The sequence below is a fragment of the Streptomyces sp. NPDC006326 genome (genome assembly GCF_040612915.1).
Lineage (GTDB): Bacteria > Actinomycetota > Actinomycetes > Streptomycetales > Streptomycetaceae > Streptomyces.
In genome coordinates, this window is the sequence record NZ_JBEXRC010000017.1 from 1 (window position 1) to 115343 (window position 115343).

At 73.8% G+C, this 115343-nt stretch carries 90 protein-coding genes; 53 read left to right on the forward strand and 37 right to left on the reverse strand.

Annotated elements, in window-relative coordinates; genetic code table 11:
• Positions 1 to 130 precede the first annotated feature (130 nt).
• On the reverse strand, positions 131 to 3625 hold the full coding sequence (locus ABZ128_RS15585; protein ID WP_356848748.1) for a M28 family peptidase: 3495 nt from the start codon (positions 3623 to 3625) through the stop codon (positions 131 to 133).
• A gap of 158 nt (positions 3626 to 3783) precedes the next feature.
• On the opposite strand from ABZ128_RS15585, the gene ABZ128_RS15590 reads away from it, so the two are divergent.
• Together ABZ128_RS15590 and ABZ128_RS15595 are read left to right on the forward strand one after the other, a co-directional pair.
• Entirely contained in the window at positions 3784 to 4743 is a 960-nt protein-coding gene (locus ABZ128_RS15590) for a LysR family transcriptional regulator (protein ID WP_356848749.1), read from the forward strand.
• 233 nt (positions 4744 to 4976) lie between these two features.
• The gene (locus ABZ128_RS15595) at positions 4977 to 5609 is read left to right on the forward strand and encodes an NAD(P)H-dependent oxidoreductase (protein WP_356848886.1); all 633 of its coding nucleotides are present in this window, start codon (positions 4977 to 4979) and stop codon (positions 5607 to 5609) included.
• Here ABZ128_RS15595 and ABZ128_RS15600 read toward each other — a convergent pair.
• The 5 genes from ABZ128_RS15600 to ABZ128_RS15620 form a co-directional block, all read right to left on the reverse strand.
• A complete protein-coding gene (locus ABZ128_RS15600; protein ID WP_356848750.1) occupies positions 5587 to 6192 on the reverse strand; it encodes a TetR/AcrR family transcriptional regulator in 606 nt (201 codons plus the stop codon). The genes ABZ128_RS15595 and ABZ128_RS15600 overlap by 23 nt on opposite strands.
• 103 nt (positions 6193 to 6295) lie before the next feature.
• A complete protein-coding gene (locus ABZ128_RS15605) occupies positions 6296 to 8401 on the reverse strand; it encodes a discoidin domain-containing protein (protein WP_356848751.1) in 2106 nt (701 codons plus the stop codon).
• A 163-nt stretch (positions 8402 to 8564) separates the two neighbouring features.
• Positions 8565 to 8729: a hypothetical protein gene (locus ABZ128_RS15610; RefSeq protein WP_356848753.1), complete on the reverse strand. Its 165-nt coding sequence runs from the start codon at positions 8727 to 8729 to the stop codon at positions 8565 to 8567.
• A 254-nt stretch (positions 8730 to 8983) separates the two neighbouring features.
• Positions 8984 to 10228 carry an aromatic amino acid transaminase gene (locus tag ABZ128_RS15615; RefSeq protein WP_356848754.1) on the reverse strand — a complete coding sequence of 415 codons (1245 nt, stop codon included), beginning with the start codon at positions 10226 to 10228 and terminating at the stop codon, positions 8984 to 8986.
• Positions 10221 to 11237, reverse strand: coding sequence for a DMT family transporter (locus ABZ128_RS15620; protein WP_356848755.1), 1017 nt, complete (start codon positions 11235 to 11237; stop codon positions 10221 to 10223). The genes ABZ128_RS15615 and ABZ128_RS15620 overlap by 8 nt, the downstream gene beginning before the upstream one ends.
• 143 nt (positions 11238 to 11380) lie before the next feature.
• Here ABZ128_RS15620 and ABZ128_RS15625 point away from each other — a divergent pair, with 143 nt between their 5' ends.
• On the forward strand, positions 11381 to 11839 hold the full coding sequence (locus tag ABZ128_RS15625) for an Lrp/AsnC family transcriptional regulator (RefSeq protein ID WP_356848888.1): 459 nt from the start codon (positions 11381 to 11383) through the stop codon (positions 11837 to 11839).
• Here ABZ128_RS15625 and ABZ128_RS15630 read toward each other — a convergent pair.
• Positions 11833 to 12474: a hypothetical protein gene (locus ABZ128_RS15630; RefSeq protein WP_356848756.1), complete on the reverse strand. Its 642-nt coding sequence runs from the start codon at positions 12472 to 12474 to the stop codon at positions 11833 to 11835. The genes ABZ128_RS15625 and ABZ128_RS15630 overlap by 7 nt on opposite strands.
• Positions 12471 to 13817 carry a hypothetical protein gene (locus ABZ128_RS15635; RefSeq protein WP_356848757.1) on the reverse strand — a complete coding sequence of 449 codons (1347 nt, stop codon included), beginning with the start codon at positions 13815 to 13817 and terminating at the stop codon, positions 12471 to 12473. Before ABZ128_RS15635 ends, ABZ128_RS15630 begins: the two co-directional genes overlap by 4 nt.
• Before the next feature lie 204 nt (positions 13818 to 14021).
• On the opposite strand from ABZ128_RS15635, the gene ABZ128_RS15640 reads away from it, so the two are divergent.
• The 11 genes from ABZ128_RS15640 (at position 14022) to ABZ128_RS15690 (ending at position 27774) form a co-directional block, all read left to right on the forward strand.
• On the forward strand, positions 14022 to 15290 hold the full coding sequence (locus ABZ128_RS15640) for a cation:proton antiporter (RefSeq protein ID WP_356848758.1): 1269 nt from the start codon (positions 14022 to 14024) through the stop codon (positions 15288 to 15290).
• A 334-nt stretch (positions 15291 to 15624) separates the two neighbouring features.
• On the forward strand, positions 15625 to 15819 hold the full coding sequence (locus tag ABZ128_RS15645; RefSeq protein ID WP_356848760.1) for a hypothetical protein: 195 nt from the start codon (positions 15625 to 15627) through the stop codon (positions 15817 to 15819).
• Between the two features lie 32 nt (positions 15820 to 15851).
• Entirely contained in the window at positions 15852 to 16145 is a 294-nt protein-coding gene (locus tag ABZ128_RS15650) for a hypothetical protein (protein WP_356848761.1), read from the forward strand.
• A gap of 91 nt (positions 16146 to 16236) precedes the next feature.
• The gene (locus tag ABZ128_RS15655) at positions 16237 to 17346 is read left to right on the forward strand and encodes a winged helix-turn-helix transcriptional regulator (RefSeq protein ID WP_356848762.1); all 1110 of its coding nucleotides are present in this window, start codon (positions 16237 to 16239) and stop codon (positions 17344 to 17346) included.
• Between the two features lie 98 nt (positions 17347 to 17444).
• A complete protein-coding gene (locus ABZ128_RS15660; RefSeq protein WP_356848763.1) occupies positions 17445 to 18557 on the forward strand; it encodes a DUF6421 family protein in 1113 nt (370 codons plus the stop codon).
• Positions 18558 to 18749: 192 nt separating this feature from the next.
• Complete coding sequence (locus ABZ128_RS15665; protein WP_356848765.1) at positions 18750 to 20873, forward strand: SidA/IucD/PvdA family monooxygenase; 2124 nt, start codon at positions 18750 to 18752, stop codon at positions 20871 to 20873.
• Positions 20866 to 21084 (forward strand): MbtH family NRPS accessory protein, encoded by a 219-nt coding sequence (locus tag ABZ128_RS15670; protein WP_356848767.1) that lies wholly within the window; start codon positions 20866 to 20868, stop codon positions 21082 to 21084. Before ABZ128_RS15665 ends, ABZ128_RS15670 begins: the two co-directional genes overlap by 8 nt.
• Positions 21077 to 21895, forward strand: a complete 819-nt coding sequence (locus tag ABZ128_RS15675; RefSeq protein ID WP_356848768.1) for a 2OG-Fe(II) oxygenase — start codon at positions 21077 to 21079, stop codon at positions 21893 to 21895. Before ABZ128_RS15670 ends, ABZ128_RS15675 begins: the two co-directional genes overlap by 8 nt.
• Positions 21896 to 21924: 29 nt before the next feature.
• Positions 21925 to 22737, forward strand: coding sequence for a phytanoyl-CoA dioxygenase family protein (locus ABZ128_RS15680; protein ID WP_356848769.1), 813 nt, complete (start codon positions 21925 to 21927; stop codon positions 22735 to 22737).
• Entirely contained in the window at positions 22734 to 23837 is a 1104-nt protein-coding gene (locus ABZ128_RS15685; protein ID WP_356848771.1) for a zinc-binding dehydrogenase, read from the forward strand. The genes ABZ128_RS15680 and ABZ128_RS15685 overlap by 4 nt, the downstream gene beginning before the upstream one ends.
• 88 nt (positions 23838 to 23925) lie before the next feature.
• On the forward strand, positions 23926 to 27774 hold the full coding sequence (locus ABZ128_RS15690; RefSeq protein ID WP_356848772.1) for an amino acid adenylation domain-containing protein: 3849 nt from the start codon (positions 23926 to 23928) through the stop codon (positions 27772 to 27774).
• A gap of 88 nt (positions 27775 to 27862) precedes the next feature.
• Here the strand turns inward: ABZ128_RS15690 and ABZ128_RS15695 are convergent, their stop codons facing one another.
• Positions 27863 to 28783, reverse strand: a complete 921-nt coding sequence (locus tag ABZ128_RS15695) for an alpha/beta fold hydrolase (protein ID WP_356848774.1) — start codon at positions 28781 to 28783, stop codon at positions 27863 to 27865.
• Between the two features lie 100 nt (positions 28784 to 28883).
• The gene (locus ABZ128_RS15700) at positions 28884 to 30137 is read right to left on the reverse strand and encodes an MFS transporter (protein WP_356848775.1); all 1254 of its coding nucleotides are present in this window, start codon (positions 30135 to 30137) and stop codon (positions 28884 to 28886) included.
• Between the two features lie 197 nt (positions 30138 to 30334).
• Here ABZ128_RS15700 and ABZ128_RS15705 point away from each other — a divergent pair, with 197 nt between their 5' ends.
• From ABZ128_RS15705 to ABZ128_RS15780, 16 genes are all read left to right on the forward strand, one after another.
• Complete coding sequence (locus tag ABZ128_RS15705; RefSeq protein ID WP_356848776.1) at positions 30335 to 31528, forward strand: cytochrome P450; 1194 nt, start codon at positions 30335 to 30337, stop codon at positions 31526 to 31528.
• Positions 31529 to 31557: 29 nt separating this feature from the next.
• Positions 31558 to 38163: an amino acid adenylation domain-containing protein gene (locus ABZ128_RS15710; protein ID WP_356848777.1), complete on the forward strand. Its 6606-nt coding sequence runs from the start codon at positions 31558 to 31560 to the stop codon at positions 38161 to 38163.
• A gap of 26 nt (positions 38164 to 38189) precedes the next feature.
• Positions 38190 to 40742 carry a non-ribosomal peptide synthetase gene (locus ABZ128_RS15715; RefSeq protein ID WP_356848778.1) on the forward strand — a complete coding sequence of 851 codons (2553 nt, stop codon included), beginning with the start codon at positions 38190 to 38192 and terminating at the stop codon, positions 40740 to 40742.
• Positions 40743 to 40801: 59 nt separating this feature from the next.
• Positions 40802 to 45649: a hypothetical protein gene (locus tag ABZ128_RS15720; protein ID WP_356848779.1), complete on the forward strand. Its 4848-nt coding sequence runs from the start codon at positions 40802 to 40804 to the stop codon at positions 45647 to 45649.
• Complete coding sequence (locus ABZ128_RS15725; protein ID WP_356848780.1) at positions 45646 to 46791, forward strand: hypothetical protein; 1146 nt, start codon at positions 45646 to 45648, stop codon at positions 46789 to 46791. The genes ABZ128_RS15720 and ABZ128_RS15725 overlap by 4 nt, the downstream gene beginning before the upstream one ends.
• 123 nt (positions 46792 to 46914) lie before the next feature.
• Positions 46915 to 50922 (forward strand): amino acid adenylation domain-containing protein, encoded by a 4008-nt coding sequence (locus ABZ128_RS15730; RefSeq protein ID WP_356848781.1) that lies wholly within the window; start codon positions 46915 to 46917, stop codon positions 50920 to 50922.
• 15 nt (positions 50923 to 50937) lie between these two features.
• Positions 50938 to 51783, forward strand: coding sequence for a DUF6202 family protein (locus ABZ128_RS15735; protein ID WP_356848782.1), 846 nt, complete (start codon positions 50938 to 50940; stop codon positions 51781 to 51783).
• Between the two features lie 2 nt (positions 51784 to 51785).
• Positions 51786 to 52610 carry an aspartyl/asparaginyl beta-hydroxylase domain-containing protein gene (locus ABZ128_RS15740; RefSeq protein WP_356848784.1) on the forward strand — a complete coding sequence of 275 codons (825 nt, stop codon included), beginning with the start codon at positions 51786 to 51788 and terminating at the stop codon, positions 52608 to 52610.
• A 136-nt stretch (positions 52611 to 52746) separates the two neighbouring features.
• Positions 52747 to 53799: a ketoacyl-ACP synthase III family protein gene (locus ABZ128_RS15745; protein WP_356848785.1), complete on the forward strand. Its 1053-nt coding sequence runs from the start codon at positions 52747 to 52749 to the stop codon at positions 53797 to 53799.
• A complete protein-coding gene (locus ABZ128_RS15750; protein WP_356848786.1) occupies positions 53796 to 55757 on the forward strand; it encodes an HAD-IIIC family phosphatase in 1962 nt (653 codons plus the stop codon). The genes ABZ128_RS15745 and ABZ128_RS15750 overlap by 4 nt, the downstream gene beginning before the upstream one ends.
• Positions 55750 to 56043, forward strand: a complete 294-nt coding sequence (locus tag ABZ128_RS15755; RefSeq protein ID WP_356848788.1) for an acyl carrier protein — start codon at positions 55750 to 55752, stop codon at positions 56041 to 56043. Before ABZ128_RS15750 ends, ABZ128_RS15755 begins: the two co-directional genes overlap by 8 nt.
• Positions 56044 to 56050: 7 nt before the next feature.
• A complete protein-coding gene (locus ABZ128_RS15760; RefSeq protein ID WP_356848790.1) occupies positions 56051 to 56473 on the forward strand; it encodes a VOC family protein in 423 nt (140 codons plus the stop codon).
• A 130-nt stretch (positions 56474 to 56603) separates the two neighbouring features.
• Positions 56604 to 57437, forward strand: a complete 834-nt coding sequence (gene ddaH / locus ABZ128_RS15765) for a dimethylargininase (RefSeq protein ID WP_356848791.1) — start codon at positions 56604 to 56606, stop codon at positions 57435 to 57437.
• A 118-nt stretch (positions 57438 to 57555) separates the two neighbouring features.
• Positions 57556 to 58155 carry a nitroreductase gene (locus ABZ128_RS15770; RefSeq protein WP_356848793.1) on the forward strand — a complete coding sequence of 200 codons (600 nt, stop codon included), beginning with the start codon at positions 57556 to 57558 and terminating at the stop codon, positions 58153 to 58155.
• 16 nt (positions 58156 to 58171) lie between these two features.
• Entirely contained in the window at positions 58172 to 58960 is a 789-nt protein-coding gene (locus tag ABZ128_RS15775; protein WP_356848794.1) for a 4'-phosphopantetheinyl transferase superfamily protein, read from the forward strand.
• Positions 58961 to 59076: 116 nt separating this feature from the next.
• Positions 59077 to 60054, forward strand: a complete 978-nt coding sequence (locus ABZ128_RS15780) for a helix-turn-helix transcriptional regulator (RefSeq protein WP_356848795.1) — start codon at positions 59077 to 59079, stop codon at positions 60052 to 60054.
• Between the two features lie 39 nt (positions 60055 to 60093).
• Here ABZ128_RS15780 and ABZ128_RS15785 read toward each other — a convergent pair whose 3' ends face one another.
• Together ABZ128_RS15785 and ABZ128_RS15790 are read right to left on the reverse strand one after the other, a co-directional pair.
• The gene (locus tag ABZ128_RS15785; RefSeq protein WP_356848796.1) at positions 60094 to 60996 is read right to left on the reverse strand and encodes a restriction endonuclease; all 903 of its coding nucleotides are present in this window, start codon (positions 60994 to 60996) and stop codon (positions 60094 to 60096) included.
• 73 nt (positions 60997 to 61069) lie between these two features.
• Positions 61070 to 61864, reverse strand: coding sequence for a DUF4253 domain-containing protein (locus tag ABZ128_RS15790; RefSeq protein ID WP_356848798.1), 795 nt, complete (start codon positions 61862 to 61864; stop codon positions 61070 to 61072).
• Between the two features lie 281 nt (positions 61865 to 62145).
• Here ABZ128_RS15790 and ABZ128_RS15795 point away from each other — a divergent pair, with 281 nt between their 5' ends.
• Positions 62146 to 63033, forward strand: a complete 888-nt coding sequence (locus tag ABZ128_RS15795) for a hypothetical protein (RefSeq protein WP_356848800.1) — start codon at positions 62146 to 62148, stop codon at positions 63031 to 63033.
• Between the two features lie 119 nt (positions 63034 to 63152).
• Here ABZ128_RS15795 and ABZ128_RS15800 read toward each other — a convergent pair whose 3' ends face one another.
• Positions 63153 to 64676: an aldehyde dehydrogenase family protein gene (locus ABZ128_RS15800; RefSeq protein ID WP_356848801.1), complete on the reverse strand. Its 1524-nt coding sequence runs from the start codon at positions 64674 to 64676 to the stop codon at positions 63153 to 63155.
• Positions 64677 to 64825: 149 nt separating this feature from the next.
• Positions 64826 to 66112 (reverse strand): GAF domain-containing protein, encoded by a 1287-nt coding sequence (locus ABZ128_RS15805; RefSeq protein WP_356848802.1) that lies wholly within the window; start codon positions 66110 to 66112, stop codon positions 64826 to 64828.
• 186 nt (positions 66113 to 66298) lie between these two features.
• Here ABZ128_RS15805 and ABZ128_RS15810 point away from each other — a divergent pair, with 186 nt between their 5' ends.
• The gene (locus ABZ128_RS15810) at positions 66299 to 66481 is read left to right on the forward strand and encodes a hypothetical protein (protein ID WP_356848803.1); all 183 of its coding nucleotides are present in this window, start codon (positions 66299 to 66301) and stop codon (positions 66479 to 66481) included.
• Here the strand turns inward: ABZ128_RS15810 and ABZ128_RS15815 are convergent.
• Both ABZ128_RS15815 and ABZ128_RS15820 read right to left on the reverse strand, forming a co-directional pair.
• Positions 66475 to 66951, reverse strand: coding sequence for an SAM-dependent methyltransferase (locus ABZ128_RS15815; RefSeq protein WP_356848804.1), 477 nt, complete (start codon positions 66949 to 66951; stop codon positions 66475 to 66477). The genes ABZ128_RS15810 and ABZ128_RS15815 overlap by 7 nt on opposite strands.
• Positions 66952 to 66997: 46 nt before the next feature.
• Complete coding sequence (locus ABZ128_RS15820) at positions 66998 to 67786, reverse strand: hypothetical protein (protein WP_356848806.1); 789 nt, start codon at positions 67784 to 67786, stop codon at positions 66998 to 67000.
• A 136-nt stretch (positions 67787 to 67922) separates the two neighbouring features.
• Here ABZ128_RS15820 and ABZ128_RS15825 point away from each other — a divergent pair, with 136 nt between their 5' ends.
• Entirely contained in the window at positions 67923 to 68837 is a 915-nt protein-coding gene (locus tag ABZ128_RS15825; RefSeq protein WP_356848807.1) for an oxygenase MpaB family protein, read from the forward strand.
• A 19-nt stretch (positions 68838 to 68856) separates the two neighbouring features.
• Here the strand turns inward: ABZ128_RS15825 and ABZ128_RS15830 are convergent, their stop codons facing one another.
• The gene (locus tag ABZ128_RS15830; RefSeq protein WP_356848809.1) at positions 68857 to 69456 is read right to left on the reverse strand and encodes a methyltransferase domain-containing protein; all 600 of its coding nucleotides are present in this window, start codon (positions 69454 to 69456) and stop codon (positions 68857 to 68859) included.
• Between the two features lie 186 nt (positions 69457 to 69642).
• Here ABZ128_RS15830 and ABZ128_RS15835 point away from each other — a divergent pair, with 186 nt between their 5' ends.
• From ABZ128_RS15835 to ABZ128_RS15865, 7 genes are all read left to right on the forward strand, one after another.
• Positions 69643 to 70434 carry an MHYT domain-containing protein gene (locus ABZ128_RS15835; protein ID WP_356848810.1) on the forward strand — a complete coding sequence of 264 codons (792 nt, stop codon included), beginning with the start codon at positions 69643 to 69645 and terminating at the stop codon, positions 70432 to 70434.
• Positions 70435 to 70465: 31 nt separating this feature from the next.
• On the forward strand, positions 70466 to 73141 hold the full coding sequence (locus ABZ128_RS15840) for a nitrate- and nitrite sensing domain-containing protein (RefSeq protein WP_356848812.1): 2676 nt from the start codon (positions 70466 to 70468) through the stop codon (positions 73139 to 73141).
• On the forward strand, positions 73138 to 73584 hold the full coding sequence (locus ABZ128_RS15845; RefSeq protein ID WP_356848813.1) for a roadblock/LC7 domain-containing protein: 447 nt from the start codon (positions 73138 to 73140) through the stop codon (positions 73582 to 73584). The genes ABZ128_RS15840 and ABZ128_RS15845 overlap by 4 nt, the downstream gene beginning before the upstream one ends.
• Positions 73585 to 73600: 16 nt before the next feature.
• Positions 73601 to 73981, forward strand: a complete 381-nt coding sequence (locus tag ABZ128_RS15850) for a DUF742 domain-containing protein (protein WP_356848815.1) — start codon at positions 73601 to 73603, stop codon at positions 73979 to 73981.
• A complete protein-coding gene (locus ABZ128_RS15855) occupies positions 73981 to 74610 on the forward strand; it encodes an ATP/GTP-binding protein (protein ID WP_356848816.1) in 630 nt (209 codons plus the stop codon). Before ABZ128_RS15850 ends, ABZ128_RS15855 begins: the two co-directional genes overlap by 1 nt.
• Positions 74611 to 74757: 147 nt before the next feature.
• The gene (locus ABZ128_RS15860) at positions 74758 to 75156 is read left to right on the forward strand and encodes a roadblock/LC7 domain-containing protein (protein ID WP_356848817.1); all 399 of its coding nucleotides are present in this window, start codon (positions 74758 to 74760) and stop codon (positions 75154 to 75156) included.
• A 117-nt stretch (positions 75157 to 75273) separates the two neighbouring features.
• Positions 75274 to 76086 (forward strand): DUF6397 family protein, encoded by an 813-nt coding sequence (locus ABZ128_RS15865; protein WP_356848818.1) that lies wholly within the window; start codon positions 75274 to 75276, stop codon positions 76084 to 76086.
• Here ABZ128_RS15865 and ABZ128_RS15870 read toward each other — a convergent pair.
• From ABZ128_RS15870 to ABZ128_RS15880, 3 genes are all read right to left on the reverse strand, one after another.
• Entirely contained in the window at positions 76050 to 76451 is a 402-nt protein-coding gene (locus ABZ128_RS15870) for a YchJ family protein (protein WP_356848820.1), read from the reverse strand. The two genes, ABZ128_RS15865 and ABZ128_RS15870, sit on opposite strands and share 37 nt — an antisense overlap.
• A gap of 6 nt (positions 76452 to 76457) precedes the next feature.
• Entirely contained in the window at positions 76458 to 77360 is a 903-nt protein-coding gene (locus tag ABZ128_RS15875; protein ID WP_356848822.1) for an acyl-CoA thioesterase II, read from the reverse strand.
• 79 nt (positions 77361 to 77439) lie between these two features.
• Positions 77440 to 79962, reverse strand: a complete 2523-nt coding sequence (locus ABZ128_RS15880) for a DUF3516 domain-containing protein (RefSeq protein WP_356848824.1) — start codon at positions 79960 to 79962, stop codon at positions 77440 to 77442.
• Between the two features lie 145 nt (positions 79963 to 80107).
• On the opposite strand from ABZ128_RS15880, the gene ABZ128_RS15885 reads away from it, so the two are divergent.
• Complete coding sequence (locus ABZ128_RS15885) at positions 80108 to 80899, forward strand: metal-dependent hydrolase (RefSeq protein WP_356848826.1); 792 nt, start codon at positions 80108 to 80110, stop codon at positions 80897 to 80899.
• 55 nt (positions 80900 to 80954) lie between these two features.
• Here the strand turns inward: ABZ128_RS15885 and ABZ128_RS15890 are convergent, their stop codons facing one another.
• From ABZ128_RS15890 to ABZ128_RS15905, 4 genes are all read right to left on the reverse strand, one after another.
• Positions 80955 to 82736 (reverse strand): ABC transporter ATP-binding protein, encoded by a 1782-nt coding sequence (locus ABZ128_RS15890; RefSeq protein ID WP_356848827.1) that lies wholly within the window; start codon positions 82734 to 82736, stop codon positions 80955 to 80957.
• Positions 82733 to 84559, reverse strand: a complete 1827-nt coding sequence (locus ABZ128_RS15895) for an ABC transporter ATP-binding protein (RefSeq protein ID WP_356848829.1) — start codon at positions 84557 to 84559, stop codon at positions 82733 to 82735. Before ABZ128_RS15895 ends, ABZ128_RS15890 begins: the two co-directional genes overlap by 4 nt.
• A gap of 190 nt (positions 84560 to 84749) precedes the next feature.
• A complete protein-coding gene (locus tag ABZ128_RS15900; RefSeq protein WP_356848831.1) occupies positions 84750 to 87716 on the reverse strand; it encodes an FAD-binding and (Fe-S)-binding domain-containing protein in 2967 nt (988 codons plus the stop codon).
• A 56-nt stretch (positions 87717 to 87772) separates the two neighbouring features.
• A complete protein-coding gene (locus tag ABZ128_RS15905; RefSeq protein WP_356848833.1) occupies positions 87773 to 88234 on the reverse strand; it encodes a MarR family transcriptional regulator in 462 nt (153 codons plus the stop codon).
• A gap of 85 nt (positions 88235 to 88319) precedes the next feature.
• On the opposite strand from ABZ128_RS15905, the gene ABZ128_RS15910 reads away from it, so the two are divergent.
• Positions 88320 to 90191: an ABC transporter ATP-binding protein gene (locus ABZ128_RS15910; RefSeq protein ID WP_356848835.1), complete on the forward strand. Its 1872-nt coding sequence runs from the start codon at positions 88320 to 88322 to the stop codon at positions 90189 to 90191.
• A 63-nt stretch (positions 90192 to 90254) separates the two neighbouring features.
• Positions 90255 to 91121, forward strand: coding sequence for an endolytic transglycosylase MltG (mltG, locus tag ABZ128_RS15915; protein WP_356848837.1), 867 nt, complete (start codon positions 90255 to 90257; stop codon positions 91119 to 91121).
• Here the strand turns inward: mltG and ABZ128_RS15920 are convergent.
• Both ABZ128_RS15920 and ABZ128_RS15925 read right to left on the reverse strand, forming a co-directional pair.
• Positions 91114 to 92193: an FAD-dependent oxidoreductase gene (locus ABZ128_RS15920; RefSeq protein ID WP_356848839.1), complete on the reverse strand. Its 1080-nt coding sequence runs from the start codon at positions 92191 to 92193 to the stop codon at positions 91114 to 91116. The genes mltG and ABZ128_RS15920 overlap by 8 nt on opposite strands.
• A gap of 54 nt (positions 92194 to 92247) precedes the next feature.
• Positions 92248 to 92727 carry an Lrp/AsnC family transcriptional regulator gene (locus ABZ128_RS15925; RefSeq protein ID WP_356848840.1) on the reverse strand — a complete coding sequence of 160 codons (480 nt, stop codon included), beginning with the start codon at positions 92725 to 92727 and terminating at the stop codon, positions 92248 to 92250.
• Between the two features lie 146 nt (positions 92728 to 92873).
• On the opposite strand from ABZ128_RS15925, the gene ABZ128_RS15930 reads away from it, so the two are divergent.
• The 3 genes from ABZ128_RS15930 (at position 92874) to ABZ128_RS15940 (ending at position 96935) form a co-directional block, all read left to right on the forward strand.
• Complete coding sequence (locus ABZ128_RS15930; RefSeq protein WP_356848841.1) at positions 92874 to 94481, forward strand: SDR family oxidoreductase; 1608 nt, start codon at positions 92874 to 92876, stop codon at positions 94479 to 94481.
• 16 nt (positions 94482 to 94497) lie between these two features.
• Positions 94498 to 95871, forward strand: coding sequence for a deoxyribodipyrimidine photo-lyase (locus tag ABZ128_RS15935; RefSeq protein ID WP_356848842.1), 1374 nt, complete (start codon positions 94498 to 94500; stop codon positions 95869 to 95871).
• A 68-nt stretch (positions 95872 to 95939) separates the two neighbouring features.
• Complete coding sequence (locus ABZ128_RS15940; protein ID WP_356848843.1) at positions 95940 to 96935, forward strand: MerR family transcriptional regulator; 996 nt, start codon at positions 95940 to 95942, stop codon at positions 96933 to 96935.
• Here ABZ128_RS15940 and ABZ128_RS15945 read toward each other — a convergent pair.
• Positions 96862 to 97437, reverse strand: coding sequence for a sigma-70 family RNA polymerase sigma factor (locus ABZ128_RS15945; protein WP_356848844.1), 576 nt, complete (start codon positions 97435 to 97437; stop codon positions 96862 to 96864). The two genes, ABZ128_RS15940 and ABZ128_RS15945, sit on opposite strands and share 74 nt — an antisense overlap.
• 117 nt (positions 97438 to 97554) lie before the next feature.
• Here ABZ128_RS15945 and ABZ128_RS15950 point away from each other — a divergent pair, with 117 nt between their 5' ends.
• From ABZ128_RS15950 to ABZ128_RS15965, 4 genes are all read left to right on the forward strand, one after another.
• Positions 97555 to 98148, forward strand: a complete 594-nt coding sequence (locus ABZ128_RS15950) for a histidine phosphatase family protein (protein ID WP_356848845.1) — start codon at positions 97555 to 97557, stop codon at positions 98146 to 98148.
• A 311-nt stretch (positions 98149 to 98459) separates the two neighbouring features.
• Complete coding sequence (locus ABZ128_RS15955) at positions 98460 to 99953, forward strand: FUSC family protein (protein WP_356848889.1); 1494 nt, start codon at positions 98460 to 98462, stop codon at positions 99951 to 99953.
• 219 nt (positions 99954 to 100172) lie between these two features.
• Positions 100173 to 101309: a nitric oxide synthase oxygenase gene (locus tag ABZ128_RS15960; protein WP_356848847.1), complete on the forward strand. Its 1137-nt coding sequence runs from the start codon at positions 100173 to 100175 to the stop codon at positions 101307 to 101309.
• Positions 101310 to 101359: 50 nt separating this feature from the next.
• Positions 101360 to 102454 carry a lactonase family protein gene (locus tag ABZ128_RS15965; RefSeq protein WP_356848848.1) on the forward strand — a complete coding sequence of 365 codons (1095 nt, stop codon included), beginning with the start codon at positions 101360 to 101362 and terminating at the stop codon, positions 102452 to 102454.
• A gap of 75 nt (positions 102455 to 102529) precedes the next feature.
• On the opposite strand, the gene ABZ128_RS15970 is transcribed toward ABZ128_RS15965, so the two are convergent.
• From ABZ128_RS15970 to ABZ128_RS15980, 3 genes are all read right to left on the reverse strand, one after another.
• Positions 102530 to 103450 carry a hypothetical protein gene (locus ABZ128_RS15970; protein ID WP_356848849.1) on the reverse strand — a complete coding sequence of 307 codons (921 nt, stop codon included), beginning with the start codon at positions 103448 to 103450 and terminating at the stop codon, positions 102530 to 102532.
• A gap of 109 nt (positions 103451 to 103559) precedes the next feature.
• On the reverse strand, positions 103560 to 104246 hold the full coding sequence (locus ABZ128_RS15975; RefSeq protein WP_356848850.1) for a uracil-DNA glycosylase: 687 nt from the start codon (positions 104244 to 104246) through the stop codon (positions 103560 to 103562).
• A 50-nt stretch (positions 104247 to 104296) separates the two neighbouring features.
• A complete protein-coding gene (locus ABZ128_RS15980; RefSeq protein WP_356848851.1) occupies positions 104297 to 105388 on the reverse strand; it encodes an exo-alpha-sialidase in 1092 nt (363 codons plus the stop codon).
• Positions 105389 to 105602: 214 nt separating this feature from the next.
• On the opposite strand from ABZ128_RS15980, the gene ABZ128_RS15985 reads away from it, so the two are divergent.
• Entirely contained in the window at positions 105603 to 107003 is a 1401-nt protein-coding gene (locus ABZ128_RS15985; RefSeq protein WP_356848852.1) for a wax ester/triacylglycerol synthase family O-acyltransferase, read from the forward strand.
• 65 nt (positions 107004 to 107068) lie between these two features.
• Here the strand turns inward: ABZ128_RS15985 and ABZ128_RS15990 are convergent, their stop codons facing one another.
• Together ABZ128_RS15990 and ABZ128_RS15995 are read right to left on the reverse strand one after the other, a co-directional pair.
• Complete coding sequence (locus tag ABZ128_RS15990) at positions 107069 to 108439, reverse strand: FAD-dependent oxidoreductase (protein ID WP_356848854.1); 1371 nt, start codon at positions 108437 to 108439, stop codon at positions 107069 to 107071.
• A 53-nt stretch (positions 108440 to 108492) separates the two neighbouring features.
• Positions 108493 to 109146, reverse strand: a complete 654-nt coding sequence (locus tag ABZ128_RS15995; protein WP_356848856.1) for a DUF305 domain-containing protein — start codon at positions 109144 to 109146, stop codon at positions 108493 to 108495.
• A 77-nt stretch (positions 109147 to 109223) separates the two neighbouring features.
• Between ABZ128_RS15995 and ABZ128_RS16000 the strand changes: the two genes are divergently transcribed.
• Positions 109224 to 110714 (forward strand): hypothetical protein, encoded by a 1491-nt coding sequence (locus tag ABZ128_RS16000; RefSeq protein ID WP_356848857.1) that lies wholly within the window; start codon positions 109224 to 109226, stop codon positions 110712 to 110714.
• 15 nt (positions 110715 to 110729) lie between these two features.
• Here ABZ128_RS16000 and ABZ128_RS16005 read toward each other — a convergent pair whose 3' ends face one another.
• From ABZ128_RS16005 to ABZ128_RS16020, 4 genes are all read right to left on the reverse strand, one after another.
• On the reverse strand, positions 110730 to 111362 hold the full coding sequence (locus ABZ128_RS16005) for a helix-turn-helix domain-containing protein (protein ID WP_356848859.1): 633 nt from the start codon (positions 111360 to 111362) through the stop codon (positions 110730 to 110732).
• 103 nt (positions 111363 to 111465) lie between these two features.
• A complete protein-coding gene (locus ABZ128_RS16010; RefSeq protein ID WP_356848861.1) occupies positions 111466 to 112119 on the reverse strand; it encodes a phosphatase PAP2 family protein in 654 nt (217 codons plus the stop codon).
• A gap of 86 nt (positions 112120 to 112205) precedes the next feature.
• The gene (locus tag ABZ128_RS16015; RefSeq protein WP_356848862.1) at positions 112206 to 113144 is read right to left on the reverse strand and encodes a M48 family metalloprotease; all 939 of its coding nucleotides are present in this window, start codon (positions 113142 to 113144) and stop codon (positions 112206 to 112208) included.
• A gap of 80 nt (positions 113145 to 113224) precedes the next feature.
• Positions 113225 to 113779, reverse strand: coding sequence for a DUF5134 domain-containing protein (locus ABZ128_RS16020; RefSeq protein ID WP_356848863.1), 555 nt, complete (start codon positions 113777 to 113779; stop codon positions 113225 to 113227).
• Positions 113780 to 113921: 142 nt separating this feature from the next.
• Between ABZ128_RS16020 and ABZ128_RS16025 the strand changes: the two genes are divergently transcribed.
• Positions 113922 to 114461, forward strand: coding sequence for a GNAT family N-acetyltransferase (locus ABZ128_RS16025; RefSeq protein ID WP_356848864.1), 540 nt, complete (start codon positions 113922 to 113924; stop codon positions 114459 to 114461).
• Between the two features lie 45 nt (positions 114462 to 114506).
• Here ABZ128_RS16025 and ABZ128_RS16030 read toward each other — a convergent pair whose 3' ends face one another.
• Positions 114507 to 115199 carry a glycerophosphodiester phosphodiesterase family protein gene (locus ABZ128_RS16030; protein ID WP_356848865.1) on the reverse strand — a complete coding sequence of 231 codons (693 nt, stop codon included), beginning with the start codon at positions 115197 to 115199 and terminating at the stop codon, positions 114507 to 114509.
• Positions 115200 to 115343: the final 144 nt, after the last annotated feature.

A 115343-nucleotide genomic window follows, 5' to 3' on the forward strand; every position in this document is an offset into this window, starting at 1 on the left:
GTGCCTCCGTGCCCCCCCCGCTGCCGCCCCCCCACTTTTTGCCCCCGCGCCCTTAGTCACCGTCGGCGAGTCCGTCGCGGTGCGGCTGGCGCGGGGGCGCATGCCGCTCGCCGGTCCGTTCAGGCGGGCGTCAGCTCACCTGGAGGGTGACGTCGTCCACGACGAAGGACGTCTGGAGGGACGCGTCCTCCACGCCCTTGAACGTCAGGGTGACGGTCTGGCCCGCGAACTTGGACACGTCGTAGCTCTTGAGGACGTAGCCCTGGTTCGCGTTCACGTTGGACAGGGTCTCCAGCGTCTGGCCGCCCACGGAGACGGTGAACCGGTCGTAGACCACGTTCTCGTACTCGTCGGTGTCGATGTGGAGGTAGAAGGAGAGCCGGCCGGTGGTGCAGCCGGACGGGAGGGTCAGGGACTGCGAGGCGCTGTCGGTGTGCGTGCTGCCGTAACCGTCCAGCCAGGCCATGTACGAGCCGCCGTGCGGGACCTGCCCGGACTGGTTGGTGACGACCCCGGCGGTCGCGGTCCAGGGGCTGCTGCCGTTCTCGAAGCCGCCGTTGACCACGGCGTCGCGCGGGGTGCAGCCGCCTGAGCCGCCGACGGTCAGCGTGTACGTCGTGCTGTGGCTCGTCGAGCCGGAGCCGGTGACGGTCAGGGTGTAGGTGCCCGCCGCGGTGCCCGCGCCGACCTGGACCGTGAGGGTCGAGGAGCTGCCGGACTGCACGGAGGCGGGGTTGAGCGTCGCGGTCACGCCGGCCGGCGCGCCGGAGACGGACAGGGCGAGGGGCTGCGGGCTCCCGCTGACGGTGGCGGTATTCACCGTGGCGGTGACGCTGCCGCCCGGGTTGGCTGAGCCGGCGGCCGGCGAGGTGCTGACCGAGAAGTCCTGCGCCGGGGTGTCGCCGCCCACCGCCTGCTTCCAGATCGCGTAGGCCACGCCGTCGGCGCTGCGGTCCAGGACGGTGGCGTTGATGTTGTTCGTGGTGTCGCAGGCGCTGTGGTAGCAGGAGTCGTACGCGGCGTTCGCGGTGCCGCCCCACTTCGCCGCCTGCGCGGAGGTCTTGCGGGCGCTGGCGCCGGCCGCGTAGCCGGAGGTGGGGATGCCGCCCTGCTGGAAGGAGTAGTCGTCACTGCGGCCCTGGCCCTCGGTGTTCTCCTCGGGGGCGAGGTTCAGCGAGGTCCAGTACGCCTTGAGCGGCGCCGCGGTGGTGGAGTTGACGTTGTTGATGAAGTAGCCGCCGTTGGGCGAGCCGACCATGTCGAAGTTGTAGTAGCCCTTGATCGCGGTCTTCTCGGTGCTGCTGAGCCGGCCCACGTAGAACTCCGAGCCGTTCAGGCCCTGCTCCTCGTCGGTCCACCAGGCGAAGCGGACGTGCTTGGTCAGGGTGGGGTTCTTCTGCGCGAGGACGAGCGCGTTCTCCAGCAGGGTCGCCGAGCCCGAGCCGTTGTCGTTGATGCCGGGGCCGGCGGAGACGCTGTCGAGGTGGGAGCCGAACATGACGACCTGGTCGGCCGGGCCGCCCGGCCAGTCGGCGATCAGGTTGTTGGACGGGTAGGTGCAGGAGGTGCAGCTCTGCTCGGTGACGGTGTAGCCGGCCGCCTGGAGCTTGCCCTTGATGTACGCCACGGACTGGGTGTACCCGGCGCTGCCGGCCCGGCGGTTGCCGCCGTTCTGCGAGGCGATGGTGTTCAGCTGGGTCAGGTGCGCCTGGACGTTGGCCACGTTGATGTTCGGCGGGTCCGTGCCGGGCTGGGTCCCGCCGACGTTGAGGGCGTAGTCCACGGTGTGCGCCAGGCTCGGGCCCTGGCCCTTGACCGTGACGGTGGAGGCGCCGGGCGCCGCGGCCGAGCTCGCGGAGAGCGTCAGCGTCGAGGACTGGCCGGACTGCACGGTGGCCGGGCTGAAGGAGGCGCTCACCCCGGACGGGAGGCCGGTGGCGGTGAGGGTCACCTGCTGGGCCTGGCCGGTGGTGGTGCTCGTGGTCACGGTGGTCGTGACCGAGCCGCCCTGCTGCACGGTGCCCGAGGACGGGTTCAGCGCGAGCGAGAAGTCGTCGTTCTGGCCGCTCGGGGTGCAGGTCGGGTCACCGGACTGGGCGGGCACGCTGATCGCGTCCCAGGCGGCCTTGGTCCGGATGAACAGGTTGCAGGTGGTGGGGTCGAGGGACTTGGCGGAGCTGAGCGTCGCCGTGCGGTACTTCTTGTAGGACATGCTGCTGGTCTTGAGCAGCATGCCGCCGTAGAAGATCTTGCCGGCGTTCTGGACGCCCACGCCGGTCACCGTGGACTGGTTGCAGGTGGGGCTGTTCGGCTTGCCGCCGCCCGGGTTGCTGCCCTCGGCCAGCAGGTAGAACCAGTGGTTCAGGGGCCCGGCGGCCGCGTGCACCTCGGTGCCGGGTATCGCGGAGCTGTAGCAGGCCGGGTCGTTGTCCACGGCCGGCGGGTTGTACATGTTCCGGATCGGGCCGCTGCCGGTGAGGTTGATCATCTCGCCGACGGTGTAGTCCGGCGTGTCGTACGGGGCCGGCTCGTTGGCGTACGCCTCGGTCAGCGCGCCGAAGATGTCGCCGGTGCCCTCGCCGAGCCCGGCCTCCTGGCCGCTGGTGCCGCCGGGGGTGTTGGAGTCGATGGCGTGCCCGTACTCGTGGCCCACCACGTCGATCCCGGCGATCCACTCGTTGGCGCTGTTGTGCCCGATGGTGACCGAGCTGCCGTCCCAGTACGCGTTGAGGTCGCCCAGGCCGACCTTGCCGGGGAAGCTGCGGCCGTTGCCGCTGACGCCGTTGCGGCCGAGCCACTGGGCGAGCATGTCCCACTGCTTCTGGGCCGCGAACATCAGGTCCGTGCAGCCGGTCTCCTTGGACGTGGGGTTGCCGGTGCCCCAGGAGTCCGAGGACTTCGTGAAGACGGTGCCGGAGCTGTAGTCGGCGCAGCTCAGACCCGGGCGGTTCGGGTCGCGCAGCGAGTACGAGCCGCCGGAGGCGGTGGTGTCGATGGTGATCGGGCTGGGGCCGTTCCACTTGCTGCTGCCCGTGCCGGCGACGACCTCGTCGTGGCGGTCGATCACCTTGCCGGTGCGGGCGTCGACGAAGACGTGCAGCTTGCTGGGCGCCGTCTTCGTGGCGCCGGAGAGCACGGTCTCCCAGGCCAGGTACGGCTTGTCGTCCTTGAGCCGGACGACCAGGCGGCTGTCGAGGACCTTGTCGACCTTGGCCAGCTCGGCGCGCGAGGTGGTCTCCGCCGCCTTCTTCGCGACGGCCGGGGTGGTCGCCACGTCGATCGCGGTCGAGGACGCCGACTGCACGGCGCGCACCCGGCCCTCGCCGTCCGCCAGGACGACGGCGTCGCCGCCGACGACCGGCAGGCCGCGGTAGCTGCGCTCGTAGGCGACGGAGTACAGGTCCTGCACCCAGGGGGTGACCAGGCGTCGTTCGTACTGCTGCTGAGCCGAGTTGACCAGGGTGTCGAGGCCGCTGCGGACGGCCGCGTCGGCGGCGGCGACCGCCCGGTCGGCGGACGTGGCCGGGGGAGCGGGCGGGGGTCCGCTGCGCTGCGCGGCGTGCGCGGTGCCGGCAAGGGTGCCGGCGAGGCTCGTGGCCAGCGCCATGGCTGCCACGGAAGCCATCCATCTGGTGGGCTGCAAGAGTCCACTCCGATCGTGTGTGGGGGGTGGGGCCGGCTTTCGCGCCGAGTATGAGCGTGTACATGGCGAGATTGGGACATCCCTGCGCCCATAAGGTCCGCGTTATGGTGCCGTCGCGTGACGCTGCGTAAGCTGCCCGGATGCAGCTGGAGTTGAGGCATCTGCAAGCGGTCTGCCAGATCGCGGAGGCCGGCAGCCTGGGGGGCGCGGCGCGGCGGCTCGGGGTCTCCCAGCCCGCACTGTCGGCCCAGTTGCGCAGGATCGAGCGGGTCACCGGCGGCGAGCTGTTCGTCCGCGGCCGCTCCGGCGTCGAGCCCACGCCGCTGGGCCAGTTCGTGCTCGCCAAGGCGCGCCGCGTGCTCAGCGAGATGGAGACGCTCGGCGCCGAGACGCGCGCCATGGCCACCGACACCCCGCTGCGGCTGGGCTGCATCCTGCTCGTGCTGATCGACGGGCTGCTCGCACGGACGGACCTGACCCTGTCGGGCCGCGAGCTCACCGTGGACGTCGAGCACTCGGTGACGGCGCTGGTGCGGATGCTCGGCGCGGGCCGCTACGACGTCATCGTGTACGGCGAGGTGAACGACCACGAGGTGGCCCTGCCCCGCGGGGTCCTGGCCAAGACCCTGGTCCCCAAGGAGCCGTTCTGCATCCGCATGTCCACCCGGCACCCGCTGGCGGGGCAGGAGGTCCTCGACCTCGCGGACCTGGCCGAGGAGCAGTGGATGACCCTCGTCGAGGACGACGACGGCGGCCCCGAGGCCCTGATCGCCGCCTGCGCCCAGGCCGGGTTCGTCCCCTCGCTGCGCTACCGGATCACCGACCGCCAGATGCGCCACGACCTGGTCGCCGCGGGCCGGGCGATCTCCCTCACCCAGCCCACCGCCCCGGCGGTGACGGGCACGGTGATGCGCCCGCTGCTCGGGACGCCGATCACGGGGCGCATCCGGATCGCATGGAACCGCTCGGCGGTCTCCGCCCGGCAGGCCGAGCTGCTCTACCGCGCCGCGGCGGGCGCGTACATGGCCAACGTGGGCAACAACCCGTTCCACAAGGTGTGGTGGGACGCCCACCCGGAGGCCCACCCGGCGCTCGACTGACGGCAGGACGCGCACGGGCGCCAGACGACCGGCCGGGTGAAGTCCGGGCGGGAGGGGCGGCCGGTGCGGGCGCCGCGCGGGAGGGGTGCCGTACGGTCCCCGGTGTGACCGACGCGACCGCAGCCGCCGCCACCCCCGCAGCCACCGCCGCCGGCCCGGCGACCCCGGCGACCGCAGTGACCGCTTCGCCCGAGGCGAGGCCCGATGTGACCGTGGCCGAGGGGCCGGGCGCCCTGCGCGTGCTCGTCCTCGCGGGCTCCTCCCGCGAGGGCTCCGTCAACGCCCGGCTGGCCTCGCTCGTCGCGGCGCAGGTCGAGCGGTCGGGGGCCGAGGTGGACCTCGCCCGGATCCGCGAGTTCGAGATGCCGACCTACGACGGGGACGCCGAGGCCGACCAGGGGCCGCCCGAGGGCGCGGCCCTGCTGCGCGAGCGGCTGCTGGCGGCGCAGGCCCTGGTCATCGCCTCGCCCGAGTACAACGCCTCGGTCCCGGGGGTGCTGAAGAACGCCGTCGACTGGGTGTCCCGGTTCCGGCCGCAGCCCTTCAAGGACAAGCAGACGCTGCTGGTGTCGGCCTCGCCGTCCATGGTCGGCGGCAACCGCGGGCTGTGGGCGCTGCGCGTCCCGCTCGAACACCTCGGGGCGCGCGTCTACCCGGACATGTTCAGCCTGGCCATGGCGCACGCCGCCTTCCGCGAGGACGGCGGGCTCACGGACGAGGGACTGGCGGAGCGGCTCGCGGCCACCGTGGACTCCTTCCTGGCCCTGGCCGAGGCGGACACCCGCTACCTGTGCCTCCAGCGCCGCTGGTACGAGTTCCTCGGCGACGAGAGCAGCGCCCCGGTCACCCAGCGGGCCGAGGACTGACGAGTCCGGCGACGTGGTCGGTGACCATGTCCAGGATCTCCTTCGCCGCGCTGTCGTCGCCGAGCACCAGGAAGTTCAGGGTCAGCCCGTCCGTCATCGCGGCCAGGTAGCGCGCCAGGACCGGCACCGGGACGCGGAGCTCGAAGTCCGCAGCGCCGCGGACCTGCTCGACGAGCTCGGCGTAGGTGGCGCAGTACAGCTCGTGCTGGCGCCGCGCCAGGTGCTCGAACCCGGGCTGGCGCAGCGCGTACTGGGTGAGCTCGTACGTGAGCATGTGCTCGGCCGGGTGGGCGCGGACGTGGTCCCAGTACGCCTGGAAGCCCGCCCGTACCGTCTCGCGGAGGCTGGTGCGCGGCCGGATCGCCTCCCTGACCACCCTCAGGTAGTGCTCGGTGATCGTCTCGATGACGGATTCCAGCAGCGCCTGTTTGGAGTCGAAGCAGTAGTGGAAGACGCTCAGCGACACGTCCGCCTCGGCGGCGATCGAGCGGGTCGTGGTCCGGGAGACGCCGTCGCGGGCCATCGCGCGGATCGCCGCCTCCGTCAGCTGCCGGCGCCGCTCGGCCAACGGCATCCGTGGCATGGGGGTTCCCTCTCGCTCGTACGCCCGGGGCCGGCCGGATCGCCGCATGCCGATCCGGCCGGCCCCGGCCCGTGGTGTGCCGTACTGCGTCCGTCCGCGGAGGTCAGCTGCTGTAGACGCCGACCTCGTAGAGGGAATAGCCCCACTGCGTGCCGCGCCCGGTGCCGTGGATGCGGACGTAACGGGCCGGCACCCCGGTGAACTGCGCCGTGTCCAGGCCGCCGTCGCCGGTGGTCGTGGACCAGACGGTCTGCCAGTTCGCATCGTCGGTGGAGACCTCGATGCGGTAGGCCCTGCCGTAGGCGCGCTCCCAGTCGAGCGTGACCCGCTTGACGAGGGCGGGGGAGCCCAGGTCGATCCGCAGCCACTGGTCCTCGCTCCACTCGCTGGCCCAGCGGGTGCCCCGGTCGCCGTCCACGGCCCGGCCGGGCGCGTAGCTCACGAACGGGTTCCACCATTCCGTGGTGGAGGCGGCGGAGGGGGCGCCGGCGGCCATGTTGACCCCCGCCTTGTGCTTCTCGGAGGCCCCCCACGTCCCGAGGTAGGACTCGGCGCCCTTCATCAGGTCGTCGACCACGTCCTGGCCGCCCGTGACCCGGATGTCCTCGATCCAGTCCGGCACCAGCCCGTATTGCGCGCCGCCGTCGGTGTTGTAGTCCCAGGTGCGCTGGCCGGTGACCTGCCGGTCGAGCACCGAACCGCCGTCCGCGCTGCGGAAGGGGTAGCGCACCGGGTTCGCCGTGTTCGCGCCGCGCGGGGCCGGCCAGCCGCCGACGCCGTTCATGTCGGTGCCGACGCCGTACCCGACGTGGTACTTGTCGCGCAGCGCCTTGGTGCGGCGGGCCTCGGCGGTGAAGCCCTCGGAGCCGTTCATGTACTGGCCGATGAAGCCGCCGAGCTTGTACAGCCGCTCGGTCCAGTCCATGTCCATCCAGCTGTGCGAGGAGATGACGCCCGGGTAGCTCTCCGACTCCATGATGTCGAGGGACCGGTTCGCGGCCTTCACGCTCATGTGGTCGAGCTCAAGCATCATCTTGCGCTTCATCATCCCCCGCAGGGCGTACTCGCCGAGGTCGGTCAGACCGCGGGAGTTGCACTGCGCGTCGCCGGCGTACCCGGGCAGCGAGACGCCCTCGGGCAGCATCTTCACGGCTTCCGGCGCGGCGGCGGCGTTCAGGCCGATGGGGTTGTCGTGCTGCGGGCCGGCGCACTGCTCGGTCTTCCAGAAGGTGCCGGTGGAAAGGAACTGGCCGACGTTGATGGCCACCCCGAGCGCCCCGGAGTCGAAGCGCACGCCGCACAGGGCGTTGTCGAACTTGTGGCACAGGAACATGCTGCGCACGCCGAGCCCGTACAGTTCGTCCAGGCCGCGGTCGATGTCCGCCTTGCTGCACTGAGCGACGTCGAGGACCTGCTTGCAGCCGAAGGGCTCGGAGGTCTCGACACCGAGGACGACGGCGAGCTTGCCCTGCTTGATGACCTCTCGGGCCTGCGCGGAGTCGGTGACGATGCGGAACCAGCCCTTGCCCGGGCCGCCGTACATCTTGTCGACGTAGTCCTGCATCTCGTACGTCTTGCGCGCCTCCAGGCGGATGGCGGTCATCTCGTCGCAGGAGCGGTCCTTGAAGAAGTAGACCGAGCAGATGACCCCGTTGGTGACGAGGTCGTTGACCAGCACGCGCTGACCGCCGCGCCAGGCCCGCTCGACCCAGGCGTAGTAGGTCTGGGTGTGGGTCAGCGAGTCGTGGGCGGGCCAGTCCTTGAAGGTGGGCCAGCCGACGGGGTCGTGCTTGCCGTCGCCGCCCTTGGTGATGAAGTCGAAGACGGCGAGGGAGCCGTCGGGGTAGTGCTCGGGGCAGTCCTTCAGGGCGTCGGCGATGCCGTCCTGGGAGAACGGCTTGCCGCAGATCAGACGGCCGCCGAAGCCCTCGTTGGACATCAGGTGCACGTGGTCGTCGACGAAGCCGCGCACCTTGCCGTTCGCGTCGGTGCCCTTGAACGGCTCGCCCGTGACGTTGATCTGGGAGTCGGGCGCGGGCCGGGCGGTGGGGACCCACCAGCCTGCCTCCGCGCCCGCGGTACCGCCGGCGTCGGCGGCGGCATCGGCCGAGGCGCCGGACGCGGGGCCGAGGGCCATGGCCATCACGGTGGTGAGCAGTAACGCAAGGATCGAGAGGGGCCTGCGCCGGCTGGGCGGGCGTCGGGTCATGGGTCTCACTCACGTCATCGGGAGTCGGATGGCGCGGTCGAGGACGCAGCCGGCCGCCCGTCCGGACAGCCGGTGAATTGTCATGTCCCGCGCGAATGTGCGACGAGAATCGCGACTGGCGCGAGGAGAGTCAATAGTCCGGGACATCTGACCTGATGAAGAATCAGGTCCGCGGCGGCCGCCGCGCTGTCGACCGCGGACCGCCGATCACCGCCCCGCTGCCGCGCAGCGCCGCCCCGCCGCCGCGGCCCCACGGCATCAGCGGGGCCACCGTGGTTCTGCTCTCGCCGGTGGGGACCGGCGCGGTGATCCACGAACCGGTCCCCATACCGTCCCCAACCGCCGGCGCCGTCCTCGTGCAACAGCGCCCCCACCCCTGCCCCTCGCCCAGCCCCGCAGCATGATCGCCGGGCACCTGATCGGTGCCGTCGTCGGCTACGCCGTGCTCGCCGCCGCGGGCAGCACCCTGCGGGCCGCGGCCGTCGCCGCCGGGCTCACCTGGCCGCGAACACGGCCGCAGCCCGCATCGTTCTCATCGGGTACGCGGCCGCGCATGCGGCCCGAGGCGCCCCGCCGCCCCGCCTACCCTCGGTGGGCGGGCACCGGCTGCACGACGGGTGAATCCGGCCGGCCGGCGTCCTCGGCGAGGACCGCGGAGATGCCCTGCGCGAGGCACGCGATCCGCTCCGCCGGGAGGCCCGCGATGTTGATCCGGCCCGCGGTCGTGCCGTATATCGCGAACCCGCTGCGCAGCCGCAGCATCTGACGAGGCGACAGCGGCAGCATCGAGAACATCCCCTTCTGCCGCGCCAGCACCCGCGCCTGCCGGTCCCAGCCGAGCGCGCTCAGTTCGCCGGCCAGACCCGACCGGTTCGCCTCGATCCGCCCGCGCATGGCCTCCAGCTCGCCGCGCCAGGCGGCCCGCAGCCCGTCGTCCTCCAGGACCGCCGCCACGACCGCGGCGCCGTGCTCCGGGGGCATGGAGTAGAGCGTGCGGGCCGCGTTCTGCAGCGCCGTCTCCACGTGCCGCAGCGCGCCCCGGGACGCCCCGAGCACCACGGCGCAGCCGGTACGGTCGCTGTAGAGGCCGAAGTTCTTCGAACAGCTCACCGCGATGAGCATCTCCGGCACCCGCTCCGCGAGCATCCGGGTGGCCGCCAGGTCCGCCTCCAGGCCGTCACCGAGCCCGTGGTACGCGAGGTCGACGAACGGGACCCAGCCCGCGCGCACGGCCATCTCGGCCAGCGCCTCCCAGACCCGGGCCGAGGGATCGACCCCGGTGGGGTTGTGGCAGCAGCCCTGCAGCAGGACCACGTCGTCCCGGCGCGCCTGCGCCAGGTCCTCCAGCATGCCCTCGGTGTCGAAGCCGCCCTCCGCGTCGAGCCAGCCGTACGTGCGCACGTTCAGCCCGGCCGCCTCCAGGATGGGCCGGTGGTTGACGTACGCCGGGTCGCTGATCCACACCGTGGTGCCCGGTCGGGTCCGGCAGACGAGGTCGGCCAGCAGCCGCAGCGCGCCGCTGCCCGCGACGGTCTGGACCGCCACGGCCCGCTCGGCCGCGCCGCCGGGGGCGGAGCCCAGCACCATCGACAGCATCGCGCGGTTGAAGGCGGTGTTGCCGGAGAGACCGCGGTACTCCTTCGAGGCCGACCGCTGCGCCAGGCGTATCTCGGCCTCGCGCACGGCCGTCATGACCGGGGTGCCGCCCGTGTGGTCGCGGTAGACGCCGAGGACGAGGTTCAGGCGCTCGGGCCGGGCGTCGGCCCCGTAGGCCTCGGTCAGGTCCCACAGCGGGTCGACGGGCGGCGGGAGGAGCAGCTCAAGCATCTACGGAGACCTCGGACTCGGGATGGGCGGGCACGGGAACGGGGGCGGGGTCCGGTACGGGCGCGGGCGCGGTGCGGGGCCGCCGGTTGGCCAGGACCACGCCCGCGGTGATCAGGGGGACGCCGAGGAGCACGGCGGCGGTCGGCGACTCGTGGAGCAGGGGGACGGCGAGCAGCACCACGGCGACGGGGCTGAGGCTCCCGCCGACGGAGGCGCGCTCCGCGCCGAGCCTGCGGATGGCGAAGGCGTACAGCAGGCCGGCGCACAGGCCGACCCCCAGCCCCTGCACCACCAGGAACAGGACGATGTCGCCGCCCGCCGCGGAGCCGAGGCCCGTCGGCAGCACCCCGGTCAGGGCGAGGACGGCCATCACGGCGAAGGAGGGCAGGCACAGCAGGCCGATCGATCCGACGGGATCGAGGTCCACCTCCTTGAGGCCCACCGTGTAGAGGGCCCACAGCCCGCTGGCCACCAGCAGGATCCCGGCTCCGGCGAGGACGTCCGTGTCGAGCGGGACCACGTAGCGCCAGACCAGGGCCACCACGCCCGTCGCGATCAGGGCGAGCCCGGCGGTCTGGGTGCCCCGGGGCGCGCCGCGGCCGGCGGCGATCATCAGGGCGGAGACGAACAGCGGGACCATCCCGGGGACGATCGAGCCGACGAAGGCCGCCGAGGTCAGCGAGCCCCCGTACATGGCCGCCAGGAAGAACGGCACCCCCGCCCCGCAGATGATCTTGAGCGCGGCGGCCGGGCGGACGGCGGCGAGCTGCCGGCGCCGCCGCCACAGCGCGGGCGCCAGGACGACGAGCGGTACGCCGAAGCGCAGCAGGGCCGCGTCGGCCGGCCGCAGGGAGGAGGAGGCGAGGGCGCGGGCGCTGAGGGCGAAGGCGGCCCAGATCAGCACGGTCACCACCAGGGCCAGGGTTCCCCGGGCCTGCGGGGAGAGCACGCGGCGGGCCGTCGACGCACCCCGCGGGGGTGCGGTCGCGGGCACGGTGTTCGCGGTCACCAAGGGGGTTCCTCCAGCCTCAAGGGCCGGATCCGGCCACAGGGCAACGGTAGGTCGTCGGGCGGGGCAGCCGATTGCTAGTTCTGCCTCCCCGGCATAGCGTGGGGGCAGAATCTGCCAAGAACGAGGGGTGTGGCGTGGCGATGGACGCGGTCGACCTGCAGATCGTCCGGGAGTTGCAGGCCGACGGACGGCTGTCCAACCAGGAGCTGGCCGATCGGGTCCGGCTGTCCCCGTCACCCTGTCTGCGCCGGGTGCGGCGCCTGGAGGAGGTCGGCCTGATCCGTGGCTACACCGCCATGGTCGACCAGGTCGCCTTCGGCCTCCCGATCACCGTGTTCGTCCGGATACGGCTGGAACGCCACACCGCGGAGGCGGTCCGGGTCTTCGAGGAGCACGTCGCGGTCATCGAGCACATCCAGGACTGCTACCTGATGGCGGGCAGCAGCGACTACCTGCTGCGCGTCGTGATCGAAAGTCTGGAGGCCTACGAAGCCCTGGTGCGCCACCGGATCCACGCGATCCCGGGCATCGCGTCGATCGAATCCAGCTTCGCCTTCGGCAGCGTGAAGCAGTCCAGGGTCTACCCGCGCCCTCAGTGAGCCGGCGGGAGCGGCGGGGCCGGCGCCGTGGGCGGGGCGGGCGGCCGGAGCGGCAGCAGGTCGATCGGCTCGCGCAGGCGCAGGGTGGCGGGGAGGTCCAGCTCCCCCTTGCGGGAGGCGACCGCGATGCCCCGCACCGCGAGCCCGGCCTCCACCGCGCACTGCCCGCTGCGGACGGCGGTGAGCAGGCCGTCGCGGACGACCGCGACGAGCCCCGTGATCCGGAAGCGCACGGTGAGGTCCACGCCGACGGTGGCAGCCCGGGCACCGTCCACCAGGAGGTCCACCGACGGGTGGTGGGCGGAGGTGATGCTGTGCGTGGCCAGCGCGACGACCTCCTCGCTGCCGGGATACCGGCGGGTGCGGAGCGCGGCCTCCTTGAGGGCCTGGTACTTGGACCAGCCCGACGCCACCAGGGAGACGAGGTCGAGGTCCAGGAAGCCGTTGACGACGTTGGCCAGCTCGCGCTCCACGGCCCGGTCCGCCGCGGACGTGAGGCCCCGTACGTCCGGGAGGGCGCCCGTCACCGCGCCGCGGGCGTGCAGGGCGTCGGCGAGTGCGTCGGGGGCCTGCCCCTCGGCGCCGAGCAGCAGGGTCCGGACGGTGAGGGGCTCGATGACGGGAGCCGTGGTCATGAGTCCTCCTCCAGGGTCTGGTCACCCGGGTCCGGGTGGGGTTCGAGCCGTACGGAGCGGGTCGGCGGGCCGCCGCCGGTGCCGGAGGGCTCCGCCACGTCCGTGGCCACGGGGGCGGGGCCCGGCCGGTAGCCGACGTGCCGGTGGACCCAGCGCGGTCCGTGGGGGCGGCGGTTGAGGAACACGTATCCCGCGGCGGCCAGCACGGCCGCGCCGAGCATGCAGGAGCCGACGACCAGGCCGACGGGGACGTGGCCGTCGGGGCCGGGGTTCGGGCCGGGAGTGGCCGAGGACACGCTTGGAGTCGGAGTCGTCGGGCCGGGAAGGATGCCGGTCACGGTGAAGGCGGCCTCGTCGCCCACGTCCGGGTCCGCCGCGCACTGGCCGCGCACCGTGTACTCGCCCTCACCCGCATCGGAGGGCACGTCCAGGGCGGTCCGGAAGGTCCCGTCCGCGCCGGGTTCGACCGTGTCGCGCCGCTCTCCGTCCCACAGGACTTCCACCTGCGGACAGTCGAATCCCGAACCGGACACGGTGAGGGACGCCCCGCCGGCCTGAGCCGAGGCGGGAGCCACCTGCACGTCCGGCACTCCCGGCGGTGGTGAGGGCTCGACGCCGGTCACCTCGAAGCGCTCCCCGGCGGACGCCTGCTCGTCCTCGACGCAGGTCGCCGTGACCGTGTACTCCCCGGCCCCCGCACCGGGCGGCACGGCGACCACGGCCGTGAACGCGCCGCCGGCCACCGTGATGTCCGCCGGCGGGTCGGGCAGGAGCGGGCCCTCGTCCCACGTCAGCGTGACCGTACCGCCCTGGCCGCCGCCCGCGGTGCAGCCCTCGAATCCGGTGCCGGTCACCGTGACCGGTGTCCCTACCGGACCCTCGGCCGGATCCAGCCGCAGGTCCGGCGGCCCGACCGGGGACGTCACCGTGAAGTCCGCGGCCGCCCTGAGCTTCCGGTTCTCCGTGCAGCGGGCGGTGACCCGATAGGGGTCCGGGCGGGGGGTGGCATCGGAGGGGACCGTGACGGTGGTCTCGAATTCACCGTTGGCCTCGACCCTCGTGACGCTGGGGTCGTCGCTGCCCGGCCAGGCGACGCGGATCTCGCCGGGTCCGGGCTCGGCGGTGTCATCGCTCGGGTGCGTACGGCAGTTGTCGAATCCGTAGCCGTGGACGCCCACCCTGCTGCCGGGCGGTCCCTGCGTCGGGTCGAGCGTGAGGGACCGCACTGCGAGGACCTGGAGCGGGGCGGCGGAAACAGCGGCTACGGGCGCGCCGCACGCGACCACCGTGCTCAGGAGCACCGCGGAAAGCGAGCGGCCGGCCCATCGGGCAAGGGAAAGCATGACCCTCCGTGAGCTGCTTCCCATTCTCCTCCGGCTTTGGCCGGACCGCCCCTCGCGGTGCCCCGGTGCGGTCGGTACACCGTGGACGGGACGGACTCCGCGCCGGACCGTCCTTCCGCCATCGATCGCCGCCGAACGGGGAGAGTCGACGTCTTGGAACCCCATACGCTCGCTGCACGGCCTCCCGATGCAGTGACAGGAAGCATGCTCGCGGGGCTGGCCCTGATCCTCGCCCTCGCCTTCGTCTTCGCCCGGCTCGCCAGGCGCCTGCGACAGCCCGCGGTGATGGGGGAGATCATCGCCGGACTCGCCCTGGGGCCCAGCCTGCTGGGCCTCCTCCCCGGCCGTCCCGCGGACCTGCTGTTCCCGGCGGACACCCGGCCGCTCCTGCAGGCGCTCGCCCAACTCGGCCTGGTCCTCTTCATGTTCGGGGTGGGCTACCAGTTCGACGTGGCCCGGCTCCGGGGGAGCGGACGGCAGGTCACGGCGGTGTCCCTCAGCTCCGTCGCGCTGCCCTTCGTGCTGGGCGCAGGACTGGCGGTGTCCCTCTACCCCTGGTACGACAGCTCACAGCTGCGTACCGAGGGAGTGCTCGCGCCGGCGCTCTTCCTCGGGGCGGCGATGTCCATCACCGCCTTCCCGGTGCTCGCCCGCATCATCGCCGAACAGGGCATGCAGCGCACCCGCGTCGGTGCCATGGCGCTGGCCTGTGCCGCCATCGAGGACTTCCTCGCCTGGTGCGTGCTGGCCGTGATCGTCGTGATCGCCACCGCGAGCGGGCCGTGGCCGCTGGTGCGGATGGTGCTGGAGTCGGCCCTCTTCCTGCTGTTCCTCGTCTACGTGGTGCGGCCCGGGCTGCGCAGGCTGCCGGCTCCCGGGCGGGGCCGTACCGGCGGAAGCTCCTTCGTCCACGCCGTCCTGGTCACCGGCCTGCTCCTGTCCGCGTGGGCCACCAGCGCCATCGGGCTGCACGCCGTCTTCGGTGCCTTCGCCTTCGGCGCCGCGGTGCCGCGGGACCGGGTCGAGGGGTTCGCGCCCGAGGTTGCCGAGCGCATCGAGCAGACCAGCCTCTTCCTCCTGCCGGTCTTCTTCACCGTGACCGGGCTGTCGGTGGACCTTGGCGGACTCGGCGGACGCGGCGTCCTCGTGGTCGTCGCCGTGATCGCGGTGGCCTGCACGGGCAAATTCGCGGGAGCCGCCTGCGCTGCCCGCCTGTCGGGGATCCCGGGGCGCGAGTCGGTCGCGCTGGGAGTCCTGCTCAACGCCCGGGGACTGACCGAACTGGTCATCCTGAACGTGGGTTTGGGGCTCGGGGTGCTGGACGGCCGGCTGTTCACCGCGATGGTCCTCATGGCACTGGTGACCACCCTCATGACCGGACCGCTGCTCCAACGGCTCGGCTGCGGACAGGAGTTCCGCCGCAGTCCCGGCCCGTCCGGTCACGACCGCGAGCGGGGCGTCCGGCTGCGCTGACCGCGCTCGCGCGCCCCGCCCCCCACAGGAGCCGCCCCCGGCCACGGCCGCCGGGGGCGGCTCCGGCGTCCTCGCGGCCCGCTGGAGAACGGCTTGAGGAGGGCATGGCAGGTTGCTGCATGGCCGCATGGGGACACGGCGGCGATTGACGAGGCCAACGGGGGGCCACCACGCCCCGGGCACGGCTCCAAGGTGCCTGGCCTCTTGGTGCAACGTGACCAGTACTGACACGGGATTTCCCGCAGGCCATTCTTCTTCCATACGCAGGAACGCCCCCCACCCCGCCGGACAAACCGCGGAACATTCCGCGCGGCGGCCCCTTGGAAGGATTACTGTGAAGAACGCCTCTCTCCTCATGGCCCGGACCCTCATCGGTATTTCCGTCATCGCCAGTGTCGTCGTTCCTGCCGCAGGTTCGGCCAGCGCGTTCCCCCGCACCGAGGAGACGTCCGCAACGGTGGCCGTAGCCGATCTCGGCACCACCGTCACCTCTACCAACGCCGACGGCGACGGATTCGGCTGGGGCTGACCGTCACCGCGACGGCGACCGAAGGATGCCCCATGTACGCGGCCGTTGTCGTAGTCAACGCGGGCCCTGAAAGGGCTGATCAGCACATGGACGCAGCTGTGCTGACCGACGCGTTCTGGGCACACACCCGAGAAGCCGACGGACTCGAACACGTACGAGTCGTGTCGTCGACGACCGGCTTCTCCGCAGTTCTGTTCATGAAGGGAAAGGACGAGGGTGAGGTGGCGCAATCCGCGCTCGCCCTGTGCTGGCACACGATGATGGCGACGCCCGTTCTCGCCGGGTGTTCCATCGAATCCTGTGCCGTGCGGCGATCCGAACGGTGAAAGAACCGACAGCGCCGAGCAATTCCGCCGAATTTCCCTTTCCTCTCTCCTCGCGCAGACGGCACCGCGGCGGAATCGCCCGGAGGAACACGTGAGCACCTCTCTTTCCCTGACCGAACCCAGTCCCACCGACCTCCTCACCGACACCGCGGCTCCCCCGCCCGCCGACCCGGCCACGGGCGACGCCGCCGGCACACCGCTCGACGTGCTCGGCCCGGAGGCCCTGCACCTGGACCACCTCCCCGTGGTCGCGGTCCCCCTGCGGGCCCTGCGCCTGTCCGGCTCCCCCCGGACCGGCGGCACCAACGAGGACCACTGCCGGAACCTGGCCGCCGCGGCCGACACCCTGCCGCCGATCGTCGTCCACCGCCCGACCATGCGCGTCGTCGACGGCCGGCACCGGGTCCGGGCCGCCGCCCTCGCGGGCCGCGAGCAGATCGCCGCCCGCATGGTCGACGGCAGCGCCGCGGACGCCTTCGTCCTCGCGGTCCGCCTCAACACCGTGCGCGGTCGCGGCCTGGTCCTCTCCCGCAACGAGTGCACGGCCGCCGCCGCCCGGCTGGTCACGAGCCACCCCCACTGGTCGAACCGGATGATCGCCTCCCTGACCGGGCTCTCCGCCGGGACGATAGGCCGGATCCGCGGCTCGCTGGCCGCCCCGGCCGGTGCCGCGGCCGGCATGCGGGTGGGCAAGGACGGCCGGGTCCGGCCCGTCGACGGATCGAGCGGCCGCATGAAGGTCTACGAGCTGCTCATGCGGGATCCCGGCGCCTCGATCCGCGAGATCGCCCAGCAGGTCGGCGTCTCCCCGTCCACCGTCCACGACGTCCGCAAGCGGGTCCAGGCAGGCGAGGAGCCGGTGCCCCGGCGCCGCCCCGTACAGCCGGAGGAAGAGCCCGACCTCGACGCCGCGCCCCCGGCGCGGCTGCGCCCCGAGCCCGAGCGGGAAGAGGCCCCGGCCAACCCCGCGGCCATCATCGCGGCCCTCACCAAGGACCCCTCGCTGCGCTACAACAACATCGGCCGCCGGCTGCTGCGCTGGCTGGACGGGTGCCACCGCGGTGTCGCCGCCTGCCCCGAGATCGCACAGCGCGTGCCGTCCCACAACATCGACTCGGTCGCCACGCTGGCCCGCGAGTACGCGTACGCCTGGTCCGAGTTCGCCGCCGCACTGGAAGAGCGCCACCGCACCGCCTGCTGACGCCCGGCGCCCCCCGGCCCGCCGCCGCACGCAGTGCCGCACCCCCTCCCGGGGGGCGATCCGCCGTACCCGCCACAACCCTCCCGGAAGGGCAATCCATGGCTGACATGACCGAGGTGTTCGCGGAGGTCGAGAAGATCCGCGCGAGCCTCCCCGAACGACAGTTCCTGCGCGAGGAGACCGAACTCAAGGAGCTCTCCCGCCGGATCGGCTCCAGCCGCGTGCTGCGCCGGCTGCCCGCCGTCCAGGCCTTCCTGGACGACCTGGACGTCTTCCGGCCCGGCAGCCGCCTCGACGCCACCAAGGCGCACATCAACAACCGCCGCGACCGGCACATCTTCTCGCTCTTCGACGCTTCGTACTTCCCGCGCCTGAGCCTCGACTACCTCACGTACGACACCCTGCCGACGGACCCGTACCTGGCCGAGCGCTACGCCAGCAACACGATGCCCGTCAACATCACCGGGAAGACGGCCGGCTTCGGCTCCCGCGTGGTCGTCGCGCTCTTCCCCGAGAACCACCTCGACGGCATCCAGCAGCCCGAGGACCTCATCTTCTACTTCATCGACAAGTTCGTCACCCGCCACAACAAGGTCACGCGGCTGCTGATCGACGAGGTGATGGCTCCCGGCAGCTTCCCGCTGATCCAGGGCGCGCCCGACGCGAAGATCGAGCAGGCCTCGTCCTGGTGGGTGCGCCTGCACGAGTACCACCACCGCCAGGGCGACATGCCCATCCCCGAGTTCCTGCCGGCGAAGAAGATGAAGGCGCTGGCCGGCCTGGAGGAGCTGCGGGTGGACGTGTCGGGCATGCTCGCCTGCCTGCACGACAAGGACCTCCCCCGTGAGGAGGCCCTGGCGGCCTACGAGTTCATCCTGGCCGAGCGGCTGCTGCGGTACGCGGTGGAGGGCATACCCCGCCCCAACTACGACGCCGTCGCCTCACAGCTGCTCTTCAACTTCCTGGAGGGCCACGGCGGGATCGGGCTCCACGACGGCCGGATCCGGCTCACCCCCGACCTCCCCGACGTACTGCGCGACTTCCTCTCCCGGATCGAGTCCATCGAGAGCCGGATCCACCGGGAGCCCGTCGAGGCGGTCAAGGCGCGCCTGCTGGAGTTCACGCACGCGTACACGGACTACGACTCCGTGGCGAAGGACTACCGGCACATCCCCTACTTCGCGGACGTCAAGGCGCGGCTCGGCGTCTGAACGGACCGCGTCCCGCCGGGCGTTCGACCGTGCAGGACAGTCGATCGCCCGCGTCCGGCGGTGCGGCATCCTCGGGACATCGCCCGGGAACCCGCGCTTCGCGGCCGCAAGGCCGTCCGGCGCCCAGCCGCAGAGCCCGCCCCACGAGGTGCACCACTGGCACCGACGGAAAGAACCCCTGGAGGAGTTTTCGTGAGAAGCGATGGCGAGACGACCGGCACCCACGGGACACCCCCGCTGGGTTCGGCCGCCGACGTACCGTACGACCTGGTGGGCATCGGATTCGGGCCGTCCAACCTGGCCCTCGCCGTGTGCGTGCGGGAACAGGAACTGCCGTTCTCCTGCCTCTTCGTCGAGCGCCGGCCGGGAGTGGAATGGCATCCCGGCATGCTCATCGACGGGGCGAGGATGCAGATCTCCTTCCTCAAGGACCTGGTGTCCCTGCGCAACCCGGCCAGCCCCTATTCGTTCCTCCAGTACACCAAGGCGAAGGGCCGCCTGGAACGGTTCGTGAACCTCGACGAGTTCCGGCCCACCCGCATCGAGTACGACGACTACCTCAAGTGGGTGGCCCGGGACTTCACCGACCAGGTGCGCTTCGGCACCCAGGTCCTCCGGGTGACCCCCGAGAGCACCCCGGGCGGCAGCGAGGACCTGACGCTGTTCCGGGTGGACACCGAGGACGTGGCCACCGGACGGCGCACCAGCGTGTGGGCCCGCAACGTGGTCCACGCGGGCGGGGGCCGGCCCGTGCAGCAGCCGGCCGACATCGCGAAGGCGCCCACGGTCGTCCACTCCGGGGAGTTCCTCACCCGCTTCCCCGCCCAGTTCAAGGACCACGACCAGACGCTGCGCTTCCTGGTCGCCGGCGGCGGCCAGAGCGCCGGGGAGATCGCCGAGTACCTGCTGACCCACTACGACCGGGCCGAGGTGCACCTGGCCGTCTCCGGCTACACCCTGCAGCCCACCGACAACAGCCCGTTCGTCAACGAGCAGTTCTACTCCTCCAGCGCGGACTCCTTCTACCGGATGGAACCGGGCCGGCGGTCGGTCGTCGCCGGGCAGCTGCGCGACGCCAACTACGGCGTGGTCCGCGAGGACCTGCTGGAGCGGCTCTTCCAGACGGACTACCTCGACGAGGTCAAGGGCCGCAGGCGGCTGCACATCCACTCCTTCTCCCGGCTCGCGGCCGTCCACGAGGACGGGGACGGGCTGCTCGCCACCCTGGAGGCCCGGCTCGACGGGCGTCCCGACGAGCAGCTCGCCTGCGACGGAGTGGTGCTGGCCACCGGCTACGACCGCACCCTGGACCCGGCCGTCTTCGGGGACGTCCTGCCGTACCTGGTTCTGGAGGAGAACGGCGTCGACGTCTCCCTCACCCGCGACTACCGGGCCCGGACCCGGCCGGAACTGCGCGCCGGGCTGTACCTCCAGGGCTTCGGCGAGTCCCAGTTCGGCCTGGGCGACACGCTGCTCTCGCTGCTGCCGTTCCGGTCGAAGGAGATCGCGGACGGGATCGCCGACCGGCTCCCGGCCCCCGTCACCGGTGGCTGCCCGGTCCTCGCCGTCCGCGCCGCCGCGGGCACTGCGGGCGGCGGCGCCACGGCCCGCACGGCGGGCACCGCCTACCCGCCCCACTGGTACCTGGAGCACGACCAGGACAAGCTGCAGGCGCTCATGGAGCGCTACCGCTTCGCCACCCTGATCTCCGCGCGCTCCGGCGACGAGCCCTTCGCCACCCACCTCCCGCTGATCCTGGACCCGTCGCGCGGCCCCAAGGGCGTCCTCTTCGGGCACCTCGACCGTGCCAACGAGCACGCGGCCCTGCTGGACGGCCGGCGCATGCTTGCGGTCTTCCACGGCCCCAACGCGTACATGCCGCCCGCGGTGTTCGCCAGCGACCCGCTGCCCACCTGGAACTCCATGTCCGTGCACGTCCGCGGCCGGGTGCGGGTGGTGGAGGACCGCGAGGAGCTGGTGCGCGGGCTGATCGGGATCGCCGAGCACTCCCAGACGGACAACCGGCTGCGCGCGGACGACCCGCGGATCGGCCGCATCATCGGCGGCATCGTCGGCTTCGAGCTGGAGATCGACGAGATGGTCGGCCGGTTCAAGCTCTCCCAGGACCGCGACGAGGACGACCGCCGGGCCGCGGCCCTGGCCCTGGCCCGTTCCACCGAGCGCGGCGAGCGCGACTTCATCGAGTACGCGGTCGGGCTCAGCCTGATCACCGAGGACGACCCGCGCGACCTCGCCGCCGGCAGCGCCGGCCCCAGCACCCTCTTCCCGATCGCCGTTGGAGGCGTCCATGAGTAACGAGACCCTGACCGCCGCCGAGCTCTACTTCGTCGTCCGCAACCACGAGGAGCAGTACTCGGTGTGGCGGGCCGGCCGCGAGGTGCCGCCGGGCTGGGAGGCGGTGGGCGACCCCGCGCCCAAGGAGGCCTGCCTCGGCCGCATCGAGGAGCTGTGGACGGACATGCGCCCGCTGAGCCTGCGCCGGTTCATGGAGGAGCACGATGCCTGACCTGCTCGACGTCAGCACCAACGCGTCCCCGATCTTCACCCTCTTCGATGCCGAGACCGTCGACGAGCTGACCCGCGACCACATCCTGCGCCTCGCGGTCGGCACCCTGGGTGCCGTGCGGATCCGCGGCTTCTCCACGCCCGAGGAGTGCGCCGCGATCATGGAGGGGCTGGACCACCGCGAGTTCGGCGCCTACGACGAGAACCTCATCTTCCCGCCGATCGCCAAGATCGGGCCGGCCGCCTACGACTTCTACGGGGCGCACACCCTCACCGAGGAGTACTGGCGGATCGCCGAGGAGGCGGTCCGGCTGCGCGGCCGGCTCCAACACGGCCGCGATCCGCTGGACCTGGCCGTCGACCGGGTCTCGCGTGCCTGGGGCGACGGCGTGGTGCCCGCCCGCTCCCGCGGCCGCGACCTCTTCGCAGGCATGATCCGGGAGATCCCCAGCGGGGCGAAGCTGCACTTCGACGAGATCGTGCGGGAGTTCCCCGGGATCCTCGACGAGACCCCCGCCAGCTTCCTCACCCTGAACTGGTACCTCTCCATGCCCGAGTCGGGCGGGGAGACCCGGGTCTACCGGCGCCGCTGGCGGCCCGCCGACGAGATCCACCGGGACGGCTACGGCTACGACGAGAAGGTGGTCGAGGGCGAGCCGGTGGCGGAGGTGGCCCCCCGTGCGGGCGACGCCGTCCTGTTCGACTCGCGCAACCTGCACGCGGTCAATGCGATCGGCGGTGCGGGCCGGCGGGTCAGCCTCTCGTTCTTCCTGGGCGTGACCGGCCGCGGTCCGCTCGAAATCTGGTCCTGACCGACCCCGTCCATGAGCAGAGTGATCACATGCAGCTCAGTCACGAGCAGATACGGACATACCGGAGCCAAGGCTTTCTGATCCTCGACCGGCTGTTCGGCGAGGAGGAGGTCGACGCCCTGCGGGCCGCCTTCGTCCGCGACAGCGCCGTCCCCGGCGACCAGCGCGTCGTCGAACGCGACAGCGCCGAGGTCCGCGCCGTCTACGCCTCCCACCTGCGCCAGCCCGAGTTCGCCGGGCTCGTCCGCTCCCCGCGGATCCTCGGCCCGGTACGCCAACTCCTCGACTCCGAGGCCTACATCTACCAATTCAAGATCAACGCGAAGGCGCCGTTCTCCGGGTCGGGCTGGTCCTGGCACCAGGACTTCGCCGCCTGGCAGATGGCCGACAACCTGGCCGAACCCCGCCTGGTCAACGTCGGCGTCTTCTTCGACGACATCGACGAGTTCAACGGGCCGGTCATCTTCTGCCCCGGCTCCCACCGCGACGGCCTCGTCAAGAAGGGCCGCACCGAAGGCGACGCCGCCTCCGAACAGCACGTCGACCCCGAGGACATCGCCCTCACCCCCGGCGAGATGACCGGCCTCGTCGACCGCCACGGACTGTTCAGCGCCAAGGGCGCCGCCGGCACCGTCGTCCTGTTCGACCCGGAGATCGTGCACGGCTCCGCACCGAACATGGCCCCCTTCCCGCGCCGACTGCTCATCGTCACGTACAACGACGTGGCCAACGTGCCCCGGCCGGTGGGCGAACCGCGCCCCGAGTACGTCGTAGGCCGGGACACCGCACCGCTGGAGACCGTGGACCACGACCTGATCGCGGAGCTGGAGGTGATGGTGTGAGCGCCGTCGCACGAGCCGTCGTCCTCGCCGAGTTCGGCGAGCCCCTGGAACTGCGCAAACTGCCGGTCCCGCCCGCCCCCGCCGGCGGCCTGGTCGTCGCGAGCCGCTACGGCGGGGTCTGCGGCACCGACCTCCACCTCCAGCAGGGCCATCTGGAGGTGCCCACCCCGCTGGTCCTCGGCCACGAGGGGCTCGGCACGGTCCACGAGGTCGGCGTCCGCGGCGGCACCGACGTGCACGGCAGCCCGCTGCACGTCGGCGACCAGGTGATGTGGGCCTCCTCCATCGCCTGCGGAACCTGCGTGCCCTGCCGGATCCATCGCGAGCCCACCCTCTGCGAGCAGCGCCGCACCTACGGGGTCAACCGCCCCGTGGACCAGGAGCCCGGCCTGTCCGGCTCCTGGGCGGAGTACATCGCCCTGCGGCCCGGCACCACCGTCGTCAAGATGCCCGAGGGCATCGACCCGCTCGCCGCCATGGCCTTCGCCTGCGCCGGACCCACCATGGTCCACGCCCTCTTCGAGCGACGCCCCGTGCGTCTCGGCGAGACCGTCGTGGTCCAGGGCAGCGGGCCCGTCGGACTGGCCGCCGCCGCGCTGGCCCAGCTCGCCGGGGCCGGCCGGGTCATCCTGGCCGGCGGTCCGCAGGCCCGGCTGGCGGCGGCCACCGCGGCCGGCATCGGCGACCACCACGTCAACGTGGTGGAGGCCGAGGACCCGGGAGCCGCACTCGCCGAGGTGCTCGCCCTCACCGGAGGCCGCGGCGCCGACCTGGTCATCGAGGCCACCGGCGCGCCCGGCGCCATCGACCAGGGCCTGCGGCTCGCCCGGCGCGGCGGCTCGTACCTGGTCGTCGGCCAGTACACCGACAGCGGCGACACGACGGTCAACCCGCACCAGATCGTGTACCGGCAGCTCGACGTGGTCGGCTCCTGGGCCTTCACCGGCGCCCACCTCGTCGAGTACGTGTCCCTGCTGCCCGCGCTGACCGCCCGCTTCGACCTGGCCCGGCTGGTCACCCCGTACGCCCTGGAGGACAACGCGCAGGCCCTGGCGGACATCGCCGCCGGGACCGTGATGAAGGCCGTGCTCGTCAGCTGAGCCGGCCCCCGCGTACCGGCCCGCACACCCTCACGCAGCCCACCCCTGTGGCCGCGGTGCCGCGGCCCGGAACGAGAGAAGCCACACCATGGCGACCCAGCCGACCCTGCAAGCCCGGCCGAGCCTTTCCGCCACGCGGAACGAGGCCCTGGCCGAACTCCCCGAGAGCCTCGACCTGCCCGGCCTCGGCACGGCCGACGGCACCGGACGCACCGCCACCGTGCGCTGCCGGCTCGACCCGCACCTGGCCGGCCCGATGGCCCGCCTCGCCGTCGGCGCCGGAGCCGGTACCGGCACCGTCTTCACGGCCGCGGTGGCGGGGCTGCTCCTGGCCCTGCGGGCGGGCACCGACCTGCCGGTGGGCACCACCGCACAGGGCGACCCCGCGCAGGTGCGGGTGCTGCGGATCAGCGGCGGTGCCGGGGCGGCCCTGCGGCCGCTGGTCGCGGCGGTCCGCGCCGAGGAGGAGGCCGCGCACGCCCACGACGGCGTCCCCCACCGGGAGGTGGAGGACGCCGTCAACGCGTTGCGCGGCACCCCCGGCCGGCCCCTGCTGCGGGTCGGCGCCGCCGTCGGCCGGCCGCCCGTACGGCCCGGCGAACTGTGGTTCACCCTGCGGACCGAACCCTCCCCGCGCGTCGAGCTCACCTACCCGGTCGCGGCCCTCACCCGCACCGGTGCCCAGAACCTGTGCGACCGGCTCGCCCGCGTCCTCACCCGCGCCGTGCGCGAACCCGACACCCCCTTTGCCGAGTTGGGCCTGCTCCTGCCCGGTGAGGCGGCCGGGCTGATCGCCACCGGGCCCGACGCGCCGGTGCACCCCGGCTCCCCGGCCGGCTGGTTCGAGGAGGGCGTCGGCCGGTGGGGCGGGGAGCCCGCGGTCATCGACGGCGAACACACCTACTCCTACCAGGAGTTGGACGGGCGGGCGGACCGGGTGGCGTGGTCGTTGCGGGCGCGTGGGGTGGGTGCGGAGTCGGTGGTGGCGGTGTTGCTGCCGCGTTCGGAGCGTGCGGTGACGGCGTTCGTTGGGGTGTTGAAGGCGGGGGGTGTGTATCTGCCGGTGGATCCGGAGCTGCCGTGGGAGCGGGTGCGGCTGATGCTGGAGGATGCCGGTCCGGTGGTGGTGGTCACGGATGCCGCGGGTGCCGGGCGGTTGGGGGGGGAGGGGGTGGAGCTGCTGGTGCTGGATGCGGAGCTGTCGGGGTGCGAGAGCGCGCCCGTGGGTCCGCCGGCGGTGGTGACGGGGGAGTCGGGGGCGTACCTGCTGTACACCTCGGGTTCCACCGGCCGCCCGAAGGGCGTCCTCATGACCGTCCGCGCCGTCATGAACCTCCTCACCTGGCACCTGGACGAACTGCCCGGCGGCCCCGGCCGGACCACCGTCCAGTTCACCTCCCTCAGCTTCGACATCTCCCTGCAGGAGATGCTCTCCACCCTCCTGTCGGGGGCGGCCCTCGCGATCGTCCCCGAGGACGTGCGCCGCACCCCGCACGCCTTCGCGCCCTGGCTGGAGGAGCACGGCGTCACGGACCTCTTCGCCCCCAACATCGTGATCGAACTGCTGTGCCGCGCCGCCCTGGAGCAGGGCCGCACCCTGCCCGCGCTGGCGCACCTCGCGCAGGCCGGTGAAGCGCTGGTGCTCAGCGAGGCCGTCCGCGCGTTCTGCCGGCAGCGGCCCGGCCGCCGCCTGCACAACCACTACGGCCCCACCGAGACCCACGCCGTCACCTCGTACGTCCTGCCCGCCGCCGAGGAGGACTGGCCCGCCGGCGCTCCGATCGGGCGGCCCGTCCACAACACCGCCGTGTACGTCCTCGACGAGGCGCTGCGGCTGGTCCCGGACGGGGTGGCGGGCGAGCTGTACGCAGCCGGGCCCTGCCTGGCCCGCGGCTACGCCGGACGGCCCGGACTGACCGCGGACCGCTTCCTGCCCGACCCCTACGGCCCGCCCGGCTCCCGCATGTACCGGACCGGCGACCTGGTACGCCGCCGGACCGACGGCACCCTCGACTACCTCGGCCGCACCGACCATCAGGTCAAGATCCGCGGCATGCGCGTCGAACTCGGCGAGATCGAAGCCGCCCTGCGCGCCACCCCCGGCGTCCGCGACACCGTCCTCGTCACCGCGGGCGAGGCCGGACAGCGCCGGATCGACGCCTACCTGGTCCCGGCCCCGGACGCCGACCCGGCCACCCTCGGCGCCGCCGTCCGAGCCGCGCTGCGCCGCACCCTCCCGCCCGCCATGGTGCCCGCCACCTTCACCGTGGTGGACCGCTTCCCGCTCAACTCAAACGGCAAGGTCGACCGTCACGCCCTGCCCGCCCCCGCACCGGCCGGCACGGACCCCGCAGGGGCGCCCCGCACCGGCAACGAGGAACGGCTCGCCCGGATCTTCGCCGAGGTCCTCGGACTGCCCGCCGTCGGCATCCACGACGGCTTCTACGACGTCGGCGGGAACTCCCTGCTCGGCGGTGACCTGACCGCCCGGCTCCGCAAGGAGTTCCAGGTGGAACTGACCCTCGGCGAGGTCCTCGCCCACCCCACCGTCGCCGAACTCGCCACCCTCCTGGAGCGGGTGGAACCCGCCCGGCCGCCCCTCGCCCCCCGTACCGGCACCGGGCCGGCCCCCGCCTCGTTCGCCCAGCAGAGCCTGTGGGTGCTCGACCAGCTGGAGGGCCCCGGCCCCGGCTACAACGAGCCCGTCGCCCTGCGGCTGACCGGTCCGCTCGACGTGGCCGCCCTGCGGCAGGCCCTCGCCGACGTAGCCGACCGCCACCACGTCCTGCGGACCGTCCTGCGCATGGAGGACGGGCAGATCGTCCAGCGGGTCCGCGAGGGAGCCGACGCGGTCCCCGCGCTGGAGCGGGTGTCCGTGGCCCCCGCGGACCTGGCCGCGGCCGTGCGCGCCGCCGCCCGGGTCCCGTTCGACCTCGGCGCCGACCTTCCGGTGCGGGCCACGCTCTTCGCCCTGGCGGAGGCCCTGGGGGAGGAGGAGCACCTGCTGCTCGTCGTCACCCACCACGCCGCCTGCGACGGAGTCTCCCTGCTCCCGCTGCTGCGCGACCTGACCGCCGCCTACGACGCGCGCACCGCGGGCCGCGCGCCCGACTGGGCGCCGCTGCCGGTGCAGTACGCCGACTACGCCGTCTGGCAGCGCGACCTGTTCGCCGCGGCCGACGCCGAGCCGTCCGGCGGCCTGATCCGCCGGCAGTACCGGTTCTGGGAGGAGCGGCTCGCCGGGCTGCCCGACGCCATGCCCCTGCCGCTGGACCGGCCCCGGCCGCCGGTCCGCTCCGGGGACGGCGCCGGCGTGCCCTTCGCCGTCGACGCCGACACCCACCGGGCGCTTCGGGACCTGGCCCGGACCCACCGCACCACCGGCTTCACGGTGGTCCACGCGGCGCTCGCGGCCCTGCTGTCGGACCGGGGTGCGGGCGAGGACGTGGTGGTGGCCGCCGTGGTGTCCGACCGGGGCGAGCCCGCCCTGGAGGACCTCGTCGGCTTCTTCGTCCGCACGCTGGTGCTGCGCACCGACACGGCGGGCGCCCCGGACTTCGCGGCCCTGCTGGACCGGGTGCGGGAGGCCGACCTGGCGGCCTTCGCCCACCCCGACCTGCCCTTCGAGTACGTGGTCGAACTGGTCAACCCGGCCCGCTCGCTGGCGTACCACCCGCTGGCCCAGGTGATGCTGGCCTTCCAGGTCCAGGACGTCGAACCGCCCCGCCCGGCCGGGCTCACCGCCCGCTTCGAGCCCGTCGAGACGGGCGTCGCCAAGTTCGACCTGTGCTTCAAGGTCGTGGAGCACTTCGCCCCCGGGGGCGCGCCCGCAGGCATCACCGGCGTCCTGGAGTACGCGACGGACGTCTTCGACGCGGTGACCGCCCGGGACCTCGCGGAAGGGCTCGTCGCGTACCTGGCCAAGGCGGCCTCCTGACGGCCGGCGCACGCGCCCCGCGCACGCACGAGGGCCCCGGCACGCACCGCGTGCCGGGGCCCTCCCGTATCCGGGGCCGTACGACGGATCAGGCGGGGGCGGGCCGGGCCGACAAGGCGTCCCCGATGATCCCCAGGACCTCCGCGGCCGCCGTGACGGGGAAGAAGTGGCCGCCCTCGACCATGCGGACGGCGAACGGCCCGCGCGCCCACGGCTCCCACGCCTCGCAGGTCCCCGCGGGCGCCGTCTCGTCTTGGAGCCCGCCCAGAGCCGTCACCGGCACGTCCACCCGCTCCTCCTCCGTGACCGGCTTGCGGCAGGAGTGGAACAGCCGCATGTCCGCGCGCAGCACCGGCAGGAAGGTCTTCAGGAAACCGCGGTCCGCCATCAGCGCCTCGGGCGTGCCCTGCCAGGCCGCGAGGTCCGCGATCAGCTCCTCGTCGGACTCCGGTTCGGTCCGCCCCTCCACCCGGTCCGGCGGCAGCGCGCCCGCCACGAACAGGGCTAGCTGGGCCCCGGTCGACCCGGCCAGCCGCCGGGTCACCTCGCGGGCCACCAGCCCGCCCGTACTGTGCCCGAACAGGGCGAAGGGCCGCCCGGCCGCATGGCCGAGGATCTGCTCGGCGATCCGGTCGGCGAGCGCTGCGACCTCGGTGAACGGCGCCTCCGTGAACCGCTCCTCGCGGCCCGGGATGAGCACCGCCTCGACCTGGAGCCCGGCGGGCACCGCCGCGGCCCAGGACTGGTAGCGGCCGGGCCCGGCACCGGCCGCCGGCAGCAGGTACAGCAGGCAGTCGCCCTCCGGGCCGATCCGCTTGAACCAGCGCTGCGCGGGTTCGCGGCCGATCCGCGCGGCGATCTGGTCGGCCTGGGTGCGCAACAGCGTCGTGAACCGGGCGTCCAGCACCGGCTCGGGACCGGCGTACTGGAGCCGCCCCGCGGCATCCACCCACAGCCGCACCCCGCGGCGCCGGGCTTCACCCATCAGCTGGTCGGCGAGAAAGGACACGGCAACTCCTTCGGCATCACGTCGGTGGTCGGGCGGGAGGAGGGGCGGACACGGGAAGGCGCCGGGCGGGCGGAGCCCGCCCGGCCCGGCGCGCACCGGTTCACTCGGCCTGCTCGGGCAGCGTCCGCATCCGGGCGACGGGGGCCAGCAGCAGCGGCAGCACGCTCGCCACGCCACCGATGACCGCCAGCCACAGGGCCGGCCGCAGCCCCAGCCAGGTCCCCGCGGCGCCCGCGACGAGCGCCCCCGCGGTCCGCACCCCATTGATCAGGGCCAGGTACGCGCCCTGCACGCGCGACCGGAACCGGTCCGGGGTCAGCGCCTGCTGGATCGAGGAGCCCGCGATGTCGCACAGCATCAGGCCCATGCCGGACAGCAGTTCCGCGGCGACGACCAGGCCGAAGGCCACCCACCGGTTCGAGGAGGCGAACGGCACCAGCACCAGCGCACCCGGGAAGAGCAGCGAACCGGTGATGAACGTCAGGCCCAGCCCGATCCGCCGGGTGAACCACCCGGTGACGAAGGAACCGGCGAGCGCACCGACTGCACCCAGGCCCAGCGCGAGGCCGATCATGCCCGGGGTGAGCTTCAGCTCCCGCGCGATGAACAGCAGGAACAGGGTGAAGTAGACGGTGTAGAACAGGTTGAGGGCGCCGCCGCCGAGGAACTTGGCGCGCAGCACCGGTGTCCGGGCCACGAAGCGCAGCCCCTCCCGGATGTGCGAAGGCTCCTTCTGCTTCGGGGCCTGCGGCTCCCGCGGGGACAGCGAACGCAGCAGCAGCCCCGACACCAGGAAGGAGCACACGTCGGCGACCAGCGCGACCGGGGCGGACACGGCCTGCACCAGCATGCCGCCCAGACCCGGGCCCGCCACCCACGAGAAGGAGAAGCTGCCCCGGGTCAGCGAGGTCCCCTGTACGTAGTCCTCGCGTTCCACCAGCGCCGCGAACATGCTGTTGCCGGCGACGTTGAACAGCATGGTCAGGGTGCCCGTCAGGAACGCCACCACCCACAGGTGCGCCAGCGTCAGCGTGTCCAGCGCGTACGCGACGGGGACGGTGACCAGCACCGCCGCCCGGCCCACGTCGCACAGGACCATCAGCCGCTTCAACTTCCCGTGCCGGTCGACGAAACCGCCGGCGTGCAGGGAGAACAGCAGGTTGGGCAGCGAGGCCAGCGCCCCGAGGAAGCCCATCTGGGCGGCCGAGGCGTTCAGCGCGAGCACCGCCGTCAGCGGCAGCGCGATCGTGCTGACCTGGTCGCCGAGGAAAGAGATCGTCTGCGCCGTCCAGTACCTGCGGAAGGACACCTGGTGCAGCAGGGCGGGTATGCGGTCGGATAATTGAGTGGCCATCTGGTAACCGTTTCAGTCGCTGAGTTCCGGCAACGAGCCCCGTCCGGGCGGCCCGATCCACGACCGGGCCAGCACAATCTACAGCGCACGGCCCGCCGCCATCGCCGCGTTCGACTGCGCCGATTGCGCCATCGAACACTCGATATTCTCTCGTCCGGAGGCAGATGGAACGCCGTCGCCGAATACAAGGGGAAATCGTGCTGACCGAAACGACCTCGCTCACCGATCCGCTGCTCTATTCCCGTGGCGACCCGCACGCGGTCTGGCGCAGGCTGCGGCGGGAGAGCCCGGTCTCCTGGCACGAATACGGCGACCACGGCGGCTACTGGGCCGTCACCACCCACGGCGCCGGCCTCGAAGTCCTCACCGACTGGGAGCGGTTCACCTCCACCAAGGGCATCTTCCTGCGGCCGAACTTCAAGGACCCCTATCCGGGCGCCGGGAAGATGATGGCCCTGAGCGACCCGCCCCGGCACGACATGCTGCGCAAGGCCATCATGGGCCTGTTCACCGTCCGCGCCGTCGCGGCCATGGAGGAACGCACCCGTGAGGTCGTGCGCGGCGCCCTGCGCACGGTGGTGGAAACGGGCAGCTGCGATTTCGTCAAGGACATCGCCGCGCGGATACCCCTGGCGGTTTCCGCCGAACTCCTCAGCCTTTCCATGGACGATGTGGAAATGCTGGCCAAGGTCACCACGGAAGCCGCCGAGAATTCGACGGACATCGACGGGATCGAAGCCCAGCTCGCGCATTTCGAAATCCTCCGGCACTATTCGGAGATCATCGAGGTGAAGCGCCGCGAACCCGGCCGCGACCTGGTGTCCGCGCTCGTCGGCGCCCAGGCCCGGGGCCTCGACATCACCGACGAGGAGATCGTCCTCACCTGCGACAACGTCATCGTCGCCGCGAACGAAACCACCCGGCAGGCGGTCGGTGCCGGCATGCTCGCCCTGCTGGAGAGCCCCGCGCAATGGGCCGCCCTGCGCGCCGGCGACGTACGGCTGAAGACCGCCGCCGAAGAGTTCCTGCGGTGGACCGCCCCCGTCACCCACATCCTGCGCACCGCCCAGCACGACACCGTCCTGGACGGGGTTCGCATCGCCGCGGGCGACGCCGTCACCGTCTGGCTGCCCTCCCTCAACCGCGACGAGGCCGTCTTCGACGAGCCCGACCGCTTCCTGCTCGACCGCACCCCCAACCACCACGTCGCCTTCGGCGGCGGCGGCCACTTCTGCATCGGCGCGAACCTGGCCCGGCTGACCATCAAGGTCATGCTCGACGAGCTGGCGCGGCTGCCCGCGGAGATCGAGATCGGCGGGCGCCCCGAGCGCATCGCCTCGCACATCCTCGGCGGCCTCACCTCGCTGCCGCTCACCTTCCGTCCGCACTGACCGCACCGCCACAGAGGAGATGGGCCACCATGACAGCAGCGCGTGAACTCCTGGACGGACTCACCGCCGACGGGGTGCAGCTGTGGGTGCAGGACGGCCGGCTGCGCTTCCGCCCCGCAGACCGCCTCGACGCAGAGCGCCTGGACCGGCTGCGCACCCACAAGGAGGAGATCCTCCGCCTGCTCGCCCAGCCCGCCGACCCCGCCACCGCCGGCCGGGACCCGGCCGCCGCCGCGGCCGCCGCGCCGCAGACGCCGCCCGAACCGCTCACCGGTCCGCCGCGCCCCGAGCTGCTACCGCTGTCGTACGGCCAGGAGAGCCTGTGGTTCCTGGACCGCCTCGGCCTCGACGCCAGCTACAACGTCGGCGTCGTCGTCCGGATGGAAGGCCCGCTCGACGAGCCCGCACTGCGCCGCGCACTCGACGAGACCCTCCGCCGGCACGAGGTGCTGCGCAGCCGGTTCCACACCGTGGACGGCGCGGTCGTCCAGCGCCCCGTCCCCGACGAGCGGGTCGCCCTCGAACGCGTCGACCTGACCGACGTGCCCGACGAGGCCCTCGACGAGGCGTCGCAGCGGGAACTGGACCGGCACTTCGCCACGCACTTCGACCTGGAGCACGACCCGCTCTTCGTCGTCCAGCTCCAGCAGCTGCGCCCCGAGGTCCACGTCCTCGCCGTCAACGCCCAGCACATCATCGTCGACGGCCCCTCCCTCGGCCTGCTCTTCGCCGAACTGGAGCAGCTCTACGGGGCCTTCCGCGCCGGCCGGCCCTCCCCGCTGCCCGAGCCCGCCGCCCAGTACGCCGACTACGCGCTGTGGCAGCGCCGCCACCTCGGCAGCGAGGAACTCGAAGCCCAGGTCTCCTACTGGCGCGAAACCCTCGACGGGGCCCCCGCCGGCCTGGACATGCCGCTGGACCGGCCCCGCGGCGAGCAGACCGACTTCGCGGGCAGCTCGGTCAGCTTCGTCCTGCCCGCCGAGCTCACCGAAGCCCTGCGCCAGGTCGCCGCCCGGTGCTCGGCCACCCCGTTCATGGTGCTGCTCGCCGGCTTCCACGTCCTGATGGGCCGCTGGTGCCGCCAGGACGACGTGTGCGTCGGCATCCCCGTCGACGGCCGCGCCCACCCCGACGCCGCCGGCCTGGCCGGCTACTTCGCCAACACCGTGGTCATCCGGGCCGACCTGGAGGGCAACCCCGCCTTCGACGGGCTCCTCGACCGGCTGCGCGGAAGCGTCGTCGACGCCTACGACCACCGCCACCTGCCCTTCGACCGGCTGGTCGCCGCCCTGCGGCCCAGCCGCAGCCAGGCCCGCCAGCCGCTGTTCGACGTGATGTTCTCCTACCAGGGGCAGCAGGAGTTCCGACTGCCCGGCCTCGACCTCACCGCCGTCGAGCAGCCCAGCACCACCGCCAAGTTCGACCTGTCGCTCTTCGTCTCCGAGATGCCCGACGGCAGCCTGTACGGCTGCTTCGAGTACGCGACGGCCCTGTTCGACGCCGACACCGTCCACCGGCTGTCCCGGCTGTACGTGCGCCTGCTGGAAGGCATCGCCGAGGCGCCCGCCACCCGCATCCTGGACCTGCCCGTCCTGACTCCGGAGGAGGCCCGCCGGGCCACCGTCGCACCCCCTGCCGCCGGCCCCGCGGCGCCCGTACGACCGGGCTCCCTGGCCGAGTGGTTCGAGGAGGGCGTCCGCGCCCACGGCGACGAACTCGCCGTCGTCGACGGCCCCCTCCGCCTGTCCTACCGGGAGTTGGACGGGCGGGCGGACCGGGTGGCGTGGTCGTTGCGGGCGCGTGGGGTGGGTGCGGAGTCGGTGGTGGCGGTGTTGCTGCCGCGTTCTGAGCGTGCGGTGACGGCGTTCGTGGGGGTGTTGAAGGCGGGGGGTGTGTATCTGCCGGTGGATCCGGAGCTGCCGTGGGAGCGGGTGCGGCTGATGCTGGAGGATGCCGGTCCGGTGGTGGTGGTGACGGATGCCGCGGGTGCCGGGCGGTTGGCGGGGGAGGGGGTGGAGCTGCTGGTACTGGATGAGGGGTTGTCGGGGTGCGAGAGCGCGCCCGTGGGTCCGCCGGCGGTGGTGACGGGGGAGTCGGGGGCGTACCTGCTGTACACCTCGGGTTCCACCGGCCGCCCGAAGGGCGTCCTCATGACCGTCGGACCCCTGCTCAACATGATGGAGTGGCACTTCGCCGACCAGCCCACCGGCCCTGGCCGCATCACCGCCCAGTTCACCGCCCTCAGCTTCGACGTCTCCGTCCAGGAGATGCTCTTCGCCCTGCTCGGCGGAGCGGCGCTGGCCGTCGTCCCGGAGGACGTGCGGCTCAGCCCCCAGGAGTTCGTGCCCTGGCTCGAACGGCACGGCGTCACCGACCTGTTCGCACCGAACGTCGTCATCGAGCTGCTCGCCCGGGCGGCACTGGAGCAGGACCGCCCCCTCCTCGCACTCAGCCACCTCGCGCAGGCCGGCGAGGCCCTGGTGCTCAGCGAGGCCGTCCGCGCGTTCTGCCGGCAGCGGCCCGGCCGCCGCCTGCACAACCACTACGGCGGCACCGAGATCCAGGTCGTCACCGCCCACGCGCTCGCCGGCGACCCCGCCGCCTGGCCCGGCGTCTCGCCCCTGGGCACACCCGTCCCGAACACCCGGATCTACGTCCTCGACCAGGCGCTGCGGCCGGTTCCGGACGGGGTGGCGGGCGAGCTGTACGCGGCCGGGCCCTGCCTGGCCCGCGGCTACGCCGGACGGCCCGGACTGACGGCGGACCGCTTCCTGCCCGACCCCTACGGCCCGCCCGGATCCCGCATGTACCGGACCGGCGACCTGGTACGCCGCCGGACCGACGGCACCCTCGACTACCTCGGCCGCACCGACCACCAGGTCAAGATCCGCGGCATGCGCGTCGAACTCGGCGAGATCGAAGCCGCCCTGCGCGCCACCCCCGGCGTCCGCGAGTGCGTCGTCACCGCGCGCACCGACGCGCAAGGGTTCACCCAGCTCACCGCCTACGTCGTCGCCGCCGACCCGGACGACGCACCCACCCCCGCCGCACTGCGCGCCCGGCTCCTGGACCGGCTGCCCGGCCACGCCGTCCCCTCCGCCTTCGTCGCCCTCGACGCACTGCCGCTCACCCGGCACGGCAAGACCGACCGGGCCGCCCTGCCCGCGCCCGACGCGTCCGCCGTCGACGGCGGCGCCGGTTACGTGGCCCCCCGCACCGGCGTCGAGCACCTCGTGGCGGGGGTCTGGCAGGAGGTCCTGGGCACCGAACGGGTCGGCGTCTTCGAGGACTTCTTCGCACTCGGCGGGCACTCCCTGCTGGTCTCCCAGGTGCTCGCCCGGCTGGAGCGGGCCTGCGGGGCGCGGATCTCCGTGCGCGACTTCTACAACCAGCCCACCGTCGCCCAGCAGGCCGCCCTGATCGCCACCGCCGAAGGCGGCTCCCGCGGACTCGGCCCCCGGCTCGCGGGGGAGGCCCCCGCCCTCTCGTTCGCCCAGGAGCGGATGCTCTTCCTGCACCTGCTCCAGCCGGTCGGCGGCCTGTACAACGTGGCCGTCCCCCTCGAACTGCACGGCACGCTCGACACCGGAGCGCTCCAGGCCGCCTTCGACGAGGTCGTCCGCCGCCACGAGACCCTGCGGACCCGCTTCGAGCTGGGCAACGGCACCCCCGTCCCGGTGGTGGATCCCGAGGCCCGCTGCCCGTTCACGGTCGTGGACGCGAGCGGCGCCGCGGACCCGGCCGCCGAGGCCGCCGCCGTGGTCCGCCGCGACGCCGAGACCGCCTTCGACCTGGAGACCGGGCCGCTGCTCCAGGTCACCGTCGTCCGCACCGCGCCCGACCGGCACACCCTGAGCCTGACGGTCCACCACATCGCCTTCGACGGCTGGTCGGTCGACGTGCTCATCGGCGAACTGGAGGCCCTGTACGACGCCTTCGTGCAGGGACGTCCCTCGCCACTGCCCGAGCTCCGGATCCAGTACGCCGATTACGCGGCCTGGCAGCGGGCCGAACTCCAGGGCGTGGCCCTGCAGGACCACCTCCACTACTGGCGCTCCTGCCTCGCCGGTGCCCCGCACGCCCTCGACCTGCCGACCGACCGCACCCGCCCGCCCGTACCCGACTTCGCCGGCGACGCCGTCGCCTTCACCGTCGACCCCGAGCTGACCGCGCGGCTGCGCGCCCTGTCGGAACGCTCCCGCTCCACCGTCTTCATGACCGCCATGGCCGCCTACAGCTCCCTGCTGCACCGGCTCAGCGGCCAGGAAGACCTGTGCGTCGGCTACTTCTCCGGCAACCGCACCGCCATCGAGACCGAGCCGCTCATCGGGCTCTTCGTCAACACCCTCCCGGTCCGCTCCCGCACCGAGGCCGGGCAGAGCTTCGCCGCCCACCTCGAACGGGTCCGGGACTCGGTGCTCGGCGCGCACGCCCACCGCGACCTGCCCTTCGAGCTGCTGGTCGACGAGGTGCAGCCGGAACGCGACGTCTCCCGCCACCCCGTCTTCCAGACCGCCTTCGGCTACTACCCGGCCATGGCGGGCGGACCGGCGGACGAGACCGGCCCCGGCCTGCGCATCACCCCCGCCGACCACCGGCCCGACACCTGGATGTCCAAGTTCGACCTCAGCCTCTACCTGACCGAGACCGGGAACGGCACCCTCGCCGGCGAACTCGAATACTCCACCGCCCTGTTCGACCGCGGCACCGTCGAACGGTTCGCCGCCTGCTACCTGCGCCTGCTGCGCGCCGTCACCGAGGACCCCGGCACCGCCCTGGACGCACTGCCGCTCCTCGACGACACCGACCGGGTCCGCCTCCTCCAGGACTGGGCCGGCCCGGTCGCGGAAGTGCCGCGGGCCACCCTGCCGGAGCTGTTCGAGGCCCGCGCCGCCGCGACCCCGTCCGCCCCCGCCGTCCACCACGCCGGGAGCTGCCTCGACTACGCGACCCTGGACGCGCGGGCCGGCCGGCTCGCCCGCCTGCTGGCCGGACGCGGCGTCGGCCCGGGTGACTTCGTGGCCGTGGCCCTGCCCCGCACCGAGCAGCTCCTCGTCGCCGTCCTCGCCGTGCTCAAGGCCGGCGCCGCCTACGTCCCGGTCGACCCGGCCTACCCGGCCGACCGGATCGCGCTCATGGTGGAGGACGCGGCCCCCGCCCTCGTGCTCACCGCCCGCGCGGTACGCGACCGGGTCCCGGCCTCCACCGCCGCGCCCTGCCTGGTCCTGGACGACCCGGACACCGCCGCGGCCGTCGCCGCCCTGCCCGGACACCCGCTGACCGACGCCGAGCGGACCGCACCGCTCCACCCGCTGCACCCCGCCTACGCCATCTACACCTCCGGCTCCACCGGTCGCCCCAAGGGGGTGGTCGTGGCCCACCGCAGCGTCGCCAACCTCGCCGCCTGGGCCGGGGAGGCCTTCGCCGGCGGAGCCCTGGACCGGGTGCTCGCCGCCACCTCGCTCAACTTCGACGTCTCCGTGTTCGAGATGTTCGGGCCGCTGCTCAACGGCGGCTCCGTGGAGGTCCTGACCTCCCTGCTGAGCCTGGCCGACCCGGCCGCCGGCCCGTACCGCGCCTCGCTGCTCAGCGGGGTCCCCTCGGCCCTCGCGCAGCTCGTCGCCACCGGATCCGTCCGGGCCGAGGCCGCCGCCGTGGCCCTCGCCGGCGAACCGCTCGCCGCCCAGGCGGCCCAGGACATCGCGGGCGCGGTCGGTGCCGGGCTGGTCGGCAACCTCTACGGCCCCACCGAGGCCACCGTCTACGCCACCGCCTGGTACACGGCGGAGGTCGGCGCCGGCACCCCGCCGATCGGCCGGCCGCTGCGCAACACCCGGGCGTACGTCCTCGACAGCGCCCTGTGCCCGGTCCCGGTGGGTGTGGTCGGCGAGCTGTACCTCGCCGGGGCGGGCCTCGCACAGGGCTACCTGGACCGACCCGGCCTGACCGCGGACCGCTTCCTGCCCGACCCCTACGGCGAGCCCGGCACCCGGATGTACCGCACCGGCGACCTGGTCCGGTGGACGGCCGACGGCGACCTGGTCTGCCTGGGCCGCGCCGACCAGCAGGTCAAGATCCGCGGCCACCGCATCGAGCCCGGCGAGATCGAGGCACAGCTGACGGCCCACCCCGACGTGTCCCAGGCCGTCGTCGGTGTCGACCGGGGTCCGGGGGACGACCGCAGGCTCGTCGCGCACCTGGTGTGCACCCGCCAGGTGCCCGCCGAGGAGCTGCGCGCGCACCTGGCGGCCCGCCTTCCCGGATACATGGTGCCCGCGGCCTTCGTCCTGCTCGACGCCCTGCCGCTGAACGTCAACGGCAAGGTGGACCGGGCCGCCCTGCCCGCCCCCCAGGACGCCGGCACCCGGGGCGGCTCCGACCACGTGCCGCCCACGACACCGCTGGAGAAGGAGCTCGCCGACATCTGGGCCGACGCACTCGGAGTGGAGCGGGTCGGCCTGCTCGACAACTTCTTCTCCCTCGGCGGCCACTCGCTCCTCGTGACCCGGATCAGCTCCCGGATCAGGCAGCAACTGGGCGTGGAGGTCGACCTCATCGCCTTCTACACGACGCAGAACCTGGGCGAACTCGCCCAGCACCTCACCCAGCTCACGCAACCGGCCGCCGCGCTGTGACGTACGCGGACCGAAAGGGGAAGACAGTGACCAGCACGGTAGACGAGTCAGTGGTACGCGGGGCCGACGCCCTGACGCACGAGGCGCTCGGGGTGACCGGGGCGACCGGGGTGACCGGGGCACTCGGCACGGCACCTGCCGAGGTGTCCTTCCACATGGGGCCTCTGGCCCGGCGCGAGTTCGCCGACGCCGCCCGGCGGCTCGGCGTCCAGGAACCGTCCGTCCTGCTCGCGGCGGTCCTGGCCACCCAGTTCCGGCACACCCGCCGGGAGAACGCCGAGGTCCGCACCGCACCGGACCAGCAGCGGGTGGTCCCGGTGACGGCCGCCGCGGAGCAGTCCTTCGCCGAGCTGGCGCGCGCCGTGGAAGAGGCCCTGGCCGCGGGCCCGTCCGCCGAGCCGGCCGCCGCCGACGGGCCGGCCGGGACCGCGGACCACTCCGCCGTGGAGCGGGTCCTCTTCCGCTGGACCGCCGCTCCGGCCGCCCCCGGCCCGGTGCCGGCCACCGGCCCCGGGACGGTCGTCCATTGCCACGCCGAAACCGGCGACGGCTCCCTCTCGGGCGGCCTGCGCCCCGCCGGCCTGCCCGCCGGAGCCACCCCTTCCGGCTGGGCCGCCGCCCTGCTCACCCTCCTCACCGACGCCGCGGCCCGCCCCCAGGCGCGCCTGGACGAACTGGCGCTGCTGTCCGAGGCCCGCCAGAGCGAGGCGGCGGACGCGGCCAACACCGGACACGAGCGCTACCCCGACCTGCGGCCGGTCCACGCCGCCTTCGAGGAGGCCGCCCGCCGGTACCCGGGGGCCGTCGCCGTCGAAGCGGGCGGCCGGGCCACCACGTACGGCGAACTCGACGGCCGCGCCAACCTGCTGGCCGCCTCCCTGGCCGAGGCCGGGGTCGGCCCGGAGAGCCTGGTCGGTGTGTGCGTCGAGCGCTCCGCCGAACTGCTGGTGGCCCTCCTCGCCGTCCTCAAGCGCGGCGCCGCCTTCGTCCCGCTCGACCCGGCCCTGCCCGTGGAGCGGGTCGCGGTGATCACCGCCGACGCCCGCGTCGCCGCCGTACTGGCGGGGGAGTCCCAGCGGGAGCGGCTCGCCGGCCTGCCCGCACCGCTGCTGTCCGTACCCGCCGAGGGCTCGGCCCCGCACCCGCCGCAGGTGGAGGTCACCCTCGACCACGCCGCGTACGCGTACTACACCTCGGGCTCCACCGGCATCCCCAAGGGCGTGGTCATCGACCACCGGTGCGCCGCGGGCCGGCTGGAGTGGCTCGGCCGCCGTTACGGGCTGCAGCCCGGGGACCGGGTGATCCACAAGACCCCGCTCATCTTCGACGTGGCGATCTGGGAGCTGTTCGGGCCGCTGGCGGCCGGCGCCACCGTGCTGATGGCCGATCCGGGCGCCGAGTCCGACGTGGTCCACCTCAGCCGGCTCCTGGCGACCGAGCGGACGGTGTTCGCGCACTTCGTCCCCTCGATGCTGAACGCCTACCTCGACCTCGCCCCGCAGACCCCCGCGCCCGGCCTGCGGTGGGTCCAGCTGTCCGGCGAGGCCGCCGGAAGCCATCTGCTGGAACGATTCCGCAAGCGGTTCGACGCCGAACTGCACAACCTCTACGGCCAGACCGAGACCTCCGAGGTCGCCGGCTGGGAGGGCCGCTCGTACCCGGGAGAGGGCGGACTGCCGCTGGGCCGGCCGCTCGGCATCTACCGGCTCTTCGTCCTCGACGAGGAACTCCGCCCCGTCCCGCCCGGCGTCCCCGGCGAGCTGTGCGTCTCCGGCGAGGGCGGACTGGCCCGCGGCTACCTCGGCCGCGCCGGGCTGACCGCCGAGCGGTTCGTACCGCACCCCTACGCCCTCACCCCGGGGGAGCGGCTCTACCGCACCGGCGACCTGGTCGCCCGCGGCGACGACGGGCAGCTGCACTACCTGGGCCGGGTCGACGGCCAGGTCAAGATCCGTGGCTGCCGGGTGGAGACCGGCGAGGTCGAGGCGGTCCTCGCCGGCCACCCCGCCGTCCGCGCGTGCGCCGTGTCCGTCTTCCAGGACGAGGACGGCGCCGCCCAACTCGCCGCGTACGTGGTCACGGACGGAGCCGCCGACGCCGGATCCCCGCAGGCCGCCGGCGCGGTCGTCGAGGAGCTCGCCGCCCACGCCGCCCGCCGGCTGCCCGGCTACATGCTGCCCGCGGTCTACGTGCCGGTGGAGACCCTGCCGTACACCCCCTCCGGCAAGCTGGACCGGCTGCGGCTGCCCGCCCCCACGGCCGCCGACCGGGCGGCCCGCAGCGCCGGCGAGGCACCGGGCACCGCGCTGGAGGAGCAGGTCGCCCTCCTGTGGCAGGGGGTGCTCGGCGTCGACCGGATCACCCGCACCGACAACTTCTTCTCGATCGGCGGGAATTCGCTGAAGTCCCTCCAGCTCCTCAACCGCGTCAACACCACCTTCCAGGTGCAGGTCTCCGTGCGCGACTTCTTCGGCAACCCCACCGTGGAGGGCGTGGCCGCCGCCGTGGAGAAGGCGCTCACCGAGCTGGTCGCCGGCATGACGGACGAGGAGGCGGCTACACTCCTGAGCCGGCTGTGATCGAAGCGGCGGGACGCCGCCCGGGCGACGGGCGGCGGAAGGGCTCAGCGGTGGGTGCGATGGGTACGACGGGCGAGGGCGGCGCGACGGACGCCGGGGGCTTAGGGCTCCTGCGGATCGAAGGGGCCACGGAGAACAACCTCCACGAGGTCGACGCCGCCTTCTCCGACGGCATCACGGCCGTGGTCGGGGCCTCCGGATCCGGGAAGTCCTCCCTCGTCTTCGACACCCTCTACCGGGAGGCCAGGCACCGCTTCCTGGCCACCCTCGCCGCGGCCCCGGGCGGCGGCTCCGGCCGCGCCGCCCGGGTCCGCGCCGTCCACGGCCTGCGCCCCGCCGTCGCCGTCGGCCAGAACGTCCTCAACCGCAACCCCCTCTCCACCGTCGCCACGGCCGCCGGCATCCACCCCTTCCTGCGGGTGCTCTTCGCCCGCTTCGCCGTCACCCGCTGCCCGCACTGCGCCGCGGCGAACGAGACCCTCGCCGCCGAGGAACAGCTGGCGGTGCTCCGGGCGGCGGCCGACGCCGCCGGCGCGGTCGAGGTCGCCGCCCCGCTGGTGCGCGGCGCCGAAGGCGGCCACGCCCGGCTCCTCGGACACCTCGCCGGGCGGTTCGGGGCCGGCCGGCTGACCGTGGACGGCGCCCCCTGGACCGGCACCCCGCTCGACCCGGGGACCCCGCACACCATCGAGGTCGTCCTCGGCACCCTGGCGGCCGGCGCCCCGGTCCGCGCCGCCCGCTCCCTCCTCGATTCCGCCGCCGCGCTCGGCTCCGTCCAACTGCGCATCACCACCCCCGACGGCACCGACCGGGTGCTGTCCCGGGCGGCCCTGTGCACCGGCTGCGGGACGGCCCTGCCGCCCGTACGCCCCCAGGACTTCCGTGCCGACGCCCGGCCGGACGACGCGGCGCACACCGTCGGCCGCGAGCTGGCCGGGCACGGGTTCGGCGCCCTCCTCGCCCTGGACGTGGTCCGGGCCCGGGAACTGCTGGCCGGCGCCGACCTCCCCGAGCACGCCGCCGGACCGGTGCGGCACGTCCTGCGAAGGCTCCAGGCCCTGGAATCGCTGGGCCTGGGCTACCTGGCCCTGGACCGGCCCTCGCCGACCCTCTCGCGGGGCGAGGCCCAGCGGCTGCGCATCGCCGTCCTGCTCGCCGGTGACGTCGAGGACCTCCTGTACGTCCTGGACGAGCCCACCATCGGCCTCGGCGCCGACCAGGTCCGCACCCTGATGGACGAACTGGCCAAACTGGCCGGCCCGGTGGTGCTGGTGGAGCACGACCGCACCGCCGTGGCGGGCGCCGACCACGTGGTCGAGATCGGCCCGGGCGCGGGCGCGGGTGGCGGGCGCGTGGTCTACGAGGGCCCCCCGGCCGGACTGTGGCAGGCCGACACCGCCTCGGGCCGCTGGTTCTCCGGCCGCGAACGCCTCACCGCCCCGCCACCGGCGGCCGCCGCGGGGCCGCTTCCCGTACGGGCCGGGGACGGAGCGGCGTCCGCCACGCAGTGGATCACCGTGCGGGGGGCCCGCCGGCACAACCTCACCGGCTTCGACTGCGCCTTCCCCGTCGGCGCCCTCACCGTGGTCACCGGCCCCTCCGGCGCGGGCAAGAGCACCCTGGCCCGCGATGTGCTCGTCGCCTCCCTCGAAGCCGGCGAGCCGCGCGGCTGCACGGCCCTCGAAGGCCCCCGGCCCGCCCCGCTGACCGTCGACCAGGCCCCGATCGGCGTCAACCCCCGCTCCAACCCGGCCACCTACACCGGCCTCGCCGACCGGATCCGGGCCGTCCTCGCCGCCGCCACCGGCGCCGCACCCGGCACCTTCTCCTTCAACCGCACCGAGGGCGCCTGCCCGGAGTGCGCCGGCATGGGCGCCGTCGAGGTCAAACTGCGCTTCCTGCCCTCGGAATGGGTGCAGTGCGAGGCCTGCGGCGGCCGCCGCTTCGCCCCCGAGGCCCTGGCCCTGCGCGCCGAACTCCCCGGCGGCCGGCGGTACTCCGTCGCCGAGGTCTACGACCTGAGCGTGCGCGAGGCCGTACCCCTCTTCGGCCATGACGCCAAGGCCCGGCGGATCCTGACGGCCCTCACCGACGTCGGCCTCGACTACCTCCCGCTCGGGCAGCCCTCGCCGACCCTGTCCGGCGGCGAGGCCCAACGGGTCAAACTCGCCCGGCAGCTCGCCGCGAGCCGCCCCGCCCAGCTGGTCTACCTCGACGAACCCAGCACCGGCCTGCACCCGGCCGACGTGCCCCGGCTCGCCGCCCTGCTGCGCACCCTCACCGACCGCGGCTGCACCGTGGTGGTCGTCGAACACCACCAGGACATCGCGGCGATGGCCGACTGGACCCTGCGCATCGGACCCGGCAGCGGCCCCGACGGCGGGCGCCTGCTCCACGCCGGCCCGCCCGAAGCCAGCCCCGCCCCGCCGGTCCGGCCCCCCGGCGGGCCGCGCCGCCCGCGTCCGGCCCGTACGGCGGTCGAGATCCACGGCGCCCGCGCCAACAACCTGCGCGACGTGTCCGTCTCGATCCCCAAGCACACCCTCACCGCCGTCGTCGGGGTCTCCGGCTCCGGCAAGTCCTCCCTGGTCCGCGACGTCCTGGAGGCCGAGGCCACCCGGCGCCTGCTGGAATCCCTGTCCCTGTACGAACGCCAGTCGCACCGCGAGGGCCCCCAGGCCGCGGCCGGCTCCGTCACCGGCCTCGGCCCGACCCTGGCCATCGGCGCCGACGGCAAGGCACCCGGCCTGCGCAGCACCGTCGGCTCGTCCACCGACCTCAGCCCCCACCTCGGCGTGCTCCTCGCCTACGCGGGAGCCCGCACCTGCCCCGAATGCGGCGGCCCCCAGCGGCGCACCGGCCACCGCCCCGGTGCCCCGTGGGCCTGCCGGGCCTGCGGCCGGCCCGGGCCGCCCGCCGACCCCGCCGACTTCTCTCCGATCCGCTACGAGGCCGCCTGCCTGCGCTGCCACGGCATGGGCACCGTCGCGATCCCCGTGGTCGAGCGGCTCGTCACCCGCCCCGACCGCCCCCTGTGCGACGGCGCGATGTACTCGCCCGGCTTCTATCCCCGCGCCTACCACTCCAAGCCCGCCAACGGCGGCTACTGGATGCTCCAGGCCCTGGGGGAGCGCTACGGCTTCGACCCCGAGACCACCCCCTGGCAGGACATGGCCAAGGAGGCCCAGGACGCCTTCCTGTTCGGGCAGGAGGAGGTCACGCTCTCCGACCGCGCCCGGGTCACCCCCGGCGCCACCGTCCTGTGGCGCGGAGTCTTCCGGATCATGGACGGCTGGGACGTCGGCGGCCTCTACACCGAGCGGGTGCCCTGCCCGCCCTGCGGCGGCGGACGCCTGCGCCCCGAGTTCCTCGACCAGGAGATCGCCGGCCTCAACCGCGCCGGCCTGCACCGCGAACCCGTCGCGGCCGTCCACGCGGCCCTGGCCGGACTGCGGCTGCCCGAGGACGCGCCCGGCTGGGCCGCCGCCTCGCACGGAGTGGCACTGCGCAGGCTGGAGTTCCTCGGCCGGGTCGGCCTCGGCCACCTCCACCTGGACCGGATGGCCAACACCCTCTCCGCGGGCGAGCTCCAGCGCGTCCGCCTCACCGCCCTGCTCGGCGCCGGGCTCACCGGTATGACCGTCCTGCTGGACGAACCCTCGCGCGGACTGCACCCGCGCGAGGCCGACGTGTTGGGCGAGGTCCTGGAGGAGCTCGCCGCCCGCGGGAACACCGTCGTCATGGTCGAGCACGACCAGCGCCTGGTGGCGCGCGCCGGACACCACATCGTCATGGGCCCCGGCGCCGGCCGGGCCGGCGGGACCCTGGTCGCCGCCGGCAGTCCCCGGGAGGTCCGGCGCGAGCCGCGGGCCCGCGCCCTGCTGGAGCGCCCGCTGCCCGACCGGGCCCGCGGACCCCGCGCCGAGCCGGCCGGCGCCATGACCGTCCGCGCGCCGGCCGGGAACAACCTCGACGGCCGGGACGTGACCATCCCGCTCGGCGTCCTCACCGGCATCTGCGGGGTGTCCGGCTCGGGCAAGTCCACGCTGGCCATCGACACCGTGGCCCGGGCGCTCGCCCCCCGCAAGCTCACCACCTCCGCGGCCGCCACCCCGGTCGCGCCGGGCGCCCACGCGGGCATCGACGGCGCTCCCCGGCAGGTCCGGCACGCCGACCAGAGCCCCACCGGGATCACCTCGCCCGGGGCCTTCCTCAAACTGCTCGCGCCGCTGCGCGAGGCCTACGCGGACTCCGCCGCCGCCCGCGCCCTCGGCCTGGCGGCCGACGACCTCCAGCCGCGCTGCGACGCATGCAAGGGCAAGGGCACCGTCGCCGAGGACATGGGCTTCATGCCGGCCGTGCACCGGCCCTGCGACGCCTGCGAGGCCACCGGCTACCGCGCCGAGGTCCGCGAGCTGCGCGTGCGCGGCCACAGCCTGCCCGCCCTGGAACGGCTCACCGCCGAGGAGGTCCTCGACCTGTGGGACGACCTCGAACCCGTCGCCGGGGTGCTGCGCTCCGCCGTCGCGCTGGGCCTCGGCCACCTCTGCCTCGGCCAGGGCGTCGCCGCCCTCTCCGGCGGTGAACGCCAACGCCTCAAGCTGGTGCGGGAGATCGCCAAACCGGCCGCGAAGCCGACGCTGTACATCCTCGACGAGCCGACCACCGGGCTGCACGACGCGGACGTGGAGCAGCTGGTCCGCGCGCTGGACGGCCTCGTGGCGCGCGGCCACAGCGTGCTCGTCGTCGACCACGACGTCCGGCTGCTGGCCTGCTGCGACCGGCTGCTGGAGTTCGGGCCCGGCGGCGGGCCCGACGGCGGCCGGGTGGTCGCCGAGGGCACCCCCGAAGAGCTGGCGGCGGGAGACACCGCCACGGCCCCGTACCTGCGCGAGGTGCTGACATGACCCCCGACCACCCGGCCCCGGCTCCCGGCGCGGACCCGAACCGGACCGCTGCCCCGGCCTCCGGCGCGGCCGCGGGCCCGGGCGCAGACGCCGACCCGGCCGCGGGCACGGGCGGGAGCGCAGACGCCGATCCGGCTGCCGATCCGTCCGGCGCCGCCGGCGATGCCGCCTGGCTGCTGCTCTGCGACCGCTCGCCCGCCCTGCGCGCCCGCGTCCTGGGCGAGTTGCTCGGCGTACCCGAAGACGACCCCGAACGCGCCGACCTGCTGGCGCGCAGCGCCGTCGACCCGGAGACCCGGGACCTGCTGGCCACCGAGCCCGCCGACTTCCCGCACCTGTGCCTGCTGCTGTGCCGGCTCGGTCACCTCGGCCTGGACCGCGCCCATCCCCGGGTGGCCGAGCTCGCCGAACGCGTCTTCGCCGCCCAACGCCCCGACGGCGCGTTCCCGCTCGACCTCTTCCGCACCGACGACCGCTACACCATGATCCCGCTCCAGGCCTCCGTGCCGCTGCGCGCCCTCGCCCTCGTCGGCGCCGCCACCGACCCGCGCGCCGAGCGCGCGTACGCCTGGCTGCTCGACCAGCGCAACCCCGACGGCTCCTGGCCCACCGGGCTGGTGGCGGGACAACCCGGCGGGGTGCCCGGCTACCGCAAACTGCCCGGCTCACCCGGCTGCCGCGCCAACACCCAGGCGGCCCTGGCCGCCCTCGCCCTGCACCCCGGCCGGGCCACGAGCGAGCCGTCCCGCCGCGCCGTCGACCTGCTGCTGCGCCGTGAAACCCGCGACGAGTGGGCCCTGGGGACCGAGACCGCCCGGCTCCACGGCCGCGAGCGCGCCGCCGGGTTCATCTCCCTGTACGCCCGCTTCGACCTGGCCTTCGTCCTCGACCTGGCCTCCCGTACGGGCATCTCCCCACGCGACGCCCGCATCGCCGACCTGGTGGACTTCCTCACGGGGCTGCGCGGACCCGCCGGGCTGTGGGAGCACCCCGTCCACCCCGAACTCGGGCGCTGGCTGACCCTCGGCCTGCTGACCAGCCTGCGCCGGCTGCGTGCCGCCGACGCGGACGGCGCCGGCTGGACCGGAGAAGGCCCGCGGCTGGCGTTCCGCCCCCACGACGTGCGCCTCTCCCACCACTGACGCCCCGGCCCCCTGAACGCTCCCTGTTCGACTGAAAAGCTGGGCCAGTCGAATTCACCGGGCATCGGATAACTTCCTTTCATCCTCAAGAAGTCGTCCTCTTCCCGGGTGGGGTGTGAACAGGTGAGCCAGCTCAGTGCCGGACAGGTCCAGCTCCTCGAAAAGCTGCGCAACCGGAAGGCGGAGAAGACGCCCACCGCCGAAATCGCAAGGATTGCGCCGGGCGCCCGCGTTCCGCTGCTGCCCGCGCAGGCCCGCATCTGGTATTTCACCAAGCGATTTCCGCAGAGCGCCGAATACAACCTGTACAACACGGTGGAACTCGACACCGCCCCCGACCGCGAGCGGCTCACCGAAGCCGTCCGAACGCTGAGCGAGCGCCACGACGCCCTGCGCCTGCGCATCGTCGAGGAGGACGGGATCCCGCTCCAGGAGGACCCCGGTCCCGCCGAGCCGCCCATCACCTGGCACGACCTGCGCGGCCTCGGGGCGGACGAGGCCCGCAGCCGGGCCGCCGAACTCGCCGGCCAGGCCGCCGCGACCCCGCTGCCCACCGACCGGGCCCCGATGTTCCGGCTGCTGGCCCTGCTCCTCCCCGGTGGCGGCGCGAGCCTGGTGCTCGGTTTCCACCACGTGATCATCGACCACTGGTCGGTCACCCAGGTGATGGACGAACTGGCCCGGCTGTTGGACGGCCGGAACCTGCCGCCCACCCCGGGCATCGGCTACCTCGACTACGCGGCCGCGCAGGCCGCCGACGCCGCCGACGGCCGCCAGGACCGCGACCTGGCCTACTGGACGGACCGCCTCTCCGGTGACCTGCCCGTGCTGGACCTGCCCAAGGACCGGCCCCGCCCGGCCACCGAATCCCGGTCCGGCGCCTTCGTCTCCTTCACCACGGACCCGGACCTCGCGGCGCGGGTGCGGGACTTCGCGGCCGCCGAGGGAGTCTCCCCGTTCGTGGTGCTCCTCGCCGCCTACAGCGCCTTCCTCTCCCGCCTCACCCGCCAGGACGACGTGGTCGTCGGCTCGCCGCTCGCCGGCCGGGACGACGTGACCGCCGAGCGGATCGTCGGCTGCTTCGTCAAACCGGTCGCCCTGCGCGCCGACCTGAGCGGCGCCCCCGGCTTCCGCGACCTGGTGCATCAGGTCCGCGACACCGTCCTCGCGGCCCAGGACCACCAGACCGTGCCCTTCGAACGGGTCGTCGCCGCCCTCGGGGTCGCCCGCACCCCGGGCGTGAACCCCGTCTTCCAGACCATCTTCGGCGTCCAGGACCGCGTCCGCCTCGACCAGCGCGGCGACCGGGCCCTGGTGCAGGTGGACACCGGATCGGCCCGCACCGACCTGTCGGTCTCCGTGGACGACGAGGGCGCCGGCGGCGGATTCCGGGGCCTGTTCGAGTACGCCGCCGACCTGTTCGACCAGGCCACCGTCGAAGGGTTCGCCCGGCTCTACCTGGACCTCCTCGCCACGCTGACCGCCGACCCCGAGAGCCCCGTACGCGAGGCGCCGCTGTTCTCCGCCGAGCGCAGGCAGGAGATCCTGCACGGCCTCAACGCCTACCGCAGGCCCGAGTTCTCCTACGCCACCCTCGCCGAACCCTTCGAGGAACAGGCCGCCCGCACGCCCGACGCCGTCGCCCTCACCGGCGAGGAGGGCGAACTGCGCTACGCCGAGCTCAACGCCCGCGCCAACCGCCTCGCCCATCACCTGCGCGACCGCGGAGTGCGCCCCGGCGACAAGGTGGCGGTCTGCATGGACCGGTCCTTCGCGATGGTCACCGCGCTCTACGCGGTGGCCAAGACCGGCGCCGCCTACGTCCCCATGGACCCCGAACTCCCCGACGGCCGCATGTCCTTCATGCTGGAGGACACCCGCCCGGAGCTCGTCCTCGCCGACGACCGGGGCGCCGCCGCACTGCCCGACGGCCCGTGGGAGGTGCTGCGGCTCACCGGACCCGACCGGCCCTGGGACCGGTGCCCGGCCGGGGACCTGCGGATCCGCAGCCGCGGGGACGCCCTCGCCTTCCTGCTCTACACCTCCGGCTCCACCGGCCGCCCCAAGGCCGTCGCCTACCCCGTCGACGGGGCGCTGGCCAACATCTTCTGGCTCCAGGAGGCCTATCCCTTCGGCCCCGGCGACGCCAACATCCTCAAGACCTCCTACGGCTTCGACGTCTCCACCTGGGAGCTGTTCTGGCCGCTCTACTACGGGGCCACGCTCGTCGTGGCCCGCCCCGGCGGCCAGCGCGACCCCGCCCACCTCCTCGAACTGACCGAACGGCACGCGGTCACCACCCTCTTCTTCGTCCCGACGATGATGGAGGTCTTCCTCGACGCCGCCCCGCCCGGCAGCTGCCGCTCGCTGCGCCGCGTCATCATCGGCGGCGAGGAGGTCAAGCCGCGGCTGCGGGACGCCTTCCACGCCCGCTTCGACGCCGACCTCGTCAACTGCTGCGGCCCCACCGAAGCCGGCACCGTGGTCGAGGGCGTGATCCCGCGCGAGGCCGGCGCCCCGGTCGTCCCGCTCGGCCGGCCCTGCGCCAACTTCCGGATCTACGTGCTCGGCCCCGACCAGGAGGTCCTGCCGGTCGGCGCACCCGGTGAGATGTACATAGGCGGCGACATCGGCCTCGCGCACGGCTACCACGACCGGCCCGCGCTGACCGCCGACCGCTTCGTCCCCGATCCCTTCGGCCCCGTCGGGGCGCGCATGTACCGCACCGGCGACCTGTGCCGGTACCGCCCGGACGGCGTCCTCGAACACCTCGGCCGGATCGACCGACAGGTCAAGATCCGCGGTCTGCGCATCGAACTGCCCGAGATCGAGGCGGTGCTCCGCGACCACCCGGACGTCAAGGCCTGCGTCGCGCTGGCCCCGCGCTCCCTGGAGGGCCGCATCGCCGCCTTCGTGGTGCCCCGCCCCGGCGCCGCTCCCGACCCCCGGGAACTGGGGCGGCACGCCCGGCACCTGCTTCCCGCCCACATGGTGCCGGCCGCCGTGACCGCCGTGGACCACGTTCCGTACACCGTCAACGGCAAGATCGACGAGGCCGCGCTGCTGGACCACCTGGGGGCGGTCGCCGCCGGCGGCTCCACCGACCTCGTGCCGCCCGAGGGCGAGACCGAGACCCGGCTGGCGGCGATCTACCGCGAGGTGCTCGGGCTCGACGAACTCAGCGTCACCGACGGGTTCTTCGCCCTCGGCGGCCACTCGCTCCTGGTGTTCAAGCTGATCGCCGCCTGCGGCCGGGACCTGGGCGTCCGGCCCACCGTCGGCGACGTGTTCGCCGCGCCGTCGGTGCGCGAGCTCGCCGCCCGCCTCGACGCCGGCGGCGCCGGCCCCCGCGGTGCGGCCGAGGACCCCGTCGTACCGCTGGTGCGCCCCGAGGGCCGTCCCGTCGTCCTCTTCGTGCACGGCGCAGGAGGTTCCGCCCTGCCCTTCCGGGCCGTCGGCGAAGCCCTCGGGGACGACCACGACGTGTACGCCGTCCAGGCCGTGGACGGGCCCGGCGAACCGCCGCGGACCATCGAGGAGATCGCCCGCCGCCACGTGGAGGCCGTCGACGCGGTGCGTGGCCCCCGCCCGCTGCTGCTGGCCGGCTGGTCCGTAGGCGGCTGCATCGCCCTGGAGATGGCCCGGACCTGGCAGGACCGCGGGGCGGAGGTGATCGGCACGGTCCTGCTGGACACCTGGCTGCCGCCGGCCGCCCTCGCGGAGACCGACGCCGACGCCGCCGAGCAGGCCCGCGCCGCCTTCGCCGCCATGGACCTGCTGGCGGGCGAGGACCGCACCCGAGAGGGCCTCGCCGGCCTCCCGGCCGCCGAGACCGACCGGATCGGCGAGCTCCTGGAGCGCCACCGCGCCGCCTTCCTGGGCTACGCACCCCGGCCCTGCACCGGACCGGTCCACCTGCTGCGTGCGGCCCGGCCCTTCCCCGACCCCCGGATCGACCTGCCCGCAGCCCTGCGCGGCGAGGACCACGGGTGGCGGGCCCTCATTTCCGACCTGACCACCCGGGACATTCCCGGAGACCACTTCACGCTCGTATCGGAAGAGCACGCGGCGGAACTCGCGAAGGAAATTCGCGGAATCGTCGAGGACTCGCTCTCCTTCAACGAAATCTAGAATTCTGGAGCAGCCGTGACAGCCATCGCCCTGACCGCAGACGCCCGCACCGCCCTCGACGAGCTCGTCGACCGGGATATCGCAGAGGCCGGACTCGGCCGCGCGGAAAACCGATTCTTCAGCTTTTCCCGCGCCCACGCCACCGACGACTTCCAGGGCGCCCTCGCCGTCGCCCACCAGTGGCGCGCCATGACCAAGACCTTCATGTACACCACCCTGTCGAGCCTCGGCGTCGTCGCGCACCGGCTCGCCGGACAGGACTCCCCGCCGCGCGACGTCCTGGCCGCCTTCCAGACCATCTTCCGGGTCATCGGCGATGACCTCGACAACCTCGCCCCGGTCTTCGGCGCGGTGGCCCCCAAGGGCCCGGGCGGCGCCCACTACGTGTGGTGGGAGGACGCCATCATCGACCCCGTCTCCGCCCACGTCGACGAGGCCGGCCGGGAGGTCGCCCGCCGGCTCCCCGAGGGCGTGGTGCGGCTGCTGGAGAACATGGAGCGCTTCGCGAGCTCCCCGCTCGGCGCCGCCGTCCAGCTCCGCGTCGTCGAGACGATCGCCCTCGACATCGCCGTCGGCTTCCGCCGCGTCTACGGAAAGCTGGAGACGGCCCCCGGCGAGCGGCTGTTCCCGCAGCCCGCCGACCTCGCCTGGATCGACTCCCACATCAAGGCCGAGACCATGCACGCCGCGCAGGTCAGCGACGACGAGACGGGCATGACCACCCTCCTCACCACGGAGGAGGAGGCCCGGGCCTTCCACGAGATGACCCGCGAGTACGCCGCGAGCTGGGCCGGGGCACTCGACGCCTTCGCCGACTCCCTCGGCCTGCCGGCCGAGCTCCACGCCGTCCGGGCGGCCTGACCATGGGGTCCCACCGCATCGCCGCCCTCCGGCTCGACGAGGAGCGCCTCGCCGCCGACCTCGCCGTCTCCGAGGGGTTCGCGTACAACGACTCCTACGCCGACTTCGTCAGCACCGGCCTCCTGCGCAGCACCATGCTGTGGAACGGCACCGGCACCCTCGACGAGTCCGCCCTCGGCGACTACGAGGGCACGGCCCGGCCCACCCCGCACGGCCTCGCCCTGCCCTACATCAGCGAACTGATCGCCACCCTGTTCCGCACCGAGTACCTGAAGTTCGCCCGTTTCATGCGGCTCGCCCCCGGCAGCGTGTACGTGCCGCACCGCGACTTCCTGGAGCTGAAGGAGGACATGCTCCGCATCCACCTGCCGGTGCAGACCGACGACAACGTCTACGCCTCCGAGGAGAACACCGTCTTCCGGATGCGCCGCGGGGAGCTGTGGCGGCTGGACGCCACCCGCACGCACTCCGTCGGCTCCTTCTCCGACGCCGACCGGGTCCACATCATCTGCGACTTCACCGCCGAGCGCGTGGAGCAGGTGCTCGCCGTGGACGTCACCCCGGACCCGGACATCCCGCAGGCCAACATCGCGGCCCGTCCGCCGCTCGACGCGGCGGGCCGGCAGGCCCTGATCGGGCTCGGCGGCGTCCTCGACCCCCGCAACTACCAGGACATCCAGACCCTGCTGATCAAGCAGCACTTCCTCACGGACGTCTCCGGCGACGAGGTCTTCACCCTGCTCAAGGAGATCGCCGCGGCCGGCGGCCACGAGGAGCTCCTCAAGCGCGCGACCCGCCACGAGGAGTACTGCATGGTCCGCAGGTGACCCGGCCGCGAACCGGCCGTAACCGGCGGACCAGACCCGCACACCCAGAACAGGTGCCACACCCACAGCACGTGCCACACCCGCGACACGTGCGCCCGGGCAGTGCACCGAAGCGAACCGAAGGGGGCCGCATCCCGTGCGGTGGAACGGAATCCATGTGAATGCCTGCGCGGCCGTCCTCGGCCGCCGCGAAGAGACCCGCACCGCGGTGGCCGAGGGCCGCTACGACGAGGCGGAGGCGGCCGCCGACGGCTTCCTGTCGATCAGCGTGGCCGAGGGCACCCCGCCCGTCGAACTCGCCGTGCGCGCCGCCGACCTGGCGATGGCCCGCGCCACCGTGACGGCCCCGCAGATCGACCTCGTCGTCCACTCCAGCTGCAACCACCAGGGCCTGGACCACTTCGCCCCGGCCTCCTACGTCCAGGGCCGCACGGTCGGCGGACGCGCCGCCGCGATCGAGGTCAAGCAGTACTCCAACGGCGGGCTGGCCGCCCTGGAGGTCGCCGCGGCCTACCTGACCGCGCGCTCGGAGGACTCCGCCGCGCTGCTGACCACCAGCGACGTGTTCGCGCTGCCCGGGTTCGACCGCTACCGCTCCGACAAGGGCGTGGTCTTCGGCGACGGCGGCACCGGTCTGGTGCTCTCCCGGCGCGGCGGCGTCGCCCGGCTGCTGTCCACGGCGGTCATCAGCGACGGCACCTACGGGGCGGTCTACCTCGGCAACGCGCCCTTCGAGGAGGAGGCGGCAGGGGCCGAGGACGGTCCGGTCGACCTGCGCGGCCGCCGCGACGCCTACCTGGAGGAGAACGGCGAACTCCTCCTGAAGATCGTCCAGTCGCTCACCGAACGGCAGCAGGAGAGCGTCACCGTCGCGCTCGCCGACGCCGGCCTCACGGCCGCCGACATCGACCGCTGGGTGCTCACCAACGTCGGACGCACCCTGGACGACGTCGACTTCCGTGCGATGTTCGGCATCGAGGACGACCGCACCCTGTGGGAATGGGGCCGCCGGGTCGGCCACATCGGCGCCGCCGACCAGATCGCGGGCCTCACCCACCTGCTGGAGACCGGTGCGGTCCGGCCCGGCGACCGGGTCGCCCTCTGCGGCATAGGCATGGGGTTCACCTACGCCTGCGCCGTCGTGGAGATCCTCGAACAGCCCGAGTGGACCCCGGCCGGGGCGTCATGACCGCCGCCGCCCCGACCGACCCGGCGCCGCCGCCCCGGACGGCGCCGGCCCCGCCGTCCCCGCCCCCGGGCGAGGAACTGCTGCGGCGGATCACCGCGCTCCGGGACGACCCCGGCCACACCGACCGGGACCTGGCCGGCGCGCTGGGGGCGTCCGACGACCCGCTGCTGCTCGCCGAGGCGGGCCGGCTGCTGGAGGACCTCACCGCCGCCCGGCTGTCGCCCGCCCCGGTACGCCGACCCCGGCCGCTGCGGATCGCCGTCGCCGCCACCTTCACCGCCGACGACGTCGTCCCGCTGTTACGGGCCGCCCTGCTCGCCGCCGGCCTCGACACCGAGATCCACACCTGCCCGTACGACCGGCTCGTCCTGGAACTGAGCGACCCGCACTCCGAACTGGCCGCCTTCCGGCCCGACGCCGCCCTCTGCCTGCTCGACGCGGCCGCCCTGCTGCCCCGCGGCTGGGACCCCTCCCGCCTCGACGAACTCGCGGGGACCGTGCGCGGCCGGGCCGAGGCCCTCGCCGGTGCGGCCGCCGGATTCGCCGCCCGCACCGGAGCGGCCGTACTGCTCCACACCGTGCCACTGCCGCGCCCCGACCGGGCCGCGGTGATCAGCCACCGCGGGGCCGCCGCCCTGGGCAGGATCTGGCGCGAGGCCAACATCGCCCTGCTCGCCGCCGGGGAGACCCGCGACGGGCTCTACACCCTCGACCTGGAAGCCGTCCTGGCCGACGCCCGCGGGCCCGTCCGCGACGAACGCCGCTACCGCTTCGGCCGGATGTCCTGGACACCGCACACCGAACTGGCGTACGCCCGGGAAGCGGCCGCCTTCTGCCGGGCCGTGGCCGGACTCGGCCGCAAGGTCCTCGTCCTCGACCTCGACAACACCCTGTGGGGCGGGGTCCTCGGGGACGACGGACCCGCAGGGATCGAGCTCGGCACCCTCTACCCGGGCGACTGCTACACCGACCTCCAGCACCGCGCCCTCGCGCTGCGCCGGCAGGGCGTCCTGCTCGCCGTCTGCTCCAAGAACGAACAGGCGCTCGTCGACGAGGTGCTGGCCGGCCACCCGGACATGGTGCTGCGCCCCGAGGACTTCGTCGCCGTGCTCGCCGACTGGGAGCGCAAGGACGTGCGCATCGCCGCCCTGGCCGAGGAACTCGGCCTGACCCCGGAGGCCTTCGTCTTCGCCGACGACAGCGCCTTTGAATGCGGCATGGTCCGTGAGGGCCTGCCCGCGGCGGCCGTGGTCCACCTCGCCGGCGACCCCGCCGGACACGCCCTCACGCTCGTCGCCCCGGCCCACTTCACCCAGCTCGGAGCCACCGCCACCGACGCCGAACGCACCGCCCTGTACCGCGACCGCCGCGCCCGCACCCGGCTGCGCACCGAGCACGCCTCGGCGGAGGACTACCTGCGGGACCTCGGCATACGGGTCACCGTCGGCGAGGCGGACGCCTTCAGCCTGCCCCGCCTGGTCCAACTCGAACTGCGCACCAACCAGTTCAACCTGACGGGCCGCGTCCACGGCGACGCGGCGACCCGCCGGCTCGCCGGGTCGCCCGAACACCTGGTCCTTGCTGTCGACGTCGCCGACCGGTTCGGCTCCGAGGGCATCGTCGGCGGCGTCTGGGTGGACCGGGGATCCGACCGCTGGGTGATCCGCAACCTCGTGCTCAGCTGCCGGGTCCTGTCCCGCGGCGTCGAGCAGGCCGTCCTGCAGTACGTGGCGGAGCGGGCACGCGCGGCCGGCGCCCCCCTCCTGGAGGGCCACCACACCCCCACCGGCCGCAACCGGCCCGCCGCCGGCCTCTACCCCTCCGCCGGATTCGACCTCACCGGCGACGGCCCCGGCCCCGACGGGACCCTGCACTACCTGGCCCGCGCGGAGGACCTCGCCGCCCTCGCCCCGGACTGGATCACCCTCGACAGCAAGGAGGCACCGCACCATGTCTGAGCAGCCCGTCCCCGCCCTGATGGACACCTTGCGCCCGCTGGTCGCCCGGGTCGCCCACCACCCCGTGGAGCAGCTGACCGCGCAGACGCGCTTCGCCTCCCTCGGCCGCTGGGGCAGCCTCGCCGCCATGAGGCTGCTCGCCACCGTCGAGCAGACGTACGGCGTCCAGCTCGACCTGCGGGCGTACATGCGGCTCGCCACCGTCGGCGAGCTGGCAGCGGAGATCGACCGGCTCCGCACCCCCGACGCCCGCCCGGAGCCCGCCGCACCCGCACCGGCGGGGTGAGCGGCCCGTGATCCTCGGGCTCGACCACATCGGCCTGGCCACCGCCGATCCCGGCCCGGCCGGCGCCCAACTGGCCGCCCTGGGCCTCGCCCGGACCGACCGGGGGACCGCCGAGCCCTACGGCGTCGCCTGCGAGTTCTGGAGCCTGCCCGGCGGGGCCCCCGCACCGGCCGTGGAACTGGTCTCCCCGGTCCGCGACGGCTCGGCCGTCGACGGCCGGCTGCGCGAGCAGGGCCCCGGCCTCTACCACCTCGCCTTCACCGTCGACGACCTGGAACAGGAGCGCGACCGGCTGCGGGCCGAGGGGTTCCTCTCGCTCGACGCCCGGCCCTGCCGCGGGGCCCGCCCCGGAATGCGCGTCTCCTTCCTCTACCTGCCCGACCCCGCCGAACTGCTGATCGAGCTCGTGCACTACGCGCCCGCAGGGTGAACCGCATCCGTCACCCGCCGTTCGCCAAGGCCGCACAGGCTCGCCGGGGCGACCCCGCCGCAACCGGCCCGTCCCCACCCCGGACGGACCGACCCCGTACCGCGCCATACGACCCACAAGGGAGTGACCCATGAGCACCGCCCAGACGCCCGACCGCCGCCCCCGCACGCAGCGCCCCCGCCGCTACCTGATGTGCCGCCCCGCGCACTTCGAGGTGGTCTACGCGATCAACCCGTGGATGGACCCCGACAAGCCGGTGGACGCCGCCCTCGCCGTCCTCCAGTGGGAGCGGCTGCGCGAGCTCTACCGCGACCTCGGCCACACCGTCGACCTGATCGACCCCGTCCCGGGCCTGCCCGACATGGTGTACGCCGCCAACGGCGCCACCGTCGTCGACGGCCGGGTCCTCGGCGCCCGCTTCCGCAACGCCGAGCGCTTCCCCGAGGGGGCTGCGTACCTGGACTGGTTCCGCTCCCACGGATTCGCCGTCCACGACCCGGAGTTCGTCAACGAGGGCGAGGGCGACTTCCTGGTGACCGCGAGCTTCGTGCTCGCCGGCTACGGCTTCCGAAGCGACCAGCGCAGCCACCAGGAGGCGGAGGCCTTCTTCGGCCGGCCCGTGATCAGCCTGGAACTCGTCGACCCGCGCTACTACCACCTCGACACGGCCCTGGCGGTCCTCGACGGCGACGAGATCATGTACCACCCGGAGGCCTTCGCCCCCGGCAGCCGCGCCCTGCTGGAGACGCTGTTCCCCGAGGCGCTGAAGGTCTCCGCCGAGGACGCGTCCGTCTTCGGACTCAACGCCGTCAGCGACGGCCTCAACGTGGTGCTCCCCGAGGCCGCCGAGGGCCTGGCCGCCGAGCTGCGCGCCCGCGGCTTCCGCCCCATCGGCATGGACCTGTCCGAACTCCTCAAGGGCGGCGGCAGCGTCAAGTGCTGCACCCTCGAAATCCGGCCATGATCAGCCCACGCGCCGCCTTTCCGCTTCCTCCCCGTTTCCGACGCTTCCATACCGCTGTCCGACGCTTCAGCACCGCCTGCACCACGCCCGCGCACCCGGACGACAAGGACGACCACTCATGGATGTCATGACCGCGATACTCACCCGGCGCAGCGAGCAGGTCCTCGACGGGCCCTCGCCCAGCGACGACGAATTCACCTACCTCGTCCAGGGCGCGAGTTCCGCCCCCGACCACGGCCGGCTGCGGCCCTGGCGCTGGGTGCTGCTGCGCGGCGACGACCGCGACGTCCTCGGCCGTGCCCTCGCCGACGAGGACGGGGCGGACGAGACCGCGGCCCGGCAGCTGACCGCCAAGCTGCGCCGGGCCCCGATGACCGCCGCCCTGGTTTTCTCCCCGCACACCGGCCACCGCGTCCCGGAGTGGGAGCAGCTCGCCGCCGCGAGCTGCATGGCGCACTCCCTGATGCTCCTGCTGCACGCCCGCGGCTACGGCAGCATCTGGCGCACCGGCCGGCTGGCCCGTTCCGCCGCTGCCTGCGCCGTCCTCGGCCTGCGGGAGGACGAGCAGCTGCTCGGCTCCCTGGACATCGGCACCCCCGACCCGGCGAACGTGCGTACCCGGCGACCGCTGGAGGACGTCAGCGCCCGCATCAGCCGCTTTCGCGAGCCGGTCCCGTACGCGGGCGCCCCGGTCGCGGCCGGCAGCCGCGCGGCCTGAGCGGCGGAGCGCGGACATGACCGCTGCCGCCGTACCGGCGCCGGCGCCCGTACGCGCCCCCGCGCCGACCGGACTCCTGGTCCCGCGGCCGCTGCCGGCGGGGGACGGGCCGCTGCCAGGCCGCCCGGTCGCGCCCCCGCCCGGAGCGCCGCCCCAGCTGTGGCTGCTGCGGGCGTCGGAGCAGCCGCTGCGCCCGGACTCGGCCACCCCGCTGAGGGGCGAGGAGGCCGCCCGCCGCGCCCGGTTCGTCCACCCGCGCGACCGCCACCGGTACACGGCGGGGCGCCTGGGGCTGCGCCGCCTGCTCGGCGCGTACCTGGGGCAGGAACCGGACGAAGTGGTGTTCGTCCGGCAGCCCTGCACGGTGTGCGGCGGCCCCTCCGGGCGACCCGCCCCGGCCGTGCCGGGGCTGCACTTCTCGCTCTCCCGCAGCGCGGACCTCGTGTTGTACGCGGTCGGCCGGACCCCGGTGGGTGTCGACGTCGAGGCGTCGTCGCCGACCGACGTGGACGACGCGGTACGGGACCTGCTGCACCCGCAGGAGCGGGCGGAGCTCGACGCACTGGCGCCGGCCGAGCGCCGGGAGGCGTTCCTGCGCTGCTGGACGAGGAAGGAGGCGTACCTCAAGGGCATCGGGGCCGGGCTCGCCCACGGCATCGACCGGAACTACCTCGGCACGGGTGCCTTCCCGCCGTCCCGGCCGCCCGCGACCGGGTGGACCGTACTCGACGTGGACGCGGGGGAGGGCGGCCACGCGGCAGTGGCATTTTCGGCCACGCTATACCACATAGCGGACGGTCAGTAGTACTGTCTGCCGAATTCGGCGTCCCACGGTCACCAGCTTCCCCGTGACCGGTGCTCCGCACCCCTGAGCCCATGTGGGGCGCCCACGGGCCCATCCCCCTGTGGAAGGAGCAACTCTTGCTGGAAGCACTCGGTCTGGGTCCGGCGGTCGAAGCCGTGTACCGGCTGTTACTCGCCCAGCCGGAGTGGGGCGTCCAGCAGGTCGCGGGGCACCTCGGCCTTTCGGAATCGGCGGTCCGCGCCGCACTGGACGAGCTGGCCGACCTCCACCTGCTCCAACCGAGCCGGGCGGAGGGGGAGTTCCTGACGGTCAGCCCGGAGGTCGGCCTGGGCGTGCTGCTGAACCGCAATGAGCTGGAACTGAGTGCAAAGCAACGCCAGTTGGAGGCGGCCCGGGCCTCCGTGGCCGCCCTCGTCAGCCAGTTCAGCAGCCGGCAGCACGCCCCCGAGGTGGTCCAGCAGCTGTTCGGGCTGGAGACGGTGCGCCGACGGCTGGAGCAGCTCGCCGAGACCGCCCGGACCGAGTGCCTGTCCTTCTTCCCCGGGGGTGCGCAGAAGCCCGACGTCATGGAGTCGAGCAAGCCGCTGGACCAGATGGCGCTGGAGCGGGGGGTGGTCCTGCGCACCCTCTATCAGGACAGCTTCCGCAAGGATCCGGACACGTTCGAATACGTGCGCTGGCTGTCCTCGCTGGGCGGCGAGACCCGTACGGTGCCGACCCTGCCCATGCTGATGGTCATCGTGGACCGCGAGGTCGCACTGGTCCCCATCGACCCCGAGGACGGCCGCCAGGGAGCCCTGGAGATCCGCAGCAGGGGTGTGGTGGAAGCCCTGCGCGTCCTCTTCATCCGGTTCTGGGACTCCGGGCTGCCCTGGCACGAGCAGGACAACCCCGACAGTACGGGCCTGTCCCGCCGCGAGCGCGAACTGCTCTACCTGCTGGCGAGCGGACACACCGACGAAGCCATAGGCAAGAAGCTCGGGCTGTCCCTGCGCACGGTACGGCGCACCGCGTCCGGCCTGATCGGCCGGCTCGGGGCCCGCAGCCGCTTCGAGGCCGGAGTCCTGGCGGCCCGCGCCGGCTGGCTCTCCTGACCGAGCCCTCCGCACGCCCGCACACCACCTCGCGTTCGTCTACGTCCGCCCCTGGACGGCCGAGGAGAGTAGGTCGTGGAGGGTCGCCTTCCGGCCGGCCCAGAGCAGCAGGGCTCTCCTGTCGATGGTCGGGATGCGGTGGCGCTGCGCGAAGGATCGGGCGTCCTTGGTGAAACCGCCGTTGGTCACGACCAGCGCCGCGGTGGCACCGTGTTCGGCAAGGGCTGTTCCGTTCACCTGGTACATGGTGGGTGCGCCGACGTTGCTGCTTCTGCCGGTGCTCGTGTGCTTGCACTGGACGGCAACGTAGACGCCCTCCCGGTCCACGGCGAGAACGTCCGCCGCGCGGTCGTTGGCGTGCCCACCACGCCGCACGATGCTCCAGCCGCTGTATTCGAGCAGTGACGCCACGAACAGCTCGAAGTCGGCCGGCGTGAGTGCGTCGATCCGGTCCGCGGTCAGGAGCAGTGAGTCGTGGGTGGGGAACCGGAAGCCGGTCGGCGCCAAGGCCGGCGGCGCGGTGTCCGCCCGGCCGCGGAGCCGGTCGAACTCCCTGGGGCCGGGGACGAGGAAGAAGTGGGCGTGGTCGAGGTACACCGGCGCCGGGCTGATGGCGTGGAGCCGGTAACCACGCGCCACAGGAGTGCACTCGTGCACGACGTGCGGCCGGCCGTCCGGCCCCAGGATGTGGTCTCCCTTCGACAGCGCCACGAGGGTTACGGGCCTCGGGACGATCCCGGGAACGCACGTGGTGGTGTCGCTCGTGAGGTGCCAGCCCAGGGGCCAGCCGTGCTGCGAACCCAACGTGACGAAGCGGTGCCGACCGCGGATCAGGGGCTCGCCGCACAGCGAGCAGTCAGCGGTGAACCTCTTCTGCGGCATCGTCGGGTCGTCGGCGACGGGTTTGACGCGGGAGTGGAAGGTGGCTGGTATGTCGGACACGTGTTTCCCGGGGATGGAAGAGACGCTTCGGCAGGGGGCATCCGTCGGCGTGGGACGTGGGTGGGCTGGGCGCTCAGTCCCACCAGAAGGTCCAGCTGTCCTGCTGGACGAGCTCCTCGGCGTACGCCTCCAGCGTCCCGGGTCCGCCCTGCAGGACGTTGTCCGGGCAGAACGCCACGTGCTCCGCCGCGATCCGCTCGGCCGATGCGAGCGTGGTGGGCGGGGCGGCCACGGACACGACGAGCAGGTCGAAACCGAGGCCGACGACCCGTATGCCGAAGCGGTCCTCCCATGAGCGCAGTACCGCGCACAGGCGCGCGGTGTCGTTCTCGTGGTTCAAGGGGCCCGCCCAGCCGATCGCCGCCGGTATGTCGGCGCTGCGGCGGGCGGGTACGAGCGCGAGATGCGGATCCCGGAACCAGGACGAGCGCCCGGCGGCCAGCGCGTCCGCGGTCCGGCCCGCCCGCACCTCCGGCGCAGCCGAGGCGGCGACCGCCCCGCTCTCGGCGAGCCCCGGCCAGTCCTCGCCCTCCGGCGCGTACTCCTGCCAGTACTCGGCGAGCACCTCGTCGGGATCGTGATCCCCCGGGTACGACACCTCGCCGGGCCTCAGCTCCCACTCTTCCGGGCCGCCCTGCGATCCGCCGAGATCCACGAGCACGGGCAACAGCCCGGCCCGCGCCGCCGGGGCGCCCAGTTTGGACCAGGTTCCCGGAGCGGCCGGCTTGTCGGCACGCCACAGCAGGGGCTCGGGCCGGCTCCCTTCGTCGGTCGCGCCTATGAGGCGCCCCGGGGGCAGCCGAAGGCCGAGGGACCGGCCGCTCGGGTCGGTGGCCAGCCTGGGCAGAGCGTTGGGAAGTGTCGCCATGTCAAAGACCGTAAGCGCAGCCACTGACAACACGTGCGTCCATGCAGCAGCGCAACACCGGTGTGCGACACCGGCTCCCGAGATCTCCGACCGGGCGTGCCCGTTCACCCACACCACCACGGACCTGGCCGAACGCACCCACCGGCCTGGGTACGGTGGCAGTGGAGGGCAGTCACGCGAAGAGGGACTCACCGGCTGGTCGGACGCAACACCCAGAAGAACCCCGGACTGCTGAACCTCGGAAACCAACCCCACCTGAGTTCGAGCCATCGGGAGCCAGAATGAGCCGTACCACCCCGCCGCGGCCGGTCGACGTCACCGCGGTCTTTCCTCAACTGGCCCCGCTGGCACGTCCGGCGATCCGGTTGCATCCCCGCCCCGGGTCCCCGACACCGCACGACAGTTCCGTCGGCGGGCCACTGCTGTGGCCCGCCGACGAGCCGTGGCCGTACTGCGGAGAGCCACACGGATGGCTGGAAGAAGGGCTGAACGCCATGCTGCCCGTGGCCCAGCTGTACGTGCGCGACATACCCCTCCTGCGACCGCCCGGACAGGCCGACGTGCTCCAGGTGTTGTGGTGCCCCTTCGAACACGAACCGGACTACAAGCCTCCGACTGCGCTGTTCTGGCGGTCCGCTGCAGAGGTCACCGACGTCCTCGTCGAGCCGCCCGAGCCGATCGAGGAAGAGTACGACGGCTACAGACCGGAGCCGTGCGTGCTCTGGCCGGAGCAGATCACCGAGTATCCCCATCTCATGGACCTGAGCAAGGAGCTACAGCAGCAGCTCGGGGACTGGAGCAACTGGCAGGCAGCCGGAGCCGCTGTGGACAGCTCCTGGGCGCCCTACCCCGATTCCTACTACGGGAGCGAGCTGTCCGTGGCCCCGGGCTGGAAGGTCGGGGGCTGGCCCCGTTGGGGCCTCACCGATCCCATCGCCCGGTTCTGCACCGCGTGTGGCGTCGGGATGGTCCCGCTGCTGACCATCGCGTCGAGCGAGTGGGACAGCAGCAACACGGGCTGGGTGCCGCAGGAGGACCACGAACTCACCTCCCTCGATGACGCCGATGTGGCGAACCCGCCCCAGGTCCAGGTTTCCCGGGGCAACCGCCTGCAGCTCTACGTCTGCCCGCAGAACCCGAACCATCCGCACACCGACCTGATCCAGTGAGCCATCGCCAACGCCCTCCCCGACGCCCCGTGCACCACGGGGGAGTGATGGGTGAGACCCGCCCGCGCACACCCGCTCTGCGTCCGGCGGCGGGTTCGGGGCGTCGCCGGTCTGCTCTCCTAGAAGAGGCCGAGGCGCTTCGGTGAGTACGAGACGAGGAGGTTCTTCGTCTGCTGGTAGTGCTCCAGCATCATCTTGTGGGTCTCCCGGCCGATGCCCGACTGCTTGTAGCCGCCGAAGGCCGCGTGGGCCGGGTAGGCGTGGTAGCAGTTCGTCCAGACGCGGCCCGCCTGGATCGCGCGGCCCGCGCGGTAGGCCGTGTTGATGTCGCGGGTCCACACGCCTGCGCCCAGGCCGTACGCCGTGTCGTTGGCGATGCGGACGGCGTCGTCGAAGTCCTCGAACGGGGTCACGGAGACGACCGGGCCGAAGATCTCCTCCTGGAAGATGCGCATCCGGTTGTTGCCCTCGAAGATCGTCGGCTGTACGTAGAAGCCGCCCGCCAGATCGCCGCCGTGGTCGATCCGCCCGCCGCCGGTCAGGATCTTCGCGCCTTCCTGGCGGCCGATCTCCACATAGGACAGGACCTTCTTCAGCTGCTCCTCGGAGGCCTGCGCGCCGATCATCGTCCCCGTGTCCAGGGGGTGCCCCGGGACGATCAGCTCCGTGCGGGCCACGGCAGCGTCGAGGAAGTCCCCGTACCGGCCGCCCTCGATCAGGGCGCGCGACGGGCTGGTGCACACCTCGCCCTGGTTGAGGGCGAACATGGTGAACCCCTCCAGCGCCTTGTCCCGCAGGTCGTCGTCGGCGGACCAGATGTCGTCGAAGAACAGGTTCGGGCTCTTGCCGCCGAGTTCGAGCGTGACGGGCTTCAGGTGTTCCGCCGCGTACTGCATGATCAGCCGTCCGGTGGACGTCTCCCCGGTGAAGGCGATCTTCGCCACGCGCGGACTGGAGGCGAGCGGTTTGCCCGCCTCCACCCCGAAGCCGTTGACGATGTTCACCACGCCCGGCGGCAGGAGGTCGGCCACCAGGCCCAGCCAGTAGTGCACCGAGGCGGGGGTCTGCTCGGCGGGCTTCAGCACCACCGTGTTCCCGGCCGCGAGCGCCGGGGCCAGCTTCCACACCGCCATAAGGATCGGGAAGTTCCACGGGATGATCTGGCCGACCACGCCCAGCGGTTCGTGGAAGTGGTAGGCCACCGTGTCGTCGTCGAGCTGGCTGAGCGCGCCCTCCTGAGCCCGCAGGGCCCCCGCGAAATAGCGGAACTGGTCGATGGCGAGGGGCAGGTCGGCGGCGAGGGTCTCCCGGATCGGCTTGCCGTTCTCCCAGGTCTCCGCGACCGCGACCGCCTCCAGATGCTGCTCCATACGGTCCGCGATGCGCAGCAGGACCGCGGAGCGTTCGGCGGCCGGGGTGCGCCCCCAGGCTGGCGCGGCCGCGTGCGCCGCGTCGAGGGCGCGTTCGACGTCCTCCGCCGTCCCGCGCGCGACCTCGGTGAAGGGCCGGCCGGTGACGGGTGAAGGGTTCTCGAAGTACCCGCCGCGGACGGGCGCGACGTACGCGCCGCCGATGAAGTGGTCGTAGCGGGACGCGTACGACATGAGCGCCCCCTCCGTGCCGGGCGCAGCGTACCGGGCCATGGTGTCCTCCCCTTGGCCGGGCGCCGGCCGCCGTCGGACAGCGCTCGGGAGGAGGCTAGGAGGCGGCAGGTTGCGGATACGTTGCACGCCGGGGCCCGCGGCTGCGGATGCGGCCGTCGTACGGGGTGGCCCGCCGGGCCGCCGACGGCCTACGGCCGGCGCCCGCGCCGGGCCGCCGCGGGGTCCGCTCCGAGCTCCCTGTCGAGGGACCGTACGCGGGCCAGCGCGGCCGGGCGGTCCGCGGCGGGCAGCGCCGCGGCCAGGGCCCGCCACACCTCCGGGTCCTCCGCGCCCCAGGGCGTACAGACCCAGTCCTTCAGGAGCCCGACGTCGGCCCGGGCGATCACGGCGGCCCGCGCCTGGTCCTCGATCCGGCGGCGCAACCGGACGATCCCGGGCGCGGTCGACCCGGGGAGCAGCGGGCCCGCGTACCGGTGCAGGGCCGCCGATACGGCGCCGACGGCCAGGTGGCGGGCCACCGTCGTGAAATCCGCCTCCAGCGGGGCGGCGAGCCGGTAGGGGCGGGACAGCGGGGCGCGGGCCCCCAGCAGGTGGCGCAGGCGGGACATCTCGGCGCGCAGGGTCACCGGTGACACCGATTCGTCCTCGTAGAGCGCGAGGGTGAGCTCCTCACCGGACAACCCTTCGGGGTGCTGCGCGAGCAGGGCCGTGATCTCGCTGTGCCGCCGCCCCAGGCGGATCCTGCGACCGCCGCCGACCAGCAGGGCCTCGTCCCGGCCGAGGGCGGTGAGCGTGTCCCCGGCAGCCGGAGGATCCGGCGCGAGCAGCGCCAACCGGGCCTCGGCCGCCCGGGCCACCGCCTGGACGAGGGCGAGGGAATGCGGATGGGCCAGGCCGTCGCCGCCGGTGATGTCCACCGCGCCGAGGACCTGCCCGGTGCGGGGATCGCGGACCGGGGCCGCCGCGCAGGTCCAGGGGTGGACGGGGCGGCTGAAGTGCTCCGCGCCGAAGACCTGGACCGGCTGCCCGAGCGCGACCGCCGTGCCGGGCGCGTTGGTCCCCATCGCGGTCTCCGCCCAGCGGGCACCCGGCACGAAGCCCAGGTCTTCCGCCCGGCGCAGCGTGGCCGCCTCGCCCTCCACCCACAGCAGGCTGCCCCGGGCATCGCACACCGCGAGCAGATGCGCCCCGTGCTCGGCGAACGCCCCCACCAGTTCCCGGACCACGGGCATCACGGGGGCCAGCGGGTGCTGCGCGCGGTAGGAACGCAGCTCCGCCCCCGACAGTTCCACCCGAGGTGTGCACTCCGGGCTGACCCGGACCCGGGCGCAGCGCTGCCAGGACTTCGCGATCACGGCGCGGACGGGAGCGTCGACCCGCCCGTCCTGCGTGAACGCGGCATGGGCCCGCCGCAGTACGCGGGTGCGTTCGGCGGGATCGGCCCCGCCCGGCAGCGCCACCGACGGATTCCCCATGCCGGCCTCCCGTGGTGCCGCGCTGCCCGGAGCGCCCCATCCTCGTCCCGGCCCCGCGCCCCGACAAGCCGTACGTCGGCCAGTCGGCGCCGGATCACAGCGGTCGGGAACGCAGCGGCCGGGAACGCGGCGGTGCGGTCGCGCGTTGAGGGGGTAACGGTCGACCAAGGGTGGAGGTGTCCGCAGATGTCCAAGAGCGGGAAGGTGGCGGTTGCCGGAGTCGCGGCAGCGGTCGTGTTGTTCTGGGCGGTCGGCTTCTGGGCCGGCCTGCTGGTCCTCGTCGGAGTACCGCTGGGCGCCTATCTGCTGCTCGACTCCTCCCAGCGGCGCCGACTGCGGGGCATATCGAGGAAGCAGCTGGGTCAGTAGTAGTCGCGCATCAGCGCCGTCGCCCACTCGGGCTGGCGGTGTTCGCCCCGCGGGCCGAACTCGGCCATGTACGGCTTCAGGTCCAGGACCGGGGTGCCGTCGACAGCGTCCAGACCCTCCACGTGCACGTCGAGTCCGTCCACCTTCACCACCCGGCACCGCGAGAGCCCCAGCCTGTTGGGCCGGTTCTTGCCGCGCTGGGCGAAGATCCCGACCAGCGGCCACTCCTCGTTGCCGCGGGGGTGGCGGGCGCCCGTCTCGATCTTCTCCACCGGCACCCGGTCGAAGTGGTACAGCACCTCGATGTGCGAGAAGTCGGCCAGCCCGTACAGCGCCTCCGGGCCGAACCGCTCCGCGTCCAGGCGGATCACGGCCGTCTCCTTCCCCCAGTCGTCGTCGACGACCTCGGCGCGTCCTCCGACCACCACACCCACCGGCTCGACCTGCACCGGCGCCCCGTACCCCTGCATCCCGACTCCCTGACCCGCGTCTCCCCGCACCATGTCCCCCTCGTGTTCAGGCCGGGCGCACGGCGACGCGGTCCAGCGCCGCCAGCAGCTCCTGAAGCTCCGGCAGCCCATGATCGCTCACGCGGGGCACCGGCAGGACCTCACCCGGCTCCTCGTCGAGCAGGACGAAGGCCGCGCCGTCGGTACGGGCCACCAAAGACCACCCGGGCCCGTCCACCCGCAGTGTCCGCGCGCCCTCTGCCGCGAAGGAGGAACGCACCCGCCCGGGCGGCGGCGGGCTCTGCGTGTACTCCACCGCTTCCTTCAGCGCCCGCGCGAGCCCGGGGTGCGCCGCGGCCGCCGCCCCGCCGTCCGTCGCGACCCGCTCGCGCCAGTCGGACCACTCCCGGGCGATCTGATCCGCACCCATCCTCCGCTGGACGGATCCCCACACCTCCGCGGAGGGCGGCGCCAGCGGCACCCGGCCGGTCCCGTCGGCACCCTGCTCGGGATCGTGCGGTTCCGGGATGCCGGGCGTCGCCACCGACAGGTCCAGCGGCCAGCCGGCCAGCGAGACCACGATCGTCCGCTCGTCGGGGGACAGGTCGTAGTCCATGCCGCAGTCCCAGGAGGCGATCGCCGTGGCCACGAGCGAGACGTCGTCGACGACGACCGTCCAACGGGCCCCCTCCTCGTCCTGGCCCAGCACCAGCCCGTAGCCGTCCGGCGCCGGCGGTACGCCCAGCAGCGCGCAGGCCTCGGGGAAGTCGTCCCCGAGGATGCCCGGAAACTGGGCGGGGGTCAGCAGCACGGCGGTCAGCACGTAGAGCGAGCCGCCGCCCTCATCGTCGGACACGTAGCCTCCCGGTCGCTCTGTCGTCGGCGCACCCTAACCAGCGGGTAACCCCTGCGTCGAGAGCCTGCGGGCGGCGATTTCCAAGCCCGCTACCTGCACGTAGAGTTGGGGACCCGCCACAGAAAGGGACACCCCGGTGCAGCGTTACGACCGGCTGAGGGAGATCCTCCGGCTCGATCCCGACGAGGATTTCCTCACCATCTACCGGCTCACCGCCACGTACGAATTTCCCTGGGACTTCACCCGGGCCCTGGAACTCGCACTCTTCCGGACGTATGCCGTCCCGAGCATCGGCCGCCTGCTGGCGGCGACCGCAGAGTTCACCGAGCGCCCGCAGAAACGCTACGACGACACGGCGCTGCTGCTCGACGCCGTCGTGGAGCACGGTTTCGAGAGCGAGACCGCGCGTACGGCGATCCGCCGCGTCAACCAGATGCACCGCAGCTACGACATCGGCAACGAGGACATGCGCTACGTCCTGTGCACCTTCGTGGTGATTCCGGCGCGCTGGCTGGACGCGTACGGCTGGCGCGCGATGACCCACCACGAGCGCCGGGCCTCGGCGAACTATTACGCCACCCTCGGCCGACACCTGGGCATCAAGGACATTCCCGGCTCCTACGCGGAGTTCGAGGAGACGATGGACGCCTACGAGAAGTCCCACTTCGGCTGGGACGAGGGCGGCCGCGAGGTCGCCGAATCCACCCTCGGCCTGATGGCCTCCTGGTACCCGGCCCCGCTCGCCCCCGCCGTCCGCGGGGCGAGCCTCGCCCTGCTCGACGAGCCGCTGCTGGACGCCTTCCGCTTCGAGCGCCCCCACCCCCGGGTCCGGCGGCTCGTCCGGGGAGCCCTGCGGCTGCGCGGCCGCGCGGTGCGGCTCCTGCCCCCGCGCAGGGCCCCGCACTACGCCCGCCAGAACCCGGAGATCAAGGGCTACCCGCACGGCTACGACGTGGGCGAGCTCGGCACCTTCCCCGTGCCCGGCCCGGGGGGATGCCCCGTGCCGCACCCCCGCCGGCCGGCGGGGGCCGAGGCCCAGCCCCCGATGTGATCCGGGAGTCCCGCGGGCTTCAGCCCTGACGGACCGCGAGGGCCAGGAAGCGGGTGTCCTCGTCGGCGTACGAGGTCATCCGCCAGCCCGAACGGGCCAGCAGCGGGCGGAGGTTGTGCTCCGCGCGCAGGTCGTCAGGCGTCAGCGCGCGGCCGTGCCGGGCGGCCAAGGCCGCCCGCCCGATCGGATGGAACAGCGCGAGCCGGCCGCCCGGGCGCACCACGCGGGCCAGCTCCCCCAGGTTCGCCCCCGGGTCCGGCAGGTGGGCGATCAGGCCCGCCGCGAACACCGCGTCCAGCACCCCGTCGCGCAGCGGCAGCCGGGCCACATCGGCCAGCAGCAGCGCGCCGTCGGCAGCCCGCCCGGCCCGCTGCGCCGCGGACAGCATCTGCGCGGTGAGGTCGGCGCCGAGCACCGTACCCGTCGGGCCGACAGCGGCCCTCAGGGCGGCCAGTGCCCGCCCGGTCCCGCACCCCGCGTCGAGCACCCGGTCCCCGGCCCGCAGCCCGAACTCGGCCACGGCGCGCTCGAAGGCCGGCCCGTCGTCGGGGAACTTCCGGTCCCAGTCGGCGGCGCGCGCACCGAAGAAGTCCTGCACGTGCGTGTGGTCCTCGCTCATGTGGACATGATCCCCCACGGCGTCGCCGTTCCACCCGGCCCGCCCGTCCCGCGCGTGCGGCCCGTGGGCAAGGTGGCATGCGGCGCGATCGAAGGCGAACGTATCTCTGTCATATTCCAGCAGTTCCAGCGTCTTTCGAAATGCTCCCCTTGTTCGTGGCCTCACCCGGACTAGCGTCCCGGGGCCATGGGACACCTCGACCACGCGGCCTACGGCTGGCTGACCCCCGTACTCTCCTATGTGATGGCATCGATCGGTGCCGCCCTCGGACTGCGCTGCACCGTACGCGCGCTCGCCGCCACCGGCTCCTCGCGCCGCAACTGGCTCCTCACGGCGGCCTCCGCCATCGGCACCGGCATCTGGACGATGCACTTCGTCGCCATGCTCGGCTTCGAGGTCACCGGCACCGAGATCCACTACAACGTGCCGCTGACGATCCTCAGCCTGCTCGTCGCCGTGCTGGTCGTCGGCTCCGGTGTCTTCGCCGTCGGCTACGGCAGGAACCGCGGCCGCGCCCTCGTCCTCGGCGGACTCACCACAGGCCTCGGCGTCGCGAGCATGCACTACCTCGGCATGGCCGCCCTGCGCCTGCACGGCAGGATCACCTACGCCCCGCCCACGGTCGGCCTCTCGGTCGCCATCGCGGTGGTCGCGGCCACCGCCGCCCTCTGGGCCGCGCTCAACATCAAGTCACCGGTCGCCGTCGCCGTGGCCTCCCTCGTCATGGGCGCCGCCGTCAGCAGCATGCACTACACCGGGATGATGGCCGTCGCCGTCCGCGTCACGCCGTCCGACCACGCGCTGCCCGGCGCCACCGCCATGCAGTTCATCTTCCCGCTCGCGGTCGGGCTCGGCTCCTACCTCTTCATCACCTCGGCCTTCGTCGCGCTGTCCCCGACGGCCGACGAACGCGCCGCCTCCGCCTCGGCCGCCCGGCACCTAGGCGAGCAGGCCGTGCCGCCCCTGCCCGCCCGCTGACGCCCGACCAGGACCGCAGGAACGAGGACCCATGCGCATACCCCGCAGACAACCGGCAGCGGCGGCGCCGCAGCAGCTGCCCGCGCCGCCGGTGCGCGGGCGCCGGGCCCATGCCGGACCGCCCGCCGACGAAGCACGGGCGGCGGAGCAGTACGCCGCGGAGAGAGAGGGCGCGGTGAGGCAGGACGCGGCGCCGGAGAGCGGACACGCGCCGCCCGCCGCCGGCAGCGCCCCCGCCGCCGGCAGCGCCCCCGCCGCCGGCAGCGCCCCCGCCGCCGGCAGCGCCCGCACCCCCGGTGGCGCCCCGGCAGCCGGTCCGCGGCGGGGACTGCGGCCCCGGACCGTCCGCGCAAAGATCGTCTCCCTCCTGATGGTGCCGGTGGTCTCGCTGCTCGCGCTCTGGGGCTTCGCCACCGTCAGCACCGCCCAGGAGATCGCCCGGCTCGGCCGGGTCCAGCGGGTCGACGCCCAGGTCCGCACCCCTGTCACCGCAGCCGTCACCGAGCTCCAGGCCGAACGGCGCGCCGCCCTGCGCCACCTGACCGACCCCGCCGCCGGCCAGGACGGCTCCCTGGAGCAGCAGTCGCGCCGCACCGACGCCGCCGTGGCGCGGCTGCGCCTCGGCGACCGCCACACCGTGGCCGAATCCGGCGACTACCGCAGCGAGGTCGTCGTCCGCCTCGACGCCTTCGTCGCCGCCGCCGAGGGACTGGGGTCCGCCCGCAAGGAGATCGCCGACCGCCGCGCCACCCCCGACGCGGCCTACGAGACGTACACCCACGTCCTCGACACCGCCCTGGCCGTCAGCGGTTCCCTCGCCGGCGGTGAACGGGCCGAGCTCGGCCCGGACGCCCGCGTCCTGCTCGAATTCGCCCGCGCCGGCGAACTGCTCGCACGGGAGGACGCGCTGCTGACGGTGCCGGGCCCGCGTACGGCCGAAGCGCTTCGGCGTCTCACCGCGGTCATCGAGACCCGCCGCGCCCTCATCGCGAGCTCCACCGCCGACCTGCCCGCCGCCCAGCAGGACGCCTGGCAGTCCGTCGCCAAGAGCGCCGCCTACGCCGAAGTCACCGCGGCCGAGGACCGGGTGCAGACGGCCGGAGCCGCCAAGGACGTCCGCGGCGCGCCCGCGGGATGGGACGCCGCGTACACCGGCGTCAGCCGCTCGATCCGGGAGATCGAGGAGGCGGCGCACACCGCCGCGGTGTCCCGCAGCGACCCCTTCGCCCGGGGGGCGCTCAGCCCGGCCGGAGCCGCCGTGGTGCTGGGCCTGGCCGCGGTCGCCGCCTCCCTCGTCATCTCCGTACGCATCGGGCGCGCCCTCGTCGTCGAGCTCGTCTCCCTGCGCAACACCGCCCTGGAGATCGCCCACCGCAAACTCCCGTCCGCCATGGACCGGCTGCGCGCCGGCCAGGAGATCGACGTCGACGCCGAGACCCCGCCGGGACCGGTTGCCGACGACGAGATCACCCAGGTCGGCGCGGCGCTGGCGACCGTCCACCGGGCGGCCCTCGGCGCCGCCGTCGAGAGGGCCGAGCTGGCCAGCGGGGTGAGCGGGGTCTTCGTCAACCTCGCCCGGCGCAGCCAGGTCCTGGTGCACAAGCAGCTCGCCCTGCTCGACTCGATGGAGCGGCGCACCGACGACCCGGGTGAGCTCGGCGACCTGTTCCGCCTCGACCACCTCACGACGCGGATGCGCCGGCACGCCGAGAGCCTGATCATCCTGTCGGGCGCGGCCCCGGGGCGGGCCTGGCGGATGCCCGTGCCGCTGACCAATGTCGTACGGGCCGCCGTCTCGGAGATCGAGGACTATCCGCGGATCGAGGTCCGGCAGCTGGCCGAGGCGGCGGTCATCGGCGGGGCGGTCGCCGACCTCACGCATCTGCTCGCCGAACTCATCGAGAACGCCGCCCAGTTCTCGCCGCCGCACACCAAGGTCCACGTCAGCGGCGAGCCCGTCGGCGCCGGATACGTGCTGGAGGTCGAGGACCGGGGGCTCGGCATGGGCCCCGAAACCCTCCACGAGGCCAACCGCCGCATCGAACAGTCAGAGGCGCTCGACCTCTTCGACAGCGACCGGCTCGGACTGTTCGTGGTCAGCCGGCTCGCCGCCCGGCATGGGGTGAAGGTGCACCTGCGCACGTCACCGTACGGGGGCACCACCGCGGTGGTGCTGCTGCCGAACTCCCTGCTCCAGGGCGCGCTGGCGGCCGGTTCCGCCGGCCCTTCGGGCCCCTCGGGCACGGCCGCGACACCTGGCACGGCGGCGGCCCCGGCGCAACGGCCGGAACCGGCCGCGGCGCTGTCGCAGCCGCCTGCTCCCGCCCCCGCGCCGGCCCCTGCGCCCGCGCCCGTGATGACGGTCGTACGGGAGGAACAGCACCGCCCCGCCTCCGTGGCACCGCTGCGCCCGCGCGGCCCCGGCGGCGCTGCTCCCCGTACCCCCTCGGGACAGGGACCGGGATCGGCACCGGCTCCGGCAGCGGCGGACGAACTGCCCCGCCGCGTACGGCAGGCCAGCCTGGTCCCGCAGCTGCGCGAGGCCCCCGCCGCCGGCGAGCAGGCGGGACCACACCTCCCCGAGGCGGACGCGCCGGGGTGCAGCCCGGAGCAGGCCCGGGACCGTATGGCGGCCTACCGGGCCGGCTGGGCCCGCGGGGCCCAGGAGAACTCCGCCCACGCGGGCGGCGAAGGAGAGCAGCGATGATCGAACACCACAGGAGCGGCAGCCTCGACGGCGGGCGCCGGTCCGGCGAACTGGACTGGCTGCTGGACGACCTGGTGGTCCGGGTCCGCGAGGTCCGGCACGCCGTGGTCCTGTCCAACGACGGCCTGGCGGTGGGCGCTTCCAGCGCACTCAGCCGTGAGGACGCGGAACACCTCGCGGCCGTCGCCTCCGGCTTCCACAGTCTGGCCAAGGGAGCGGGCCGGCACTTCCACGCCGGGGGCGTGCGCCAGACGATGGTGGAGATGGACGAGGGCTTCCTCTTCGTCGCCGCCGCCGGGGACGGTTCGTGCCTGGCCGTGCTCAGCGCCGCCGGCGCCGACATCGGGCTGATCGCCTACGAGATGGCCCGGCTGGTGAAGCGCGTCGGCGAGCACCTCTACACCCCGCCCCGCTTCGCGGCGCGGCCGCCGGCCGCGGGCTGAGGCGGCGGTCCGGCACATGGAAGGCCAGTGGTACGACGCCGACGCGGGCCCGCTCGTCCGCCCGTACGCGATGACGGGCGGACGGACGAGGCCGGGACCCCACGGAGTCCGGTTCGACCTGATCGCGCTGGTCGTCGTGGACCCCGGGGGCACGGATCCTGCGGCGGAGTCGCTGCTCGGCCCCGAGCACCGGGCACTGCTCGGGCTCTGCCGGTCCGAGACCCAGTCGGTGGCGGAACTCGCCGCCGACGCGGACCTGCCCGTCGGCGTGGTGCGGGTGCTGCTCGGGGACCTGCTGGAGGCGGGGCACGTCAAGGTGAGCCGGCCGGTGCCGCCGGCCCGGCTGCCGGACGAGCGGATTCTGCGTGAAGTCATCGAGGGATTGCGAGCGCTGTGATGGGACACGAGGACGGAACCGGGGCCGGGGCGGACGGTGAACTGGCTTCCCTCGCGCTGAAGATTCTCGTGGCGGGCGGCTTCGGCGTCGGCAAGACCACGCTGGTCGGCGCGGTCAGCGAGATCCGGCCCCTGCGGACGGAGGAACTGCTCAGCGAGGCGGGCGAGACGGTCGACGACACCGACGGCGTGGCGCAGAAGACGACCACGACGGTGGCCATGGACTTCGGGCGGATCACCATCCGTTCCGGGCTGGCGCTCTACCTGTTCGGGACGCCGGGCCAGGACCGGTTCTGGTTCCTGTGGGACGAGCTGTCCCAGGGTGCTCTGGGAGCGGTCGTGCTCGCCGACACCCGGCGGCTGGAGGACTGCTTCCCGGCGGTGGACTACTTCGAGCACCGCCGGATCCCCTTCCTGGTGGCCGTCAACTGCTTCACCGGCGCGCGCGGTTACGGGGCGCACGAGGTGGCGCGGGCGCTGGACCTGGAGCACGGGACACCGGTGGTGCTGTGCGACGCGCGGGACAAGGACTCGGGCAAGGAAGTGCTGATCAGGCTGGTCGAATACGCGGGCAGGGTGCACACCGCCCGACTGCTGGACTCGGTGGAGCCGCAGGCCGGTTCCGTGTGAACCGGCCCGCGCACGCCTCTTGCGTCATCTTCCCCGCCATGAGGACATCGTCCTTGCCCCAAAGCCGCTGGTGGGGAAGGCTGGCGGGCACTACTACGCGGGGCGGGGCGCGGCCACGGCGGCGGCGTCGACGGGGAGGGGCTCGACATGGCACTGGACAAGCAGCTCGACTGGCTCCTGGACGACCTCACGCGCCGGGTCCAGCAGGTCCGGCACGCGGTGGTGTTGTCCAACGACGGCCTGGTGACGGGCGCGAGCGCCGGGCTGGCCCGGGAGGACGCGGAGCACCTGGCGGCCGTGGCGGCGGGTCTGCAGAGCCTGGCGAAGGGCTCGGGACGGCATTTCCGGGCCGGCGAAGTGCGCCAGACCATGGTCGAGTACGACGAAGGCGTCCTGTTCGTCATGGCGGCCGGCGCGGGGAGCTGCCTGTGCGTCCTCAGCGCCGCCGAGGCGGACATCGGTCAGGTCGCGTACGAGATGACGCTGCTGGTCAACCGGGTCGGCGAGCATCTGGGCGTGGCGGAACGGCGGGTCACCGGAGGCTGAGGCCGGGGGTGCCCGGCGGAGTTATCCACAGGCCTGGCAGGCTGTCGTGGCACTGAGTTACGGTCTTCACACAGAGTGATCGCCATACGCGATCGCCACACGTGGGGGAGGGCCGTCATGAAGGTTGCAGTGGAAGCCGCCCAGGGCGTACGGGCGGACGCGCCGCCGGCGCCGGCCGTGGGCGGGGCCCGGGCCGCCGGGGAACTGGGGCTCAGCCGCAGCGAGTTCGCCCGAGCCGTGCAGCTGGGGCTCGTACGTGCCGAGCCGTCGGTGCGCGGGGGGAGCGCAGGTTATGCGCAGGCCGAGCTGGACCGGGTCAAAGCGGCCGAAGGCTTCCCGCAGGCCCTTCGCGCGCAGGTCGAGACCGTCGCCGGCGCGGAGGCCGCGGGAGCCGTACTGGGCATCAGCCCGGGCCGGTTCACCCGGCTGGCGCGGTGCGGGCACCTGACCCCGGTCGGCTACCGGATCAACCGCTACCGGGCGGTGGTGTGGCTCTATCTCGCAGAGGAGCTGAGGCAGTTCGCCGCCCGGGAGCCCGGGATGCTGCGGGGGAGCGCGCCACCGGGGGACCGGGAGCTGATGGAGGCCAGGGCGGATCTGCGCCCGCGGGCATGGCGCGCCCGGCATGTGGGGCTGTTGCTGAGACGAACCGCCGATCCCTGGGAGCGGGCTGCCGTCCTGGCCTCGGTGCTCCCGGAGGAGGAGGTGCGCGGGGCCGTGCCCGACCCGGCGGAGCGGATCATGCTCGCCGCGCTGGCCCCGCCCCCGCCGTACGGGCATCCGCAGATCCCGGCCGCCGCGGTCGTGGCTGCGGGGCTGCTGCGGGCCGGGCCGCCGGACGAGGTCGACTGGTACCGCACCAGCCTGGACTTCGCGCTGACCGGGGCACGCGGTCAGTCGAAGTCGACCGGGGAGAGGGGGCCGACGTAGACCCAGTCCCCGCCTTCCCGGGTGAAGCTGCTGTGCTCGTGCAGGGAACCGGTGTGCCCGCCCTCGCGGTAATGCGCCCGGAACTCCACTGAACCCTGCGTGTCGAACATCCCGCCGCGCTCGGTGGCGAGGACCTCCAGTCGCACCCAGCGCTGTCCGGGATCCAGGTCGAGCCGGCCGGGGCGGGTGTCCGGGTGCCAGGAGCGCAGCAGGTAGGCGGTGTCGCCGACGGCGAAGGCGCTGAAGCGGGAGCGCATCAGCAGCTCAGCGGTGGGCGCCTGCCGCTCACCGGAGTGGAAGCGGCCGCAGCACTGCGGATAGGCGGCGGGCAGCCCGCAGGGACAGGGGAGGGCCGGGGAGGTCATGTCTGCTCAGTTCTTCGGGTTCGGCTCGGCCGACGCGGACGGGGGATACGGGCGGAAGAGGCCTTCCTGGACCACGGAGACCAGCAGCCTGCCCTCCAGGTCGTAGATGCGGCCCCGGGCCAGGCCCCGGCCGCCGTGCGCGATGGGTGACTCCTGGTCGTACAGGAACCACTCGTCCGCGCGGAAGGGCCGGTGGAACCACATGGCGTGGTCGAGGGAGGCCATGTCGAAACCGCGCACGCCCCACAGCGGTTCCACGGGGATGCGCACGGCGTCGAGGAGGGTCATGTCACTGGCGTAGGTGAGGGCGCAGGTGTGCACGAGCGGATCGTCGCCCAGCGGGCCGACCGCGCGCATCCACACCGCGCTGCGCGGATCGGCGTCCTTGAGCCCCTCGGGGGTCCAGCGGAGCCGGTCCACGTACCGGATGTCGAAGGGCTGGCGGCGGGCCATCCGCTCCAGGGCCTCGGGCAGGGCGCCCAAGTGCTCGCGGATCTCGTCGACGACCTTCGGGAGCGTGTCCGGGTGGGGGAAATCGAGGCGAGGGGGCAGCTGGTGCTCGATGCTGCCCTGCTCCGGATGGTGGAAGGAGGCGGTCAAATTGAAGATCGTTTTGCCCTGCTGGACCGCGGTGACGCGCCGGGTGGTGAAGGACCGCCCGTCGCGCACCCGCTCCACCTGGTACACGATCGGCACCCCGGGGATGCCGGGGCGCAGGAAGTACGCGTGCAAGGAGTGGACGGGGCGGTCGCTCTCGGTGGTGCGGCCGGCGGCCACCAGGGCCTGGCCGGCGACCTGCCCGCCGAAGACCCGCTGGAGGGATTCCTGCGGGCTGGCGCCGCGGAAGATGTTGACCTCGATCTGCTCCAGGTCGAGCAGATCGACCAGTCTCTCGGCGGGGTTCGTCATCAGGGGTTCTCCACTGTCGGGCCCGGCAGGGCCGGTCGCTGGCGGGTGGGGGGCCCGCCCGGACGGAGTCCGGGAGGGCTCAGAGCACGCCGAGTTCGCCGACCGAGGTCAGCCGGATGACGGCCCGGCCCTCCTCGTCGGACGCCGCGAGGTCGACCTCGGCGCTGATACCCCAGCCATGGTCCCCGGCCGGGTCCGCGAAGGTCTGGCGGACGCGCCACAGGCCGTGCGCCGGGTCCTCCTCGATCTGCAGCAGCTTCGGTCCGCGCGCGTCGGGGCCGGTGCCCAGGTCGTCGTACTCGTCCCAGTAGGCGTCCATGGCCTCGCCCCACGCGTCGGCGTCCCAGCCCGACTCGCCGTCCAGCTCGCCCAGCTCGTCGATGTGGTCCAGGGCCGCCAGCTCCACCCGGCGGAACATGGCGTTGCGGACCAGGACCCGGAAGGCGCGCGCGTTCGCGGTGACCGGCTTGACCTGGTCGGCCTTGTCCTGGGCTTCCTCCGCCGTCTCCACCTCCGGGTTCGCCAGCTGCTCCCACTCGTCGAGCAGGCTGGAGTCGACCTGGCGGACGAGTTCGCCCAGCCACGCGATGAGGTCCTGGAGGTCCTCGGACTTCAGGTCGTCGGGGATGGTGTGGTCCAGCGCCTTGTACGCGCCGGCCAGGTAGCGCAGCACGATCCCCTCGGTGCGGGCGAGTTCGTAGAAGGAGGTGAACTCGGTGAAGGTCATCGCGCGTTCGTACATGTCGCGGATGATCGACTTCGGGGAGACCGGGTGGTCGCCGACCCACGGGTGGCTCTTGCGGTACACGTCGTAGGCGTGCAGGAGGAGTTCTTCGAGCGGCTTGGGATAGGTGACGTCCTGGAGCCGTTCCATCCGCTCCTCGTACTCGATCCCGTCGGCCTTCATCGCGCCCACGGCGATGCCGCGTTCCTTGTTCTGCTGGGCGGCCAGGATCTGGCGCGGGTCGTCCAGCGTCGACTCCACGACCGAGACCATGTCGAGCGCGTAGGAGGGGGACTCGGGGTCGAGCAGGTCGAAGGAGGCCAGGGCGAAGGTGGACAGCGGCTGGTTCAGTGCGAAGTCCTGCTGGAGGTCGACCGTGAGCCGGATGGTGCGGCCCTCCGCGTCGGGGGTGTCGAGCTTCTCGACCACGCCGCCGTCCAGCAGCGAGCGGTAGATCGCGATGGCCCGGCGGATGTGGCGCAGCTGGGCCTTGCGCGGCTCGTGGTTGTCCTCCAGCAGGTGGCGCATGGCCTGGAAGGCATCGCCCGGCCGGGCGATGACCGACAGCAGCATGATGTTGGTGACCTTGAAGCGGGAGGTGAGCGGCTCCGGGTCGGCGGCGATGAGCTTCTCGAAGGTGGTGTCCGACCAGGCGACGAAGCCCTCGGGGGCCTTCTTGCGCACCACCTTGCGGCGCTTCTTCGGGTCGTCGCCCGCCTTCGCGAGCGCCTTCTCGTTCTCGATGACGTGCTCGGGCGCCTGGGCGACCACGAAGCCCGCCGTGTCGAAGCCGGCGCGTCCGGCCCGGCCGGCGATCTGGTGGAACTCCCGGGCGCGCAGGGTCCGCACCCGGTTGCCGTCGTACTTGGTGAGCGCGGTGAACAGCACCGTGCGGATCGGGACGTTGACGCCGACGCCGAGGGTGTCGGTACCGCAGATCACCTTCAGCAGTCCGGCCTGGGCCAGCTTCTCCACCAGCCGCCGGTACTTGGGCAGCATGCCCGCGTGGTGCACGCCGATGCCGTGCCGCACGTAGCGCGAGAGGTTCTGGCCGAACTTGGTGGTGAAGCGGAAGTTGCCGATCAGCTCGGCGATCTTGTCCTTCTCCTCGCGGGTGCACATGTTGATGCTCATCAGCGACTGTGCCCGCTCGACCGCCTGGGCCTGCGTGAAGTGCACGATGTAGACCGGAGCCTGCCGGGTCTCCAGCAGCTCGGTGATGGTGTCCGTGATGGGCGTGGTGACGTACTCGTACGACAGCGGGACGGGCCGGGTCGCGGAGCGGACCACCGAGGTCGGGCGGCCGGTGCGCCGGGTGAGGTCCTCCTCGAAGCGCTTCACGTCGCCGAGGGTCGCGGACATCAGGACGAACTGCGCCTGCGGGAGCTCCAGCAGCGGGATCTGCCAGGCCCAGCCGCGGTCCGGCTCGGCATAGAAGTGGAACTCGTCCATCACGACCTGGCCGATGTCGGCGTACTTGCCGTCGCGCAGGGCGATGGAGGCCAGCACCTCCGCGGTGCAGCAGATCACCGGGGCGTCGGCGTTGACCGATGCGTCGCCGGTCAGCATGCCGACGTTCTCCGTGCCGAACAGCTTGCACAGGTCGAAGAACTTCTCCGAGACCAGCGCCTTGATCGGCGCGGTGTAGAAGGTGACCTTGTCCTGGGCGAGCGCGGTGAAGTGAGCGCCGGCCGCGACCAGGCTCTTGCCGGAGCCGGTCGGAGTGGACAGGATCACGTTCGCTCCGGAGACGACCTCGATCAGCGCCTCCTCCTGAGCCGGGTACAGGGTGATGCCCTGATCCTCCGCCCACGAGGAGAAAGCCTCGAAGAGGGCGTCGGGGTCGGCGTCGGGCGGGAGCTGATCAATGAGGGTCACACCCCCCATCTTGCCTGGCTTCCCCCCGGATGAGGGAACCGGCGGAAGGATCGAAGATCATCGCCGGTACGCTGTGCCGTTGACCGGGCCCGATCGACACCGTCAACGGGGCCCGACCACCACACGACTGGGGCGGGGAACGACCATGATGGGTCCGGCGCACTCACTGTCCGGGGCGGCAGCCTGGCTGGGGGTCGGAGCGGCAGCCGCTGCCATCGGGCACCCGATGCCCTGGCCGGTCCTCGTCGTCGGCGCGCTCATCTGCGCCGGCGCGGCCCTCGCACCCGACCTCGACCACAAGTCGGCGACGATCTCCCGCGCCTTCGGGCCGCTGTCCCGCGGACTGTGCCAGGTGGTCGACAAGATGTCCTACGCCGTCTACAAGGCCACCCGGGCGCCGAAGGACGCCCGCCGCAGCGGCGGCCACCGCACCCTGACGCACACCTGGCTCTGGGCCGTCCTCATCGGTGCCGGCTCCTCGGTGCTCGCCGCCACCACCGACCGCTGGGGCGTGCTCGTCCTGCTCTTCGTCCACCTGGTGCTCGCCGTGGAAGGCCTGCTGTGGCGGGCCGCCCGGATGTCCAGCGACGTGCTCGTCTGGCTGCTCGGCGCCACCAGCGCCTGGATCCTGGCCGACGTGCTCGACCAGCCGGGCAACGGGGCCGGCTGGCTGTTCACCGGTCCGGGCCAGGAGTACCTGTGGCTGGGCCTGCCCGTCGTCCTCGGCGCCCTGGTCCACGACGTCGGCGACGCCCTGACCGTCTCGGGCTGCCCGATCCTGTGGCCCCTCCCGATCGCCGGGAAGCGCTGGTACCCCGTCGGCCCGCCGAAGGGGATGCGCTTCCGGGCGGGCAGCTGGGTCGAGCTCAAGCTCCTCATGCCCGTGTTCATGCTGCTCGGCGGCGTGGGCGGTGCCTCCGCCCTCGGGTTCATCTGACCCTCGGACCTCCGCGGGCGCCGCCCTCCGTACAGCCCCGTACGCCGTACTGCCGTCAGCCGTGCCAGGACCGCCACAGAGCCGCGTACGCGCCGTCCGCGGCGACCAGCTCGTCGTGCGAGCCGAGCTCGCTGATCCGGCCGCCCTCGACGACCGCGATCACGTCCGCGTCGTGGGCCGTGTGCAGGCGGTGGGCGATGGCGATGACCGTACGGCCGTCCAGGACCCGGGCCAGTGAGCGCTCCAGGTGGCGGGCGGCGCGCGGGTCCAGCAGGGAGGTGGCCTCGTCCAGCACCAGCGTGTGCGGATCGGCCAGCACCAGCCGCGCCAGCGCGATCTGCTGGGCCTGCGCCGGGGTTAGTGCCGTCCCGCCGGAGCCGACCTCGGTGTCCAGGCCCGCTTCCAGGGCCCGGGCCCAGCCGTCCGCGTCGACCGCGCCGAGGGCGGCCCACAGCTCCGCGTCCCCCGCTCCGGTACGGGCCAGCCGCAGGTTGTCCCGCAGCGTGCCCACGAACACGTGGTGCTCCTGGTTCACCAGCGCCACCTGCTCCCGGACCCGCTCCGCCGGCATGTGCGAGAGCCTGGCCCCGCCCAGGGTCACCTCGCCGGTCCGCGGCGCGTAGATGCCCGCCAGCAGCCGGCCCAGGGTGGACTTGCCCGCGCCCGAGGGGCCCACCAGCGCCATCCGGGTCCCTGGGGGCACGGACATCGACACCTCGTGCAGGACGTCCACGCCCTCCCGGTAGCCGAACCGGACCGCGTCGGCCCGCACCTCCCGCCCGGCCGGGGCGATGGCGCCGTCGCCCGCGTCCGGCTCGATCTCCCGCACCCCCACCAGCCGGGCCAGCGAGACCTGGGCGACCTGGAGCTCGTCGTACCAGCGCAGGATCAGGCCGATCGGGTCGACCAGCATCTGCGCCAGCAGCGCACCGGTGGTCAGCTGCCCCACCGACATCCAGCCGCGCAGCACGCAGTAGCCGCCGATCATGAGCACCGCGCCGAGGATCGTCACGTAGGTGACGTTGATGACCGGGAACAGGACCGTACGCAGGAACAGCGTGTACCGCTCCCACGCCGTCCACTCCTTGATCCGGCGTTCCGACAGGGCGATCCGGCCGGGCCCCAGGCGGTGCGCCTCGACCGTGCGCCCCGCGTCCACCGTCTCGGTGAGCGCCGCCGCGACGGCCGCGTACCCCGCCGCCTCCGACCGGTACGCCGAGGGAGCCCTGCGGAAGTACCACCGGCAGCCGCACACGAGTACCGGAAGCGCCACCACCACGGCCAGCGCCAGCTGCGGCGCCGTCACGGTGAGCGCCCCGAAGAGCAGCCCGGCCCAGACCACCCCGACGGCCAGCTGGGGCACGGCCTCCCGCATCGCGTTGGCCAGCCGGTCGATGTCGGTGGTGATCCGGGACAGCAGGTCACCGGTGCCCGCCCGCTCCAGCACGCCCGGCGGCAGCCCCACCGACCGCACCAGGAAGTCCTCGCGCAGGTCGGCGAGCATCTCCTCGCCGAGCATGGCCCCGCGCAGCCGCACCAGCCGCACGAACAGGGTCTGCACGGCGAGCGCCAGCGCGAACAGCAGCGCCACGCGCCCCAGATGGAGTTCGCGCGACCCCGCCGCGAGCTCGTCCACGACCCGGCCCAGCAGATGGGGGCCGACCATGGAGGCGATCACCGCGACCGCGTTGACGGTCACCAGCACCACGAAGGCCCGCCGGTGCCGCCGCAGCAGGCCGCGCACATAACCCCGTACGGTCGCCGGCGTGCCCACGGGCAGGGTGGCGGCCGATTCGGGAGCCGCCGGATCGTGTTCCGGCGGCGCCACGCCGATCATGCTGATTCCTCGATCTCTGTGAGTGCTTCTTCCAGCCGGACGATCTCCACGCGGGCGAGCCGCCGCTCCTCGTCGGTCTCCCGGGTGACGACCTCCCGGTACAGCGGTTCCGCGCGCAGCAGCGCCCGGTGCGTACCGCTCGCCGCGACCGCGCCCTCGTGGATCAGGACGACCCGGTCGGCGCGGTCCAGCAGCAGCGGCGAGGAGGCGAGGACCACCGTCGTGCGCCCCGCCCGCAGCGCGGCGATCCCGTCGGCGATCCGCGCCTCGGTGTGCGAGTCCACCGCCGAGGTCGGCTCGTCCAGGACCAGTACCTCCGGGTCGGTCGCCAGGGAGCGGGCCAGGGCCAGCCGCTGGCGCTGCCCGCCGGACAGCGACCGGCCGCGCTCGGTGATCCTTGCGTCCATCGGGTCGTCTACGCCGTCCGGCGCCGACTGCAGCAGCGCGTCGAGGACGTCCGCGCACTGGGCGGCGGCGAGCGCCGCAGCGGGCCCGACCGCCCCGGACGCCGGTACGTCGAACAGTTCGCGCAGCGTCCCCGACAGCAGCACCGGTTCCTTGTCCTGTACGAGGACCAGCGTGCGCGCGGTGTCCAGCGCGAGGTCGTCCAGCGCGACCCCGCCGAGCCGCACCGACGCCCCCTCGGCCGGACCGCTGCCGTCCGCGGGGTGGCCGCCGAGGCGTTCGGCGAGCCGGCCCGCCAGGTCCGGGTCCCCGCACACCACGGCGGTGAACCGCCCCGCCGGGGCCAGCAGCCCGGTCACCGGGTCGTACAGGTCGCCGCCCGCGGCCGGGGCCTGCGCGGGGGCCGCCGGCTCGGCGGCGTCCGTACGCGTCAGCTCCAGGACCCTGGCGGCCCGCCGGGCGGCGGGCCGGGAGAAGGAGTACGCCATCGCGATCTCCTCGAAGTGCCGCAGCGGGTAGAGCATCGTGGCCACGGCGCTGAAGGCGGCGACGAGTTCACCGACCGCCAGCCTGCCGTCCAGCACGAGCGCCGAGCCGTACCAGACCACGGTGATCAGCAGCGCTCCGGGCAGCAGCACCTGGATCGCCGAGATCAGCGCCCACATCCGGGCGCTGCGCACGGCGGCCTCGCGCACGTCCTGCGAGGCCTCGCGGTAGCGGCCGAGGAAGAGTTCCTCACCGCCGATGCCGCGCAGGACCCGCAGGCCCGCCACGGTGTCGGACGCCAGTTCGGTGGCCTTGCCCGCCTTCTCGCGCTGGACGTCGGCGCGCCGGGTGGCGCGCGGCAGCAGCGGCAGTACCGACAGGGCCAGTACGGGGACGCCGATCGCCACGACCACGCCGATCGCGGGCGCGTAGAACAGGAGGCCGACACAGATCGCGACGACGGAGAAGGCGGCGGCGAGGAAGCGCGAGACCGCCTCGACGAACCAGCCGATCCGCTCCACGTCACCCGTGGAAACCGCCACGACCTCGCCGGCCGCGACGCGCCGGGTCAGGGCGGATCCGAGCTCTGCGGTCTTGCGGGCGAGCAGCTGCTGTACGCGGGCCGCTGCGGTGATCCAGTTGGTGACGGCGGTCCGGTGCAGCATGGTGTCGCCCACCGAGATCGCGGCGCCGAGCACGAGCAGCAGCCCGCCGACCAGCAGCAGCCGGGAGGCGTCGCGCTCCACGACCGCGTCGACGCCCAGGCCCACCGCGTACGGCAGTCCGGCGACGCCGCAGAAGTGCAGCAGCCCCCAGCACAGGCTCTTGGCCTGTCCGCCGAGTTGGCCGCGCCCCAGCCACACGAGGAAGCGCGGGCCGGAGCGGGCGTCGGGTACCCCGGGATCCGGATACGGAAGATCGCTGATCTGCATGGCGCCCCATGACGGTCGAGTGGTCCAAACCGTGCAAGGTTCGCCTTCCGGGCCGGTCCGGGGCAATCGATTTTGCGTTGGCCAAGGCCTGACGCAACGGGGTTTACGACGCCACGGGGTTTACGACGCAACGGGGGTTTACGACGCCACGGGGGGTTTACGGCGCAAGGGGCTTACGGCGCAACGCGGTTCACGGCGCGCCCTCGCCGGAGCGCGGGCTCCCGGGACGGGTGGCGCGCTCCAGGGCCAGCAGGGCGGAGTGGTAGTCGCGGCCGGTGGCCCGCACCATCGCGACCTCGCACATCCGGTTCGCCGACAGGTGCAGGTCGAACTCGCACTCCCCGACCTCCGCCGCCTCGCGGGCGGTCGCCGCGCCCGTCAGCTCCGGGTGGAGCATGCCCCGGTCGCCCGCGAAACCGCAGCAGCCCGCGTCGAGCGGAACCACCACCTCGCCCGCACACGCCCCGGCCACCGCCCGCAGATCACCCTCATCACCCAAGTGGCGCATCGAGCAGGTGGGATGGAGCACCGCCGAGCCCGCGGGGTCCCGGACCTCCAGCTCCGGCAGCAGCTCCCGCGCCGCCCACACCACGGAGTCCACGACCCGCAGCTGTGCGTGCAGCGCCCGGTTGTCCTCCGTGAGGTACGGGACCACCTCGTGCGCGATGCCCAGCGTGCAGGACGACGCGTCGACCACGAGCGGCAGCCGCCCGCCCGCTGTCCAGCCCCAGGCCGCCTCCACGATCCGGTTGGCCATCACCCGGTTCCCGCCCCCGTACCCCTTCGAGTGCCAGATGGTCGCGCAGCAGGTGCCGGTGACGTCCCGGGGGATCCACACCGGCTTCCCCGCCCGTTCCGAGACGGCCACCACGGCCTCCGGCAGGGAGAGTTCGCCCTGTCCACGGGGTCCGCCGAAGATCCGGTTGACGCAGGCCGGGTAGTACACGGCCGCGGCTCCCACCCGCCGCGTCACCGGCAGCCTCGCCGCGGCCGGGCCCGGAAGCTGCGGCAGCCACCGCGGAACCAGGTCGGGCCGCACGGCCCTGCGCACCGCCCCCGTCAGTGCCTCCACCGCACGGTCCCCGACCCGGTCGCGGATCCGGTCGGCGGCGGCCACCGCCAGCCGGGCGGCGCCCTCGACGGCCTTGAACCGCCGGGCGGCCAGTTCGGCGGCGCGTTCCTCGCGCGCCCCGTGCCGTCGGTGGCGCAAGTCCTTCACCAGGGCGCCCGTGTCGATGCCGACGGGGCAGGCCAGGGAGCAGCTCCCGTCCGCCGCGCAGGTGTCCACGGCGTCGTACCCGTACGCGTCGAGCAGCCCGTCGAGCACCCGGGAGCCGGGCTGCTGGCGCACCATCTCCCGCCGCAGGACGATCCGCTGGCGGGGCGTGGTGGTCAGGTCCTTGCTGGGGCAGGCCGGTTCGCAGAAGCCGCACTCGATGCAGGGGTCGGCCACCGCCTCCACCCGCGGAATGGTCTTCAGACCGCGCAGGTGGGCCACGGGATCCCGGTCCAGCAGGATGCGCGGGGCGAGTACCCCGTCCGGGTCGACGACCTGCTTGGTCCGCCACATCAGCGCGGTGGCCTTCGGCCCCCACTCCAGTTCCAGGAACGGGGCGATGTTGCGGCCGGTGGAGTGCTCGGCCTTCAGCGAGCCGTCGAACCGCTCGACGGTCAGCCGGCAGAAGTCCTCCATGAAAGCCGCGTACCGCTCGACCTCGGCGGGCCGCGCCGCGTCGAAGGCGAGCAGGAAGTGCAGGTTGCCGTGGGCCGCGTGCCCGGCGACGGCCGCGTCGAAGCCGTGCTCGGCCTGGAGCGCGAGCAGTGCCTCGCAGGCCTCGGCCAGCCGGGACGGCGGTACCGCGAAGTCCTCGGTGATCAGGGTGGTGCCGGGGGCCCGCGATCCGCCGACGGCGGTGACGAAGGCCTTGCGGGCCTTCCAGTAGCCGTCGATGGTGTGCGGGTCCCGGGTGAAGGCGTTGGTGACCGAGGGCACCGGTGCCACCAGGTCCAGCCGGCCGAGGACCTCGGCGGCCCGCCGCTCGTACGCGGCGCGGCCCGCCTCGTCCGCGGCCCGGAACTCGACCAGCAGGGCGGTGGTGTCCTTCGGCAGCTCCGCCCAGTCGCCGGGGACGCCCGCGACGGCGACGGAGGCCCGCAGGGTGTTGCCGTCCATCACCTCCACGGCGCGGGCTCCCGCGTCGCCGAACAGCGGTACGGCGGCGGCCGCGGCGGGCAGGGAGGGGAAGAACAGCAGGGCGGTGGTGCGTTCGCGCTCCAGCGGCAGGGTGTCGAGGACGACCTCGGCGATGAAACCGAGGGTCCCCTCCGAGCCGACCATCAGCCCGCGCAGGATCTCCACGGGCGTGGTGCCGTCCAGGTAGGCGTCCAGCCGGTAGCCGGTGGTGTTCTTGATCTCGTACTTGGCCCGGATCCGGGCCACCAGCTCCGGATCGGCCTCGATCTCCGCCTTGATCTCCATCAGGCCGCGGCACAGCGCCGGCTCCGCCCGCAGGAGCTCCTCGTCGGCGAGCGGGTCGGCGGTGTCCACGACGGTGCCGCCCGGCAGCACCAGGGTGAGGGAGGAGAGCGTGCGGTAGGCGTTTCTCGTGGTCCCCGCCGTCATGCCGGACGCGTTGTTGGCGACGACGCCGCCGAGGGTGCAGGCGAGGGCGCTGGCCGGATCCGGCCCGAGGACGCGGCCGTGGCGGGCGAGGGCGGCGTTGGCCCGCGCGACGGTGGTCCCCGGCCGGATCCGGGCGCGCAGGCCGCCGTCCAGGACCTCGATCCCGGTCCAGTGGCGGCGTACGTCGACCAGGACGTCCTCGCCCTGTGCCTGCCCGTTGAGGGAGGTGCCGGCGGCGCGGAAGACCACCTCGCGCCCGCGCCCGCGGGCGTACGACAGCACGGCGGAGACGTCGTCCAGGTCCTCGGCGATCACGACGGCCTGCGGGACGAACCGGTACGGGGAGGCGTCGGAGGCGTAGCGCACCAGGTCGGAGACCTTCCACAGCACCTTCCCGGCCCCCAGCAGCTGCGTGAGCTCGCTCCGCAGCGGCTCGGGGGTGCCGGCGGCCCGGTGCTCGGGCACCCGGTCGGGGGCGGGGCCGGTGACGCGGTGCGGGCGCAGCGCTCCGGGCTCCGGTTCCAGCAGCGGCATGCGCGACCCCTCGCTACTCGTTCGGCCCAGTCCGGGGGGCCGACTCGTGGCGACGCTCAGCAGCGGTGCCCCGTCGGGGCGTCCGTGAGGGCGTCCAGCAGGCCGCCGAGCACCTCGCGCTGCCCGGCGGTCAATGGAGCCAGGATCTCTTCTGCGGCGTCCGTTCGCGCGTTGCGCAGCCGCCGCAGCGTGGCGCGGCCGGTGTCGGTGAGCTCGATCCGCACCACGCGCCGGTTCGCCGGGTCGGGGGAGCGGCGCACGCACTCGGCCGTCTCCAGGCCGTCCACCAGCGTGGTCACGGCGCGCGGGACCACTTCGAGGCGGGCGGCGAGGTCCGCCATCCGGGGCGGCTGCCCCCCGTCGTAGTGCGAGACGAGGCGCAGGAGCCGACTCTGGGCAGGCGTGATGCCGAGCGGTTCCAGATGGCGCTTCTGGATCCGGTGGAGCCGGCGGGTGAGCCGCAGCAGCTGTTCGGCGAGCACGCCGTCTGTGCTGTCGGTTTCGGAAGCGGTGCTCATACTGGGAACAGTACCAGGACCAAGTTCATTGTGAGTATAGGTAACAATGAGCTATGCTCATGCGAGTCTCGTCAGAAGGAGGCCCATGCGCCCCGAGGAACCGAACTGGACCCCATCGAAGGAATCCCTCGACCCCGAACGCCCCGCACCGGCCGAGCAGCCCCGCCAGCTGCGCCGGATCGTGGGCCTCTTCCGCCCCTACCGCGGCCGTCTCGCCGTCGTGGGGCTGCTCGTCTGCGCCTCCTCCCTGGTCGCCGTCGCCTCGCCCTTCCTGCTGAAGGAGATCCTGGACGTCGCCATCCCCGAGGGGCGCACCGGGCTGCTCAGCCTGCTCGCGCTGGGCATGATCCTCACCGCGGTCGTCACCAGCGTCTTCGGGGTGCTCCAGACCCTGATATCCACCACCGTGGGCCAGCGCGTCATGCACGACCTGCGCACCGCGGTGTACGCCCAGCTCCAGCGGATGCCGCTGGCCTTCTTCACCCGCACCCGCACCGGTGAGGTGCAGTCCCGCATCGCCAACGACATCGGCGGCATGCAGGCCACGGTCACCTCCACCGCGACCTCCCTGGTCTCGAACCTGACGGCCGTGGTCGCCTCGATCGTCGCGATGCTCGCGCTCGACTGGCGCCTCACGATCGTCTCGCTGCTCCTGCTGCCCCTGTTCGTGTGGATCAGCCGTCGGGTCGGCCGGGAGCGCAAGAAGATCACCCTCCAGCGGCAGAAGCAGATGGCCGCCATGGCCGCGACCGTCACCGAGTCCCTGTCGGTGAGCGGCATCCTCCTGGGCCGCACCATGGGCCGCGCCGACTCGCTCACCCGCTCCTTCTCCGAGGAGTCCGAGAAGCTGGTCGGCCTCGAAGTGCGCTCCAGCATGGCGGGGAGGTGGCGGATGTCGACCATCGGCATCGTCATGGCCGCCATGCCCGCCCTCATCTACTGGGCCGCCGGCATCGCCCTCCAGTCCGGCGCCCCCTCGCTCTCGGTCGGCACCCTCGTCGCCTTCGTCACCCTCCAGCAGGGCCTGTTCCGGCCCGCGGTGAGCCTGCTCTCGACCGGCGTGCAGATCCAGACGTCCCTCGCCCTCTTCTCGCGGATCTTCGAGTACCTCGACCTGCCGGTGGACATCACCGAGCGCCCGGACCCGGTGCGGCTGGACCGGGCCAAGGGCGAGGTGTCCTTCGAGGACGTGCACTTCGCCTACGACGCCAAGCACGGCCCGACGCTGACGGGCATCGACATCACCGTCCCGGCCGGCGGGTCCCTCGCCGTGGTCGGCCCGACGGGCTCCGGCAAGAGCACCCTGAGCTACCTCGTGCCCCGGCTCTACGACGTGACCGGCGGGCGGGTCGCCCTCGACGGGGTGGACGTGCGCGACCTCGACTTCGACTCGCTGGCCCGCTCCATCGGCGTGGTCTCGCAGGAGACCTACCTCTTCCACGCCTCCGTCGCCGACAACCTGCGCTTCGCCAAGCCGGACGCCACCGAGGAGGAGATCGCCGAGGCGGCCCGCGCCGCACAGATCCACGACCACATCGAGTCCCTGCCCGACGGGTACGACACCCTGGTCGGCGAGCGCGGCTACCGCTTCTCCGGCGGCGAGAAGCAGCGCCTGGCCATCGCCCGCACCATCCTGCGCGATCCGCCGGTGCTGATCCTCGACGAGGCCACCAGCGCCCTGGACACGCGTACGGAGCACGCAGTGCAGCGGGCCATCGACGACCTGTCGCAGGGGCGCACCACCATCACCATCGCGCACCGGCTCTCCACCGTCCGCGACGCCGACCAGATCGTCGTGCTGGACAAGGGCCGGATTGCCGAACGCGGGACCCACGAGGAACTCCTCGCCGCGGACGGCCGGTACGCGGCCCTGGTGCGCCGGGACCGGGAGGCGGCGCTCACGCCGCAGTCCCCGGGAGCCGGGGAGGCGGCCGAACCGGCCCCGGTGAACGTGTGATCGTATGACCTCACCCTGGGTGTTATGCCGGAAATGCCTCGCTTCGCGGGTTAGCGTGCCCGCATGCCACATGAGCACCGGCCGCCACGGCGGCGCATCCGGCTCACCCGCCGGGGCCGTCTGGCACTCTTCCTCTGCCTCCTGCTCCCGATCGGTGCAGCCGTCCTGGTCCCGCTGCTGCGCGGCGGGGGCGGCGGCCGGGCACCCGAGAAGCCCCGCCAGTTGCTGATCCCCGAGGGGTGGCGGGCCCCTCAGGTCTACGCCGCGATCGACCGCGCACTGCAGCTCCCGGCGGGCTCCGCCCAGGCCGCGGCCGCAGCCGCCCCCTTGCCGCTGCCCGCAGAGGCCGGTGGCAACCCGGAGGGCTTCCTCTTCCCGGCGACCTATCCGGTGACCTCCAAGACCACGCCGGCCACCCTGCTGGCGTACATGGTGGAGACGGCCAACCGGAAGCTCGCCGGCCCCGCCGTCGCCGAAGCCGGCAAGCAGCACGGGATGACCCCGTACCAGACCGCCGTCGTGGCGAGCATCGTGCAGGCGGAGGCGGAATCCCGCGCCGACATGGGCAAGGTCGCCCGGGTGGTGCACAACCGGCTGGCGAGGTCGATGCCGCTCCAGATGGACTCCACCCTCAACTACGCGCTGAACCGCAACACGGTCGACACCACACTGAGCGAGACCCGGATCGACAGCCCCTTCAACACCTACCGCCGCCGGGGACTGCCCCCGACGCCGATCGGCAACCCGGGCCTGGACGCCATGGCGGCCGCCGTCACGCCGACCCCCGGGGACTGGCTGTACTTCGTCACGGTCAAGCCGGGGGACACCCGCTTCTCGGAGACGTACGAGGAACACCAGGAGCACGTCGCGGACTTCAACCGCGTCCGCGCAGCCGCCACCGGACGCGCCCACGCCGGCCCCGCTAACTGACGGCCGCTCCGGCCGGCTCGCGGGCACCTGCGGCCAGCAGGCGGCGGATGTCGCGGACCGCCGCGCCGCCCGCGCGGTTGGCGCCGATGGTCGACGCGGAGGGGCCGTAGCCGACCAGGTGGATCCGCTCGTCGCGGGCCGCACGGGTGCCCTCGACCCTGATGCCGCCGCCCGGCTCCCGCAGGCGGAGCGGGGCCAGGTGGTCGATGGCGGCGCGGAAACCGGTCGCCCACAGGATCACGTCGGCCTCCACCTGCCGGCCCTCCGTCCAGGCGACGCCCTCCGGGGTGATCCGCTCGAACATCGGCAGGCGCTCCAGCACCCCCGAGGCGATCCCGGCCCGCACGGCTTCGTTGCGTGCGAGCCCGGTGACGCTGACCACGCTCTGCGGGGGCAGCCCCCGGCGGACCCGCTCGTCGACCAGGGCCACCGCCGCGCGGCCCTCCGCCTCGCCGAAGCCGCCGTCGCGGAAGACCGGGGGCCGCCGGGTCACCCAGGTCGTCCGCGCCGCCACCTCGGCGATCTCCAGCAGGTGCTGCACCGCCGACGTGCCGCCGCCCACCACGACCACCCGCGCTCCGGCGAACGCCTCCGGACCCGGGTAGCCGGCGGTGTGCAACTGGCGGCCCCGGAAGGTCTCCTGGCCCGGGTAGCGCGGCCAGAACGGCCGGTCCCAGGTCCCGGTCGCGTTGACCAGGGCCCGCGCGGACCAGGTCCCGGCCGAGGTCTCCACCCGCAGCCGCCCTTCGCGCCCCTCGCGTACCGCCCTCACGTCCACGGGACGCCGTACCCGCAGGTCGAACCGGTCCTCGTAGGCGGCGAAATACTCGGCGACGACATCCGACGACGGCCGCCGCGGATCCGCGTCCACCAGCTCCATGCCGGGCAGTGCGTGCATCCCGTGGACCTTGCCGTAGGTCAGCGAGGGCCAGCGGAACTGCCAGGCGCCACCGGGGCGCGGCGCGTGGTCCAGCACCACGTGGTCGATGCCCGCCCGCGCCAGGTGGTAGGCGCTGGAGAGGCCTGCCTGCCCGGCCCCGACGACGACCACGTCCCGCAGAATTTCGTTCACGGTTCTACCAACCCGGGGCGGGGCCGGGATCTTCCCGGCCCGTGCTCCCCGGCCTCAGGGGCTGCGCACGGTCCGTCCCACGGATTCCACCAGCGGCAGCAGCCGGTGCGGGACCCGCTCGCGCAGGGCCACCTCGGTCCGGGTGCGGACCACCCCGGGAAGCCGGATGAGCCGCTGGATCACGTCCTCCAGATGTGCGTTGTCCCGGGCCGCCACCCGGGTCAGCAGGTCCCCGCCACCCGTGATCGAGAACGCCTCGATGATCTCGGGTACGGCGGCCAGCGCGTCGCCGACCTCGTCCAGGTACCCCTGGGTGACCTCGATGTGCACGAAGGCCAGCACCGGATGCCCGAGCGCGGCGGGGGAGAGGACCGGGCCCGTCCCGGTGATCACCCCCGTGCGCTCCAGCCGGTCCAGCCGGGCCTGGAGGGTGCCGCGGGCGATCCCGAGGATCCGCGCGTACTCGCGGACGCTGGTGCGCGGCTGCTCGATCAGCAGGCGCAGGATCCGGGTGTCGAGCTCGTCCACGGCCATGCTGCGACTGTACCCACGGCCCACCGCACCCCCCTCTTCGGCCGGCCCCGGCAGCCCCCGCCCGTGTCCCCCGAACGGGTGCGGTGCGTCCGTACGGACCCTCGCGCGGGAATCCCTACCGGAAGCCACGACGAGCGGAGACGGTCATGACGGGTCTGCACTGCCTGGTCACCGGGGCCACCGGTTACATCGGCGGCCGCCTGGTGCCCGAACTCCTGGCCGCCGGCCACCGCGTCCGCTGCCTGGCCCGCTCCCCGGAGAAGCTGCGCGACCACCCCTGGGCCGGCCGCGTGGAGGTGGCCCGCGGGGACGCCACCGACGCCGAGTCCGTCGGCGCGGCCCTGCGCGGCATCGACGTGGCCTACTACCTCGTCCACGCCCTGGGCGGCGGCTCCGGCTTCGAGGAGCGCGACCGCCGCGCCGCCCGGATCTTCGCCGAACAGGCCCGGGCCGCGGGCGTCCGCCGCATCGTCTACCTCGGCGGCCTGACCCCGGCCGGCATTCCCGTCCCCGAACTCTCCCCGCACCTGCGCTCGCGGGCGGAGGTCGGCGAGATCTTCCTCGCCTGCGAGGTGCCCGCGACCGTCCTGCGCGCCGCCGTCATCATCGGCTCCGGCTCCGCCTCCTTCGAGATGCTGCGCTACCTGACCGAGCGGCTCCCCGTCATGGTCACCCCCAGCTGGGTCGGCACCCGCGTCCAGCCCATCGCGGTCCGCGACGTCCTGCGCTACCTCGTCGGCAGCGCCACCATGCCGCCCGAGGCCGACCGCGCCTTCGACATCGGGGGCCCCGACGTCATCACCTACGAGGAGATGATGCGCCGCTACGCCGCCGTGGCCCGGCTGCCCCGCCGCCGCATCCTGCGCGTCCCGATGCTCACCCCGCGGCTGTCCAGCATCTGGATCGGCCTCATCACGCCCGTGCCGCGGGCGCTGGCCCGGCCGCTCGCGGAGTCCCTGCGCCACGAGGTGGTCTGCCACGAGCACGACATCGCCCGTTACGTACCGGACCCGCCGGGCGCGCCGATCGGCTTCGACCAGGCGCTGACCCTCGCCCTCCAGCGCGTGCGCGAGGCGAAGGTGACCACCCGCTGGTCCTCCGCCGCCCTGCCCGGCGCACCGAGCGATCCGCTGCCCACCGACCCCGACTGGGCGGGCGGCAGCCTCTACACCGACCTGCGCGCGCTCACCGTCGACGCCTCGCCCGCCGCACTGTGGAAGGTGGTGGAGGGCATCGGCGGGGAGAACGGCTGGTACTCCTTCCCGCTGGCCTGGGCCGTACGCGGATGGCTGGACCGGCTCGTCGGCGGGGTCGGCATCCGGCGCGGGCGGCGGGACGCGGCCCGGCTGCGCGTCGGGGACTCGCTGGACTTCTGGCGGGTGGAGGAGATCGAACCGGGCCGGCTGCTGCGCCTGCGCGCCGAAATGCGGCTGCCCGGACTGGCCTGGCTGGAGATGTACGCCGAACCGGCACCGGATCCGCAGCCGGGAGCGCAACCGGCACCGCAGAACGGGACCCCGACGGCCGCGCAAAGCCGTGCGCGCTACCGGCAGCGGGCCCTGTTCCACCCCCACGGCCTCCTCGGGCACCTCTACTGGTGGGCCGTCTCCCCCTTCCACGCCGTGGTCTTCGGCGGCATGGCCCGCAACATCGCCCTGGCCGCGCAGCGGCTCGACGGATCGGACCCCGCATCCGTACGGCCCGTACCGGCGGAAGTACCGGACGACAGCCCTCCCACGCCCACCCGGCCCTGACGCGGAGCGACACACCATGAACGTCGCGGTGGTTCTCTACACCTCGGACCTGCGCCTGCACGACCATCCGCCCCTGCGCGCGGCCCTGTCCGCCGGCGACCACGTCGTCCCGCTCTTCGTGCGCGACCCCGCGGTCGACGCGGCCGGCTTCGCCGCGCCCAACCGGCTCGCCTTCCTCGCCGACTGCCTGGCCGACCTGGACGCCGCACTGCGCGAGCGCGGCGGCCGCCTGATCCTGCGCTCCGGGGACACCGTCGCCGAGGTCTGCGCGCTCGTCCACGAAGTCGACGCCGACGAGGTCCATATGGCGGCCGGGGTCAGCCGCCACGCCCGCGCCCGCGAAGAACGGCTGCGGGCCGCCCTCGAAGCCGAGGGCCGGCGGCTCTACGTCCACGACGCGGTGATCACCGCCACCGCCCCCGGCACCGTGGTGCCCGCGGGCTCCGACCACTTCGCCGTGTTCACCCCGTACTTCCGCCGCTGGGCCGAATGGCCGCCCCGCCCCGTCACCCCGGCCCCCCGCTCCGTCCGCGTACCCGAGGCCGTCGGCTCCGATCCGCTGCCCCGGCGCCCCGCCCTCGCCGGGATCTCCCCGGGCCTCGCCCGCGGCGGCGAGAGCGAGGCCCGCCGCCTGCTGACCCGCTGGCTGCGCACGGGGCTCGCCGGGTACGAGGACGCCCACGACGACCTGGCCGGCGACGCCACCTCCCGGCTCTCCCCGCACCTGCACTTCGGCACGCTCTCGGCCGCCGAGGCCGTCCACCGCGCCCGTGCCGCCGGCGGCCCGGGCGCCGAGGCCTTCGTACGGCAGCTGTGCTGGCGCGACTTCCACCACCAGGTGCTGGCCGCCCGGCCCGAGACCGCCTCCCAGGACTACCGGGCCCGCCACGACCAGTGGCGCACCGGAGCCGCCGCCGAGGAGGAGACCCGGGCCTGGAAGGAGGGCCGCACCGGATACCCCGTGGTCGACGCGGCCATGCGCCAGCTCCGCCACGAGGGCTGGATGCACAACCGGGGCCGGCTGCTGGCCGCGAGCTTCCTCACCAAGACGCTGTACGTGGACTGGCGGATCGGCGCCCGACACTTCCTGGACCTCCTCGTGGACGGAGACCTCGCCAACAACCAGCTCAACTGGCAATGGGTCGCCGGAACCGGCACCGACACCCGCCCCAACCGGGTCCTCAACCCGGTCCGCCAGGGCCTGCGGTACGACCCGGAAGGCCGTTACGTCCACCGCTGGGTGCCGGAACTCGCCGCCCTCCCCGCCCCGCAGGTCCACGAACCGTGGCGGCTGCCCGGCCCGGAACGCGCCCGCTACGCCTATCCGGAGCGGGTCGTGGAACTCGCCGACGGGCTCGACCGGTTCCGGCGCGGCCGGAGTGCCGGCTGAGCTCCCGCCAGGGCCCCCGCCCGGCCCCCGCGGCCGCCCGGGCGCCGTATCGTGGGCAGGTGGAGAGCGTGCCCCCGACCCCATCGCAGGACCCGCCCCCGGCCGCCCTGAGCACCGGCGCGGTGGCCCGCCGCCTCGGGGTCTCGCCGACCACCCTGCGCTCCTGGGAGCGCCGGTACGCCATCGGCCCGGCCCGCCGCGAGGACGGCCGCCACCGGCGCTGGACCCCGCAGGACATCGCCCGGCTGGAACTGATGTGCAGCCTCACCGCGCGGGGCGTGCCGCCCGCCGAGGCGGCCCGGGCCGCGCGCTCCGGGCCCTCCGTGCCCGCCCCCGCGCCCGTACGGGCCCCGGGGGGTCCGGCGGCCCTCCCGCTCGGGACGGTCCGCCCCGAGTGCCGCGGGCTGGCCCGGGCCGCCGTACGCCTGGACGCGCCGACCGTGGCCGAGCTGCTGGAGGCGGCCCTCGCCGAACACGGACTGGTCACCGCCTGGGAGGAGGTCATGGCGCCGACCCTGCACGCCGTCGGCCGCAAGTGGGCGACCGCGGGGGAGCGGTACGTCGAGGTGGAGCACCTGCTCTCCTGGCAGATCTCCGCGGCCCTGCACCGCATCCGGCCGGCCCCCGAGGCCGGCCGCACCCCGCCCGTGCTCCTCGCCTGCGTACCGGGCGAGCAGCACAGCCTGCCGATCGAGGCCCTGACCGCGGCGCTCGGCCAACGGGGCCTGCCCGCCCGGATGTTCGGCGCGGCGCTGCCGGCCGAAGCCCTGCACGACGCCGTACGGCGTACCGGCCCGCGGGCCGTCGTCCTGTGGGCGCAGTCCCGTACGACCGCGGACCCCGCCCTCGCCCGGTCGGTGGCCGGCCTCGCATGGGGGCCGCGGGGCGCCCGCGGGCACGCCGCGCTGCTGCTCGCCGGGCCGGGCTGGGGCGCCGGGCTCCCGGGCCCGCACACCGAGCGGCTGCACGGCCTGCGCTCGGCCCTCGCGGTCATCGCAGCGCCGGAGCCCCCGCCGGGAGCGAGCGGCGCAACTGGTGCAGGGCCCGGCGCATATGGCTCTTGACGGTACCCAGCGGCAGCCCCGTGCGGTCCGCGATCTGCGCCTGCGTCAGGTCTGCGTAGAAGGCCAGGTGCAGCACCTGCTGCTGCGCCGACGGCAGCCGGGCCAGTTCCCCGAGGACCACCACCCGGTCCACGGTCCGCTCCGGCTCCGGATGCGGCAGGCTCCCGGACCGCTGCGCGCCGCAGGACAGCGCCCTCGCGGCGGCCTCCACCGCCCGCGCCCGTCGCGCCCGGGCCTCCAGCGCGTCGGCCACCTTGTGCCGGGTGATGCCGGTCAGCCAGGCCCCGAGACCGCCGGGGCCGGGCCGGTAGCGCCCGCGGCCGCGCCAGGCGGCGAGGAAGACTTGTTGGGTCACGTCCTCCGCCTCCCGTTCGTCCCCGAGGGCGCGCCGGGCGAGCGAGTGGACCAGCGGACGCCAGCGCCGGTAGACGGCCTCCGTGCAGCGCTCGTCGCCCGCGGCGAAACCGGCCGCGAGACGCCCCTCGCGCTCGTTGTCGTCCATGGACCGAGCCTTGCGAGCCCGTACCCGCGCCGCAAAGTTGCATCGTTTCCGCATCGAATTGCCGGGCCGGTACCCGGTGAGGCGCGCCGGGCGGGGCCCGCCGCTATCGTCCGAAGCATGAGCGACCTGCTGCTGGTGAGGCACGGAGAGACGGCCTGGAGCGCCTCCGGGCGGCACACCGGCCGCACGGACGTGCCGCTGACCGCGGCCGGAGTCGAGCAGGCCCTCTCCCTTGCCCCCTTCTTCCACGGCCGGCACCCGGCCCGGGTGCTGACCAGCCCCCTGCGCCGGGCCGTCGCCACCGCCGAGCTCGCCGGGCTGGGCGACGGCAGCACGGACCCGGACCTGTACGAGTGGGACTACGGCGGCTACGAGGGGGTGACCACGGCGGAGATCCGGCGGACCCGCCCCGGCTGGTCCCTGTGGACGGACGGCGTCCCGCCCGGCGACGCCGAACACCCCGGTGAGGACGCAGCACAGGTCGGCGCCCGGGCCGACCGGGTCCTGGCCCGCGTCGCCCCCGTCCTGCGGGAGGACCGGGGCGACGCCGTCCTCGTCGCGCACGGCCACTTCCTGCGCGTCCTGACGGCCCGCTACCTGGGGCTGCCGCCCGAGGACGGCCGCCTGTTCCTGCTCCGCACCGGCACGGTGAGCACCCTGTCCACCGAGCACGGCCTCCCGGTGATCGCGGCCTGGAACGCCCGCCCCTGAGCAGGCCGCAGGTCCGGGGTCCGTGCGCGGGGCCGCCCGGCCGATGGTGCATTGGCCCCGCCCTGGCCGAGAACCTGCCTTTCCGGCTGCGCCAATGGCCCAGTGGCGACGCCGAGACTTGAGCCAGTGGGTCGGCCCGTGGTTATGTGTGGCGTATCCATGTACTTTCGGCGCCGCGCAGCGCCGGACGGCAACGAGGCCGGTCCGGAGCGCGGTGCCTTCGCCGTGCCCGTCCGCCGCCCACCACCCCCGGGCCGCCGCCGGGCCGGCGCGCACCACTGCAAGGGGGGCGGCACACCGCCGTGAAGAGGATGTTCGTGGCTCCGGATCCGGGGCGTCTGAGACTGCGCAACTCCCTGCGTGCCGTGATCGGCGTCGCCTGCGCCGTGGCCGTGGCCGAGCTCTGCGGCCTCTCGCTCACCGCCTCCATCACCGGAGGCCTCGCGGCCCTGCTCGCCCTGTTCACCGTCGCCGATTCCACCGTCCGCGCCCAGCGGGTGACCACCGCCCTGCTTCCCGCGGCCGGTTTCCCCGTCCTCGCCCTGGCCACCACCCTGCACGGGATGCCCCTGGCGCGGGACACCGCCTTCCTCGCCGTCGTCTTCGCCGGGGTCCACGCCCGCCGCTTCGGGCCGCGCGGGCACGCCCTGGGGATCTTCGGCTTCATGATGTTCTTCGTCACGCAGTTCCTGCACGCGGTACCCGGGCAGCTGCCCGAGCTGTACGCCGCCGTCGGGCTGGCGCTGCTGTCCGCGGGGGCGGTCCGGTTCGCCGTGTGGCCCATCGAGCGCAGGACCCCTCCGGCCGCCGCACCCCCGCCGCTGCCCGGCACCGGACTGGCGCGGCCGACCACGCGGCAGGCCTTCCAGGCCACCGCCGCCTGCGCGTTCGCCCTGGGGATCGGCCAGGCGCTGTCGGAGGACCGCTGGTACTGGGCCGTCGGAACCGCCTGGTGGATCTTCGTCAACACCGCCTCCCGGGGCGAAACCCTCGTCCGGGGCTTCCGCCGGGTCCTCGGCACCGTCCTCGGCATCGCCGCCGGACTGCTCGTCGCCGTCCCCCTGCACGGCGCGCCCGCGGCCACCGCCGCGCTGGTCGCCGTATGCGTCTTCGGCATCTTCTACACCGCGGCCCCCTCCTACTCCTGGATGATGTTCTTCGTCACCGTGATGGCCGGGCTGCTCTACGGGCTCCTCGGGGTCCTGCACCCCGGACTGCTGCTCCTGCGCTTCCAGGAGACCGCGGTCGGCGCCCTGGGCGCCGCCCTCGCCGTGGTGTTCGTCCTCCCGGTGACCACCCATGCCGCGAACGACGCCTGGATCCAGCGCGCCCTGCACTGCGTACGGGCCTCCACCGCGGCCTCGCTCGACCGCCTCGCGGGGAACCCGGCCGCCGACCCCGCCCCGCACCTCGCCGAGCTCGAACTCCTGCTGGCACGCGTCCGGACGGCACTCGCCCCGCTGGTCCACCCGCTGAGCCCGCTGCGGGCCCGCAAGGCCCGCGCCCGGCAGGTCCTCGCACTGCTCGACGACTGTGCCCGGGAGGTGCGCGGGCTGGTGGCGGTCGCCGCCGATCCGCAGGCCTCGCACGACGCCCGCCTGGCCGCCGCGTGCTGGCGGGTGGAGGCGGCGGTCGAGGCGCTGACCGCCCCGGTCGGCGTGGCGGAACTCTCCGCTCCGGCCGACCCCCGGCCGGCCGCCGAGGAGCCCGCCCTCGTGCACCTGCACGGCCTGGAGCACGCCCTGGTGGCCCTCCACGCCCCGCTGCGCACCGACCCCAGGGCGCCGCTGGTCATCAGCGCCTGACGGCGGGGCCCTTGTACCACACGGGCCCCGGAACGGCGGATCCTACGCCCCTTTGCCGCCGACGGGCGGGCCGGTGCGCGACGATCACCCGGTGGGAGTGTTCCGCCTGCGCGGGGCGTCCAGCGCTGACCTGCGGCATGTACAACGGGTGATTGCTGAGTGCACATTCATCCGGCACGTACAGGGTGGATCTGTTCGGACAGGGGGTAATCGCCCGGGATGGAAATACTTCAACAGCGCCCGACCGCCACCCAAGTGGCGGAAGCGGCCGAGGAGTTCATCCGACTCTTCCACCGGGAGAATCCGGAGGCCGGTGATCCGCGGGCCCGCCTCGCCGCCGTGCGGGACGAGCTCGCCGATACCGGCACCTACCGGCACACCCCGCAGGAACTCGCGCACGGGGCGCGGGTCGCCTGGCGCAACAGCAACCGCTGCATAGGCAGGCTCTACTGGAACTCGCTGCGCGTGCGCGACCGCCGTGAGCTCACCGGTGCGGACGAGATCGCCGCCGAGTGCTTCGAGCACCTGCGCGAGGCGACCAACGGCGGCCGCGTCAGACCCACCATCACGGTCTTCGCCCCCGACGCCCCCGAGCGCCCCGGCCCGCTGATCTGGAGCGAGCAGCTGATCCGGTACGCGGGCTACGGCGACCACCCTTCCGTCACGGTCGGCGACGCACGCAACGCCCCGCTCACCCGGGCGCTGCTCGACGTCGGCTGGACCGGCGGCGCCGGCAGCCCGTTCGACCTGCTCCCCTTGGTGGTCCAGGGAGTCGACGACAAACCCCGCTGGTTCGACACCCCGCCGGACGCCGTGCTGGAGGTGCCGATCGAGCACCCCGACGAGCCCGGCTGGGCGGACTGGGGCCTGCGCTGGCACGCCGTCCCCGCCATCTCCAACATGTGCCTGGAGATCGGCGGGATCCACTACCCCGCCGCGCCCTTCAACGGCTGGTACATGGGCACCGAGATCGGCGCCCGCAACCTCGCCGACACCGACCGGTACAACCTCCTGCCCGCCGTCGCCCGCCGCCTAGGCCTGGACCTGTCCAGCGACCGCTCGCTGTGGAAGGACCGGGCGCTGGTCGAGCTCAACCGCGCCGTGCTGCACTCCTTCGACCGGGCGGGCGTCACCATCGCGGACCACCACACCGAGTCCCGGCGCTTCCTCGCCCACATGGAGCGGGAGGAACGCAAGGGTCGCGGCGTGGGGGCGGACTGGTCCTGGATCGTGCCGCCGATCTCCGGTTCCGCCACGCCGGTCTTCCACCGCACGTACGAGGACAGTCCGAGCTCTACGGTGTACGTGCACCACGACGGCGCGCGGGAACGGGCCCAAGGACGGGACTTGGTCTAGACCTTCTGTTACGGTCGCCCCACGGAGCGGGAACGGCGGAAGGGCGACCTGTGGACGACGTGAACGGCGGGACCGGAACGCAGGGTTCGGCGCGCAGCGCCGGACACCTGGCCTACATCGGCTCCTTCACCTCGGGAGGCGGCCGCGGGATCACCACCGCGGCCGTGGACCCGGCCACCGGGGCGCTGACCCCGCTCACGGTCACCGCCACTCCCGAGAACCCCTCCTGCCTCGCCCTCGCCCCGGACGGCCGGGTGCTCTACGCGGTGAGCGAGGCCGACCGGGGCGCCGTGCTGGCCTTCCGTACCGGAGCCGAGGGGCTCACCGCGCTCGGCGCCCCCGTCCCGGTCGGCGCCGCCGGGCCCACCCACCTCAGCGCGGCCGGCGGCCGGCTGCTGACGGCCAACTACACCTCCGGCAGCGTCAGCAGCCTGCCGCTCGCCGCGGACGGCAGCCTCTCCGGGCCCGCCGCCGTCCTCGCGCACGCGGGCAGCGGCCCGGACCCCGAACGGCAGCAGGGCCCGCACGCCCACCAGGTCCGGCCCGATCCGAGCGGCCGCTGGGTGCTGACCGTGGACCTGGGCACCGACTCGGTGCGGGTCTGCGTGCCCGACCCGGCCACCGGCAGGCTGCGCGTGCACGGCGAGACGGTGCTCCGGTCCGGGTCCGGGCCCCGCCACCTCGCCTTCCACCCCGACGGCGAGGTGGTCTACGTCCTGCACGAGCTGGAGCCGCAGATGACCGTCTGCCGCTGGAACGGCGACGCCGGGCAGCTGGAACCGGTGTCGGAGGTCCCGGTCGCCCCGGAGGGCGTTCCGGGCGCCCCGCGGGCCTATCCCTCCGTGGTCGCCGTGTCTCCCGACGGGCGCTTCGTATGGGCCGCGGTGCGCGGCATCGACACCATCGCGACCTTCTCGCTCGCCGACGGACCCGAGAAACCGCAGGTCACCGCCACGGTCGGCTGCGGCGGCAGCTGGCCTCGCGATCTCGTCACAGATCCGTCGGGGCGCCGGCTGTACGTGGCCAACGAGTGGTCCGGAGACGTCACCTGGTTCGACCTGGACCCCGTCACCGGCGAGCCGCGCCGGGCCGGATCGGTGGCCGTGCCCGCCGCCGCCTGCGTGGTCTTCGCCCCCGTCTACTGACGCCGGCCGGTACGGACGAGGGCCCGCTCCCGGAATCCCGGGAGCGGGCCCTCGCGCACGAGCAGGACGGACCGGTCAGTGGGCGGCGGCGCCCAGCGTGAGCCCGAGCGCGGCGGAGTACTGCGTGACGACGAGCTTGCCCAGTGCCGGGTAGGCACCGAGCACCTCGGCGGCCGCGCAGTCGGCCTCCTTGCACGCCGTGTCCAGCAGCCCCTCGGCGGCTTCCGGGCCGATCAGGTACGGGGCCAGCGCGAGCTGCGTGGAACCCTCGCTGCGCAGCTGCTCGGCGACCGAGGCCACCGAACCCTCCTGGTCGAGCGCGGCGGCCTTGACGGGCACGGCGAGGCGGGCGGCCAGCAGCATGCCCGTGACCGCGGCGACCTGCACGGCCTCCTCGCCGCCCGTCGTGGCCACGATGATGCCGTCGGCCGCGGTGGTCACGGTGAACAGGCGGGCGCGGTCGGCGCGCGCCAGACCCGCCTCGGAGAGCCGTACGTGCAGGCCCTCGGCGAGCAGGGGGTGCGGGCCGAGCACCTCGGCCAGCTCGACGGCGGCCGAGGAGTCCATGACCGCCTGGCGGATCCGGCGCAGCAGGTCGGCGTCCGGGCCGGCCAGCAGCGGGACGACCACGGCGTCCGGGCCGGTGGGCGCGGGCACCTCGTGGCCGGCGGCCCGGGCGAACTCCGCGCGGGCGGCCCGCTCGGCCGCGACCGCGGTCAGCACGCCGGAGAGGGACGGGAACTCGGAGCCCTCCTCGTCGACGCCGTCGAGGAAGCCGATACGGGCGTCCAGGCCGGGCAGCTCGGAGCGTCCGATGCTGGTGATCTCTTCCGCGAGCCCGCGCGAGGCGGCCGAAGGGACACCGGGCACGGCGAGCACCAGCGCGGGCGCGCCCTCGGGCGCCACCGCGGGCTCGGGCCGGCGGTGCCGCCCGGTCTGGCGGGGTCGCGGCATTCGTACGGGCAGGCCATGTTCGGGCCCAGTGGGGGAGCTCATGGCGCCGCATGCTACTGGTTCACCGGAACCCGGTGTTCGGGCAGGGCCCAGACGGGCGGCTTTTGTCCCTATTTATCCGCGGAATGTCGTATACGGTTCAACGGTTTGGTCAACTCGCGGCGGGCAGACGCCAGTCGACGGGCTGCGCCCCCTGGCGGACCAGCAGGTCGTTCGTCCGGCTGAACGGACGGGAGCCGAAGAACCCGTTGTCGGCGGACATCGGGGAGGGGTGGACGGACTCGACCGCCGGCAGCGGGCCGAGCAGCGGCCGCAGGTTGCGCGCGTCCCGGCCCCACAGGACCGAGACCAGCGGCTTGCCGCGGGCGGCGAGGGCCCGGATCGCCTGCTCGGTGACGGCCTCCCACCCCTTGCCGCGGTGCGCGTTCGGCTTGCGCGGGGCGGTGGTCAGCGAGCGGTTGAGCAGCAGAACGCCCTGCCTGCTCCAGGGAGTCAGGTCGCCGTTGGCCGGACGCGGCACCCCGAGGTCGGCGTGGAGCTCGCGGAAGATGTTGTCCAGGCTCGGCGGCACGGGGCGCACCTCCGGGGCCACCGAGAACGACAAACCCGTCGCGTGACCCGGGGTGGGATAGGGATCCTGGCCGACGATCAGCACTTTGACCTCGTCGAAGGGCTGCTGGAAGGCACGCAGTACGTGCGCCCCGGCCGGCAGGTACGTTCTGCCCGCGGCGATCTCGGCGCGCAGGAAGTCGCCCATCGCGGCGATCTGCCCCGCCACCGGCTCCAGAGCCCGGGCCCAGCCCGGCTCGACGATCTCGTTCAACGGTCGTGCTGCCACAGGCGGTCACTCTACTGGCTGCACCGCCGCGCCCGGCCACGGGCACCGGTCTACGCCTCCAGCACCGCGGCCCGTACGCACAGCACGTCCGGCAGGTGCTCGGCCAGCAGCTGCCAGCTGTCCCCGTCGTCGTGGCTGGCGTACAACTCCCCGTTGCGGTTGCCGAAGTAGACCCCGGCCGGATCGGCGTCGTCGGTGCACAGGGCGTCGCGCAGGACCGTGCCGTAGTGGTCCTCGGCCGGCAGCCCGCGGGTGAGCGGCTCCCAGGTGGCGCCCGCGTCCTGCGTACGGAAGACCCGGCACCGGTGCTCCGCGGGAACCCGGTCGGAGTCGGCGTTGAGCGGGAAGACGTAAGCGGTGTCCGGCCGGTGGGGGTGCGCGGCCACGGCGAAGCCGAAGTCGGAGGGCAGCCCGCCGCCGATGTCGGTCCACCGCGCGCCCGCGTCGTCGCTGCGGTACACGCCCCAGTGGTTCTGGAGGTACAGCCGCCCGCGGTCGCCGGCGTCCTGGGCGATCTTGTGCACGCACTGGCCGAACTCCGGATGCGGGTCCGGCAGGAACACCGCCGAGACCCCCCGGTTGGACGGGGTCCAGCTGTCCCCGCCGTCCGTCGTGCGGAAGACCCCGGCCGTGGACACCGCCACCGTCACCGCACCGGGGTCGGCCGGATCGGTCAGCACCGTGTGCAGGCCCTCCCCGCCCCCGCCCGGCACCCAGCTCTTGCGGGTCGGATGCTCCCACAGCGGGCGGACCAGCTCGAAGGACTGCCCGCGGTCGGCCGAGCGGAACAGTGCGGCGGGCTCCGTCCCCGCGTACACCACGTCCGGGGCCTCGGGCCCGGCCGGATGCAGCTGCCAGACCCGCTCCAGCGAGGCGCCGGTGTCCTTGGGGAACTTGACGGCGGGCGCGGCCGGTTCCTGCCAGCTCGCCCCCAGGTCGTCGGAGCTGAACACCGACGGCCCCCAGTGCGCGCTGTCCCCGCCGACCAGCAGCCGGGGCGCCGGGCCCCGCCGGTCGAGCGCGACGGCGTACACGGCTTGGGCGTTGAAGTGGGGGCCGCCGAACTCCCAGGGGCCGCCGCCCCGCCTGCGGCCGATGAAGAGGCCCTTGCGGGTCCCCACGAGCATGAGCACATCGGACATGGCCGACACCTCCGGACTGCGTTGTCCCGGTCGTCTGCAGAGCACCTTCCGGCCAGTCTGCACCTCCCGACCGACAGCGGCCCGGTGGGCGCGACGCTGGTCTGACCAGCCGATCACCATCGATCAACGGTGTGTGAAAAGGGGTGGCTACTTGATCGCAGGAGGGCGTAGGAGTTGACTTTCAGCCCCTGCCGCCGCACGCGAGAGGCACTACGTGGTCACCGAGCACCTGTCCCCGCTCGACCTCGCCTTCTGGCGGATCGAATCCGTCACCCATCCCATGCACCTCGGAGCCCTCGCCGTCTTCGACGCGACACCGCGGACCGAAGCGCCCGTCGCCGACCGCCCCGTCGCCGATGGCCCCGTCGCCGACCGCCCCGGCACCGCTCCCCGGCCCGACGCGGCCGCCCGCGCCGCCGAGCTGCTCGCCGCCCGCTGCGCCGGCGTGCCGGGACTGCGCCGCCGGATCCACGACGTGCTGCTGCCGGTCGGTGCGGCCGCCTGGTCGCCCGACCCGGACTTCGATCCGGCCCGGCACGTGTTCCTCGTACGGACCGGCGATCCGCAGCGGGCCGCCGGGCCGCTGATGGCCCGCCCGCTGGACCGGGACCGGCCGCCCTGGGAAGCGCACGTACTGGCCGGACCCGACCCGGACTCCTTCGCGGTGCTGTTCAAGTTCCACCACGCCCTCGCCGACGGACTCGGGGCCCTCGCGCTGGCCGCCGCCCTCTTCGACGAGGGCTGCGCCTTCGCCGGTCCCGAGCGGCCGGCCCCCGCCCGGCAGCCCGCACGTTCCCTCCTGCGCAGCCTCCCCGGAGCGTTCGCCTCACGCCTCCAGGACGTCGGACAGGCCCTGGAGATCGGAGCCGCGGTGGCCCGGGCCGGACTGCCCGTCGGCGTCCCGGCCGCCCTGGCCGCTCCGGTCCCGACCGGGCCCGGGACCAGGGCGGTCGCGGGCGCCGCCCTCGACCTGGACGAGGTCAACCGCATCCGCAAGGTCTCGGGGGGCACCGTCAACGACGTGCTGATCGCACTGGTCGCCGGCGCGATGCGGCGCTGGCTCGTCGGCCGCGGCGACGGGGAGCCCACCGGCGCGGGGCCGCGCGCCCTGATACCGGTGTCCCGGCGCAGACCGGGCGGCGGCGCCAAGCCGTACGGGAACCGGCTCTCCGGCTACCTGCTGCGGCTCCCCCTCGCCGAACCGGACCCGCTGCGCCGCCTGGACCGGGTCCGCACCGGCATGGACCGCAACAAGGAGGCCGGTCCCGCCCGCGGGGCCGGGGCCGTCGCCCTGCTCGCGGACCACGTCCACCCGCTCGGCCACCGCCTCGGCGGCCCCTTCGTCGCCCAGGCCGCGCGGCTGCTCTTCGACGTCCTGGTCACGAGCGTCCCGCTGCCGAGCTTCACCTTCTCCCTCGGCGGCAGCCGCGTCCGGGAGGTGTACCCGCTGGCCCCCCTGGCCCGCGGCCACTCCCTCGCCGTCGCGGTCTCCACGTACAAGGGAACGGTCCACTACGGCCTGGTCGCCGACGAGGCGGCAGTCCCCGACCTCCCGGACCTCGCCCGGGCCCTGAGCGCCGAGCTGGACGACCTGGTACGGGAGGTGCACTGCTAGGTCGCGATCGTCGAAGTCCCGTCTGGCTGGTGGAGCCACCAGCCCCCCCGCGCGGAAGACGGGCCCTAACCGGCCGGGCGGTCCGCGGCGGCCGCGGTCAGGAGGCCGGTCCAGTCGGGGATCTTCACCGAGCCGCGGCCCAGGGAGCGGCCCAGGGCCGCCTCGGCCGTCTCGATCGCCAGCCAGCCCGGCCACTCCACCGGCTCCAGACCCGCCTCGCGCAGGGCGTCCAGGGGGTCGTCCGGCAGCTCCCGGCGGGCCAGCGCAGCCGCGTCCTGGAGCAGCGAGGAGGCCGTCTCCTTGGCGCAGGGGCGGTTGGTGCCGATCACCCCGGTCGGGCCGCGCTTGATCCAGCCCGCCACGTACTCGCCGACCGAGACCCGGCCCCCGCGCAGCACCCGCCCCGCCGCGTGCGGAACCGTGGCCGTCGCCGGGTCGAACGGCAGGCCCGGCAGGGGGACGCCCTGGTAGCCCACCGAGCGCAGCACCAACTGGGCCTCGATGTCCTCGTACTCACCCGTTCCGGTGACCCCGCCCCGCCCGTCCGGGGCCGTCCGCTCGAAGCGGACCCCCGAGACCCGGCCGCCGGGGCCGCCGAGCACCTCCACCGGGCGCAGGTAGAACCGCAGGGCGAGGGTCCGCGGCGTCCCGTCCGGGTCCCGCTCCGCCCAGCCGCGCAGCACCTCGACGTTGCGCCGGGCGACCGCGGGCAGCGCGGCGGCGGCGTCCGGGTCGGCGCAGGCGGGGTCCAGGGCCAGTTCCGCGGGGTCCACCCGCACGCCCACGCCCGGCAGCGTGCCGAGCTCCCGCAGTTCCTTGGTGGTGAACTTCCCCTGCGAGGGGCCGCGTCGGGCGACCATCGCCACCGAGCGCACCCCGCTGCCGGCGAGCACGCCGAGGGCGGGCTGCGGCATGTCCGTCGGCGCCAGCTCCGGTTCCCCGCGGGCCAGCATCCGGGTCACGTCCACCGCGACGTTGCCCGCCCCGATGACCACCGCCGAGCCCACCCCGGCCAGGTCGAAGGCCTCGGCCGCCGTATCGGGGTGTCCGCTGTACCAGGCGACGAACTCGGTCGCGGAATGCACCCCGGCCAGCTCCTCGCCGGGGATCCCCAGCAGCCGGTCGCGCGCCGCCCCCACGCAGTACACCACCGCGTGGTACAGCTCCAGCAGCCGCCCGGTGGACAGCCGGGGCCCGCCGACCTCCACATGGCCGAGGAAGCGGATCCGCTCGTCCTCCAGCACCGTGCGCAGGCTGCCCTGGAGCGACTTGATCTTCTCGTGGTCGGGGGCGACCCCGTACCGCACGAGCCCGTACGGCGCCGGCAGCCGGTCCAGTACGTCCACCCGGACGCCCGGCACCTCGCGCTGCTGGACCAGCGTCTGAGCGGCGTAGACCCCGCTGGGGCCCGAACCGACGACGGCGACACGAAGCACGGCGGAGCTCCTCCCGCAGGTGTTCTCCAGCATGACACCCGGTCCCGCGCCCGTCAGCCCATGGCGCGCATACGGTGGATCTCGGCGCTCTGGGTGGCCACGACCTCGTTGGCCATCTCCTCCACCGCGCCGTTGTTCCCGCCGGCCAGCACCTCGCCGGCCATCTTCACGGCGCCCTCGTGGTGGGCGGTCATCAGCCGCAGGAAGAGCCGGTCGAACTCCGCCCCCCGGGCGCCTGCCAGCTCGGCCAGCTGCTGCTCGCTCGCCATGCCGGGCATGGCGCCGTGGTCGTGGCCGCCCGCCCCGGTGGAGGGTGCCGGATGGCGCGCCAACCACTTCTGCATGGCGGAGATTTCGGGCTGCTGGGCGGCCGAGATCCGCTCGGCGAGCCGTTTGACCGGTTCTGCCGAGGCCCGCGTCGGGACCAGCGCGCTCATGGCGAGGGCCTGGCGGTGGTGTTCGATCATGTGCTGGACGTAGGCCCGGTCGGCCGCGTTCGGGCTGTCGTCGGGCCGGCGCCGGGACGCCTCGTCCGGCGAGAGGGTACGGGCCTTCTCACCCGGTCTGCCAGGGGCGATGACCGCCGCGCCGTCGTGCTTCCCCTCGTCCGCGCCCTCGCCGCCCCGGCAGCCGGCCAGTGCCAGCAGGACCGCGGCGGCCACGGCCGCCCCGGCGGTCCGGCCGAGTAACCCTTTTGCCATGTCCATGAAAGGAACATACTGCCGGGGTCCAGGTTCCGTTCCCACCCCGGACGGAATCGACCGGACTCCGATGGGAGGGCACAGTGACCCCAGAGCACATCCGCGCGCGGCGCAGGAGCCTGTCCGTGGCCGCCGCCGCGGCCGGGCTCCTCGCCACGCTCCTGGCGGCCGGCCCCGCGTCCGCCACCCCCGACCCCGGCGACTTAAGCCCGGGCGGCGCCTTCCGGCAGGGCGCCGCCCCGGCCGCAGGGGCGGACGCCGGCCGGGAGCTCGCCCCCGGCGAGATCCCGGGCCAGGACGAGGTCGTCCACAGCGCCAACGTCAAACCCCTGGCCAACGTCCCCAGCACCTATCCCGGCGTCATCAACTCCGACCTGGCCTTCCAGGGCAAGTACGCCTACGCCGGCAACTACAACGGCTTCACGATCTACGACATCGGCAACCCCAAGGCCCCGAAGACCGTGAGCCAGGTGCTCTGCCCCGGAGGCCAGAACGACGTCTCCGTCTACGGGGACCTGCTCTTCCTCTCCACCGACTCCTCGCGCAGCGACGACTCCTGCAACAGCGTCTCGCAGCCCGCGACGGAGAAGTCCTCGTGGGAGGGCATCAAGATCTTCGACATCAAGGACAAGAAGAACCCCAAGTACATCAAGTCCGTCGAGACCAACTGCGGCTCCCACACCCACACCCTGGTGCCGGGCGGCCGTGACATCTATCTGTACGTGGCCTCGTACTCGCCGAACGAGGCCTTCCCGGACTGCCGGCCGCCGCACGACGGCATTTCCGTGGTGAAGGTCCCGAAGAAGGCCCCCACGCAGGCGGCGGTCGTCGCCTTCCCGGTCCTCTTCCCGGACGGCGGCAATCCGGGCGCCCCCACCAACCCCGGCGTCTCCAAGACCACCGGCTGCCACGACATCACGGTGCTGCCGTCCAAGAACCTGGCCGCCGGCGCCTGCATGGGCGACGGCATCCTCTTCGACATCAGCAAGCCCGAGCAGCCGAGGGTCATCGACCGCGTGCAGGACAACGTGAACTTCGCGTTCTGGCACTCGGCGACCTTCAACGAGAAGGCCGACAAGGTGGTGTTCACCGACGAGCTGGGCGGCGGTGGCGGCGCCACCTGCAACGAGGCCACCGGCCCGAACCGCGGCGCCGACGGGATCTATGACATCACCGGCAGCGGCGACCAGCGCAAACTCGTCTTCCGCAGCTACTTCAAGATCCCGCGCCTCCAGGCCGACACCGAGAACTGCGTGGCCCACAACGGCTCGCTCGTCCCGGCCGCCGGCCGCGACATCATGGTCCAGGCCTGGTACCAGGGCGGGGTCTCGGTCTGGGACTTCACCGACTCCGCCCGCCCCCGGGAGATCGGCTACTTCGAGCGCGGCCCTCTCACCACGGACGCCCTCGGCCTCGGCGGGTCCTGGTCCGCGTACTACTACAACGGACACGTCTACTCGAACGACATCACCAAGGGCCTCGACGTGCTCCGTCTCGACGACTGGCGCACCGAGAGCGCGAAGTGGGTGTACATGGACCGGCTCAACGTCCAGAGCCAGCCCGCATACCACTGAGCCGGCCCCGGGACCCTACGCGCCACTGAGGGGAAACGTTCCGCCGGGCGGTCCGCCGTCCGGCGGGACGCCGAGCTCCCAGTCCAGCCCGTAGCGCTGGAACAGCTCCGCCCGCAGCCGGGCCGCCGGCATGGGCGCGCCCGGCAGCAGCACCGCCACCACCGCGCCCATCAGCAGCGCCCGCAGCAGCGGGTAGTCGGTGTCCGGGTCCACCGAGCCGTACCGGGTGACGGTGTCCCGGAGCAGCTGCGCCAGCCGCTGCTGCTCCGGACACTGCACGAAACCCTCGGCCTGCAGGATGCCCGCCATGTGGGTCCGCATCAGCAGCGGCTGGTCGCGGGCCAGCCCGAGGATCGCGTCGATGGCCCGCGCGAGGCGCTCGCGGCCGTCGTCGGTGCGCGGCTCCCGCTCCAGGGCGGCGTCCAGCGTCAGGTGCATCAGCCGGTGCACCGCCGACTGCAGCAGCTGCCGTTTGCCCGGGAAGTAGTACGACACCAGGCCCCGGGCCGTGCCCGCCCGGTCGGCGATGTCGCCGAGCGTCGTGGCCTCGTAACCGTGTTCGGCGACGAGTTCGACCGTGGCCTGGAGCAGCCGCTCCCGGGAACGTCTGCGCAATTCTTCATTGACCGATGCGCTGCGCGGGGACATGCTTACTCCTGCGTTGACTGGCTCCCAGCCAATATACTCAGCGCACGGGGTCGCCTGCTCTGGGTGACACGGGGGATCGCCCAGAGCAGGTACGCCCCGCCCCTCAGGACACGCCGGTTTCCGGCCGATGTCGGCCCAGGGGGAGCGCGATCGCCAGGGCCGCCAGGGCTGCGCCCAGGAGCCAGCCGCCGACCACGTCCGACGGCCAGTGCACGCCGACGTAGACCCGGGTGAAGCCGACCCCGAGCACCGAGACGGCCGCCAGCGCCCACGCCGCGCCCACCCACGCCCCCCGCCGCGCGCCCGGACCGGGGAGGAGCCACAGCAGCAGGGCGCACACCACCGTCGCCGTCATCGCGTGGCCCGAGGGATACGCCGCGAAGTGCGCCGTGGCGACCGGATCCGGCCACATCGGCCGCTCCCGCCCCACCACGGCCTTCAGCGCCTGCTGCACCGCCGCCGCGGCCGCCGTGGCCACGGCGATCCGCAGGGCCCGCTCGCGCCCACCCCGGCGCCACAGCCACAGACAGGCCACGGCGGCGAGGGCGCGCATGGTCCACGGGTCCCACACCCAGTCGGTCAGGATCCGCACCAGGCGCGTGACCCCGGGATGGCCGACGGCGTACGCGTGGAGCCGGAGCACCGCCTCGTCGTCGTACCGGAGGAGTGGTTTCCAGCGGGCCACCACCAGCGCCGTCAGGACCGCGGCGAGCACCGCGCAGCCGATCCCCGTCCACCTGACCCGCTCGCTGCGCATGCGCAAGATCCTCGCACCCGGCCGGGGCCCCGGACGGCCGGGCACGCGCGGGGCGGGCCGGCCTCACCCGAGGCCCCGCAGGCCGCTCAGGCCAGCGCGGTCAGCCCCGGCACCACCGCCACGAGCAGCGGCACCGCCGGCACCAGCGTGGCCAGCGCCGCCAGCCGCACCCGGCGCCCCGCCGAGAGCCGCGGCGCCGCGGACAGCAGCCTGCGCACCCGCTCCGACACGTGCGGCTGCGGGTCCGTCGTCGTCGCGAACACCCCGCGGTCCTCGTTGAGCCCGACCAGCGCCAGCGCCACGGTGAGCCGCCCGAACCGCCGCGAGGCGGCGTCGTCGGCCGCCAGCTCGACGAGCCGGTGCATCTCCTCCTCGAACGCCGCGAACACCGGCACCTGCGGGAAACCGCCCGCCAGCGCCCGCGAGCAGTGCAGCAGCCAGTCGTGCCGGGCCTCCGCATGGCTCTGCTCGTGCGCCAGCACGGCGTCCAGCTGGGCACCCTTGAGCCGGCCCAGCGCCGCCGTGGTCACCACCAGCTGAGGGGCCGCCCCCGGCAGCCACCAGGCGTCGGGCCGCGCCCCCTCCAGCACCACCAGCCGCGCCCCGGCCGGCACCTCCCCGGGCAGCAGCGGCGCCCGTACGAGGAGTTCGGCGCCCCGGGCCCGCCGGCCGGCCCGCGCCCGCAGCACCTCCCGGGTCAGCCGGGCCCCGCTCCACAGCCCGCCGCCGGCGAGCACCAGCGCCGTGCCCACGGCCCACGGGCCGCCGCTCGGACCCAGTGCGTACGCCTCGACCACCCCGTGCGGGGCGGCGGCGAAGAGCCGGCCCCGTACCGCCAGCCAGGCGGCGGCCGCACTCAGCACCATCGACAGGGCGAAACACAGCAGCACCGCACCGACCACGCACTGCCACACCCACAGGGCGACGACCGGTTCGCGCTCGGGCCATTCGGCCCGGGCCAGGAGGCGCGGCGCGAGCACCGCGGTCAGGACGCCGAGCAACAGGAGAGCCGCGGAGACCATCATGGCCGCCAGCCTATGAGCGCGCGCCTACCTGCGGGTACGCCCTCGCCGGATTGGTGACGCAGGACACGTTTGCCCCTGCCTCACATGGTCAGCAGCATCGCCAACATCCCCATCCCCATGGCCAGTCGGCAGGCCCGCGCCAGCTCCGCCGACCTCGCCGGCGGCCCGCCCGCGACCGGCTGCCCGCCCCCGCCCACCGCGACCAGACGAGCCCCGCCGAACAGCACGTACCCCGCGAAGTAGAGGAGCAGCACTCCGGTGACGAGCGGCAGGCCCGCACCGCCCCCGTGCCCGGCGGCCGCCGTCGGCTCCAGGGAGGCCGGGTAGGCCATGTAGGCCATCGCCAGCGCACCGACCAGGTGGTGCGCATGGTGCACCCCGGCGCGCAGCAGCCACAGCGCGTGCAGCACCACCCCGCAGAAGACCGCCAGCAGGAACTGCGCCCCCCAGGCGCCGATGCCCGCGGGCACGGCCATCGCCGCCATCCCGAAGCCCATCAGCGCCTCGCCCGCCGCCGCACCGCGCGCCTCCCGGTCCGCTCCGCCCGCTCTGGTCACCCGCCGCAGGCAGTACGCCCCGCTCACGGCGCACAGCAGCACCAGCAGCCAGGCGGAGAACACGGCGGGAAAGGGCATCGGACCGTGCACGGCAAAACCCCCCGGTTGGTCGTCGTCACCGAAGGGATGCCCAGGCCCGGACGGCCGCACGCCGCCCCGGGTTAGGCTCTGGGTGCCGCACCGGGCATGTCATATGCCACCGAGCAGAACGGAGCACCCGATGTCGACCGCCCACCCCGCCTCCCTGAGCTTCCGCAGCGCCGTGGAGGCGGACGTACCGGAGCTGGTGGTGCTCGTCGAGTCGGCCTACCGCGGCGACGCGAGCCGCGCCGGCTGGACCACGGAGGCGGACTTCCTCGACGGGCAGCGCACCGACGAGGCCGGGGTCCGTTCGATCATCGAGGCCGAGGACGGCGCCGTCCTCGTCGTCGAGCGCGCGGGCGAGCTCGTCGCCTGCTGTCAGCTCGAACACCGCGGCGACCACGCTTACTTCGGCATGTTCGCGGTCCGCCCCGGACTCCAGGGCGGCGGCCTCGGCAAGGAGATCCTCGCCGAGGCCGAGCGGCGCGCCCGCGAGACCTGGGGCGCCAAGGAGATGCGGATGACGGTGGTGAACGTACGGGAGGAGCTCATCGCCTACTACGTGCGCCGCGGCTACCGGCGCACCGGCGAGCTGAGCCCCTTCCCCTACGGTGACCAGCGCTTCGGCATTCCGCTCCGCGACGACCTGGCCTTCGAACTGCTCGTCAAAGACCTGTAGGACGGCGGGAGGCGCAGGCGGGGCTCCGCCGCCGCCCGCCGGACCTCAGGCCGTGAACCGGCCGGTGCTGCGGATCTCCGGGAAGTCGGTGGCGACGCCGTCCAGTTCGAGGGCGCGCGCCAGCCGCAGCTGCTCCAGGGTGTTCACCGTCCAGCCGGTCACCCGCAGCCCCGCCCGGTGCGCCGCCTCCACCGTCTCCAGGGTGAGCCGGCGCAGGTTCAGCGCGACGGTACGGGCGCCCGCGGCCAGGGCCCGGTCGACGATGTCCTCGGCCTCGTCGCCGGCGAGGTCCGCGTAGAGGGCGGTCCGGGCACCGGGCACCCGGCGGGCCGCCTCGGCGAGCACCGCGTCGTGGAAGGAGGCCACCTCCACCCGCGCGGTCAGGTCCCGGCGCAGCACCAGCTCCGCCAGCACGCCGACGGCGGCCACGTCCCGGACCGACACCTGCAGCGGGGTGCGGACGGCGTCCAGGACGTCCTCGAAGACCGGCACGCGCTCGCCTTCCCCGGCGTCCAGTTCGCGCAGTTCCCCCAGGGTCAGGTCGGCGACGGCCCCGGCGCCGTCGGTGGTGCGGTCCACCTCGGCGTCGTGCAGGACGACGAGGGCGCCGTCCTTGCTGAGCTGCACATCCATGGAGATGACGTCCATGCCGGAGCGTTCCGCGCGGACGAACGACCGCAGGGTGTTCTCCGGTTCGACACCCATGACCCCGCGGTGACCGATGGTGAGGAAAGTCAAGGTTCTCTCGCTTCCGTCGACGGCGGCTCCCCGCGCGGTCGCGGTGTCCCTGCCGGCCGCGCGCGGTGAGGACGCATGCTAGTGCGCCGCGGAAGCGTTGGGACCGGCCGTGCAGAGCCCGCGGCGAAGCCGACGGCCGGTTCC

What these genes read in the sequence shown, in the direction of transcription:
- ABZ128_RS15585 (WP_356848748.1), bottom strand. Translation starts at nt 3,625, where the DNA reads ATGGCTTCCGTGGCAGCCATGGCGCTGGCCACGAGCCTCGCCGGCACC.
- ABZ128_RS15590 (WP_356848749.1), top strand. Translation starts at nt 3,784, where the DNA reads ATGCAGCTGGAGTTGAGGCATCTGCAAGCGGTCTGCCAGATCGCGGAG.
- ABZ128_RS15600 (WP_356848750.1), bottom strand. Translation starts at nt 6,192, where the DNA reads ATGCCACGGATGCCGTTGGCCGAGCGGCGCCGGCAGCTGACGGAGGCG.
- ABZ128_RS15605 (WP_356848751.1), bottom strand. Translation starts at nt 8,401, where the DNA reads ATGACCCGACGCCCGCCCAGCCGGCGCAGGCCCCTCTCGATCCTTGCG.
- ABZ128_RS15610 (WP_356848753.1), bottom strand. Translation starts at nt 8,729, where the DNA reads ATGGGGACCGGTTCGTGGATCACCGCGCCGGTCCCCACCGGCGAGAGC.
- ABZ128_RS15615 (WP_356848754.1), bottom strand. Translation starts at nt 10,228, where the DNA reads ATGCTTGAGCTGCTCCTCCCGCCGCCCGTCGACCCGCTGTGGGACCTG.
- ABZ128_RS15625 (WP_356848888.1), top strand. Translation starts at nt 11,381, where the DNA reads ATGGACGCGGTCGACCTGCAGATCGTCCGGGAGTTGCAGGCCGACGGA.
- ABZ128_RS15630 (WP_356848756.1), bottom strand. Translation starts at nt 12,474, where the DNA reads ATGACCACGGCTCCCGTCATCGAGCCCCTCACCGTCCGGACCCTGCTG.
- ABZ128_RS15635 (WP_356848757.1), bottom strand. Translation starts at nt 13,817, where the DNA reads ATGCTTTCCCTTGCCCGATGGGCCGGCCGCTCGCTTTCCGCGGTGCTC.
- ABZ128_RS15640 (WP_356848758.1), top strand. Translation starts at nt 14,022, where the DNA reads ATGCTCGCGGGGCTGGCCCTGATCCTCGCCCTCGCCTTCGTCTTCGCC.
- ABZ128_RS15650 (WP_356848761.1), top strand. Translation starts at nt 15,852, where the DNA reads ATGTACGCGGCCGTTGTCGTAGTCAACGCGGGCCCTGAAAGGGCTGAT.
- ABZ128_RS15660 (WP_356848763.1), top strand. Translation starts at nt 17,445, where the DNA reads ATGGCTGACATGACCGAGGTGTTCGCGGAGGTCGAGAAGATCCGCGCG.
- ABZ128_RS15670 (WP_356848767.1), top strand. Translation starts at nt 20,866, where the DNA reads ATGAGTAACGAGACCCTGACCGCCGCCGAGCTCTACTTCGTCGTCCGC.
- ABZ128_RS15675 (WP_356848768.1), top strand. Translation starts at nt 21,077, where the DNA reads ATGCCTGACCTGCTCGACGTCAGCACCAACGCGTCCCCGATCTTCACC.
- ABZ128_RS15680 (WP_356848769.1), top strand. Translation starts at nt 21,925, where the DNA reads ATGCAGCTCAGTCACGAGCAGATACGGACATACCGGAGCCAAGGCTTT.
- ABZ128_RS15690 (WP_356848772.1), top strand. Translation starts at nt 23,926, where the DNA reads ATGGCGACCCAGCCGACCCTGCAAGCCCGGCCGAGCCTTTCCGCCACG.
- ABZ128_RS15700 (WP_356848775.1), bottom strand. Translation starts at nt 30,137, where the DNA reads ATGGCCACTCAATTATCCGACCGCATACCCGCCCTGCTGCACCAGGTG.
- ABZ128_RS15710 (WP_356848777.1), top strand. Translation starts at nt 31,558, where the DNA reads ATGACAGCAGCGCGTGAACTCCTGGACGGACTCACCGCCGACGGGGTG.
- ABZ128_RS15720 (WP_356848779.1), top strand. Translation starts at nt 40,802, where the DNA reads ATGGGTACGACGGGCGAGGGCGGCGCGACGGACGCCGGGGGCTTAGGG.
- ABZ128_RS15725 (WP_356848780.1), top strand. Translation starts at nt 45,646, where the DNA reads ATGACCCCCGACCACCCGGCCCCGGCTCCCGGCGCGGACCCGAACCGG.
- ABZ128_RS15740 (WP_356848784.1), top strand. Translation starts at nt 51,786, where the DNA reads ATGGGGTCCCACCGCATCGCCGCCCTCCGGCTCGACGAGGAGCGCCTC.
- ABZ128_RS15750 (WP_356848786.1), top strand. Translation starts at nt 53,796, where the DNA reads ATGACCGCCGCCGCCCCGACCGACCCGGCGCCGCCGCCCCGGACGGCG.
- ABZ128_RS15755 (WP_356848788.1), top strand. Translation starts at nt 55,750, where the DNA reads ATGTCTGAGCAGCCCGTCCCCGCCCTGATGGACACCTTGCGCCCGCTG.
- ddaH (WP_356848791.1), top strand. Translation starts at nt 56,604, where the DNA reads ATGAGCACCGCCCAGACGCCCGACCGCCGCCCCCGCACGCAGCGCCCC.
- ABZ128_RS15770 (WP_356848793.1), top strand. Translation starts at nt 57,556, where the DNA reads ATGGATGTCATGACCGCGATACTCACCCGGCGCAGCGAGCAGGTCCTC.
- ABZ128_RS15775 (WP_356848794.1), top strand. Translation starts at nt 58,172, where the DNA reads ATGACCGCTGCCGCCGTACCGGCGCCGGCGCCCGTACGCGCCCCCGCG.
- ABZ128_RS15790 (WP_356848798.1), bottom strand. Translation starts at nt 61,864, where the DNA reads ATGGCGACACTTCCCAACGCTCTGCCCAGGCTGGCCACCGACCCGAGC.
- ABZ128_RS15795 (WP_356848800.1), top strand. Translation starts at nt 62,146, where the DNA reads ATGAGCCGTACCACCCCGCCGCGGCCGGTCGACGTCACCGCGGTCTTT.
- ABZ128_RS15800 (WP_356848801.1), bottom strand. Translation starts at nt 64,676, where the DNA reads ATGGCCCGGTACGCTGCGCCCGGCACGGAGGGGGCGCTCATGTCGTAC.
- ABZ128_RS15805 (WP_356848802.1), bottom strand. Translation starts at nt 66,112, where the DNA reads ATGGGGAATCCGTCGGTGGCGCTGCCGGGCGGGGCCGATCCCGCCGAA.
- ABZ128_RS15810 (WP_356848803.1), top strand. Translation starts at nt 66,299, where the DNA reads ATGTCCAAGAGCGGGAAGGTGGCGGTTGCCGGAGTCGCGGCAGCGGTC.
- ABZ128_RS15815 (WP_356848804.1), bottom strand. Translation starts at nt 66,951, where the DNA reads ATGCAGGGGTACGGGGCGCCGGTGCAGGTCGAGCCGGTGGGTGTGGTG.
- ABZ128_RS15830 (WP_356848809.1), bottom strand. Translation starts at nt 69,456, where the DNA reads ATGAGCGAGGACCACACGCACGTGCAGGACTTCTTCGGTGCGCGCGCC.
- ABZ128_RS15835 (WP_356848810.1), top strand. Translation starts at nt 69,643, where the DNA reads ATGGGACACCTCGACCACGCGGCCTACGGCTGGCTGACCCCCGTACTC.
- ABZ128_RS15840 (WP_356848812.1), top strand. Translation starts at nt 70,466, where the DNA reads ATGCGCATACCCCGCAGACAACCGGCAGCGGCGGCGCCGCAGCAGCTG.
- ABZ128_RS15845 (WP_356848813.1), top strand. Translation starts at nt 73,138, where the DNA reads ATGATCGAACACCACAGGAGCGGCAGCCTCGACGGCGGGCGCCGGTCC.
- ABZ128_RS15850 (WP_356848815.1), top strand. Translation starts at nt 73,601, where the DNA reads ATGGAAGGCCAGTGGTACGACGCCGACGCGGGCCCGCTCGTCCGCCCG.
- ABZ128_RS15855 (WP_356848816.1), top strand. Translation starts at nt 73,981, where the DNA reads ATGGGACACGAGGACGGAACCGGGGCCGGGGCGGACGGTGAACTGGCT.
- ABZ128_RS15860 (WP_356848817.1), top strand. Translation starts at nt 74,758, where the DNA reads ATGGCACTGGACAAGCAGCTCGACTGGCTCCTGGACGACCTCACGCGC.
- ABZ128_RS15865 (WP_356848818.1), top strand. Translation starts at nt 75,274, where the DNA reads ATGAAGGTTGCAGTGGAAGCCGCCCAGGGCGTACGGGCGGACGCGCCG.
- ABZ128_RS15870 (WP_356848820.1), bottom strand. Translation starts at nt 76,451, where the DNA reads ATGACCTCCCCGGCCCTCCCCTGTCCCTGCGGGCTGCCCGCCGCCTAT.
- ABZ128_RS15875 (WP_356848822.1), bottom strand. Translation starts at nt 77,360, where the DNA reads ATGACGAACCCCGCCGAGAGACTGGTCGATCTGCTCGACCTGGAGCAG.
- ABZ128_RS15885 (WP_356848826.1), top strand. Translation starts at nt 80,108, where the DNA reads ATGATGGGTCCGGCGCACTCACTGTCCGGGGCGGCAGCCTGGCTGGGG.
- ABZ128_RS15890 (WP_356848827.1), bottom strand. Translation starts at nt 82,736, where the DNA reads ATGATCGGCGTGGCGCCGCCGGAACACGATCCGGCGGCTCCCGAATCG.
- ABZ128_RS15895 (WP_356848829.1), bottom strand. Translation starts at nt 84,559, where the DNA reads ATGCAGATCAGCGATCTTCCGTATCCGGATCCCGGGGTACCCGACGCC.
- ABZ128_RS15900 (WP_356848831.1), bottom strand. Translation starts at nt 87,716, where the DNA reads ATGCCGCTGCTGGAACCGGAGCCCGGAGCGCTGCGCCCGCACCGCGTC.
- ABZ128_RS15905 (WP_356848833.1), bottom strand. Translation starts at nt 88,234, where the DNA reads ATGAGCACCGCTTCCGAAACCGACAGCACAGACGGCGTGCTCGCCGAA.
- ABZ128_RS15910 (WP_356848835.1), top strand. Translation starts at nt 88,320, where the DNA reads ATGCGCCCCGAGGAACCGAACTGGACCCCATCGAAGGAATCCCTCGAC.
- mltG (WP_356848837.1), top strand. Translation starts at nt 90,255, where the DNA reads ATGCCACATGAGCACCGGCCGCCACGGCGGCGCATCCGGCTCACCCGC.
- ABZ128_RS15925 (WP_356848840.1), bottom strand. Translation starts at nt 92,727, where the DNA reads ATGGCCGTGGACGAGCTCGACACCCGGATCCTGCGCCTGCTGATCGAG.
- ABZ128_RS15930 (WP_356848841.1), top strand. Translation starts at nt 92,874, where the DNA reads ATGACGGGTCTGCACTGCCTGGTCACCGGGGCCACCGGTTACATCGGC.
- ABZ128_RS15935 (WP_356848842.1), top strand. Translation starts at nt 94,498, where the DNA reads ATGAACGTCGCGGTGGTTCTCTACACCTCGGACCTGCGCCTGCACGAC.
- ABZ128_RS15945 (WP_356848844.1), bottom strand. Translation starts at nt 97,437, where the DNA reads ATGGACGACAACGAGCGCGAGGGGCGTCTCGCGGCCGGTTTCGCCGCG.
- ABZ128_RS15950 (WP_356848845.1), top strand. Translation starts at nt 97,555, where the DNA reads ATGAGCGACCTGCTGCTGGTGAGGCACGGAGAGACGGCCTGGAGCGCC.
- ABZ128_RS15955 (WP_356848889.1), top strand. Translation starts at nt 98,460, where the DNA reads ATGTTCGTGGCTCCGGATCCGGGGCGTCTGAGACTGCGCAACTCCCTG.
- ABZ128_RS15960 (WP_356848847.1), top strand. Translation starts at nt 100,173, where the DNA reads ATGGAAATACTTCAACAGCGCCCGACCGCCACCCAAGTGGCGGAAGCG.
- ABZ128_RS15970 (WP_356848849.1), bottom strand. Translation starts at nt 103,450, where the DNA reads ATGAGCTCCCCCACTGGGCCCGAACATGGCCTGCCCGTACGAATGCCG.
- ABZ128_RS15980 (WP_356848851.1), bottom strand. Translation starts at nt 105,388, where the DNA reads ATGTCCGATGTGCTCATGCTCGTGGGGACCCGCAAGGGCCTCTTCATC.
- ABZ128_RS15995 (WP_356848856.1), bottom strand. Translation starts at nt 109,146, where the DNA reads ATGGACATGGCAAAAGGGTTACTCGGCCGGACCGCCGGGGCGGCCGTG.
- ABZ128_RS16005 (WP_356848859.1), bottom strand. Translation starts at nt 111,362, where the DNA reads ATGTCCCCGCGCAGCGCATCGGTCAATGAAGAATTGCGCAGACGTTCC.
- ABZ128_RS16010 (WP_356848861.1), bottom strand. Translation starts at nt 112,119, where the DNA reads ATGCGCAGCGAGCGGGTCAGGTGGACGGGGATCGGCTGCGCGGTGCTC.
- ABZ128_RS16015 (WP_356848862.1), bottom strand. Translation starts at nt 113,144, where the DNA reads ATGATGGTCTCCGCGGCTCTCCTGTTGCTCGGCGTCCTGACCGCGGTG.
- ABZ128_RS16020 (WP_356848863.1), bottom strand. Translation starts at nt 113,779, where the DNA reads ATGCCCTTTCCCGCCGTGTTCTCCGCCTGGCTGCTGGTGCTGCTGTGC.
- ABZ128_RS16025 (WP_356848864.1), top strand. Translation starts at nt 113,922, where the DNA reads ATGTCGACCGCCCACCCCGCCTCCCTGAGCTTCCGCAGCGCCGTGGAG.